Source organism: Rhodococcus sp. NPDC127593, from assembly GCF_042671975.1.
Classification (GTDB): Bacteria; Actinomycetota; Actinomycetes; order Mycobacteriales; family Mycobacteriaceae; genus Rhodococcus_F.
On record NZ_JBHXWI010000013.1, the window covers coordinates 56,809 to 172,151 of the forward strand.

The window sequence follows — 115,343 nt, forward strand, 5'->3', positions numbered from 1 at the left end:
GTAGTTCTGTCCGTAGCCCTCGTCGTCCGCGACGGCTGCGGCTGCGGTTCCCCCCGCTGCGGCTCCTGCGGCCGTTCCTCCGACGTGCGCCGCCGGCTGACGCTCGCTGCGGTCCTTCTCCGTCTTCCTGGACTCGCGGCCGACGAAGAAGCGGCCGAGGAACACGGCGAGCATGGCAGGCACGAAGATCAGCAGGACCGTGAACGCGGCCCCGGACGTGATCTCGAAGAAGAACGAGTTCTGGGTGACGTTGAGGGACGGCACCAGGTTGGCCAGCCAGCTCCCCACACCCGCGACGATGCCGCCGAGCAGGGCCGCCTTCAGCCACAGCATCGTCAGGTCGGCGCCGTCCTCCGGCTCGGGGTTCCCGCGACGGTCCCGGATGCCGTCGATGCCGGCCCAGATCAGCGCCACGAACACGACGATCAGCAGTGCGAGCCATCTCAGAGCGGAACCCTGAAGGGGCCACTGTGTGATCGACACACCGAGGATCACACGAACGAAAACATGTATCAGGGCCATGCCGAGGCCGCGTACCACCCACGCATTCATGGGCACAGCGTAACGAGCGGGTTTTCACCCGTGTGGTCTAACCCACACGGACGCTCTCTGAAACCTGTTCTCGTCACCGCGGGTGCCGTCGATCCGCGCCCTCCGGGTGGCAATTTGCCGGTACGTTTGACGACATGCCTGCTGATCATGGTTCGCGGCGCGCGGCGCTGCGCGCGGCCCTCGCCGCCCGGGATCTCGACGCGCTTCTGGTGACGAATCTGGTGAACATCCGCTATCTCACCGGGTTCACCGGATCCAACGCCGCCCTGCTCGTGCACGCCGCGGACGCCGAGGGCGCCGAGGAGCGCACCGTCATCTGCACCGACGGCCGCTATCTCACGCAGGTCGGGGAACAGGTTCCCGATCTGCGGGCCGAGATCGCCCGCGCCAGCGCCGCACACCTCATCGAATCGGTCGGACGGCGGAGTCCGTCCTCGCTGGCGTTCGAGAGCCACGTCGTCACCGTGGACGAGTTCGCGTCCTGGTCGGTGCTCGCGCCGGACGCGCGGCTCGATCCCGTTCCGGGACTCGTCGAGGAACTGCGGATGGTGAAGGACGATGTCGAGGTCGGACTGCTGCGGGCGGCGTGCACGGCCGCCGACTCCGCACTCGCCGAGCTGATCGAGCGTGATGGCCTCCGCCCCGGGCGCACCGAGAAGGAGGTGGGCCGGGAACTCGAGGCGCTGATGCTCGCGCACGGCGCCGACGGCATCTCGTTCGAGACCATCGTCGCGGCGGGCGCCAACTCTGCGATCCCGCACCACCGCCCGACCGAGGCGGTGCTCGCAGGCGGCGACTTCGTGAAGCTGGACTTCGGTGCCGAGGTCGGCGGCTACCACTCGGACATGACCAGAACGTATGTCCTCGAGCGGGCCGCCGACTGGCAACGGGACGTATATGCGCTGGTCGCACGATCGCAGGAGGCCGGACGGAACGCGCTGCGCCCGGGCGCGGAGGTGTCCGCGGTGGACGGTGCCGCCCGACGGGTCATCGAGGACGCGGGCTACGGGGAACTGTTCCTGCACGGCCTCGGACACGGCGTCGGCCTGGAGATCCACGAAGCTCCGGGAATCGGCAAGCTGGGCACCGGTACACTTCTGGACGGTGCGGCGGTGACCGTCGAGCCGGGCGTGTACTTCTCCGGGCGCGGAGGCGTGCGGATCGAGGACACGCTCGTGGTTCGTGAGCAGGGACCGGAACTGCTCACACTCACCACCAAAGACCTGACTGTCGTGTAGACGGTTCGACCTTATCGAGGAGACGCGAAGCAAGTGGCTTCCACTAGTGATTTCAAGAACGGCCTGGTCCTGCAGATCGAGGGCCAGCTGTGGACGATTACCGAGTTCCAGCACGTGAAGCCCGGCAAGGGTCCCGCGTTCGTGCGCACCAAGTTGAAGAACGTGCTCTCGGGCAAGGTCGTCGACAAGACGTTCAACGCCGGCGTCAAGGTGGACACGGCCACGGTCGACCGCCGCGACATGACGTACCTGTACCACGACGGCACCGACTACATCTTCATGGACGGCGACACCTACGACCAGATCTCGATCAGCGAGGCCACCGTCGGCGACGGCGCCCGCTTCATGCTCGAGAACATGGCCGTGCAGGTTGCGACGCACGAGGACGTTCCGCTGTTCGTGGAACTGCCCGTCACCGTCGAACTGGTGGTCCAGCACACCGATCCCGGTCTGCAGGGCGACCGCTCCACCGGTGGCACCAAGCCCGCCACCCTCGAGACCGGTGCCGAGATCAACGTTCCGCTGTTCATCAACACCGGCGACAAGCTGAAGGTCGATTCCCGCGACGGCAACTACCTCGGGCGTGTGAATTCCTGAGTGTCCGGTACGCATAAGAAACTCGGCGCACGGCACAAGGCCCGCAAGCGCGCCGTCGATTTCCTCTTCGAGGCCGAGGCGCGAGATCTCGATCCGGTCGATCTCGCGACCGAACGCACGGAACTGTCCGGCAAGGACGACTCCGTGGCACCGGTTGCTCCGTACACCGTCACCGTGGTGACCGGGGTCGCGGAGAACCTGGACCGCATCGACGAGGTGATCTCGTCCCACCTGCAGGACTGGACGCTCGAGCGGCTGCCCGCCGTCGACCGCGCCATCCTGCGCATCGCCGTGTGGGAGCTGTTCCACGCCACCGACGTGCCTCCGGTCGTGGCCGTGGACGAGGCGGTGGAGCTGGCGAAACAGCTGTCCACCGACGAGTCGCCGGGATTCGTCAACGGCATCCTCGGTCAGGTCGTGCTGGTGGCCCCGCAGGTGCGGTCGGCTGCAGCCGCGACGTCGCGGCGCGCCGAGACCGCCGACGGCGAGCCGAACGACGCCGGCTCGTAAGTTCGTGTCCCGCTGCGGGCCCGTGACTGCGGGCCCGCAGGTCAGGGGTCCGGGCCTGGCGCAGTCGACGCGCTGATAAGCTGTCCGCGTCAGGCATCCTTTAACGATCCGTCCAGTGAGGCGGAGAAGGAGGTCGTTGTATGCGCGTGCCCGAAGGGTCTCGCCCTGCCGGGGAACCGGCAGATTCAACACCAGAGTCGTCCCCGTCCGTCGAATCCGCACGCGAGCTGCTGTCCGCAGCCGATGTGGGACGGACCATTGCGCGAATCGCGCACCAGATCATCGAGAAGACCGCGCTGGACGCCGCCGACGGTCAAGCGCCGCGTGTCGTCCTGATCGGCATCCCCACCCGGGGCACGACGCTCGCAGCGCGCCTCGCCGGGAAGATCGAAGAATTCTCCGGGGTGCGCCCGTCGGTCGGCTCCCTCGACATCACCCTGTACCGCGACGACCTGCGCACCAAACCGCACCGTCCCCTCGAACGCACGTCGGTGCCCGAGGGCGGTGTCGACAACACTCTGGTGGTGCTCGTCGACGACGTGCTGTTCTCCGGCCGCACCGTTCGCTCGGCACTCGACGCCCTCCGCGACCTCGGGCGGCCGCGGGCCGTTCAGCTGGCCGTCCTCGTCGACCGCGGCCATCGCGAACTGCCGCTGCGCGCCGACTACGTGGGCAAGAACGTGCCCACCGCCCGCACCGAGGACGTCAAGGTGCTCCTGAGCGAACACGACGGCCGTGACGCGGTCATGATCTCCGGGGGGAAGAGCTAAGTGAAGCACCTGTTGTCGATCGCGGACCTGACACGGGAATCGGCTGTCGAACTCCTCGACGAGGCCGAACGCTTCGAACAAGCCCTCCTCGGACGTGAGGTGCGGAAGCTCCCGACGCTGCGCGGCCGGACGGTCATGACCGTGTTCTTCGAGAACTCGACCCGGACCCGCGTGTCGTTCGAGGTCGCCGGGAAGTGGATGAGCGCGGACGTCATCAACGTCAGCGCCTCGAGTTCGTCGGTGTCCAAGGGCGAGTCCCTCCGGGACACGGCGATGACGCTGCGCGCCGCCGGCGCCGACGCCCTGATCGTGCGCCACCCAGCATCGGGTGCGGCCCACCAGATCGCGAACTGGACCAGCCATCAGGACGACGGCGGACCTGCGGTCATCAACGCCGGTGACGGTACCCATGAACATCCCACCCAGGCGCTGCTCGACGCGCTCACGCTGCGTCAGCGTCTCGGCGACATCGAGGGCAAGCGCATCGCCATCGTCGGCGACATCCTGCACAGCCGGGTCGCGCGGTCGAACGCACTGTTGCTGTCGATGCTCGGCGCCGAGGTGGTCCTCGTCGCGCCGCCCACGTTGCTCCCCGTGGGTGTGTCGACCTGGCCGGTGTCGGTGGCGCATTCGCTGGACGCGGAGCTTCCCGGCCTCGACGCCGTCCTCATGCTGCGTGTGCAGGCGGAACGGATGAACGGCGGATTCTTCCCGTCCCAACGGGAGTACTCGATCAATTACGGCCTGTCGGAGAAGCGGCTCGCGCTGCTTCCCGACCACGCGGTGGTGCTGCACCCCGGTCCGATGCTGCGCGGCATGGAGATCGCGTCGGCGGTGGCCGACTCGACGAGAACCGCTGTGCTGCAGCAGGTGACCAACGGTGTGCACATGCGGATGGCGGTGCTGTTCCGGCTGCTGGTCGGAGCGGAGGAAGTTGCGGGATGAGTGACAGTGCAGTGACAGGAGAGACAGTGCTCATCAAGAACGTGTTGCTGTACGGCGAGGGTGAGCCCACCGACGTTCTGCTCGGTGACGGTGTCATCGTCGCGATCGGTGCGGGCGCGGGCAAGGACGGCGGGCCGGACGTCGAGGTGATCGACGCGGCGGGGCAGATCCTGCTCCCCGGTTTCGTCGACCTGCACACCCACCTGCGTGAACCCGGCCGTGAGGACACCGAGACCATCGATTCCGGTTCGGCCGCTGCCGCGCTCGGCGGGTACACCGCGGTGTTCGCGATGGCCAACACCAGCCCGGTCGCCGATTCGGTGGTCGTCACCGACCACGTGTGGCGCCGCGGCCAGGAAGTCGGGCTCGTCGACGTACACCCCGTCGGCGCCGTCACCGTCGGGCTCGAGGGTAAGCAGCTCGCCGAGATGGCCACGATGGCGTCGGGGGTCGGCCGGGTGCGCATGTTCTCGGACGACGGCCACTGCGTCTACGACCCGCTGATCATGCGCCGGGCGCTCGAGTACTCGAGTTCGCTCGGGGTGCTCATCGCGCAGCACGCGGAGGAGCCGCGGCTGACCGTCGGCGCCGTCGCACACGAGGGCCCCACCGCCGCCCGGCTCGGGCTCGCGGGCTGGCCGCGCGCCGCCGAGGAGTCGATCGTCGCCCGCGACGCGCTGCTCGCCCGCGACGCCGGGGCGCGGGTGCACATCTGCCACGCCTCCACCGCGGGCACCGTCGAACTGATGAAGTGGGCACGCGGCCAAGGCATTTCGATCACCGCCGAGGTCACCCCGCACCACCTGCTGCTCGACGACTCCCGGCTCGAGACGTACGACGCCGTCAACAAGGTGAATCCGCCCCTGCGGGAGGCGAGCGACGTCGCCGCGCTCCGGGCCGGACTGGCCGAAGGGATCATCGACTGCGTCGCGACCGATCACGCACCGCACGCCGAGCAGGACAAGTGCTGCGAGTTCGCGGCCGCCCGACCCGGAATGCTGGGTCTGGAGACCGCACTGTCGATCGTCGCGCAGACGATGGTCCGCACCGGCCTGCTCGACTGGCGCGGCGTGGCCCGGGTAATGAGCGAGCGGCCCGCCGAGATCGTCGGACTCGACGACCAGGGTCGCCCGATCGAGGTCGGCGAGCCCGCCAACCTCGTGCTGATCGACCCGGACGCCGAATGGACGGTCCACGGCCCCGATCTCGCCAGCGTCGCCCACAACACGCCGTACGAGTCGATGACTCTGCCTGCGCGGGTGACCACGACGATCCTGCGTGGCCGGATCACCGCGAGCGACGGCCAGGCCCGCGTCCCGGTGCGGAACGGGAGGGGATGACGGTGGAGAGAATTCTGTGGATAGTCGGCCTCGTCGCGTTCTGGGCGCTGGCCATCGTCCTCATGTACATCGGGTGGCGCGGTCGTGCCCGCCGGCAGGCCGACCGGGTCGGGCAACTTCCCGCCGTGCCCGCGCACCTCGGCGAGCAGACGATCGCCCCGGCCACCGGACTGTACGTGGGCAGCACCCTGGCCCCGAGCTGGCAGGACCGGATCGCGGTCGGCGACCTCGGTTTCCGGGCGACGGGGGAGATCTCCCGCTACGCAGCCGGGGTCCTGCTCGAACGTGACGGGGCGTCGGCGATCTGGATTCCGCAGGACGCGGTCCGTGCCGTGCGCACCGAGCGCGGTCTCGCAGGCAAGGTCATGAGCAAGGACGGCGTCCTCGTGATCCGGTGGGAACTGCCGACCGGCACCGAGATCGACACCGGATTCCGCAGCGACGACAAGTCCGTGTACCCCGCCTGGGTCAGCGCAGGGGAGCCGGACGGCAAGACAGACAGTGAAGATTCAGCGAATGCGGCGAGCTCTGGTGAGGTCGAGCAGAACGGAGAGAACGCATGAGCGGCTACGACACCGACTCTGCAGTACTGGTCCTCGAGGACGGACGGGTATTCCGGGGCACCACGTTCGGTGCCGTCGGCCAGACACTCGGTGAGGCCGTCTTCAGCACCGGCATGACCGGCTACCAGGAGACCCTCACCGACCCCAGCTACCACCGCCAGATCGTCGTGGCCACCGCGCCGCAGATCGGCAACACCGGATGGAACGACGAGGACGACGAGTCCGTCGGTCCCACCGGCAGCAGCGCCGAGGCGAAGATCTGGGTTGCCGGGTACGTCGTCCGCGACCCCGCCCGCCGCACCTCCAGCTGGCGCGCCACCGGCTCCCTGCAGGACGAGCTCGTGAAGCAGGGAGTCGTCGGGATCGCCGGCATCGACACCCGGGCACTGGTCCGCCACCTGCGCACCCGCGGCTCGATGCGCTCCGGGGTGTTCTCCGGCGACGCACTGGCCGACACCGACGTGCTGCTCGACCGCGTGAAGAGCCAGCCGTCGATGCTCGGCGCGGACCTCGCCGGCGAGGTCAGCACCACCAGCGGTTACGTCGTCGAGCCGACCGGGGGAGAAGCGCGATTCACCGTCGCGGCGATCGACCTCGGCATCAAGACCAACACCCCGCGCATGTTCGCCGAGCGCGGCATCCGGGTGCACGTGCTCCCGTCCAATGCGACGCTCGAGCAGATCCTCGACCTGAAGGCAGACGGCGTCTTCCTCTCCAACGGTCCCGGCGACCCGGCGACCGCCGACGGCGCCGTGCACCTCACGAAGGAGGTCATCGGGCAGGGGCTGCCCCTGTTCGGCATCTGCTTCGGCAACCAGATCCTCGGGCGGGCTCTCGGTCTCGGCACCTACAAGATGAAGTTCGGTCACCGGGGGATCAACATCCCGGTCGTCGAACACGAGACGGGACGCATCGCGATCACCGCGCAGAACCACGGGTTCGCGCTCGAGGGCGAGGCCGGGCAGGAGTTCGACACCCCGTTCGGCAAGGCCGTGATCAGCCACACCTGCGCCAACGACGGTGCCGTAGAGGGGGTCCGCCTGCTCGACGGTTCCGCCTTCTCGGTGCAGTACCACCCCGAGGCCGCGGCGGGCCCGCACGACGCCGCGTACCTGTTCGACCGCTTCACCAGCCTGCTCGAGGGAGTCAAGAACTAATGCCACGCCGTACAGATCTCTCCCACATCCTGGTGATCGGCTCCGGCCCGATCGTCATCGGCCAGGCCTGCGAGTTCGACTACTCCGGAACCCAGGCCTGCCGGGTGCTGCGCGAAGAGGGCCTGCGGGTCAGCCTCGTCAACTCCAACCCGGCCACGATCATGACCGACCCCGAGTTCGCGGACGCCACCTACGTGGAGCCGATCACCGCCGAGTTCGTCGAGAAGGTCATCGCCCTCGAGGCCGAGAAGGGCCACCCGATCGACGCCGTCCTCGCGACGCTCGGCGGCCAGACGGCCCTGAACACCGCGGTGGCGCTGCACGAGCAGGGCATCCTCGAGAAGCACGACGTCGAGCTGATCGGCGCCGACTTCGACGCCATCCAGCGCGGCGAGGACCGGCAGAAGTTCAAGGACATCGTCGCCAAGGTCGGCGGCGAGTCCGCGCGCTCCCGCGTCTGCTACACGATGGACGAGGTCCGCGACACGGTCGCCGAACTGGGCTTCCCCGTCGTCGTGCGGCCGTCGTTCACGATGGGCGGACTCGGCTCCGGCATGGCCTACGACGACGAGGACCTGACGCGGATCGCCGGCGGCGGTCTCACCGCGTCGCCCACCGCCAACGTGCTGATCGAGGAGTCGATCCTCGGGTGGAAGGAATACGAACTCGAGCTGATGCGCGACGGCCGCGACAACGTCGTGATCGTGTGTTCGATCGAGAACGTCGACCCGGTCGGCGTGCACACCGGTGACTCGATCACCGTCGCCCCCGCGATGACGCTCACGGACCGTGAGTACCAGGCGATGCGCGACCTCTCGATCGACATCCTCCGCGAGGTCGGCGTCGACACCGGCGGCTGCAACATCCAGTTCGCCATGGATCCCGCCGACGGGCGCCTCGTCGTCATCGAGATGAACCCGCGCGTGTCGCGGTCCAGTGCGCTCGCGTCCAAGGCGACCGGTTTCCCGATCGCGAAGATCGCCGCGAAGCTCGCCATCGGCTACACCCTGGACGAGATCGTCAACGACATCACCAAGGAAACCCCGGCGTGCTTCGAGCCAACCCTCGACTACGTCGTCGTCAAGGCGCCCAGGTTCGCGTTCGAGAAGTTCCCCGGCGCCGACGACACCCTCACCACTACGATGAAGTCGGTTGGTGAGGCCATGTCGATCGGCCGCAACTTCACCGAGGCGTTCGGCAAGGTGCTGCGCTCGCTCGAGACCAAGCGGGCCGGATACTGGACGGGCCCCGAGGTGGAGGCCACCGACCTGGACAGCCTCCTGGCGGAACTGAGCATCCCCCGCGACGGACGCGTCTACGGCCTCGAGAAGGCGTTCGCACTCGGCGCCACCGTCGAGCAGCTGTTCGACGCCACGAAGATCGACCCGTGGTTCCTCGACCAGATCCTGCAGATCCACGAGCTCGGCGACGCACTGCGCGAGGCGCCCGAGGTGACCGAGCGGGTACTGCGCCGCGCCAAGCACCACGGCCTGTCGGATCGGCAGATCGCGGCCCTGCGGCCCGAGATCGGCGGCGAGGACGCGGTCCGGGCGCTGCGTGAGCAGTGGAACGTCCACCCCGTGTACAAGACGGTCGACACCTGCGCCGCCGAGTTCGAGGCGAAGACGCCGTACCACTACTCCACGTACGAACTCGATCCGGCGGCCGAGTCCGAGGTGGCCCCGCAGACCGAGCGTCCGAAGGTCCTGATCCTCGGTTCCGGACCGAACCGCATCGGTCAGGGCATCGAGTTCGACTACTCCTGCGTCCACGCCGCACTGACGCTGTCGGAGGCCGGGTACGAGACGGTAATGGTCAACTGCAACCCGGAGACCGTCTCCACCGACTACGACACCGCCGACCGCCTGTACTTCGAGCCGCTCACGTTCGAGGACGTCCTCGAGGTGTACCGGGCGGAGTCGATGTCGGGCACCGTCGCCGGGGTGATCGTGCAGCTCGGCGGTCAGACCCCGCTGGGTCTGGCGAAGCGGCTGAAGGCCGCCGGCGTGCCGATCGTCGGCACCAGCCCGGAGGCGATCGACCTCGCGGAGGATCGCGGCGAGTTCGGGAGGGTGCTGGTCGAGGCCGGCCTGCCCGCACCCAAGTTCGGCACCGCCACCACGTTCGCCGGCGCCCGCGAGATCGCGGCCGGCATCGGGTACCCGGTGCTGGTGCGGCCGTCGTACGTCCTCGGTGGCCGCGGCATGGAGATCGTCTACGACGAGGCGTCGCTGGAGAGCTACATCTCCCGCGCCACCGAGATCTCCGACGACCGGCCCGTCCTGGTCGACCGGTTTCTGGAAGACGCCATCGAGATCGACGTCGACGCGCTCTGCGACGGCACCGAGGTGTACCTCGGCGGCGTGATGGAGCACATCGAGGAGGCCGGTATCCACTCGGGCGACTCGGCCTGTGCGCTGCCGCCGATCACCCTCGGCCGCGCCGACCTCGAGAACGTCCGCCGTTCCACGGAGGCGCTCGCCAAGGGCATCGGCGTCAAGGGCCTGCTCAACGTCCAGTACGCCCTGAAGGACGACATCCTGTACGTCCTCGAGGCGAACCCCCGCGCCAGCCGCACCGTGCCGTTCGTGTCGAAGGCCACCGCGGTGCAGCTCGCCAAGGCGTGCGCCCGCGTCATGCTGGGCGAGTCCATCGCCGATCTGCGCGCGAGCGGTGTGCTCCCGGCCACCGGCGACGGCGGCTCGACCCCGGCGAACGCGCCCGTCGCCGTCAAGGAGGCCGTGCTGCCGTTCAACCGGTTCCGGCGCGCCGACGGCACCGGCGTCGACACCCTCCTGAGCCCGGAGATGAAGTCGACCGGCGAAGTCATGGGCATCGACGCCGACTTCGGCACCGCGTTCGCGAAGAGCCAGACGGCCGCATATGGCTCGCTGCCCACCTCGGGCTCGGTGTTCGTCTCCGTCGCCAACAAGGACAAGCGGTCGCTGATCTTCCCGGTCAAGCGGCTCGCGGACCTGGGCTTCCGGATCCTGGCCACCGAGGGCACCGCGGCGGTTCTCCGCCGGAACGGGATCACCTGCCAGGACGTGCACAAGCACTCCGGCGAAACGCTGGAGGCGGGTGAGCGGACCATCGTCGAGACGATCCGCGACGGCGAGGTCGACATGGTGATCAACACGCCGTACGGCAACTCCGGACCGCGCGTCGACGGCTACGAGATCCGCAGCGCGGCCGTCGCCATGAACATCCCGTGCGTCACCACCGTGCAGGGCGCGTCCGCCGCGGTGCAGGGCATCGAGGCCGCGATCCGCGGTGACATCGGTGTCCAATCGCTCCAGGCGCTGCACGCGCGGCTGCGGTCGCCCGCCGTGGTCGTGGCTCCCGCGACCGGGTCCGTCTTGTCGTGAGCGGACACCATCACCACCACTCCTGGGTGCATCGGCTGACGTCGGCGGTCGAGCACCGGGGGCGGTTGTGCGTCGGGATCGATCCGCATCCGGGACTGCTCGAGGCGTGGGGGCTGCCCGTCTCCGCCGAGGGGCTGGAGACGTTCGCAGAGATCTGCGTGGAGGCCTTCGTCGGTGAGGTGGCCGTCGTGAAGCCTCAGGTGGCGTTCTTCGAAGCGTACGGCTCCGCCGGGTACGCGGTACTCGAACGCACCATTTCGGTCCTCAGAGAGGCAGGGACGCTCGTCGTCGCCGATGCCAAGCGCGGGGACATCGGGTCGACGATGGCGGCGTACGCGCAGTCCTGGCTGGGTGCGGAGTCGGCTCTGTCGTCCGATGCCGTGACCGTGTCGCCGTATCTGGGGTTCGGTGCGCTCGACCCGGCGCTGTCGCTGGCGGCGGAGCAGGGCCGTGGGCTCTTCGTGCTGGCCCGGACGTCCAACCCGGAGGGCGGCGAACTGCAGGCGGCGCAGACCGCCGGGGGAGCGTCCGTGGCCCAGTCCCTGGTGGACGCGGCGGTCCGGCACAACGACGCGCAACCCGGTCTCGTGGGTCTCGTGGTGGGTGCGACACGCGGACACGGTCTGGATTTGTCGAATTTTTCCGGACCGATTCTCGCGCCCGGTCTCGGCGCCCAGGGCGCGACTCCTGGTGATCTCGCCGACATTTTTCCCGATTCTCGAAAACTGTTGTTGCCGAACAGTTCTCGTGGTGTTCTTCGTGCCGGACCGTCGGTGACGGCACTGCGTGAGGCGGCCGTGAAGGTCCGTGACGAGATCGAGTCCGCACTCTCATAGCCCACCCGAATCCGGCTCTGACCTCAGGGGGTGGGTTCGCAATCGGCGCCGGGCGTGAGTACGGTCGCTATCGCTGCTGGTTATCCAGTGGTTTGGACTATTTGCCAACGACGAGACGGAGGAACCGTGGCCCTTCCCCAGTTGACTGATGAGCAGCGCGCTGCTGCTTTGGAGAAGGCAGCTGCTGCCCGCAAGGCCAGGGCTGAGCTCAAGGAGCGCCTGAAGCGTGGTGGCACCGACCTCAAGCAGGTTCTCAAGGACGCCGAGGACGACGAGATCCTGGGCAAGATGAAGGTGTCGGCACTGCTCGAGGCGCTGCCCAAGGTGGGCAAGGTCAAGGCGCAGGAGATCATGACCGAGCTGGAGATCGCTCCGACCCGTCGCCTCCGTGGCCTCGGCGATCGGCAGCGGAAGGCCCTGCTCGCCAGGTTCGACTTCGAGGCCTGAGCACGACAGTGGTAGCTGACGCACAAGTGTCAGAGAGCAAGACCGCAGTGCGGAGGGGTCGGCTGGTTGTACTGGCCGGCCCCTCGGCCGTCGGTAAGTCCAGCGTGGTGCGACTCCTGCGTGACCGGATGCCGGAGCTCGTCTTCAGCGTGTCCGCGACGACGCGCGACCCACGCCCGGGCGAGGTGGACGGCAAGGACTACCGGTTCACCTCCCGCGACGAGTTCCAGCGGATGATCGAATCCGGTGAGCTGCTCGAATGGGCCGAGATCCACGGCGGGCTGCAGCTGTCGGGAACCCCGGCCGCACCCGTCCGCCGGGCGATCGAGCAGGGCAAACCGGTGCTGGTCGAGGTCGATCTCGCCGGTGCGCGGGCCGTCCGCGCCGCGATGCCGGAGGCTCTGCTCGTCTTCATGGCGCCCCCGAGCTGGGACGTGCTGGTCGAGAGGTTGACCGGCCGGGGCACCGAATCCGCCGAGGTCGTGGAGCGGCGTCTCGCGACCGCGAGAGTCGAGCTGGAGGCGCAGCACGAGTTCGACGAGGTCATCGTGAACGAGGATGTCAGCCGATCGTGCGACGAGTTGGTATCCTTGTTGGTTGGACGACCGGAACAGTCCGAGTCGACCCACTAGATCTCACATCAACTAGCCAGAACTATTTCAGGAGATACCGAGTGAGCAGCACCCCCGCAGTAGCGTCCGCAACTCCCAGCCACGGCGCCCTGCCGGCCTACGACACCCCGCTCGGCATCACCAATCCTCCGATCGACGAGCTTCTCGCCCGCACGTCGTCGAAGTACGCGCTGGTGATCTACGCGGCCAAGCGTGCGCGTCAGATCAACGATTACTACAACCAGCTCGGTGACGGCATCCTCGAGTACGTCGGCCCCCTCGTGGAGCCGGGCCTGCAGGAGAAGCCGCTGTCGATCGCGCTGCGTGAGATCCACTCCGATCTTCTCGAGCACACCGAAGGCGAGTGAGCGGAGGATCTGCCGTGCCTGAACAGGCAGCGGGCCCGGGCTCCGGGCACGTGACGGATTCACCGGAACCGGTTCCCTCGGGGGCGGGCCGCAAGCGGATCGTCGTCGGTGTCGGCGGCGGCATCGCAGCGTACAAGAGCTGTGCCGTCATCCGGGCCTTCACGGAGGCCGGGCATCACGTGCGGGTCATCCCGACGGAGTCCGCGCTCGAGTTCGTCGGCAAGGCGACGTTCGAGGCGCTGTCGGGCAACCCCGTGCACACGGGTGTGTTCACCGACGTTCCGCAGGTTCCGCATGTTCGTCTCGGACAGGAAGCGGATCTCGTCGTCATCGCGCCCGCCACCGCCGACCTCATGGCGCGGGCCGTGGCGGGACGTGCGGACGACCTCCTCACCGCGACGCTGCTCACCGCGCGATGTCCCGTGGTGTTCGCTCCCGCGATGCACACGGAGATGTGGGAGCACCCGGCCACCGTCGCGAACGTCGCCACGCTGCGCGCACGCGGCGTGACCGTCATCGAACCCGCATCCGGCCGCCTGACCGGCAAGGACACCGGCGCCGGCCGGCTGCCGGAACCCGACGAGATCGTCGGATTGGCGTCGTTGCTGGTCGAGCGTCCCGATGCGCTGCCGCGTGATCTCGAGGGCCGGCGGGTCCTCGTGTCCGCGGGCGGCACCCGTGAACCGCTCGATCCGGTGCGGTTCCTCGGTAATCGTAGTTCGGGCAAGCAGGGATATGCCATCGCGAGGCTCGCCGTGCAGCGCGGGGCCGAGGTCACCCTCGTCTCCGGCTACACCGCCGGCCTCGCCGACCCGGCCGCCGTCGACGTGGTGCACGTCCGCACGGCGGAAGACATGCGGGTCGCGGTCGCCAAGCACGCGCCCGGATTCGACGCCGTGATCATGGCCGCGGCGGTGGCCGACTTCCGGCCGTCGACGACGGTGGCGAGCAAGATCAAGAAGGGCGCGGGCGAGCCCGACTCGATCGCACTCACCAAGAACGAGGACATCCTCGCCGGCCTGGTCCAGTCCCGGCGGGACGGCGAGATCCCGTCGAAGACCGTGATCGTCGGATTCGCGGCCGAGACGGGCGACGCCGACGGCGACGTCCTCACGTACGCGCGGGCCAAGCTCGCGCGTAAGGGGTGCGACCTCCTCGTCGTCAACGCGGTCGGCGAGGGCAAGGCGTTCGAGGTCGACCACAACGACGGGTGGCTGCTCGGAGCCGACGGTTCCGAGTCCGCGCTCGAGCACGGATCGAAGGCGTTGATGGCGAGCCGGGTGCTCGACGCCGTCGACCAGCTGCTGCCGGACACTCTGACGGAACATCCGGCAGAATTTCGGTGATTCGAAGGGTGTCACCCCCGCCGGGGTGGCGCTAGGGTCGTTCGCGGTATTACGCAGCTAAGCTGTTTTCAAGTGCTGTTCAGGACAACTGTCGAGAGGGAATTCTGTGAGCCAGTCCGGTAGTCGGCTATTCACCAGTGAGTCTGTGACCGAGGGGCACCCGGACAAGATTTGTGATGCGATCAGCGACTCCATCCTCGACGCGCTCCTCACCGACGACCCGCGCGCCCGCGTCGCCGTCGAGACACTGGTGACCACCGGACAGGTCCACGTCGCCGGTGAGGTCACGACCACCGCCTACGCCGACATCCCCAAGATCGTGCGCGACACCGTGCTCGAGATCGGGTACGACTCCTCGGCCAAGGGCTTCGACGGCAACTCCTGCGGCGTGAACGTCGCGATCGGCGCACAGTCCCCGGAGATCGCCCAGGGCGTCGACCACTCGCACGAGGTCCGCACCGGCGAACTGAGCGACGACGAGATCGACCGCCAGGGCGCAGGCGACCAGGGACTGATGTTCGGGTTCGCCACCACCGACACCCCGGAACTGATGCCCCTGCCGATCGCGCTGGCGCACCGCCTGTCGCGTCGTCTCACCGAGGTCCGCAAGTCCGGTGTCCTGCCGTACCTGCGCCCGGACGGCAAGACTCAGGTCACCATCGAATACGACGGCGACAAGGCGGTTCGCCTCGACACCGTGGTCATCTCGACGCAGCACGCCGCCGACATCGACCTCGACAACCTGCTCACCCCGGATCTGCGGGAGAAGGTTCTCGGTTCGGTTCTCGCCGAAATCGACATGCCCGAACTCGACGTCTCGGACATCCGCCTGCTCGTCAACCCGACCGGCAAGTTCGTGCTCGGCGGCCCGATGGGTGACGCCGGCCTGACGGGTCGCAAGATCATCGTCGACACCTACGGCGGCATGGCCCGCCACGGCGGCGGCGCGTTCTCCGGCAAGGACCCCTCGAAGGTCGACCGGTCGGCGGCCTACGCCATGCGCTGGGTGGCCAAGAATGCGGTCGCGGCAGGCCTCGCGGACCGGATCGAGGTCCAGGTGGCGTACGCGATCGGCAAGGCGGCGCCGGTGGGTCTGTTCGTCGAGACGTTCGGTACCGAGAAGACGGATCCGGCGCGGATCCAGCAGGCCATCACCGAGACGTTCGACCTGCGGCCCGGCGCCATCATCCGCGACCTCGACCTGTTGCGTCCGATCTACGCGCAGACCGCGGCCTACGGTCACTTCGGTCGCACCGACATCGACCTCCCGTGGGAGAGCATCGACCGGGCGGAGAAGCTGCGGGCAGCCGCAGGCCTCTGATCGGTAGTCACGGCGCGGCGGGCGCCGCTGCGGTAGGAGTCCCCGCGTGAGCGCGGAAAAGGTTGCGGCAGAAGTTGATCCGGTTGCCCGGGTGCTGCCGCTGCTTCCGCTTGCCCACCTCGACCGCGAATTCGACTATCTCGTCCCGAAGGACCTCGACGCGCAGGCACGGCCCGGGGTCCGGGTGCGCATCCGGTTCGCCGGACGTCTCGTCGACGGGTTCGTCATCTCCCGGAACGCGACGAGCGACCATCAGGGCCGTTTCGGCTGGCTCGAACGGGTGATCTCGCCCGAGCGGGTCCTGACCGAGGAGATCACCCGGGTGGTCGACCTCGTCGCCGGCCGATACGCCGGAACCCGCGCGGACGTCCTGCGGCTCGCGATCCCGCCGAGACACGCGCGGGCGGAGTCCGAGGCCGCGTCCGAACCCCCCGCGGTGCCGGTCCCCGCGATCGAGACCGACGCGTGGGACCGGTACGTCCACGGCGGCGCATTCCTGACCGCATTGTCGGGGGAGCGGGCCCCGCGCGCGGTCTGGCAGGCGCTCCCCGGTGAGGACTGGCCGGCGCGTCTCGCGGAACTGTCGGGACTCGTCGCCGCCACCGGGGCGAGCACCGTCGTCGTCGTGCCCGATCAGCGTGATCTCGACCGCGTGGTCGCGGCAGTGGAGAAGCTGCTGGGCAAGGATGCCGTCGTCGGACTCGCCGCCGGCCTCGGTCCGGCGCTGCGTTACCGGCGTTGGCTGGCTGCGCTGCGCGGGACGGCAAAGGTCGTCGTCGGGACCCGGAGTTCGGTGTTCGCGCCGACGCCGCGCACCGGGCTGATCGTGGTCTGGGACGACGGGGACGACAACCATTCCGAGCCGCGCGCACCGTATCCGCACGCCCGCGAGGTGGCGCTGCTCCGCGCGTACGCCAGTGGCTGCGCGGTGGTGCTGGCCGGACACGCGCGCACCGCGGAGGCCCAGGCCCTGGTCGACTCGGGGTGGGCGCACGACCTTGTGGCCTCCCGGGACTCGGTGCGGGCGGCCGCCCCGAAGATCACCGCGCTCGCGGACAGTGACCACGCCCTGGCCCGCGATCCCGGCGCGCGCGCCGCCCGGTTGCCCGCGATCGCGTTCGCGGCTGCCCGGGAAGCGCTCGGCGCCGGCCGGGGAGTGCTGGTCCAGGTGCCCCGGCGTGGCTACGTGCCCAGCCTCGCGTGCGGCAAGTGCCGGGCGCCCGCGCGATGCCGACGATGCAATGGACCTCTCGCGCTGCCCTCCGCGGCCGGCCCGGACGGGGCGGGGACCCCGGCGTGCCGGTGGTGCGGCGTCGCCGACGCCGCACACCGCTGCCACGCGTGCGGAGCGAAGGCGCTGCGGGCCGTCGTGGTCGGTGCCGGACGGACCGCCGAGGAACTGGGTCGCGCGTTTCCCGGCGTCGCCGTCCGGATGTCGGGCGGCACGGACGTCGTCGACGAGGTGGAGCAGGGGCCCACCCTCGTGGTGTCGACGGTCGGGGCCGAACCGGTGATGGCGGGCGGCTACGGCGCGGCGTTGCTGCTGGACGGGTGGGCGCTGCTGGGCCGTCCCGACCTGCGCGCCGCCGAGGAGACGCTGCGGCGGTGGATGACGGCGTCGTCGCTCGTGCGGCCGTTCGCCGAGGGCGGTCAGGTGGTCGTGGTCGCCGATTCGGGGATTCCGACGGTGCAGGCGCTGGTCCGCTGGGATCCGGTCGGTCACGCCCGTGCACAGTACGAGGAGCGCGCGGAGGTCGGATTTCCGCCCGCGATCCATCTCGCGGCACTCGACGGCAGCGCGAAGGCGATTGCGGACCTTCTCGACCTCGCCGAATTGCCGGTGAACGCGGAGTTGCTCGGCCCGGTCGAGTTGCCGGCGGGGGAGCGGCTGCCGTTCTCCGGCGACGCGCCGGAGCCGGCGGACGTGGAGCGCATGCTGATCCGGGTGCCCCGTGGCGAGGGAAAACCGCTGGCCAAGGCGCTGGGAGAGGCGCAGTCGGTGCGCAGCGCGCGTAAAGACTCGCAACCTGCCCGGATCCAGATCGACCCCATACGCATCGGGTAATCGACCACCGTCACGAAATACGACCTTGCCGGCTCGCGATTGACGATATATCGTTGATGCATCAGCGATACAGAAGGAGGCTGATGATGGAAGACTTCCATTTCGAACACAGAGGTTCCCGACGGGACCGATTCACACGCGAACGGACGGGACGGCCCGAGGGGCCCCACCGCCACGGACACCGGCGAGGCCGCTTCGGCCCCGAGGGTGATCCCGGCTTCGGTCCGGGAATGCACTTCGGGCGCGGACGCGGACGGGGTGGCAGGGGACGGCGCGGCGATGTCCGCTCCGCGATCCTGCTGCTGCTCACCGAGGAGCCGATGCACGGCTACGAGCTGATTCAACAGATCGTCGAACGCAGCGACGGGGTGTGGAAGCCCAGCCCCGGTTCGATCTACCCCGCGCTGTCACAGCTCGAGGACGAGGGTCTGGTGCTCATCGAAAAGGTGGCGGGCCGCAAGACCGCGCGCCTGACGGACGAGGGCAAGGCCTTCGTCGAAGCGAACAAGACCGACCTCGGCACCCCGTGGGACGACGTGCGGGAGAGCGTCGGCCGGCCCGCCGAGGACCTGCGGGGTCTGATCGGGCTGTTGATGGGTGCCGCGGGGCAGGTTGCCGCGGTCGGTGACGACGAACAGGTCCGGCGTGCCGGCGAGATCCTCGCCGAGGCGCGGCGCGCGATGTATCGCCTTCTCGCGGAAGACGATCAGAGCGAAGCCGGCAAGGATGACACCGACTCGTAGGGCGCCAGGGCTCACCGCGGGCCCGCCGTCTCGACGCGACAGCGCGTGCACATTCTGGGAAAGTTCTCAGAAATGTCACGGCGAAGTCGGGAGAGATCATGAGATTTCGGGGTGCCGGTGCGGTCGTCGCGGGTGTCGTCCTGCTGATGTCCGGCGCAGTGTCCACCGCCCACGCGGACGACGCCTCACCGCCCCAACCCGTCGTGCCCGCCACGGCCGGGCTTCCCCAGACCGGCCGTAGTGCCGCCGCCGCGTATGCGCACGAGCACCCGGACAGCGCACCCGCGGGGTCGAACGACTTCTCCTGCACACCCGCCCCGGACCACCCCGAGCCGGTGGTGCTCGCGCACGGCACCGACGCCAGCGCCTACGCGGACTGGGCCACCCTGTCGCCGATGCTCGCCGCGGACGGTTACTGCGTGTTCGCGCTCAACTACGGCGGAGCGCCGGGTGCCGATTCGTACGGCACCGAGGACATCGTCGCGAGCGCGGAGGAGTTCGGCCGGTTCGTCGACCGGGTCCGCGACGCGACCGGCGCCGCCAAGGTCGACACGGTCGGATACTCGCAGGGTGCGAACGTCACGCGGTACTACGTCAACAAGCTCGGCGGCGCCCCGTTCGTCGACCACTGGGTCGGACTGGCGTCGCCCAGCTACGGGGGAGTGATGTACGGCCTCGTTCCGATCGTGCAGGCACTTCCCGGCGGACCGGACTTCGCCCGCACGGTGACGTCGGTCGCCGTCAGCCAGCAGATGCAGGGCTCGCCGTTCATGAACGCCCTCAACGTGGGCGGTGACACCGCACCCGGCGTCTCGTACACGACGATCGGGTCTCGGTACGACGAGATGATCCAGCCGTACACGAACATGGCGCTCCACGGCGCCGGGGCGGTCAACATCCTGATCCAGGATCGATGCCCCCAGGACGGCACCGGACATTTCCAGGCGCCCTACGATCCGTTCGCGCTCGACCTCGTCCGTGCGGCGCTGGACCCCGACGCGACTCCGCTGGCTCGCTGCGAGTTCGTCCCGGTCGGCGCGGGTATTCCCCAGGTGATCCTCGACAGCAATAGGTAGTCCCACGCAACAAAGCGGGGAGCCGTGCAGGCACGGCTCCCCGCTTCTGCGTGTGTGTGCTACTCCGCCAGTTTCGCGACGGCCTGCGCCCACAGGAAGTACTTGTTGGTGCCGAGGTCCTTCACGGTCTTGATGTTGAACGCGGCCGCGAGGTGTTCGGCGTCGGAATCGCTCACGCCCTGCAGGGCGGCGACGGGGGCACTGGCCAGTTCTTCGATGGGCTTCGTCTCGTAGGCCTTGTCGAACTTGCTCTCAATTCCTGCCATCGTTACCTCCAGAGGTTCGAAAACGGGACACCGGCCCGACCGTTCGCGCCGGCCTCAGAACAGTCAATACCCGTCCGCCGTCGCTGTGTGCGGTTCTGCGGAATCGATTCGCCGACTGTTCGCCGAGTGTTATGGCCCGGGTGCGACTCCCTAGACTGGTCGGCACATCGTCGATCAAAGGGGAGCTTTCTTCGTGAGTATCGTTTCGGCCCGCACTGCGGTCCACCGTCCGTCGTGTGGGTCGCCGACGTGCGCATAGTCTTCGCCGGAACCCCCGAGCCCGCCGTTCCCTCGCTCGAACGCCTCATCCGTTCGCCGCGCCACGACGTCGTGGCGGTGATCACCCGCCCGGACGCGGTCGCAGGCCGCGGACGCAAGGTGGTCCGCTCGCCGATCGGTGAACTCGCCGACTCCCACGGCATCGAGGTGCTGACTCCCGAGCGGCCGTCCGAACCCGAGTTCCTGGCGCATCTCGCCGACCTCGCACCCGACTGCGCGCCCGTCGTCGCCTACGGGGCGCTGCTGCCGCAGAAGGTCCTCGACATCCCGGCCCACGGCTGGGTGAACCTGCACTTCTCACTGTTGCCGGCGTGGCGCGGGGCCGCCCCCGTGCAGGCCGCGATCGGTGCGGGCGACGACATGACCGGCGCGAGCGCGTTCCGGCTCGAGGCGGGGATGGACACCGGGCCGGTCTACGGGGTGGTCACCGAGAGGATCCGCGACACCGACACCGCCGGGGACCTCCTGGGGCGCCTGGCCGACAGTGGTGCGGTCCTCCTGGAGTCGGTTCTCGACGGGATCGAGGACGGCGCGATCACCGCGGTCCCGCAGTCGGCCGAAGGGGTCTCGCACGCGCCCAAGGTGACCGTCGAGGCGGCCCGGATCCGTTGGGACAGAACGGCTGCCGTGGTGGACCGGCACGTCCGGTCGGTGACCCCCGCGCCCGGTGCCTGGACCACCATCGGCGATCTACGAATCAAGGTCGGCCCGGTCACTCCGACGGAGGAGCGACTGGAGCCGGGGGCGATCTCCGTGACCAAGTCCGGATTCCTGATCGGCACGTCCACGGTGGCGGTGCGGCTGGGCCGCATCCAGCCGCAGGGCAAGAAACAGATGGCCGCCCTGGACTGGGCGCGAGGCGCACGACTCGACGCGGAGGTACGGGCACAGTGAGCGAATCCAGAAGGCCAGCACGTCGCGGCCAGTCCGGCTCGGGGGCCCGCAACAACCGTCCCCGCCAGGCCCGCCGCCCCGACGCGTCCCAGTCCGGTCTCGACCAGCCGCGGCTCGCCGCCCGGGACGTGCTGCGCGCCGTCCGGGAACGCGACGCCTACGCCAATCTGGTGCTGCCCGGACTGCTGCGTGAGCGGCGCCTGGACGGACGTGACGCGGCGCTCGCCACGGAACTGGCCTACGGCGCCGCCCGCGCCCGTGGGCTCCTCGACGCCGTGATCGCCGACTGCGCGGGCAGGCCGATCGCCGAGATCGACGGACCGCTCCTCGACGTCCTCCAGCTGGGCGCCTACCAGCTGCTGCGCACCCGCGTCGCCCCGCACGCCGCCGTCGCCACCTCCGTCGATCTCGTGCGCGCGGAGGCCGGTCCGGGGAAGGCCGGCTTCGTCAACGCCGTGCTCCGCCGGGTGTCGGAGCGGTCCGAGGCGGAATGGGTGGAGCGCCTCGCCCCGGCCGATCCGGTGGGGCGGCTGGCATTCGAGCACGCGCATCCCACGTGGATCGCCCAGGTGTTCGCCGACGCGCTCGGTGCCGACGCCGGGGAACTCGAGGACGTCCTCGTCGCCGACGACGCGCGACCGGTGGTGCATCTCGTCGCCCGCCCGGGGGAGATCTCGTCGGAGGAACTCGCGCTCGCCACCGGCGGCGAGGTGGGGCGGTACTCGCCGTACGCGGTCTATCTGGACGGCGGCGACCCGGGGCTGCTCGACGCCGTCCGCGAGGGGCTCGCGGGAGTGCAGGACGAGGGCAGTCAGCTCGTCGCCCGGGCGCTGTCGCTGGCACCGCTGGACGGACCGGACGCGGGCCGCTGGCTCGACCTGTGCGCGGGCCCGGGCGGCAAGGCTGCCCTGCTCGGCGCTCTCGCCGGAATCGAGGGCGGACGCCTCGACGCCGTGGAGCCGGTGCCGCACCGCGCGGACCTGATCCGCAAGACGACGAAGGATCTTCCGGTCGACGTGCACGTCGCCGACGGGCGTGATCCCGGGCTGGAGGGCGGGTACGACCGCGTCCTGGTCGACGCGCCGTGCACCGGACTGGGTGCGCTGCGCCGACGTCCGGAGGCGCGGTGGCGCCGGCAGCCGTCGGATGTGGCGGGTCTCGCGAAACTGCAGCGGGAACTCCTGGCGTCGGCCGTCGAGCTGGTTCGTCCGGGCGGCGTGATCCTCTACGCGACGTGTTCGCCGCATCTGTCCGAGACGGTGGCCGTGGTCGCGGACGCGGTGCGCCGCTACGGGCTCACGGCACTCGACACGCGTGCGCTCGTCCCCGGTGTGCCGGGTCTGGGGGACGGTCCGAGCGTCCAGCTCTGGCCGCATCGGCACGGCACCGACGCGATGTTCATGGCCGCGTTGCGCAAGCCGTAGGGCGGCGGTCGCCTCCCCGCTACCTGGACATCTGCCCGACTCTCGGTAGAACCTGTTTCACTATATGGTGAAACGTGTTCTAATTCTTCTCGCGACAGAGACGTACGTCACGAAGCGAGTGGAGGACTTGAGATGAATCGGGTAGCGGGGAAGGTCGTTCTGATCACGGGAGCGGCGCGGGGTCAGGGTCGTAGTCATGCAGTGCATCTCGCCGACGAGGGCGCCGACATCATCGCCTTCGACCTCTGCGAGGACATCACATCCAACGAGTACCCGCTGGCGACCGACGCCGATCTCGCGGAGACCGGACGGCTCGTCGAGAAGGCGGGGCGCCGGGTCGTCACCGCCAAGGTGGACGTGCGCGACCGCGCCGCACTGCAACGCGAACTCGACGCCGCGGTCGCGATGCTGGGACGGCTGGACGTCGTGGTCGCCAATGCGGGGATCGCGCCCCTCGGGAACGACGTGCCCGTCGAGGGATTCGTCGATGCGTTCGACGTCGACTTCGTCGGCGTGGTCAACACGATTCACTCGGCCCTTCCGCACCTGGACGCCGGCGCGTCGATCATCGCGACGGGATCGGTGGCCGGTCTGGTCCCGCAGACCGGCCTGAACGGCCAGCAGGCCCTGCAGGGACCGGGCGGCGACGGCTACGGGCTCGCCAAGAAGATGCTGTGGACGTACACCAACTCGCTCGCGCTCACCCTGGGCCCGAAGTCCATCCGCGTCAACGCGATCCACCCCACGAACTGCAACACGGACATGCTGCAGAGCCCGCCGATGTTCCGCACGTTCCGCCCCGACCTCGAGAACCCGACCGCCGAGGACGCGAAGGTCACGTTCCCGTTCATGCAGGCGATGCCCACCCCGTGGGTCGAGCCCGAGGACATCTCGCACGCGGTGGTGTTCCTGTCGTCCGACGAGTCCCGATTCGTCACCGGTCAGCAGCTCCGGGTCGATGCGGGGGCGGGTCTCAAGCTCGGCGTCTGACGCCGATCCGATGAGGGTCCGGGCCGGTGTGCGGGCGCCGCCCGGGCCCTCGCCTTGCTGTCAGGTCTGGTCGAACTGCTTGCGCAGCTTCGCCGGTGCCTTGATCCGCCAGGCGTCCTGCAGCAACTCGGTCAGCTGGGTGACGTCGACGTTCTCGAGGTCGACGAGGATCGAACCGTGACCGTCGTAGTGCGGAGTGGTGTAGAACGGCGCTCCCTGGGCCAGCAGCGCCGCCTTCTCGTCGAGGTCGCACATCACCACCAGGCCCCCGTCCGACTCGGCCCGCAACCGGGCGAGCAGCTTGCCCGCCACCTTCAGCGCCGGAGTGCGATACGACGTGCTCTCCTGTACCTCCGGCAGGGACGTACCGATCGCCACGACGTCCGTCCAGGTCGGCATGAGCCCAGTATGGACCGCGGGACCCGGCCCCGACGCGTGTACGACTAAACTGCGGCGCGTGGCAACCCCGATGATCGCACCGTCCATTCTGTCTGCCGATTTCGCGCGTCTCGCCGAGGAGGCGGACGCGGTCGCCGGTGCCGACTGGCTGCATGTCGACGTGATGGACGCACATTTCGTGCCCAACCTGACGCTCGGCCTTCCCGTCGTGCAGAGCCTGCTCGCGGCGACGGACATCCCGCTCGACTGCCATCTCATGATCGACGACCCCGGCCGCTGGGCGCCTCCCTACGCGGAGGCGGGCGCGCACAACGTCACGTTCCATGCGGAGGCGACCGACGACCCCCGGTCCGTGGCACGGGACATCCGCGCCGCCGGTGCCAAGGCCGGTCTCAGCGTCAAGCCCGGCACGCCGATCGAGCCGTACCTCGAGATCCTGAAGGACTTCGACACGCTCCTCGTCATGAGCGTCGAGCCCGGCTTCGGTGGTCAGTCGTTCATCCCCGAGGTGCTGGCGAAGGCGAAGGCGGTCCGCCGTCTCGTCGACTCGGGTGAGCTGAGGCTGGTCGTGGAGATCGACGGCGGCATCAACGCCGACACCGTCGAGGCCGCTGCCGAGGCGGGCGTCGACTGCTTCGTCGCCGGGTCCGCCGTCTACGGCACGAGCGATCCCGCGGAGGCCGTGCGCGCCCTGCGCGCCAGCGCCGCCAAGGCGTCACCGCACCTGAGCCTGTCGCGGTAACGGCGCTCCGGCACATCGTGAACTCCCACGTGCGGCACGAGAATTCGGCTGCGGACCTCGACGCCGCGATGCAGATCGCCATCGGCGCCGCGGAGTCGGCGCGCGGATTCACCAGCCCCAATCCGGCGGTCGGCGCGGTGGTCCTCGACTCTGCGGGGCGCATCGCCGGTGTCGGGATGACGCAGCCTCCCGGCGGTCCCCACGCGGAGGTCGTCGCGCTGCGGGAGGCGGGTGACGCCGCCCGCGGCGGCACCGCCGTCGTCACGTTGGAACCGTGCAACCACCACGGCCGGACCGGGCCGTGTTCGCAGGCGCTCCTCGATGCCGGTGTGGTCGCGGTGCACTATGCCGTGGGCGATCCGAACCCCGAGGCCGCGGGCGGCGCGGAAACCCTCGTCTCGGCGGGGGTCGAGGTGACGTCCGGGCTGCGGGCCCAGGACGTCGAACGCGGGCCGCTCCGGGCCTGGCTGCACCGGCAGCGCACCGGACGGCCGCACGTGACCTGGAAGTACGCGGCCACCCTGGACGGCCGCAGCGCCGCCGCCGACGGCACCAGCCAGTGGATCACCGGTCCCGAGGCCCGGGAACGCGTCCACGCGGACCGGGCGAAACTCGACGCGATCGTGGTCGGCACGGGGACGGTCCTGGCCGACGACCCGAGGCTGACCGCCCGGATGCCCGACGGATCGCTCGCGGCTCACCAGCCGGTGCGGGTCGTCGTCGGACTCGGCGACATCCCGGCGGACGCCCGGGTCCTCGACGACTCGGCGCCCACCCTTCTGCTGCGCACGCGCGACGTGGACGAGGTCCTCGCCGCACTCGCCGAGTACACCGATGTGCTGCTCGAGGGCGGGCCTCGGCTGGCGGGGGCGTTTCTCGCCGCGGGCCGGGTCGACCGCATTCAGGCGTACCTCGCCCCGCTGGTCCTCGGCGCCGGCACGTCCGCGGTCACGGAGGCGGGTGTGCATACGATCGACGGTGCGCTGCGGTTCCGTCACGAGTCGGTCGAAACAATCGGCCCCGATTTGTTGTTGAGTCTGGTTCCAGCAGTGTCCGAAAACCCTGACAGTCACCGAACGTAGGAGAAGCCACAGTGTTCACCGGGATCGTCGAAGAGTTGGGTGAGGTCGTCGCCAAGGAGGAACTGGCCGACGCCGCACGGTTCACCGTGCGTGGTCCGGTCGTGACTTCCGACGCGTCGCACGGTGATTCGATCGCGGTGAACGGTGTGTGCCTGACCGTCGTCGAGGTGCTGGCCGACGGCTCCTTCACGGCCGACGTCATGCAGGAGACGCTGAACCGGTCGAGCCTGCAGAAGATCGACGTGGGCAGCCGCGTCAACCTCGAGCGGGCCGCCGCCCTGAACAGCCGCCTCGGCGGCCACCTCGTCCAGGGCCACGTGGACGGCACCGGGCACATCATCAGCCGCAGCCCATCCGAGAACTGGGAGGTCGTGCGCATCGCGCTGCCCGACGCCATCTCCCGGTACGTCGTGGAGAAGGGCTCGATCACGGTCGACGGTGTGTCGCTGACGGTCTCGGCGCTCGGCGGGGAACGCGGCGAGGAATACTTCGAGATCTCACTCATCCCGACCACGCTGCAGCTGACCACGCTCGGGGCCGCGTCCGTCGGGACGCCCGTCAACCTCGAGGTCGACGTGATCGCGAAGTACGTGGAGCGGCTGCAAGCGGCCGGCCGCTGAGTCGTACTGTTGAGGAGCATCCCACGGATGCATCCGTTGTATTCGAAGATGCCTAAGTCAAGACTTTGGAGACCGAGCACGTGACCAGGTTCGACAGTATCGAGCGCGCCGTTGCGGACATCGCCGCAGGCAAGGCAGTCGTCGTCGTCGACGACGAAGACCGCGAGAACGAGGGAGACCTCATCTTCGCCGCGGAGAAGGCCACCCCCGAGTTGGTTGCCTTCATGGTTCGATACACGTCCGGCTACCTGTGTGTGCCGCTCGACGGCGCCGACTGCGACCGCCTCGGCCTGCCGCCGATGTACGCCACCAACCAGGACAAGCACGGCACCGCGTACACCGTGACCGTCGACGCCCGCGAGGGCATCGGAACCGGTATCTCCGCGTCCGACCGCGCCGCCACCATGCGGTTGCTGGCCGACCCGTCCAGCGGCGCCCAGGACTTCACCCGGCCCGGCCACGTCGTGCCGCTGCGCGCCAAGGAGGGCGGCGTGCTGCGCCGTCCCGGCCACACGGAGGCCGCCGTCGACCTGGCCCGGATGGCCGACCTGCGGCCGGCGGGTGTGATCTGCGAGATCGTCAGCCAGAAGGACGAGGGCCACATGGCCCAGACCGACGAGCTGCGAGTCTTCGCCGACGACCACAACCTGGCCCTGATCTCGATCGCCGACCTCATCGGGTGGCGCCGCAAGCACGAGAAGCATGTGGAGCGGGTCGCGTCCGCGCGCATCCCCACCCGGCACGGCGAGTTCACGGCCGTCGGCTACCGGAGCATCTACGACGACGTCGAGCACGTGGCGCTGGTCCGCGGCGACCTGCCCGGCCCGGACGGCGACGGCAGCGACGTGCTGGTGCGCGTGCACTCCGAATGCCTCACCGGCGACGTGTTCGGTTCGCTGCGCTGCGACTGCGGTCCCCAGCTCGACGCCGCCCTGGACATGGTCGCGCAGGAAGGCCGCGGTGTGGTCCTCTACATGCGCGGGCACGAGGGCCGGGGCATCGGTCTCATGCACAAGCTGCAGGCCTACCAGCTGCAGGACGCGGGTTCGGACACCGTCGACGCGAACCTCGAGCTCGGCCTGCCCGCCGACGCCCGCGACTACGGCATCGGCGCGCAGATCCTCGTGGATCTGGGCATCTCCTCGATGCGCCTACTCACCAACAACCCGGCCAAGCGGGTCGGTCTCGACGGCTACGGGCTGCAGATCACCGAGCGGGTGTCGATGCCGCTGCGGGCGAACGCCGAGAACCTGACGTACCTGCGCACGAAGCGCGACCGCATGGGCCACGACCTGATCGGGCTCGACGACTTCGAAGCGGGAGAAATGCTGTGAGCGGTGAGGGACTGCCGGAGCTGCAACTCGGTGAGGCGGGCGACCTCCGGCTCGCCATCGTCGCCGGCAGCTGGCACGCCGAGATCTCCGAGGCGCTGATCGCCGGCGCGCAGCGGGTGGCGGCCGAGGCGAACGTGCAGAACGTCACGCTGGTCCGGGTCGCCGGTGCCATCGAGCTTCCGGTGGTGGCGCAGGCCCTGGCCCGCACCCACGACGCCGTCGTCGCGCTCGGTGTCGTGATCCGCGGCGGGACGCCGCACTTCGAATACGTCTGCGACGCCGTGACGGCCGGTCTGACCCGGGTCTCGCTGGACGAGAGCACCCCGGTCGGGAACGGTGTGCTCACCACCGACACCGAGCAGCAGGCCGTCGACCGCAGTGGCCTGCCTGGCTCCGTCGAGGACAAGGGCGGTCAGGCATGTGCGGCCGCGCTCGACGCCGCTGTCACGTTGGCGCGACTGCGCCGCGCCGAGGAGTCCTTCGTATGATCCGGATCCAGCCATGACCACTCCCGAATCCGAGTGGACACTCGTCGCGACGCCACGCAAGTCGCGTCGATACGCGATCGGTGTGGCGATCTTTCTCGTCGTCGTGCATCTGACGTTCGCAATCCTGCTGCGCGGCGATTCGACGGGCGTGTACTTCCGGCTCGCCGACCAGCTGGCGTTCGCGGGCATCGGCTGCCTCCTCGCGGCAGCCGTCCTGCTGCTGACCCGGCCCAGGTTGCGGGTCGGGCCCCGCGGCATCGCCGTGCGCAACGTGCTCGGGGAACGCATCGTCGACTGGGACCTGTACGAGGGGTTGTCCTTCCCGGACGGCGCGGCGTGGGCCCGGATCGAGCTGCCCGACGACGAATACCTGGCCGTGATGGCCATCCAGTCGAACGATCGCGAATACGCCGTGGAAGCCGTCGACCGCTTCCGCGCACTCGCGTCGGAGTACGCACCGTCCTGAACCGGGGGTCGGCCCTCCGCGACGTCGCGGATGCGGGGTTGGTCGGTGGCGCCGACTAACGTGGAGGGGTGCCCGATCCTTCGACATATCGCCCCGCGACCGGAACGATTCCGGTCGACCCGGGGGTGTACAAGTTCCGCGATCCGCACGGCCGGGTCATCTATGTCGGGAAGGCGAAGAGTCTTCGATCACGGCTGAATTCCTATTTCGCCGACGTCTCGACACTGCACCCGCGCACCCGCCAGATGGTGACCACGGCCGGCAGCGTCGAGTGGACCGTCGTGAGCACCGAGGTCGAGGCGCTCCAGCTCGAGTACAACTGGATCAAGGAGTTCGATCCCCGGTTCAACGTCCGCTACCGCGACGACAAGACGTACCCGGTTCTCGCGGTCACCCTGAACGAGGAATACCCCCGGCTCTTCGTCTACCGCGGGCCCAGACGCAAGGGTGTCCGCTACTTCGGTCCCTACTCGCACGCGTGGGCCATCCGCGAAACCCTCGACCTGCTGCTGCGGGTGTTCCCCGCCCGCACCTGCTCGGCCGGGGTGTTCAAGCGTCACAACCAGATCGGCCGCCCGTGCCTGCTCGGCTACATCGACAAGTGCTCCGCGCCGTGCGTCGGACGGGTGTCCGCGGCCGAACACCGCCAGATCGTCGAGGACTTCTGCGACTTCCTCTCGGGACGCACCGACAAGCTGGTCCGGCAGCTCGAGGCCCGGATGCAGGCGGCATCGGAAGAACTCGACTTCGAAACGGCGGCGCGGCTGCGCGACGACGTGGGTGCGTTGCGGCGGGCGCTCGAGAAGCAGGCCGTCGTGCTCGGTGACGGCACCGACGCCGACGTCGCCGCGTTCGCGACCGACGAACTCGAGGCCGCGGTCCAGGTCTTCCACGTCCGGGGCGGCCGCGTCCGCGGGCAGCGTGGCTGGGTGGTCGAGAAGGCCGGCGACGTCATCGACTGGGCCAGCGTCGATTCCGAGGCGGGATCGGACCTGCCGCTGCTGGTCGAGCAGTTCCTCACCCAGTTCTACGGTGAGCAGGCGGCGCTGTCGGGCGCGACCGACCAGGAGGCCGGCACCAGCGGCGTGCCGCGGGAGGTCCTGGTGCCCGTGCTGCCGCCCGACGCCGAGCAGGTGCAGGAGTGGCTCAGCGGTCTCCGCGGTTCCGCGGTCCGCCTTCGCGTGCCCCAGCGCGGCGACAAGAAGGCTCTCGCCGAAACCGTGCAGCGCAACGCGATGGAGGCACTGCAACAGCACAAGCTGCGCCGCGCCGGCGACTTCACGTCGCGGTCGGCGGCCCTGCAGGGCATCCAGGAAGCCCTCGACCTGGATTCGGCGCCCCTGCGCATCGAATGCGTCGACATCAGCCACGTGCAGGGCACCGATGTGGTGGCCTCCCTCGTCGTCTTCGAGGACGGCCTGCCCCGTAAGTCCGACTACCGGCACTACGCGATCAAGGAGGCGGCGGGCGACGGTCGCTCCGACGACGTCGCCAGCATCGCCGAGGTCACCCGGCGGCGGTTCCTCCGCCACAACCGCGACGTCGGGGTGCTGCGCGCGGAAGCGGCCGGGGCGGACGCCGACCAGGTGTCGGGCGGGGACGGCGGCGACCTCGCCCCGGAGGCGGCGATCGATCCGCAGACCGGCAGGCCGCGGCGGTTCGCGTACCCACCGAACCTGTTCGTCGTGGACGGCGGAGCCCCGCAGGTGGCCGCCGCCTCGGCGGTGCTCGACGAACTGGGCATCACCGACGTCGCCGTGATCGGGCTGGCCAAGCGGCTCGAGGAGGTGTGGGTGCCGGGGGAGGAGGACCCGGTCATCCTCCCGCGCACGAGCGAGTCGCTGTACCTGCTGCAGCGGGTGCGGGACGAGGCGCACCGCTTCGCGATCACGTTCCACCGCAGCAAGCGGTCCCGCCGGATGACGGCGTCCGCACTCGACTCGGTCCGCGGACTCGGCGACACCCGGCGCAAGGCCCTGGTGACGCATTTCGGATCCGTCGCCCGCCTCAAGCAGGCCTCCGTCGAGGAGATCACCGCGGTCCCGGGTATCGGAACGGCCACGGCGAAAGCGGTACTCACGGCTCTCGGGGCGGAGGAACCGTCTGCGGACGTCGCGGGAGTGGGGGATGATGAACCAGATCGGAACGGGCCGGGCACGGCAGAACAGAACGGCGCGGACATACCCCGCGAACCGGTAGCACAGCACGGCCCGGCAGCACAGAGCGCTTCGCAACGGACAGGTGTCGAGTGAACGAGCAGCACGCGCAGAGCGACCGTCCACCCACGGTTCGGCCGATGGACTTCCTTCTCGTCACCGGGCTCTCCGGGGCGGGGCTGCAGACGGCGGCGAAGGTCCTCGAGGACCTCGGGTGGTATGTCGCGGACAACCTTCCCCCGGAACTGATTTCCCGGATGGTGGATCTGAGCCTGGAATCCGATTCGCGGCTCGAGCGGCTCGCCGTCGTCATCGACGTGCGCAGCCGGTTGTTCACCGGCGACCTCGGCTGGGTCCTCACCGAACTGGAGAGCAAACCCGTGCACACGCGGGTGCTGTACCTCGACGCGTCGGACGAGGTCCTGGTGCGCCGCTTCGAACAGGTGCGCCGCAGCCACCCGCTGTCGGGGGGAGGCGCCGAGGGCACCCTGTCGGAGGGCATCGCCGCCGAGCGCGATCAGCTCGCGAAGGTGAAGGCCGCCGCGGATCTGGTGATCGACACGTCGTCCCTCGCCGCGCACCAGTTGCGGCAGAAGATCGAGGACGCGTTCGGCGACGCCGAGAACCGGACCATGCAAGTAACAGTCCAGTCGTTCGGTTTCAAGTACGGTCTTCCGATGGACGCCGATCTCGTCTGCGACGTCCGCTTCCTGCCCAACCCGCACTGGATTCCCGAGTTGCGTCCGCACACCGGGCAGAGTGCGGACGTGCGGGACTACGTGTTGTCGCAGGACGGTGCCGAGGACTATCTCGCCACGTATCACCACCTGCTGGATCTGACGATCGCGGGATATCGTCGGGAGGGGAAGCGCTACATGACCATCGCGGTGGGGTGCACCGGAGGGAAACATCGGAGTGTCGCGATGTCGGAGGCCTTGGCGAGCCGACTCGGAAAGGACTCCGGGCTGAACGTGCGTGTCGTCCATCGTGATCTGGGGCGCGAATGAGGCCGGTGCACCAGCCGCCTGCGATCGTCGCGCTCGGCGGGGGCCACGGGCTGTTCGCCACCCTCAGCGCCGCGCGCCGGCTCAGCCGTGACGTCACGGCCGTCGTCACCGTCGCGGACGACGGCGGATCCTCGGGACGGCTGCGCGCCGAACTCGGCGTCATCCCGCCGGGCGATCTGCGGATGGCACTCGCCGCACTCGCCGCGGACGACCCCGAGGTGCAGGACTGGACGGACACCATCCAGCACCGCTTCGGCGGAATCGGCGCCCTCGCCGGCCACTCGGTGGGCAATCTCATCCTGGCCGGCCTCACCGAAGTGCTCGGCGACCCCGTCGCCGCGCTGGACGAACTCGCCCGGTTACTCCGGATCAACGGGCGCGTGCTGCCGATGTCGCCGATCGCCCTGGACATCGAGGCGGACGTGCAGGGCCTCGAGGCGGACCCGCGGGTCAGCCGCTGCATCCGCGGTCAGGTCGCGGTCGCGACCACGCCCGGCAAGGTGCGCCGCGTGCGGCTGCTGCCGGCGAATCCGCCCGCGTGCCCGGACGCGGTCCGGGCGATCGACGTCGCCGACATGGTCGTCCTCGGCCCGGGGTCGTGGTTCTCCAGCGTCATCCCGCACGTCCTCGTGCCGGAACTCCTCGACACGCTGATCGCCACCGCCGCGCGGAAGGTGCTGGTACTCAACCTGGCTCCGGAGCCGGGCGAGACCGCAGGATTCTCCACCGAGCGTCATCTGCACGTACTGTCCCAACACGCACCCGAACTCACCGTCGACTTCGTCGTGGTCGATTCGGGTTCGGTGCCACCGGGGCGCGAGCGCGAGCACCTCGCCCGCGCCGCCGGACAGTTCCAGGCACGCGTCGTGTACGCCGACGTGTCGGAGCGCGGCACCCACACACACCATGCAGGAAAACTTGCGTCCGTTCTCGAACAGCTCTGGAGCGACCCCGATGCGGGGTCTCGGGGGAGCGAAGTGGCCGAGACACCAGAGGAAAGGGAGAGCGCTTCGTGGCAATGACAGCAGAGGTCAAAGACGAACTCAGTCGTCTCGTCGTCACTCATGTGAGTTGCCGGAAGGCCGAGGTTTCGTCGCTGCTGCGGTTCGCCGGGGGATTGCACATCGTCGGCGGCCGGGTAGTGGTCGAGGCGGAAGTGGATCTGGGGTCCACGGCCCGCCGATTGCGCCGCGAGATCTTCGACCTGTTCACCTACAGCGCCGACGTCCACGTCCTCAGCGCGGGCGGGCTGCGCAAGTCGTCCCGGTACATCGTGCGGGTCGCCAAGGAGGGCGAGGCCCTCGCCCGCCAGACCGGTCTACTGGACCTGCGTGGACGCCCGGTGCGCGGACTTCCCGCGCAGGTCGTCGGTGGCAGCGTCGGCGACGCGGAAGCCGCGTGGCGCGGTGCGTTCCTGGCGCACGGTTCGCTGACCGAGCCGGGTCGCTCGTCGGCGCTCGAGGTCAGCTGCCCCGGCCCGGAGGCGGCGCTCGCGCTCGTCGGCGCGGCGCGCAGGCTGGGCATCTCCGCGAAGGCCCGCGAGGTCCGCGGCACCGACCGGGTGGTGATCCGCGACGGTGAGGCCATCGGTGCACTGCTCACCCGGATGGGGGCCCAGGACACCCGCCTCGTGTGGGAGGAACGGCGCATGCGCCGGGAGGTCCGGGCCACCGCCAACCGGCTCGCCAACTTCGACGACGCCAACCTGCGCCGGTCCGCGCGGGCGGCCGTCGCGGCCGCCGCCCGCGTCGAGCGGGCCCTCGACATCCTGGGTGACGAGGTTCCCGACCATCTGGCGGCGGCCGGTCACCTCCGGGTGGAGCACCGGCAGGCCTCCCTCGAGGAACTCGGCCAGCTCGCGGAACCGCCGATGACGAAGGACGCCGTCGCCGGGCGCATCCGGCGGTTGCTGTCGATGGCGGACCGCAAGGCCAAGGAAACCGGCATCCCCGACACCGAGTCGGCCGTCACCGCAGACCTTCTCGACGACGCCTGACCGTCGTCGGCCGTCGCCTCCCGCCACCCCCACTCCCGGACGGACGGGACGCTCGTGGCGTCAGATCGAACGAGCGTCCCGTTCGTTCGGGTCGGGGCGGCCCGGGAAACGGTGCCGGAGGTGACTGCGCGCGCGCGTGGCCCGCGCACTAGGGTAAGAACCACATCGACCGATGAACCCTCGCGCCGACCACCCGTCGGTGGTGTCGTAGCGGCGCGAGAGCAGAGCTGCACAACCAGAATCATGCGCAAAGGAGCAGATTGTGACTGTCCGGGTAGGCGTAAACGGTTTCGGCCGTATCGGACGTAACTTCTTCAGGGCGGTGGACGCGCAGAAGGCGCTCGGAACCACCGACATCGAGATTGTGGCGGTCAACGACCTCACGGACAACGCTTCGCTGGCGCATCTCCTGAAGTACGACTCCATCCTGGGTCGTCTCCCGCACGACGTCTCGCTCGAGGGTGAAGACACCATCGTCGTCGGAAACCAGAAGATCAAGGCACTCGCCATCAAGGAAGGCCCCGCGGCGCTTCCCTGGGGCGACCTGGGCGTCGACGTCGTCGTCGAGTCCACCGGCATCTTCACCGACGCAGCCAAGGCGAAGGGCCACCTCGAGGCCGGCGCCAAGAAGGTCATCATCTCCGCCCCGGCCAAGGGCGAGGACATCACCATCGTGATGGGCGTCAACGACGACAAGTACGACGGCAGCCAGAACATCATCTCCAACGCCTCGTGCACCACCAACTGCCTCGGCCCCATCGCCAAGGTGCTCGACGACGAGTTCGGCATCGTCAAGGGCCTCATGACCACGATCCACGCCTACACCCAGGACCAGAACCTGCAGGACGGCCCGCACAGCGACCTGCGTCGCGCCCGCGCCGCCGCACTGAACGTGGTCCCCACCGGCACCGGTGCCGCCAAGGCCATCGGCCTGGTCCTCCCGCAGCTGCTCGGCAAGCTGGACGGCTACGCGCTGCGCGTCCCGATCCCCACGGGCTCGGTCACCGACCTCACCGCGAACCTGAAGAAGTCGGCCAGCGTCGAGGACATCAACGCCGCGATGAAGGCTGCCGCCGAGGGACCGCTCAAGGGCATCCTGAAGTACACGGACGCTCCGATCGTGTCGTCCGACATCGTCACCGACCCGCACAGCTCGATCTTCGACTCCGGCCTCACCAAGGTCATCGACGATCAGGTCAAGATCGTGTCCTGGTACGACAACGAGTGGGGTTACTCCAACCGTCTGGCCGACCTCATCGGTCTCGTCGCCAAGTCTCTCTGAGCGAAGGTCCGGTAACAGTGGCAGTTCAGACTCTCGACGATCTGCTGAACGCTGGGGTCGAGGGGCGCGCCGTACTGGTGCGCTCCGACCTCAACGTTCCGCTCGACGGTGACCGGATCACCGATCCCGGGCGCATCATCGCTTCCGCGCCGACGCTGAAAGCGTTGGCGGAGGCGGGCGCCAAGGTCATCGTCACCGCCCATCTGGGTCGCCCCCAGGGCGAGCCCGACCCGCAGTACTCCCTCGCACCGGTGGCGGTGAAGCTCGCCGAGGTGCTGGGACGCAACGTCCAGCTCGCCGGCGACGTCGTCGGGCAGGACGCTCTGGCACGTGCCGAGGGGCTCACGGACGGCGACGTTCTCCTGCTGGAGAACATCCGCTTCGATCCGCGGGAAACCAGCAAGGACGAGGCCGAGCGGACGAAGCTCGCCAAGGCGCTGGTCGAACTTGTCGGCGACGACGGCGCGTTCGTGTCCGACGGGTTCGGTGTCGTGCACCGCGCGCAGGCGTCGGTGTACGAGGTGGCCAAGCTGCTCCCGCACTACGCGGGCACGCTCGTCGAAGCCGAGATCAAGGTGCTCGGCAAGCTGACCGAGGAGTCCGAGCGGCCGTACGCGGTCGTGCTGGGTGGGTCCAAGGTGTCGGACAAGCTCGCGGTGATCGAGGCGCTGGCCCCCAAGGTCGACACCCTCGTCATCGGTGGCGGCATGTACTACACGTTCCTGGCGGCGCAGGGTGTGTCGGTCGGCAACTCGCTGTGCGAGGAGTCGATGATCGGCACGTGCAAGGCGCTGCTCGAGCAGTACGCCGACGTGATCCACATCCCGCAGGACGTGGTCATCGCCGATTCGTTCTCGGCCGACGCCGAGTCGAAGATCGTCTCGGTCCTCGAGATCCCGGACGGCTGGATGGGGCTCGACATCGGGCCACAGTCGGTTCGCCGGTTCGCGGCGATCCTGACCAGCGCGAAGACCGTGTTCTGGAACGGCCCGATGGGCGTGTTCGAGTTCGAGAAGTTCGCCGCGGGCACCAAGGGTGTCGCCGAGGCGATCATCGAGGCCACCGGGAAGGGCGCGTACAGCGTCGTCGGTGGCGGTGACTCCGCCGCGGCGGTGCGCCAGCTCGGTCTGCCCGAGGACGGGTTCTCGCACATCTCCACCGGTGGTGGCGCCTCCCTCGAGTACCTCGAGGGCAAGGAACTCCCCGGCATCGCAGTTCTGGAGGGCTGAGGCATGGCACGGAAGCCGCTGATCGCCGGTAACTGGAAGATGAATCTGAACCATCTCGAGGCCATCGCGCTGGTTCAGAAGATCGCCTTCTCGCTCCCGGCGAAGTACTTCGACAAGGTAGACGTGACGGTGATCCCGCCGTTCACCGACATTCGCAGCGTGCAGACCCTCGTCGAGGGCGACAAGCTCCTGCTCACCTACGGTGCGCAGGACGTGTCGGCCCAGGATTCGGGTGCGTACACCGGCGAGATCAGCGGCTCCATGCTGGCCAAGCTGGGCTGCACGTTCGTCGTCGTCGGACACTCGGAGCGCCGGACCCTGCACGGCGAGGACAACGACACCGTGCTGGCCAAGACCAAGGCCGCGCTGAAGAACGGGATCACCCCGATCGTCTGCATCGGTGAGGGTCTCGACATCCGCGAGGCCGGCGAGCACGTGTCCTACAACGTCGAGCAGTTGCGAGGCTCGCTGGCCGGACTGTCCGCCGAGGACATCGCGAAGGTCGTCATCGCGTACGAGCCGGTGTGGGCCATCGGAACCGGCCGTGTGGCGAGTGCCGCGGACGCGCAGGAAGTCTGCGCCGCGATCCGCGCCACGCTCGGTGAGCTCGCCTCGCCGGACGTCGCGTCCGGTGTCCGCGTTCTCTACGGCGGCAGCGTCAACGCCAAGAACGTCGGCGAGATCGTCGGTCAGACGGACGTGGACGGCGCCCTCGTGGGCGGCGCCTCGCTGAAGGCCGACGAGTTCGCCACGCTGTCGGCGATCGCCGCGGGCGGACCTCTGCCGTAGGGCGCCTTCGGCGCTCGTGCGCCTTTCCGGTTGCGGTAGGTACCGGAAAGGCGCACGGGCGCGGAGCGCCTGTAGGGTGTACGAGGTCGTTGTTGTTCCTACTGGATGGGTGGACGTAGACAGACATGGAACTGTTCCTGGATATCTTGCTGGTGGTCACCAGCTTGCTGCTGATTCTGCTGGTGCTGCTGCACCGCGGTAAGGGCGGCGGTCTGTCCAGCCTGTTCGGCGGCGGCGTCCAGTCGAGCCTGTCCGGTTCCACCGTCGTCGAGAAGAACCTCGACCGGCTCACCGTCTTCACCGGCCTGATCTGGCTGATCGCGATCATCGGCATCGGCCTGGAGATCAAGTTCGGCTGATCGACTTCATCATGCAAACGGGCCGTCACCGGTCGATACTGGATGAATGATCGAAACCCCACGTGAGGCCACTGAACCACTCCGCGAAGACATTCGGCTCCTGGGCGGCATCCTCGGTCAGATAGTGCGGGAACAGGCCGGGGACAGCGTCTTCGACCTCGTCGAGAAGGCCAGGGTCGAATCGTTCCGGGTTCGTCGTTCCGAGATCGACCGCGCGGATCTGGCGGACATGTTCACCCACGTGTCCACGAGCGACACCATTCCCGTCATCCGGGCCTTCAGCCACTTCGCCCTGCTGGCCAATCTCGCCGAGGACATCCACCGCGAACGCCGGCGCGCCGTCCACGTCGCCGCCGGTGAACCCGCCCCCGACAGCACCCTGACCGCCACGTTCGCCAAACTAGACGCCGCGCACCTCGACAGCGCCGTCGTCGCGGACGCGTTGCGCGGGGCGCTCGTGTCGCCGGTCATCACCGCCCATCCCACCGAGACCCGCCGCCGCACGGTGTTCGAGACCCAGTCCCGCATCACCGAACTGATGCGCTACCGCGAGCGCACCGCCCTGACCGAGACCGAGACGGCCGACGTGGACGTCCGGCTGCGGCGGCAGATCCTCACCCTGTGGCAGACCGCGCTGATCCGGTTGTCGCGGTTGCGGATCCAGGACGAGATCGAGGTCGGGCTGCGGTACTACGACGCGGCACTGTTCGAGGTCGTCCCGAAGATCAACGCCGAACTGCGCAGCGCCCTGCGATCGCGGTGGCCGGACGCGGATCTGGGCCGGGAACCGATTCTTCGCCCCGGCTCGTGGATCGGCGGAGACCGCGACGGCAACCCGTACGTCACCGACGAGGTGGTCCGGCAGGCCACCACCCGTGCCGCGGCCACCGCCCTCGAGCACCACCTCGGGGAACTCGACACGCTCGAGCGCGAACTGTCCATGTCGGCTCGCCTCGTCACCGTCACCCCCGCGCTCGACCTCCTGGCCGCGTCGTCGCAGGACGATTCACCGTTCCGCGCCGACGAGCCCTACCGGCGCGCGGTGCGGGGCATCCGGGGGCGTCTCACCGCCACCGCGCACCGCATTCTCGGTGAGGCACCCGACCACGGGCTCGACCTCAGGCTCGCACCGTACGACACCCCGCGGCAGATGCTCGACGAACTCGACATCGTGGACGACTCCCTGCGGCGTGGCGGCGACGGCACCATCGCCGACGATGGGCTGGCGAACCTGCGGGACTCGGTGGAGGTGTTCGGTTTCCACCTCTCCGGACTGGACATGCGGCAGAACTCGGACGTGCACGAGACCGTCGTCGCCGAGCTGCTGGCGTGGGCGGGCGTGCACGCCGACTACCCGTCGCTGTCCGAGGACGAGCGGGTGGAGTTGCTGTCGGCGGAGCTGTCCACCAGGCGCCCACTGACCACCGCGAACGCGGAGTTCAGCGAGCTGACGACGAAGGAGCTCGCCATTGTCCAGGCGGGCGCCGACGCGGTGCGGACACTCGGCGCGGGCGCCGTGCCCAACTACATCATCAGCATGTGCACCTCCGTCAGTGACATGCTCGAGGCCGCTGTGCTGCTGAAGGAGGTGGGTCTGCTCGACCCCGGATCGGGGGAGGCGCCGTCCTGCCCGGTGGGCATCGTGCCACTGTTCGAGACGATCGAGGACCTGCAGCAGGGGGCCGCCACCCTCGAGGCTACGCTCGAGGTACCGATCTACCGGGCCCTGGTGACGTCGCGCGGCGACTCCCAGGAAGTGATGCTCGGGTACTCCGATTCCAACAAAGACGGCGGCTACCTGGCGGCCAACTGGGCGCTGTACCGCGCCGAGCTCGATCTCGTCGACACCGCCCGCAAGACGGGAATCCGCTTGCGGCTCTTCCACGGTCGCGGCGGCACCGTGGGTCGCGGCGGCGGCCCCAGCTACGAGGCGATCCTCGCGCAACCGCCCGGCGCGGTGGCCGGGTCGCTGCGGATCACCGAACAGGGCGAGGTGATCGCCGCCAAGTACGCGGAACCCCGCCTCGCGCAACGCAATCTCGAAACGCTGCTCGCCGCGACCCTCGAAGCCACCCTGCTCGACGTCGAAGGACTCGGCGACGACGCCGAACCGGCGTACCGCATCCTCGACGAGCTCGCTGCGCTGGCCCGCCGCGCCTACGGCGAATTGGTGCACGAGACACCCGGATTCGTGGAGTACTTCGAGATGTCGACTCCGGTGGCGGAGATCGGGGCCCTCAACATCGGCAGCCGCCCCGCCTCACGGAAGCAGACCACGTCCATCTCCGACCTGCGGGCCATCCCGTGGGTGCTGTCGTGGAGTCAGTCCCGGGTCATGCTGCCCGGGTGGTACGGAACGGGTGCGGCGTTCGAGGAATGGACGCAGGGCGACCCCGAGAGGGTGGCCACGCTGTCCCGCCTGTACGAGAAGTGGCCGTTCTTCCGGACCGTGCTGTCGAACCTCGCCATGGTGATGTCGAAGTCCGACATGGGTCTCGCCGCCCGCTACGCCGAACTGGTTCCCGACGAGGAACTCCGCCGACGGGTGTTCGGCAAGATCGCCGAGGAACACGAGCGGACCATCCGGATGTACAAGGCGATCACCGGGAACGACACCCTGTTCGCCGACAATCCCGGCCTGGAGAGGTCGGTGCACAATCGGTTCCCGTACCTCGAGCCCCTCAACCACCTGCAGGTGGAACTACTGCGCCGCTACCGGGCCGGGGACGACGGTGATCAGACGCGCCGCGGCATCCAGCTCACGATGAACGGGCTGGCGACCGCGCTGCGCAACAGCGGGTAGCGGGGCCGGTTCCCCCGCCCCGCGAGAAGTGCGTGAACTTTCTTGCGGGGCGGGGGAACCGAACCGTCCGCCGCCGCGTCAAAACGGGAAAGAGCACGAACGTTTCCGAGACGGATTGGGGCGACGGATGAGGCGCTGCGCGGGCAACCCGGACTACTGGCGTGGGGGAATCGGACGGCGGGGGACGAGCACGGCGAGCCCACATCGCGCCGGTCGGATCGTCACCGAATGCCGGGTCACCCGGTCACCGGTCGATCGGGATCCTCGGTCGCCCGCCGGGTTACCGGCGGACGACGACGAGGACCCCGTCGGATGAGAGCGTCAGTTCGGCAGCCGGGAAGCGGCCGACGTGTCGAGCAGCCACCGGGTGGCCGACAGTCCGCGCGCCCCGGACGCCGGGATTTCGACGGGGGGAGCGCCCGCGATCGCGGCGGCCACGGCCTCGGCCTTGGCGTCGCCCGACACGACGAGCCACACCTCGTCGGCGTGCCGGACCGCCGGGAGGGTCAGCGTGACCCGCACCGGCGGCGGTTTGGGGGAGTCCGTCACCGCGACGACGAACCGGTGCTCCTCGCGTACCGCGTCGGTGTCGGGGAACAGCGAATTGACGTGTCCCTCACCGCCCATGCCGAGCAGGTGGACGTCGAAGACCGGAACCTGCTTGCCGTCGGCGTGCGCCCCGAGCACCTGCGCGTACGCGACAGCGGCCGCCTCCGGATCGTTCTCGTAGATGCCGTCCGCGACGGGCATGGTGTGCACCCGGTCGGGGTCGACGTCGACGTGATCGAGCAGCGCTGCCCGCGCCTGCACGTCGTTGCGTTCCGGGTCGCCGGCCGGCAGGAAGCGCTCGTCACCCCAGTAGATGTCGATCGCGCGCCAGTCGATGTCGCCCGGGTTCTGCCGGACCTTCTCGAGCAGGCCGATCCCGGTTCCACCACCGGTGAGGACCACCGCCGCCGAACCGCGGTCCTTCTGGGCGGCGACGACGGTGTCGACGAACCGCTCCGCGGCCTTCGTCACCAGCGTGTCGGTGTCGGGGTGGACTTCTACGTGGATGTCACTCATACGTCACCTTCGTCAGCCCGGCGAGCGCGGTCTCGTAGACCTCGTCGGGGTCGAGTCTGCGTAGTTCTTCGGCCAGGCACTCGCTCGTTTCGCGCCTGCGGAGCGCCACCCGCGCATCGGGCTTGCCGGTGCGTGACAGCGTCGCCGTGGTGCCCGTCTGGGGGCGGCTGATGGTCAACGCACCACCGTTGGCGAAGTTGATCTCCACGAACAACGGGCCGACCCGCCGGGTGACGGGGACGTCGACGCGGCTCGCCAACCACCCCGCGATCATGTCGACGGCGGGCTCGTCCACCAGTCCGGACACCACCGCCGACGTGATCGGCGAGTGCGGCGGCTGGTCGACGGCCGAGGTCAGGAGCGCACGCCAGTAGGTGATGCGGCTCCAGGCCAGGTCCGAGTCACCGGACGAGTAGGACGCGAGGCGGCTCTTGATCTCCGCGGCCGGATCCGCACGATCGGTCGCGTCGGTGATGCGGCGGATCGCCAGCTTGCCCACCGGATCCTCGGCGGGGACCTCCGGGGCGGTCTCCGGCCACCACACGACGACGGGCGTGTCGGGGAGGAGGAACGGCACCACCACGCTGCTCTCGTGGTCGGCGAGTTCGCCGAACAGGCGGAGCACGACGACCTCCGACGCGCCGGCGTCGCCGCCGACGCGGATCTGCGCGTCCAGGCGGGGTTCCGCGTCACGGGACCCCCAGGCGACGACGATGACGCGGCACGGATGCTCCCGGCTCGCCTCGTTGGCGGCGTCGATGATGTCCTCGGAGTACTCACTGTCGCGGGTGCATACCACCAGCGTGAGCACTCGTCCCAGGGTCACCGCGCCGCCGGTCTTGCGCAGTTCCACCAGTTTCTTGTTGACCTGTCCGGTGGTGGTCGCGGGAATGTCGGTGATCATCTACGGCCTTCTCCATTCGCGACCGGTGCGGTGCATCATTTCGGCTGCCGACGGCGGGCCCCACGTGCCGGCCTCGTACGGTTCCGGCCTGCCGTCCGCAGCCCAGTGTTCGAGCACGGGGTCGAGGATCTCCCAGGACAGTTCCACCTCGGCGTTGACGGGGAACAGCGAGGGCTCACCGAGGAGTACGTCGAGAATGAGCCGCTCGTACGCCTCGGGCGACGACTCCGTGAACGCCTGACCGTAGCTGAAGTCCATGTTGACGTCGCGGACTTCCATGCTCGACCCCGGAACCTTGGACCCGAACCGCATGGTCACACCCTCGTCCGGCTGCACCCGGATGACGAGGGCGTTCTGCCCCAGTTCCTCGGTCATCGTCTGATCGAACGGCAAATGCGGTGCGCGCTTGAAGATCACGGCGATCTCGGTGACCCGACGGCCGAGCCGCTTCCCGGTGCGGAGGTAGAACGGCACACCCGCCCAGCGGCGGGTGTCGACCTCGAGGGTGATGGCCGCGAACGTCTCCGTGGTGGAGTCCTTCGAGAACCCTTCCTCCTCCAGCAGGCCGACCACTCGGGTACCGCCCTGCCAGCCGCCCGCGTACTGGCCGCGCGCGGTGGTCTCGTCGAGCGGCTGGGCCAGTTTGGTGGCGGAGAGCACCTTGATCTTCTCCGCCTGCAACTCGGACGGTTCGAAGCTGATCGGCTCCTCCATCGCGGTGAACGCGAGGAGTTGAAGCAGGTGATTCTGGATGACGTCGCGCGCCGCCCCGATGCCGTCGTAGTACCCGGCACGTCCACCGAGACCGATGTCCTCGGCCATGGTGATCTGGACGTGATCCACGTAGTGGGCGTTCCAGATCGGATCGAACAACTGGTTGGCGAAGCGCAACGCCAGGATGTTCTGAACCGTCTCCTTGCCGAGGTAGTGGTCGATCCGGAACACGGTGTCCTCGGGGAAGACCTCGTTCACGACCGCGTTGAGCTCACGTGCGCTCTCGAGGTCGTGTCCGAACGGCTTCTCGATGACGACCCGACGCCACTGGTCATCGTTCGACTGCGCGAGACCCGCCTCGGACAGCTGCTTCAGGACCACCGGGAACGCGTCCGGCGGAATCGCGAGATAGAACCCGTGATTGCCGCCGGTCCCGCGTTCCCGCTCCAGCGTCCCGAGTGTGTGGGCAAGTTCCTGGAAGGCCGCCGGGTCGTCGAAGCTGCCCTTGACGAAACGCAGGCCCTCCGACAGTCGCTCCCAGACGTCTTCCCTGAACGGCGTCCGGGAATGGTCGCGCACGGCATCGTGGACGATCTTGGAGAAGTCCTCGTCCGACCAATCCCTGCGGGCGAACCCGACGAGAGCGAACCCGGGCGGCAGAAGACCACGATTGGCCAGATCGTAGATGGCGGGCATCAACTTGCGCCGGGCCAGGTCGCCGGTGACACCGAAGATCACCAGCGCACACGGCCCGGCGATGCGCGGTAGGCGCTTGTCCCTACTGTCGCGGAGTGGATTGACCCAATCGTCTGACGCTGCGGGCTCGCTCACGTATCAGCTCTTCTGCCCTGCTGCGCGCAGCTGCTCCGCGGTGGCCTCGAGGAGTTCGTTCCAGGACACCTCGAACTTGTCGACGCCCTCGACCTCGAGGACCTTGAACACGTCGGCGAGATCGATGCCGACGGCACTGAGCTTGTCGAACACCTCCTGCGCCTCGACCGCGGTGCCGGACACGGTGTCGCCGGCGACCTCACCGTGATCGGCGAACGCGTCGAGAGTCTTCTCGGGCATCGTGTTCACGGTGTTCGGAGCCACCAGTTCGGCGACGTACAGAGTGTCGGGGTAGTCGGGGTTCTTGACTCCCGTCGACGCCCAGAGCGCGCGCTGCGGGCGCGCACCGCTCGGCAGCAGACCCTGGAACCGCGGCTGCACCTCGAAGACCTGCTGGTACGCGCCGTACGCGAGACGGGCGTTGGCGAGAGCCGCCTTGCCGCGCAGCTCCAGCGCCTCGGGGGTGCCGATCTTGTCGAGCCGCTTGTCGATCTCGGTGTCGACGCGGGAGACGAAGAACGAGGCTACCGAGTGGATGCGGGACAGGTCGTGACCGGCCGCCTTCGCGGCCTCGAGGCCGTCCAGGTAGGCGCCCATGACGAGTTCGTAGCGTTCCACGGAGAAGATCAGCGTGACGTTGACGCTGATGCCCTCGCCGAGCACCTTGGCGATGGCCGGGATGCCCGCCTCGGTGGCCGGGATCTTGATGAACAGGTTCGGGCGGTCGACGATCTTCCACAGTTCGACGGCCTGCGCGGCGGTCTTGTCGGCGTCGTGGGCGAGGCGCGGGTCGACCTCGATGGACACCCGGCCGTCGACGCCGTGGCTCGCCTCGAACTGCGGGGCGAGGACGTCGCATGCGGCGCGCACGTCGTCGGTGGTCACCGTGCGGATGGTGGCCTCGACGTCGGCACCGCGCTCGGCGAGCTCCCGGACCTGTGCGTCGTAGACGTGGCCCTTGCTGAGTGCGGCCTGGAAGATCGACGGGTTGGTGGTGACACCGACGATGCTCTTGGTCGCGATGAGCTCGGCGAGGTTGCCGGACTCGATGCGGTCACGGGAGAGGTCGTCGAGCCACACCGAGACGCCTGCTTCGGAGAGCTTCTGGAGGTTGGGGTTCTGAGTCATGGCGTTTTATCCCTTCACGCGTGCGAGCGAGCGCTGTGCGGCGGCGGTGACGGCTTCGGCGGTGAAGCCGAACTCGCGGAACAGGGTCTTGTAGTCGGCGGACGCGCCGAAGTGCTCGATGGAGACGATTTCGCCTGCGTCGCCGACGAAGCGGTACCAGGGCATCGAGATGCCGGCCTCGACGGAGACCCGCGCCTTGACCGTCGGGGGGAGGACGCTGTCACGGTAGGCCTGGTCCTGGGCGTCGAACCATTCGACGCAGGGCATGGACACGACCCGGGTGGGGATGCCGTCGGCCTCGAGGGTCTCACGGGCGGCGACGGCGAGCTGCAGCTCGGATCCGGTGCCGATGAGCACGACCTCCGGTGTCCCGGTGGAGGCGTCGGCGAGGACGTAGCCGCCGCGGGAGACACCCTCGTAGCTGGTGCCTTCAAGGACGGGCAGGTCCTGGCGGGTCAGGGCGAGGCCGGCGGGAGCGCGGGTGGCCTCGTCGGCGCCCTTCTCGAGGACGGCGCGCCAGGCGTGGGCGGTCTCGTTGGCGTCACCGGGCCGCACGACGTACAGGCCGGGGATCGCGCGCAGCGCGGCGAGGTGCTCGATCGGCTGGTGGGTGGGCCCGTCCTCGCCGAGTCCGATGGAGTCGTGCGTCCACACGTAGGTGACCGGGGTCTTCATGATCGCGGCGAGCCGAACGGCGGGACGCATGTAGTCGCTGAAGACGAGGAAGGTGCCGCCGTACGGGCGGGTCGGTCCGTGCAGCGCAATGCCGTTGAGGATCGAGCCCATGGCGTGCTCGCGGACCCCGAAGTGCAGGGTGCGGCCGTACGGCTGGGCCGTCCACATCCGGGTGGAGATGGTTTCGGGACCGAAGGAGTCGGCGCCCTTGATGGTGGTGTTGTTGCTCTCGGCGAGGTCGGCGGAGCCGCCCCACAGTTCGGGGAGCACCGGTCCGACGGCGTTGAGGACGGCGGCGGACGCCTTGCGGGTCGCGACGCCCTTGGGATCCGGCTCCCAGGTGGGGAGGACGTCGGCCCAGCCGGCGGGAAGGTCGCGGCCGATCAGACGGTCGAGCAGCTTCTTGCCCTCCGGGGCGCGCTGCGTCCACTCGTCGTACTGGGCCTGCCATTCCTTGTGTGCCTGCGCGCCGCGCTCGCCGACCTTGCGGGTGTGGGCGATGACCTCGTCGGCGACCTCGAACGTCTTGTCCGGATCGAAGCCGAGAGCCTTCTTCACGGCCGCGACCTCGTCGGCACCGAGGGCGGCGCCGTGCGCCGCGCCCGTGTTCATCTTGGTCGGTGCGGGGAAGCCGATGATCGTGCGGAGCAGGATCAGCGACGGCTTGTCGGTGACCTCGCGGGCCTTGTTCAGTGCCTCTTCGATGGCGACGACGTTCTCGCCACCCTCGACGATCTGCACGTGCCAGCCGTACGCCTCGTAGCGGGCGGCGGTGTCCTCGGACAGCGCGATGGCGGTGTCGTCCTCGATGGAGATCTCGTTGTCGTCGTAGATCAGCGTCAGGTTGCCGAGCTGCTGGACGCCGGCGATGGAGGAGGCTTCGGAGGTGACGCCTTCCTCGATGTCCCCGTCGGAGGCGATGACGTAGATGTGATGGTCGAACGGGCTGTCGCCGAGCGCGGGCTCGGGGTCGAAGAGGCCGCGTTCGCGGCGGGCGGCCATGGCCATGCCGACGGCGGAGGCGAGGCCCTGCCCGAGCGGCCCGGTGGTGATCTCGACACCGCGGGTGTGGCCGTGCTCGGGGTGGCCGGGGGTCTTCGAGCCCCAGGTGCGCAGCGCTTCAAGGTCTTCGAGTTCGAGCCCGTAGCCGGCGAGGTACAGCTGGATGTAGAGGGTGAGACTGGAGTGCCCGCAGGACAGGACGAACCGGTCGCGACCGATCCAGTCGGCGTCGGTGGGATCGTGCCGCATGACGCGCTGGAAGAGGGTGTAGGCGAGGGGGGCGAGGCTCATGGCCGTGCCGGGGTGGCCGTTACCCACCTTCTGCACCGCGTCCGCGGCGAGCACCCGGATGGTGTCGACGGCCTTGGTGTCCAGTTCGGTCCAGTCGGCGGGGTGAACCGGTTGCGTGAGAACGTGGATGTCGTCTGTGATCGACACGGGCAGAAGTCTCCTGACATGGGTGAACGTGGAGCCTGAGGATGCGTGGGCCTCTTGTGCGACTCCAGCCTAGTGTGCGGTCGTATCCGGGTCGATTCGGTTCGCGCATTACGGCGGTCTACCATCGTTTGTAGTAGATGGCCGGCCGTCGCGAAGGACTTCGGGAGCAGGCGCCGGCAATCGGATGTGGAATTACGCGTGGTGCGAGGAGAGAACGTGCGGACAGGGCATCAGCCGAGCGGACACGGCTTCGGCAGCCCCAGCCCCGCCCCCCGCGCGACCGACACCGGTACGGTGCTCGGTCGCGTCACGGGCAAGGTCCTGGCCTACATCGCATTGACCAAGCCGCGGGTGATCGAGCTGCTGCTGGTCGCCACCATCCCGGCGATGCTGCTGGCGGATCGCGGCAACGTCGACATTCTGCTGATCCTCAGCACACTGTTCGGCGGATGGATGGGCGCGGCGAGCGCGAACTCCCTCAACTGCGTCGTCGACGCCGACATCGACAAGGTCATGAAACGCACCGCCCGCCGGCCGCTGGCCCGCGACGCGGTGCCGACGTCCCACGCGTTCGTGTTCGGCATGACGCTCGGTGTCGCGTCGTTCCTCTGGCTGTGGTGGCGTACCAATCTCCTCGCCGGGTGCCTGGTCGTCCTGACCATCGCGTTCTACGTGCTCGTCTACACGATGGTGCTCAAGCGCCGGACCTGGCAGAACGTGGTCTGGGGCGGCGCCGCGGGCTGCATGCCCGTCATGGTCGGCTGGTCGGCGGTCACCGGGTCGCTGAGCTGGCAGCCCATCGTGCTGTTCCTGGTCATCTTCTTCTGGACGCCGCCGCACACGTGGGCCCTCGCCATGCGGTACAAGGAGGACTACAAGGCGGCCGGTGTCCCGATGCTGCCGGTGATCGCCACCGAGGAGCACGTCACCAAGCAGATCCTGCTGTACAGCTGGGCGATGGTGATCACGTCCCTCGTGCTCGTACCCGCCGCGGGGGTCGTCTACGCCGCCGTGACCCTCGTCGCCGGTGCCTGGTTCCTGCTCATGGCGCACCAGCTGTACCGCAGCGTCCGCGGCGGAGCGGCCGTGAAACCGCTCCGCCTGTTCCTGCAGTCCAACAATTATCTGGCCATCGTCTTCGTCGGTCTCGCCGTCGACTCGGTTCTGGGACTGCAGACCGTCGGCGGCCTGCTGAGCTGACCGTTCGCCTCAGGGCACCAGCACGATCGATCCCGTCGTCGCACGCGCCTCGAGGTCGCGGTGCGCGTCCTCGGCCCGCTCGAGCGGGTACTCCGCGCCCACCCGGACCGTCAGCGAACCGGCCGCCAAGGCGGAGAACACGTCCCCCGCCCGCCACGCCAGTTCCTCACGGTTGCGGATGTGGTGCGCGAGTGTGGGCCGGGTGAGGAACAGCGAACCGGCCGGGTTCAGCCGTTGCGGATCGAATGGCGGCACCGGGCCGCTCGCCGCGCCGAACAGCGCGACCGTCCCCCGGATTCGCACCGACGCGAGACTGGCCTCGAACGTGGACGCGCCGACACCGTCGTAGGCGGCGGCGACGCCCTCTCCGTCGGTCAACTCACGCACCCGGGCGGCGATGTCGTCGTCGTATCGCAGCACCTCGTGTGCGCCGGCGTCACGGGACAATTGCTCCTTGGCGTCGGAGGACACGGTGGTGATCACCCGCGCGCCCAGCGTGGTCGCCATCTGGGTCAGCAGCAGACCGACGCCGCCCGCTCCGGCGTGGACGAGGATGGTGTCGCCGGACTGGATCGGGTAGGTCGAGTGGGCCAGGTAGTGGGCCGTCATTCCCTGCAGCAGAGCGGACGCGGCCTGCGGGGCGGGCACGGAGTCGGGGACGGCGATCGCGACCGCCGCGGGCACGATCACCTTCTCGGCGTAACTGCCGGGGGCGGAGCACCAGGCCACCCGGTCGCCGGGAGCGATACCGGTCACGTCGCCGCCGACGGCCTCCACGACTCCGGAGCCCTCGTCTCCGGGAATGTAGGGCAGCGGCCGCGGGTACAGCCCCGTCCGGAAGTAGGTGTCGATGAAGTTGATGCCGATCGCGTCGGTGCGAACCAGAAGATCCCTCGATCCGATCCGGGGTTCGGGAACCTCTGCCGGTTCGAGGACGTCGGGACCACCGAGACGGGAAACCTGTATAGCGCGCATGGTTTCAGTTCTACACGGCGCGGGGCGCCGCACCGAGCCTGGCGGACACGACGCCACTACCGCCCAGTATTCTCGGGGTCATGAGTACCGACACCCATGCCGAACAGGCGCCCGCGAGCCCGGCGCCCTCGCTCCCGTCCCGCACGGTCGACGCGATCAAGAAGTTCGTGGCCGAGCACGGCGGTTCCGCCAGTGCCGTCATCCAGCCGATCGGACTCGCCGGCGTGCGCATCACGCTGGTCGGAGCCGACGGCATCCTCGGCGATCAGGTGGTCGAGGATCTCGCCACCGCGAACGCCGTCGTCGCGTCCTTGGACGACGTCACCGTCTCGGAGTGGGACCGCGCGATCACCAGCATCGTCACGCCCCGCAAGGGCCACTTCCAGAAGATGGCCGGCTGGGTCGCGCGGCAGACGCGCTTCCCGAAGGCCCGCAACGAGCGCTAGACGCTCGCGGTGTCGGGCTGCGTGACGTACTCGCGGGTGCGTCCCGCAGCCCACACCGCCGCGGTGGCGGCGGTGCACAGCCCGGCTCCCGCGACGTGGAATGCCACCAGGACCGCGGGAACGTCCGTGAAGAACTGGACGAGTCCGATCAGCGCCTGCGCCACCACCAGCGCGAGCAGAACCTGCACGCGGACCTTCACCGCGCGGGTGGCGCCCACGGCGTACAAGCCGAAGCACAGGCCGACCAGCAACGCCAGGTAGCCCACCAGCAGCTGGGCATGCAGGTGCACGAGCGTGACGATCTCCACCTCGAGGCGGGGAACGACGCGGTCGAGACTCTTGTCTCCCGCGTGCGGTCCGGCGCCCGTGACCAGCGTTCCGGCGGCGAGCACCCCGGCCAGCGCGACACCCGACAGCGCGGTGAGCCACCGCAGCGGGGCGGGAATCACGTCGATCGCCGGCGCGTCGTCGGGTTCGCGGATCTTCGCGTACATCACAGTCGCCAGCCACACCATCGCCATCGACGCGAGCAGGTGCACCGCCACCGTCCACCACAGCAATCCGGTGAGCACAGTGACACCGCCGATGACGGCCTGCACGACGGTGCCGAGGGGCATCATCCATGCGTAGACGAGGACCTCTTTCCTGCGGCGGGCGCGGGTGACCGCGAGGACGATCAGGGCCGCGGCCACGACGACGACGAACGTGAGCAACCGGTTGCCGAACTCGACCGTCTGGTGGATGACCGCGACCTCGCCGTGCCCGACCGGCACGAAGCTGCCGGGGAAGCACTGCGGCCAGGTGGGGCAGCCGAGGCCGGAGGCGGTGACCCGCACGACGGCTCCGGTGACGGCGATACCGCCCTGCGTGAGGATCACCGCGAACGCGATGACACGCTGCACGGTCAGCGACGGAAGGGGGAGACGGTCTACCAGGCTCAGAAACCCGCGATACAGCACGACGTCGATGGTAGAGGGCCGTCAACTACAGCGTGTCGTTGGGCTGGTGGCGGCGCGCTCGACTCCGTGCTACTCGCCGCGAATCCGCAGGATGCCGGTCGCCGTGCCCTGCCAGAAGTCCCCGGTGTCGGTGACGAGTCCGGACATCTGCAGGGTGTCGTTGACGGCGGTGCCGGGGAGCGGGCTGGTGTGCTCGACCGAGCCGTCCGCCGGATCGATCACCGCGAACGAGAAGCCGTCCAGGGGTGTGGTGACGTCGAACCCGTGACGGATCACGGTGTACAGCAGCCCGTCACCGGTCGAGAGATGGGGCACCGCCGCGCTGCGGACGTCGTTGCTCCACACCTGGTGGCAGCCGATCGGGTCGATGTCGACACGGGTCATGCCGCCGGTGAAGGGGGCGTTGGTCGGAACCGCCGGGCCCGCGCCGTCCGGAACGGCGGGATACGGGTAGCCGTACGTCCCGGCGACGTACACCGAATTGGCGATGCCGATCGGTGAGTTCTCGCTGCCGCCCGGGCGGCCGAGCACCGGAAGGGTGCAGATCTCGTCACCGGAATCGGCGCGGAAGACCCGAAGACTCACCTGCGGGTCGGCGTTGTCGACGATCGCGACGAAATCGCTGCCGGTCGACGGCCCGAAGTAGGTGGGGGTGGACCCGGTGCCGTGGCTGAGTTGCCCCGGCTTCCGGTCCGGACCGCGGTCGTAGTCACGCCGCCAGTCCACGCGCACCTCACCGTCGCGGAGCGTGAACTGGTACAGGGCGTGCGTCGTCGCGACCGCCGTGCCCGCGGGAGAGGTGGAGATGCTGTTCTGGACCTGTTCGCCGGCAGCCAGCGGCAGAGCGTGCGCGACACCGGCGCGATCCACGGCTCCGACGACGCCGCCACCCGTGGCGAACCAGACGTTGCCCTGCCAGTCCGGCGTCAGTCCGGTCACGTTGTCGCCCGGCGGAACACTGCCGGACAGGTCGACGTGCGAGTCGACGGTGATCCGCCAGCGGCCGTCGGGATCCGTCGAATGTCCGAGGCGCAGTAGCTGACGGTTTCCGTCCACCACGACCAGCCGGTTGCCGTTGTCGAGGAACGCGTATACACCGCCCAGGAGGCTGCCCTTCGCCAGCGCGAACGTGGCGAGCGAGCCGCCGAACGGGGCCGCGGGGGCGGCGGGGTCGATCAGGTGAACGGTCGGGACCTGGCCGGCCACGGACGTGCACAAGGCCACGACGAGCCGGTCGGAACCCTGCAGGAGGGTCGGGCACGCCGACACCAGCGGGTACGCGGACAGGGTGACCGGGCCGGTGCCGGGACCGGGCAGCGGAGTCACGTCGGTGGACCCCGCGTCGCCGTGCATCGTGGACGTGCCTGCGGGTCCGAGGAACGGGTTCGGTGCGGCGGGCGGTCCCCACTGCGGTGCAGCGTCCGCGGGCAGGGTGCCGCAGCCGAGGACGGCGAGCAGGACTGCCAGAACGGTGCCGACGGTGCGGGTGCGGCGGGCCGCTGTTCGGCGGGTCACGTGAATCGGAACGTCCGGGCCGCCAGGGCTCCCGCGGCCGCACCCCAGACGACGAGGACCACCACGCTGAGCAGGTCCACCGACCCCGACAGTGCGGCGTCCAGCGCGTGCGCAAGTGCACCGGACGGAATCAGCCGGGCCCCGGTGTGGAGGAGCCAGGGCAGGTCGCCGGTGGCGAACACCACGCTGCCGACGCCGACCATCACGAACCACAGGATGTTGGCCAGGGCGAGGACGATGTCGGCGCGGAGGGTGCCGCCGAGCAGCAGTCCCATCGCCGCGAACGTCACGGTGCCCAGGGCGATGATCACGGCGCCGAGGACGAGTCCCCACGCACTCGGACGCCAGCCGAGCGCCAGCCCGATCGAACCGAGGAGCACCGATTGCAGGGCGACGACGATGACCACGGCGGCGCTCTTCCCGGCGATGATTCCCCATGTCGGCAGGGGAGTGGCGCCGAGCCGCTTGAGGGCCCCGTACCGGCGGTCGAAGCCGACCGCGATGGCCTGGCCGGTGAACGCGGTGGACATGACCGCCACCATCATGACTGCGGGCACCACCTTGTCGACCCGCGACGTTCCGAGGTCGCCGATGGGCAGCAGACACAGGCCGATCAGAAGCGTGATCGGGATGAACATGGTCAGCAGCAGCTGTTCGCCGTTGCGTAGGAGCAGTTTGAGTTCGAGCGCGGTCTGCGCCCGCAACATGACCGCCGCGCCGCTCGGGCGGGGGTCGGGTGTGAACGTGCCCGGGGCGAAACGATTCTCCGTCAGACGGTCACTGGTGCTCATCGTCATCCCCTCAGTTCCCGGCCGGTGAGTTCGAGGAAGACGTCCTCGAGGCTGCGCTGGTCGACGCGGATGTCGCTGATCAGGGCGTCCAGATCGGCGCACCACGACGCGACCGAGGCGACCACCTTCGGATCGATCGGCCCTTCGACGAGGTAGGTGCCCGGTCCGGACTCGGCCACCCGGAAACCGTCTGGGAGGGCTCTCGCGAGGGGCTCGGTGTCCAGGCCGGCGGGTGCGCTGAGCCGCAGCTGCCCTTCGGCGCCGCGGCTGGTGACCTCGGCGGGCGTTCCCGCCGCGACGATCGACCCGTGATCGATGATGACGAGCCGGTCCGCGAGTTCCTCGGCCTCGTCCATCAGGTGCGTCGTCAGCAGCACACTGACGCCGTCGCGGCGCAGTGCGTCGATCAGCTCCCACACCAGCAGGCGGGCCTGGGCGTCGAGTCCGGCGGTGGGTTCGTCGAGGAAGACCAGTTCCGGCCTGCCGACCAGCGCGCAGGCCAGGGACAGGCGCTGCTGCTGCCCGCCCGACAGCCTGCGGTAGGGAGTGCGGCGGGAATCCTCGAGTCCGAGGCTGCGCAGCAACCAGTCGGGGTCGAGGGGGTCGGCCGAATAGGCCGCGACGAGGTCGAGCATCTCACCGGCGCGGGAACCGGGGTACGCGCCGCCGCCCTGCAGCATCACACCGATCCGGGCCCGGACGGCGCCGGCATCCGCGACCGGGTCGAGTCCGAGGACGCGGACGGTGCCGCTGTCCGGGCGGACGAAGCCCTCACACATTTCGACGGTGGTGGTCTTACCCGCGCCGTTGGGACCGAGCAACGCGACCACCTGTGCAGGTTCGACGGTGAGATCGAGTCCGTCGACGGCCCTCACACCGTCGAAGGTCTTCACCACGCCTTCCAGGCGTACAGCAGGTTGCGCCGATCCGGGCGTTCGCGAGGTCACGGGGAATCAGCGTAAGCCTTGGCCTGGTGTGACCCGGCCGGTGCCCCGGCTTTCCGCGTCGGCGTCGTCCCGGGGTGGATCCTGCGGGTCCGGCACGGTCGGCTGCTGCTCCGAACCGACCCGCCAGGGCAGCCGGTTGCGGGTGATCACGATCAGCGTTCCGGCCGTGAAGATGGTGGCGATGGCGGCCTGCACGATGACGAAGGGCTGGTACTCGCCGCCGTTAGGCATCAGGATGACGCTGACGATGGACGAGAAGACGATGGCGGGGACGCGGAAGGCGGGTGCCGTGGCCCAGGCCGCGAGCGGCAGGACCGCCCACAGCAGATACCAGGGCTGCACCACGGGGAAGAGGAGGACGACCGCGCCGAGGGACAGTCCCAGCGCGCCGACCGCGTGGATGCGGCCGACGAGCGTGGCGACGAGCATCCGCAGCGTGATGAACGCCGCAGCGACGGCCGCGATCGGCCGGGTCAGGCTCAGCACCGCCGTCGTGTGATCGCCGAGGCCCAGCAGGACCCCGGCCAGTCCGGTGCCCAGCCCGAGCAGCGTGGGGATGGACATCCAGCTGCGGACCGCGTTCGCGGTGCCGAGAGTGTGCACCCAGCCGATGCCGAGGCCGCTGGACGTGCTGATGACCAGGGTGACCGCCAGGGCTACCCCGCCGAGCAGGGCGGCCGCGGTGAGCACCGCTTTCGGGGTTCCGCCCCATCTCCGGGCCAGCGCCATCCCGACGAATCCCAGCGCGAGGAGCGAGGGGATCTTGATCGTCGACGACAGCGCGATGAGTGCCGCGCCGGACAGCAGCAGGAGTAGGGACTGCCCGCGGATCGGCCCCGACCGTTCGACGGCCCGCAGCGCCAGCTCGATTCCGGCCAGCATGAGGCCGAGCATCAGGGCCTCGTTGTGAATTCCCGCGACCAGGTGGAACAGCAGCAGGGGGTTGGCGGCGCCCAGCCACAGTGCGCTGACGTCGGCGACGCCGCAGCGCCGGGCCAGCCGGGGGAGCGCCCACACGATCATTGCCACACCGGCGAGGGCCAGGAGCCGGTGCAGGAAGATCCCCGCGACGATGTTCTCGCCGGTCAGCCAGCTGATCCCGCGCCCCATCCAGAGGAACAGTGGACCGTACGGCGCCGGCGTGTCGCGCCAGATCGTCGGCACGGTCCGGGTCAGCACGTGATCGACGCCGAGCGCACCCGCGGGACCGATGGCGTAGGGATCGAGCCCGCGGGCCGCGATCTCGCTCTGCGCGAGGTACGAGTACACGTCCTTGCTGAACATCGGCGGCGCGACGGACAGCGGGATGATCCACAGCAGCAGGGTGCGGTCGAGCTGGGACCGGTTGAGCCGTCGCACGGCCCCGGAGTGCAGACTGCCGATCGCGAAGCGTCCGAGGAGGAGCCACGCGAGCACGATCATCACGGTGCCGGTCATGGTGAGCGTCAACGCGACGCTGGGGATCCGGGCGGGCAGACCGATGACGCGGAGACCCTGGACAGGGTTCTGCAGTACGGGCTGGGCGCCGGCGCCCAGTGCGCCCACCGCCATCAGAACGGCTCCGGTCGCGCCGAACCGGCGGATTCCGCGGAGCTGCGCGGTCTCCTGCTCGTTCAGGCCCGCGGTTTCCGGCTCGTCGCCGTGCAACGCGGCCGCCACCGAGGGGCGCGGGGAGCGGCCGTCGATGCCCAGCGCCCGCCGAGCGAGCTCGGCCGGATGTCGAAGAGCGGCGCGAGCCGTGAAGGTCGGCTCCGCGCGGGTCGGCTCCGGGTTCTCGGGGGTCTGCGGCACACAGGCAGCGTAGCGGTGCGCCGAACACAGCCGGTTCGGCCAGTATTCCCGGGCCCGGGCAGCACATAATCACAGGTGTAAGGCAGGGCACCCTTAGTAGACCTGGGATTCGAATTCCGTCACACTGGTGTTGTGAAAACGGAGACGACACCACGTGCAACGAAGGAAAGCGCAGTTCACGCGCCTTCCTCGGCGGCGCCTGTCGGAACCGCGTCACCCGTCGCCGTCGGCCACGAAGGCCACACCCGAGCTGCCGTCGTGAAACTCCTCCTCGAGGAGGGGCCGATCACGGCGTCGGAAATCGGAACCCGCCTCGGTCTGAGTGCCGCCGGTGTCCGCCGTCACCTCGACGCGCTCCTGGAATCCGGTGAGGCGCGTGAGGCGTCCTCCGTCGCCGTGCGTCACCGCGGACGGGGACGGCCCGCCAAATACTTCCAGATCACCGCCAAGGGCCGCGGCAGGCTCGGCCACGCGTACGACGACCTCGCCGGCGCGGCCATGCGTCAACTGCGGGAGGTCGGGGGAGACGCCGCGATCACCGACTTCGCTCGTCGCCGAGTCCAGGCAATCGTCGGAAACGTGACCCCGGCAGCCGAGCAGAGTGCCGAGGGCCTCGAAACCACCGCCGACGCCATCGCCGACGCATTCACCACCGCAGGATTCGCGGCATCGACGCGCCCGGTCGGCAACGGCGTACAGATCTGCCAGCACCACTGCCCGGTCTCACACGTGGCCGAGGAGTTCCCGGAACTGTGCGAAGCCGAGCAGGAAGCGTTCGCCCAACTGCTCGGCACCCACGTCCAGCGGCTCGCGACCATCGCGAACGGTGACTGCGCATGCACCACCCACGTTCCACTCGTCCCGCCATCCGGTCCCAAATAACAACGCTTTCCCGATAGATCCCCTAGTCAGCAACCTGTTTTCCACCGGCGACCAGCCCTCGCCGGTCTCGTAACAAGACTCCGGAAGGAGCTCGCATGACCGTCACATCAGACCAGGTGACATCCACTGCGTCGGCCAACGCCGAGCCGCTCACGCAGGAAGAGACCATCGCGTCACTCGGGCATTACGGGTACGGCTGGTCCGATTCCGACGAGGCCGGTGCCAGTGCGCAGCGCGGTCTGTCCGAAGACGTCGTGCGCGACATCTCGGCGAAGAAGAGCGAGCCGGACTGGATGCTCGACATCCGCCTGCGCGCGTTGAAGACCTTCGACAAGAAGCCGATGCCGAACTGGGGATCGAACCTCGAGGGCATCGACTTCGACAACATCAAGTACTTCGTGCGCTCGAGCGAGAAGCAGGCCGAGAGCTGGGAAGACCTGCCCGAGGACATCAAGAACACGTACGACAGGCTGGGCATCCCCGAGGCCGAGAAGCAGCGCCTCGTCGCCGGTGTCGCGGCTCAGTACGAGTCCGAGGTGGTGTACCACTCGATCCGTGAGGACCTCGAGGCGCAGGGCGTGATCTTCCTCGACACCGACACGGGCCTCAAGCAGCATCCCGAGCTGTTCCGGGAGTACTTCGGCACGGTCATCCCGGCCGGCGACAACAAGTTCTCCGCGCTGAACACCGCGGTGTGGTCGGGTGGCTCGTTCATCTACGTCCCGCCGGGCGTGCACGTCGACATCCCGCTGCAGGCCTATTTCCGCATCAACACGGAGAACATGGGCCAGTTCGAGCGGACCCTGATCATCGTCGACGAGGGCGCCTCGGTGCACTATGTCGAGGGCTGCACGGCGCCGATCTACAAGTCGGACTCCCTGCACTCCGCGGTCGTCGAGATCATCGTGAAGAAGGGCGGCCACTGCCGTTACACGACCATCCAGAACTGGTCGAACAACGTCTACAACCTGGTCACCAAGCGCACCAAGGTCGAGGCCGGCGGATCCATGGAGTGGATCGACGGCAACATCGGGTCGAAGGTCACCATGAAGTACCCGGCCGTCTGGATGATGGGCGAGCACGCTCGCGGCGAGGTTCTCTCCGTGGCATTCGCCGGTGAGGGACAGCACCAGGACACCGGTGCCAAGATGCTGCATCTCGCGCCGTACACGTCGTCGACCATCATCAGCAAGTCGGTGGCGCGTGGCGGTGGACGCGCGTCCTACCGCGGTCTCGTCCAGGTCAACAAGGGTGCTCACGGTTCCAAGTCGACGGTCAAGTGTGACGCTCTGCTGGTCGATCAGATCAGCCGCTCGGACACCTACCCGTACGTCGACATCCGCGAGGACGACGTGACCATGGGCCACGAGGCCACCGTCTCGAAGGTGAGCGACGACCAGCTGTTCTACCTGATGAGCCGCGGGCTCACCGAAGACGAGGCCATGGCCACGGTCGTGCGCGGCTTCGTCGAGCCGATCGCCAAGGAACTCCCGATGGAGTACGCCCTGGAACTGAACCGCCTGATCGAACTGCAGATGGAAGGGGCGGTGGGTTAGTGACCACGCCAGAAACTGGTGTCCAGAATCTCGGAGTCGCGGGAGCCGTCGCAGGCGAGAATCCGCGGATAGCGCGGACCGCCACCGGCTCGCCGATCGCCAACAAGGGTGAGGTCTTCACCTCGTTCGACGTCAACGCCTTCGAGATCCCGGGTGGTCGTGACGAGGTCTGGCGGTTCACACCGCTGCGCCGCCTCCGCGGACTGCACGACGGAACGGCCGTCGCGAACGGCACGGTCACCGTCGACGTCTCCGGTCCGGACTCCGTCCGGGTCGAGACCGTCGGGCGTGACGACGACCGGCTGGGCAAGGCCGGCGTTCCCGCCGACCGGGTGGCCGCGCAGGCCTACTCGGGTTTCGAGACGGCCACCGTCGTGACCGTCGGTCGTGAGGTCGAGGTCGCGGAAACGATCAACATCACGGTCACCGGCCCGGGTGAGGGCAAGGTCGCCTTCGGGCACCTGCAGATCCGGCTCGAAGCCTTCGCGAAGGCGACCGTCGTCATCGACCAGCGCGGCAGCGGCACGTTCGCCGAGAACGTCGAGTTCGTACTCGGCGACAGCGCCCGACTCACCGTGGTCGCCGTCCAGGACTGGGCGGACGACGCCGTACACGTCGCGTCGCATCACGCGCGGCTGGGCCGTGACGCGGTGCTGCGGCACAACGCGATCAGCCTCGGCGGCGACCTCGTCCGCCTGTCCGCGACCGTCAAGTACGACGGCCCGGGCGGCGACGCCGAACTGCTGGGCTTGTACTTCGCCGACGCCGGACAGCACTTCGAGCAGCGACTGCTCGTGGATCACTCGCAGCCGCACTGCAAGTCCAACGTTGTCTACAAGGGCGCCCTGCAGGGTGATCCGAATTCGGGAAAGCCCGACGCCCACACCGTCTGGATCGGCGACGTGCTGATCCGCGCCGCGGCCGAAGGCACCGACACGTTCGAGCTGAACCGCAACCTCGTCCTCACGGACGGTGCCCGCGCGGACTCGGTGCCGAACCTGGAGATCGAGACGGGTGAGATCGTGGGTGCCGGCCACGCCAGCGCCACGGGTCGATTCGACGACGAGCAGTTGTTCTACCTGCGCGCCCGCGGAATTCCCGAAGACGCGGCACGGCGACTCGTCGTGCGCGGGTTCTTCCACGAGATCATCAACAAGATCGCCGTCGCCGAGATTCGCGAGCGCCTCGAGGCAGCTGTCGAGACCGAACTCGCCGCAGTCGGCGTGTGACCCGCGCCGCCGGACCATTACTCCCCATTTCTTCGAAGGATCACAATGTCTACCCCTGACGCTTCCACCCCCGAAACCTCGGTCCTGGAAATCAAGGACCTGCACGTCGACGTCGCGAACACCGACGAGAACGCCGAACCGATCAACATCCTCAAGGGTGTGAACCTGACGGTTCGTTCCGGCGAGACCCACGCGATCATGGGCCCCAACGGGTCCGGCAAGTCGACGCTGTCGTACGCCATCGCGGGTCACCCCAAGTACCAGATCACCTCGGGCTCCATCACTCTCAACGGTGAGGACGTCCTCGAGATGAGCGTCGACGAGCGCGCCCGTGCGGGACTGTTCCTCGCGATGCAGTACCCCGTCGAGGTCCCCGGCGTCTCCATGTCCAACTTCCTGCGCACCGCGGCCACCGCAGTCCGTGGCGAGGCCCCGAAGCTTCGCCACTGGGTGAAGGAAGTCAAGGAAGCGCTGACCGAGCTGGACATCGACCCCTCGTTCGGCGAGCGCAGCGTCAACGAAGGTTTCTCCGGCGGTGAGAAGAAGCGTCACGAGATCCTGCAGCTCGGTCTCCTGAAGCCGAAGATCGCGATCCTCGACGAGACCGACTCCGGTCTCGACGTCGACGCCCTGCGCGTCGTCTCCGAGGGTGTGAACCGCTACAAGGAGCGCCAGCACGGCGGAATCCTGCTGATCACGCACTACACGCGCATCCTCCGGTACATCAAGCCGGAATACGTCCACGTGTTCGTCGGCGGTCGTGTCGTGGAGTCGGGCGGACCGGAACTGGCCGACGAGCTCGAGGCGAACGGTTACGAGCGCTTCACCCAGGCTGCAGCAACGCAAGGAGCATAAACGCAGATGACCACCTCGGTGCGCGTATTCGACGTCACCCGGATCCGGCAGGACTTCCCGATCCTGGCGCGTACGGTCCGCGACGGAAAACCGCTGGTGTACCTCGATTCGGGCGCGACGTCACAGCGCCCGAACCAGGTGCTCGATGCCGAGAGGGAGTTCCTCACCACCTGTAACGCGGCCGTGCACCGAGGCGCTCACCAGCTCGCCGAAGAGGCCACGGACGCATACGAGAACGCGCGTGCGGCGATCGCGGCGTTCGTCGGGGCCGACAGCGACGAACTCGTGTTCACCAAGAACGCGACAGAGTCACTGAACCTCGTCACCCACGTCCTCGGCGACGACCGGTTCGAGCGGCACCTCGGCCCCGGTGACGAGATCGTCATCACCGAACTCGAGCATCACGCCAATCTCGTGCCGTGGCAGGAACTCGCGCGCAGCACCGGTGCGACGTTGCGCTGGTACGGCGTCACCGACGACGGCCGGATCGACCTCGATTCGCTCGAGCTGACCGACGCCGTCAAGGTCGTGGCGTTCACCCACCAGTCCAACGTGACCGGAGCGGTGGCACCCGTCGAGGAGTTGGTGCGTCGCGCCCGCGCGGTCGGCGCGCTGGTGGTACTCGACGCATGCCAGTCCGTCCCGCACATGGCGGTCGACTTCCACGCCCTCGGTGTGGACTACGCGGCCTTCTCGGGGCACAAGATGCTCGGCCCGTCCGGCGTGGGTGTCCTGTACGGGCGCCGCGAACTGCTCAACGCGATGCCCCCGTTCATCACCGGTGGCTCGATGATCGAGACCGTCACGATGGAACGCACCACCTACGCGCCGCCCCCGCAGCGGTTCGAGGCCGGCGTTCCGATGACGTCCCAGGTTGTCGGGCTCGGTGCCGCGGTCCGGTATCTCGAGGAGATCGGGATGGACGCGGTCGCGGCGCACGAACACACCCTGGTGGAGGCGGCACTGGCAGCGCTCGGCGCCATCGACGGCGTGCGCATCATCGGACCCACGACCGCCGAGGACCGTGGCGGGGCCGTGTCGTTCGTGGTCGATGGAATCCACGCCCACGATCTCGGTCAGATCCTGGACGACGAGGGGGTCGCCATCCGCGTCGGCCACCACTGCGCCTGGCCCCTGCACCGTCGCTTCGGTGTCGCGGCCACGGCGAGGGCGTCGTTCGCGCTGTACAACACGCTCGACGAGGTCGATGCTCTCGCGGCAGCGGTGCGGCGTGCACAGGAGTTCTTCGGGGAGGTTCCTGCATGAGAATGGAACAGATGTACCAGGAAGTGATCCTGGACCACTACAAGCATCCCCACGGCCGCGGCCTGCGCGAACCGTTCGGCGCCGAAGTCCACCACGTCAATCCCACGTGCGGTGACGAAGTGACGCTGCGCGTGCAGCTCGCCGACGACGGCACCGTGGTGGATGTGTCGTACGACGGCCAGGGCTGCTCCATCAGCCAGGCGTCGACGTCGGTGCTCACCGATCAGGTGGTGGGTATGCCCGTCGAGCAGGCCCTGCAGACCGTTGCCGCATTCAACGAGATGGTCAGCAGCCGCGGTACCGTCGAGGGGGACGAGGACGTCCTCGGGGACGGCATCGCCTTCGTCGGCGTCTCGAAGTACCCGGCGCGTGTGAAATGCGCGCTGCTGGGTTGGATGGCATTCAAGGACGCGGTTGTTCAAATAGTGGACGACCGGGTCGTGGACGAACAGGATTCGGCCGTTCCGACAGCAGACGGCGAACCAGCTCGAATCGGAGGACAGGCATCATGAGCGAGACGCAGACGCCGGAGGCGGACGCCACGGCCGTACCCGCGCAGGCGACGGCCGACCAGGGCGGCGAGACCGCCACCGCCGCGTCGGGTGTTATTACCGACCCGAAACGCCTCGAGGAGCTCGAGGAGGCTATGCGCGACGTCGTCGACCCCGAACTCGGCATCAATGTCGTCGACCTCGGCCTCGTGTACGGGATCACGGAGGAAGAGGATGTCGTGACCCTCGACATGACGCTCACGTCGGCAGCCTGCCCGCTGACGGACGTCATCGAGGACCAGTCACGGGGCGCGCTCGTGCGTAGCGGTCTGTGCAACGAACTGAAGATCAACTGGGTGTGGCTCCCGCCGTGGGGCCCCGACAAGATCACCGAGGACGGCCGCGAGCAGTTGCGCGCGCTCGGTTTCACGGTCTGACCACCCACCACTGCTGACACGGAGGGGCTCGGCGAGAATCGTCTCGCCGAGCCCCTCCGTGTCGGTTCAGGCGCGCTTGCGTTCCGAGGTGGACGACTTGGAGGTGGCCTTCTTCGCCGCGGTTTTGGCCGGGGCCTTCTTCGCAGGCTTCTTCTCGGCGGGTGCGGCCTTCTTCCCGGCGGCGTCGACGCTGCGCTGCAGTGCGGCCACGAGATCGACCACTTCGGCGTCCTCGCCGCTCTTCTCGACCTCGGCGACGGGGATAACCTTCTTGCCGCCGGACTCGATCATCTCGTCGAGCAGTTCACGCAACTGCACCTGGTAGTCGTCGGTGAATTCGGTGGGGTCGAAGTCGTCGGCCATGCTGTCGACGAGCGTTTCGGCCATCGCGAGTTCCTTCGCCTTCGGCTTGTCGACGCCGTCGAGTGAGGAGAACTCGGCGGCGCGTACCTCGTCCGGCCACAGCAGCGTCTGGATCACCAGCACCCCGTCGCGTGAACGCATCGCGGCCAGTCGGGTGCGCTGCCGGAGGGTGAAGTGGACGAGAGCTGTGCGGTCGCTGTTCTCGAGGGCTGTCGCGAGTAGGACATATGCCTTCGGAGAGCTGGAATCCGGTTCGAGGAAGTAACTCTTCTCGAACAGAATGGGGTCGATTTGTTCGGTCGGCACGAACTGCAGAACAGGAATCTCGTGTTTCTCGGCGGCGGGTAACTTCCCGAAATCGTCGTCCGTCAACACCACGCGGACGCCGTCGTCGGAGTCGTAGGCCTTGTCGATATCGGCGTATTGGACGACATTGCCGCATTCGGTGCACACGCGGTTGTATTTGATCCGGCCGCCGTCCTTGGCATGGACCTGGTGAAACTTGATGTCGTGATCCTCGGTTGCCGAATAGACCTTGACCGGCACGTTCACGAGTCCGAACGCTATCGAGCCCTTCCATATCGACCGCATGCGTTCCATGATGGTCTCCTTTTCGCGTTCGCGCGACAGTTCATCGAACTTCCCGGCGAAGCGTCGAACGGAGAATCACACTGCGGATATCGCCGGAGGACGCCCGAAACATCCGCCCCATTGCCGACAGGGTTCCGCGCGGATTCGAGCGCTCGGACAGATATGACGCCTGGAGTTGCGGCGGCAGATCGAAGAAATGCTCGAAGAATTCGGGGACGTGTGCTGCATCCAGATTCAGGAGGACGCGGAGGCCGACCGATCGCAGCGACGCGACGGTGCGGGCCTTCCACGGCCACAGACGTGCGTTCGAACCGTCACGAAGATCGCGGGCCAGAACATCTGCGCACAGGAGTGATGCTGCGACGCTGTAGCCCGTTCCCGGGTGCATCAACCCGGCGCGGGCTCCGAAGCGCACCTGATCCGAGCTGTGGGCACGACCGGCCTCGGGTGGTGGCTCGACGGCGAATCGGACTCTCTCGACGTCCGAATGGGACGGTACGGTGACGCCCCGCTGTCGGAGTCGGTCGTGGAGTCTTGTGGCGAGTTCCGAGATCAGGAGTGGGGGGCGACCGACGAGGCAGGTCTCCTCGAGCAGGAACCGGTCCTGCGCGAGCGGGACCCCGTAGAGGAACGACGGCGCGTCCGAGGGTGATGTTCCGTTGTCGCGGCGCCAGTCCATGAACACCGCGTCCTCGCCCGCAAGCGCCTGTGCGGCCGTGTCGGGGTCCACCACGACGCCGTATGCCGTCTGCTGGGCGAGGTCGGGGCTGTCGCCGGTGCCGCGAGCATCGACGACGACGTGCGCCTTCAGCGTCGAGCCGTCGTCCAGTTGGACGGAAGTGGGGGAGAGGTTGACGGCTCTACCTGCGAGAACAGTTCCGCAATCGCTGCCGAGTATTGATTGCAGTGTTGTTGTATTCAAAACACAATACGTGCGATCAATGGTGTGGCGACGTGTCGTCCAGGCTGTCGGGCGAGGAGTTCTCGTCACGACGGCGTCCCGAGGGAGCCAGCCGGGGAGTTCGTCTTCCCATGCCGCGTAAGTCGCGGTCCACGATCTGCGGGGGAGCGGGTCGACCGAGACGACTGTCGAACCGAGAGCCGTGGCCCGGTGGGCGAGGGCGCGTCCGGCCGGCCCGAGGCCCACGATCGCAACATCCCAGATCGCTGGACGAGGAGAAGCTGTCACGCCGCCAGCCTGTCACGGCAGCCGTGTTCTCGGCTGGAACGAGTCTCCATTCCGATATCGGACACGGACGGAACAGCATAATTTCCTGAACTCCCGCGGTCCGGTCCGGACGTCCCGGGGCAGTGGGGGTTCACCATCAACAGTCGCGGTCCCCATGAACTCGGCACGGCGAGCCCAGACCCGCGGGGCGGTGAGGGGAGCGGGGCGCCGCCGTCGGGCCGGCCTGCTGCAGGGGAGCGCGAGAGTTGGCCGAGAGGCAGTTGCACGGGGTGGGGAACCCGAAGGCGCGACATCTCGAAGGGGTGCCGGCCCGGCTTCCAAGTCCACCAGGTCGCCTGACGATGTAGTGAGTCGGCCCGGGACGGAACTGCATAGTTGCCCGAATCATCACCGTGGTTATTACTCGCTACATCCAACGGACGTCACCACAATTGCCCACCTCACGACCACATCCCTCACGATCCATAAAGCATCTGCGAAGGCCCCGGAGGCTTCGTGCGGGTCGGATACGGCGGCGAACGTTAGCGGGATCACTGGCAGACGTGTTCCGAGTCGCCGGCGGTCGGGTAAAATTGCTGGTTCGTGTGTTCTTTGTGCAGTTTTTCTCATTCAATGCGAGCGTCATTTTCCTAGGAGTCTTGTTGATCACCGCTACCGACCTGGAAGTTCGAGCTGGAGTGCGGACGTTGCTGTCCGCACCCGGGCCGGCTTTGCGGGTACAACCCGGCGACCGCATCGGGCTGGTCGGCCGTAACGGTGCCGGCAAGACGACCACCCTCCGCATCCTCGCGGGGGAGGGGGAGGCATACGCGGGTGCCGTGGTGCGCACCGGCGATCTGGGGTACCTCCCGCAGGACCCGAAGGAAGGCGACCTCGACGTCCTCGCGAAGGACCGAGTGTTGTCCGCGCGCGGACTCGACTCGCTGCTGCGGGACATGGAGAAGCAGCAGATCCTGATGTCGGAGGTCGTCGACGACGCCGAGCGCGACAAGGCCGTGCGCAAGTACGGCAATCTCGAGGACCGCTTCTCCGCCCTCGGCGGGTATGAGGCCGAGAGCGAAGCGGCACGCATCTGCAACAGCCTCGGCCTTGCCGACCGCATCCTCGGTCAGCAGCTGCACACCCTGTCGGGTGGTCAGCGCCGCCGTGTCGAACTGGCGCGGATCCTGTTCGCCGCGTCGGACGGTAGCGGCGGACGGTCGGACACGACCCTTCTGCTCGACGAGCCCACCAACCACCTCGACGCCGACTCGATCACCTGGCTGCGCGGATTTCTGCAGAGCCACGAGGGTGGCCTGATCGTGATCAGCCACGACGTCGATCTGCTCAACGACGTCGTGAACCGGGTCTGGTTCCTCGACGCCGTGCGCGGCGAGGCCGACGTGTACAACATGCGCTGGAAGAAGTACCTCGACGCCCGTGCGACCGACGAGCAGCGTCGCCGCCGTGAGCGCGCCAATGCGGAGAAGAAGGCCGGTGCGCTGCGCGTTCAGGCCGCGAAGCTCGGTGCGAAGGCCACCAAGGCGGTGGCGGCACAGAACATGGCGAAGCGCGCCGACAAGCTGATGTCGGACCTCGACGCGGAACGTGTGTCCGACAAGGTGGCCCGGATCCGGTTCCCCGAGCCGGCCGCGTGCGGCAAGACTCCGCTGATGGCGGAGAACCTGACCAAGGTTTACGGTTCGCTCGAGATCTTCACCGGAGTGGACCTCGCGATCGACCGTGGGTCACGCGTCGTCGTGCTCGGTCTCAACGGTGCCGGTAAGACGACGCTGCTGCGCATTCTCGGCGGAGTCGAGACGCCGGACGCGGGCGGGCTCGTCCCCGGTCACGGCCTGAAGATCGGCTACTTCGCGCAGGAGCACGACACCCTCGACGACAACGCGTCGGTGTGGGAGAACATTCGCCACGCGGCGCCGGACACGGGGGAGCAGGAGCTGCGTTCGCTGCTCGGTGCGTTCATGTTCACCGGCCCGCAGCTCGAGCAGCCCGCAGGCACCCTGTCCGGTGGTGAGAAGACGCGCCTCGCACTGGCGGGTCTCGTATCGTCCGCGGCGAACGTGCTGCTGCTCGACGAGCCGACGAACAACCTCGACCCCGTCTCCCGCGAGCAGGTGCTGGACGCGCTCCGCAGCTACACCGGGGCCGTCGTGCTGGTGACGCACGACCCGGGCGCGGCCGAGGCACTCGACCCGGAACGGGTCATTCTCCTGCCCGACGGCACGGAGGACCACTGGTCGCAGGACTACCTGGAGCTGATCCAGCTCGCCTGAGCACTGCGCGTAGATATCGCCGTCGCGGGGCTCTACCGTGGAAACCACCGTCGCTCGCCGACTGGAGGAGTTCATGGCTGACATCGGGGTCTTCGCCAAGAGCGCTCGGATCACGGGACCGTCGCGCGCCGATCTACAGGCGGAGCTGAAGGAGCGCTACCAGGCCGGGGCGAGTATTCGCTCCCTTGCCCGGGAAATGGGGAGATCGTACGGATTCGTCCGCAACATCCTCGCAGAGTCCGAGGTGGAGCTCCGCGGACGAGGCGGAGCTCACCGTCGCAAGACCTGACCGGTGTCGGTGGGGGAGTGCGGTGTCAGTCGCGGCGTCGGACGGATTCCTCGACGAGGTCGAGGACGGCCGACAGGTTGTCGCTGGCATGCCCGGAGGCGATGCGCGCGACGAGGCCGTCGAGAACCAGGTCCAGATAGCCGATCAGGACGTCGGTCGGGACGTCGTCGCGGAGGCGGCCCGCGGACTTCTGCCGCGCGAGGCGCGCCATGGTCGCCTCGGTGAGTTCCGCCGACCGTTGTGACCAGCTTCTGCGGAAGTCGGGATCATTCCGCAGCCGTCGAGCGATCTCGAGCCGGGTTCCCAGCCAGTCGAACTGTTCGGGCTGGGCGAGCATGTCCCGCATCACCTGGACGAGGCCCTCGTGGGCGACCACGTCGGCCATCCTGGTCGCGTCCTCGTGGGCGAGCGCCAGGAACAAGCCGTCCTTGTCCTTGAAGTGATGGAAGATCGCCCCGCGTGACAGTCCGGTCACTTCTTCGAGCCGGCGGACGGTGGCACCGTCGTAGCCGTATTCGGCAAAGCAACGGCGGGCGCCGTCCAGGATCTGACTGCGCCGTGCCGCGAGATGGTCTTCACTGACCTTGGGCAAAGTGCCTCCTTCGTCGGCCTGTGAGTGTTTCCGGACCTCGGCAGGTGAAGTCACCGAATGCACGAAGCGCGCACGACCACCTCGATCGGGACAGCGGAGCTCCCCTGAAACTGGTCGTGCGCGCTTCGTGCCTGTCATGGCCGAAAACACTCACAGGTGCGTAGCGCCTGCGGGCAGAGATCACGCACAGGCGCGGTAACGCCTAGCCCTTGATCATGTTGCGGAGCACGTACTGCAGGATGCCGCCGTTGCGGTAGTAGTCGGCCTCGCCGGGCGTGTCGATGCGCACGACCGCGTCGAAGACGACCTTCTCGCCGTTCTCGCGGGTTGCCGTGACCTTGACGGTCTTCGGCGTGACACCCTCGTTGAGCTTCTCGACGCCTTCGATGTCGAAGACCTCGGTGCCGTCCAGCTTCAGCGACGCAGCGGACTCGCCGGCCGGGAACTGCAGCGGCACAACGCCCATGCCGATGAGGTTGGAGCGGTGGATGCGCTCGAACGACTCGGTGATGACGGCCTTGACGCCGAGGAGGCTGGTGCCCTTGGCGGCCCAGTCACGGGACGATCCGGAGCCGTACTCCTTGCCGCCCAGCACGACCAGCGGGATGCCGGCCTCCTGGTAGTTCTGCGACGCGTCGTAGATGAACGCCTGCGGGCCACCGTCCTGGGTGAAGTCGCGGGTGTAGCCACCGGAGACGTCGTCGAGGAGCTGGTTGCGCAGACGGATGTTCGCGAACGTGCCGCGGATCATCACCTCGTGGTTACCGCGACGCGAGCCGTAGGAGTTGTAGTCCTTGCGGTCGATGCCGTTCGCGTCCAGGTACTGCGACGCGGGCGTTCCGGCCTTGATGTTGCCGGCCGGGGAGATGTGGTCCGTTGTGACCGAGTCGCCGAGCAGCGCGAGGACGCGGGCGCCCTTGATGTCGCTGACCGGGGTCGGCTCCTTCGGCATGCCGTCGAAGTAGGGTGGCTTCCGCACGTAGGTGGAGTTGGCGTCCCACTCGAAGGTCTTGCCCTCCGGGGTGGGCAGGCCGCGCCAGCGCTCGTCGCCCTTGAAGACGTCCGCGTAACCCTTGACGTACATCTCCTGGCTGATCGAGGAGTTGATGGTCTCCTGGATCTCCTGCGCGGAGGGCCAGATGTCCTTCAGGAACACGTCGTTGCCGTCGGCGTCCGTGCCGAGGGCGTCGTGCTCGAAGTCGAAGTCCATCGTGCCGGCGAGGGCGTACGCGATGACCAGCGGCGGGGAGGCCAGGTAGTTCATCTTGACGTCGGGGGAGATGCGTCCCTCGAAGTTGCGGTTACCCGACAGCACCGCGGTTGCGGTGAGGTCGTTGTCCTGGATGGCCTGCGAGATCTGCTCGTCCAGCGGGCCGGAGTTGCCGATGCAGGTGGCGCAGCCGTAGCCGACGAGGTAGAAGCCGAGCTTCTCCAGGTACGGCCAGAGACCGGACTTGTTGTAGTAGTCGGTGACGACCTGCGAACCGGGAGCCATGGACGTCTTGACCCACGGCTTGGCGGACAGGCCCTTCTCGACGGCGTTGCGGGCCAGCAGGGCGGCGCCCAGCATGACCGACGGGTTGGACGTGTTGGTGCAGGAGGTGATCGACGCGATCACGACGGCACCGTGGTCGAGGATGAACTCGCCCTTGTCCTCGGACAGAACCTTGACCGGCTTGGTCGGGCGGCCCTCGGCTCCGTTGGCGGCCGACTGCACGTCGACGGCGCCGTCGTCGGCGAACGACAGGGCGGCGGGATCGCTCGCGGGGAACGACTCCTCGACGGCCTCGTCGAGCTGCGAGTGACCCGTGGGGTGGTGCTCCTCCACGTAGTTGTGGATGTCCTTGCGGAACGCGTTCTTCGAGTCCGACAACAGGATTCGGTCCTGCGGGCGCTTCGGGCCCGCGATGGACGGAACCACGTCACCGAGGTCGAGTTCGAGGTACTCGGAGTACTCGGGCTCGTGGTCGGCGTCGTGCCAGAGGCCCTGTTCCTTCGCGTACGCCTCGACGAGGGCGAGCTGCTCCTCGGAGCGGCCGGTCAGGCGGAGGTAGCTGACGGTCTCGGCGTCGATCGGGAAGATCGCGGCGGTGGAACCGAACTCGGGGCTCATGTTGCCGAGCGTCGCGCGGTTGGCCAGCGGAACCTCGGCCACACCCTTGCCGTAGAACTCGACGAACTTGCCGACGACGCCGTGCTTGCGCAGCATGTCGGTGACGGTGAGGACCACGTCGGTGGCGGTGACGCCGGGCTTGATCTCACCGGTCAGCTTGAAACCGACGACGCGCGGGATCAGCATGGAGACGGGCTGGCCGAGCATGGCGGCCTCGGCCTCGATGCCGCCGACGCCCCAGCCCAGCACGCCCAGGCCGTTGACCATCGTGGTGTGCGAGTCGGTGCCGACGCAGGTGTCGGGGTACGCCTGGCCGTTACGGACCATGATCGTCCGGGCCAGGTGCTCGATGTTGACCTGGTGGACGATGCCGGTGCCCGGGGGGACGACCTTGAAGTCGTCGAACGCGCCCTGGCCCCAGCGGAGGAACTGGTAGCGCTCACCGTTGCGGGAGTACTCGATCTCGACGTTGCGCTCGAACGCGTCGGCGCGGCCGGCGACGTCGATGATGACCGAGTGGTCGATGACCATTTCGGCGGGTGCGAGGGGGTTCACCTTATTCGGGTCGCCGCCGAGCGCGGTGACCGCTTCACGCATGGTGGCGAGGTCCACGATGCAGGGGACGCCGGTGAAGTCCTGCATGATCACGCGGGCAGGCGTGAACTGGATCTCGACGTTCGGGTCGGCCGATGGATCCCAGCTCGCGATGGCGCGAACGTGGTCGGCGGTGATGTTCGCGCCGTCCTCGGTGCGAAGCAGGTTCTCGGCGAGAACCTTCAGTGCATAGGGCAATTTTTCGGTGCCGGGCACGGCCGAGAGGCGGAAGATCTCGTAGGAGTTCTCACCGACCTCGAGGGTGCCTTTGGCGCCGAACGAATCAATACTCGTGCTCACGTCAGCTCCACTCGTCTATGAGGGTCGCCGCCGACGGGGCTGTGTCGACGGCTGCAGGCACTGCGGGCACGGCTGATCCGTGTGCGCTGTAGTGCTAGCGATGACGGAATCGGCCCTTACCGCGGTACCTCCGATAGTCTAACAGTACGCTTGTCCTGTGAGAATTCGGGGCGGAATCGAGCGCGTTCCCTCGGCGATTCTCCTCGACCGCGATGCGGGACGCGCGCGGACGGAACGGAACTTCGGGGACTCCTCACGTAGTGTTCACGCGAGGCTTACGTTCCTACAGCAAACCCGGATGAGAGATGCCTGCCCCTATCGCCACCGCACTTCCTGCCAGTGTCATGCTCCCCGCCCATTCGGCCCTCCCATTGTCGACGGACCTTCCGGAAGACATCGACGTCTCCGACGTGGTCGCGGACGTGTCCGACGACGGCGTGTCGGCGCCTGCCGACGAGGCGAGGGAACTCGCCGCCGTGGTCGACCGCGCGGCCGAGCACGGGATCAAGCTGAGCATCGTGGTGCTGGACGAGGATCCCGGCCGCGATTCGCAGCTGCGCGACCTCGCGACCGAGGTCGGGGCGGAAGAGGGTGGCACCGTTCTGGTGCTGAGTCCCAGCTGGGTCGGCACGTACAGCGATTCGATCAGCCGGGTTCTGCTCGAATCGGGTCAGGACCGCACCTACACCGGCGATGCGGTGGTCTCCGCGAATCACTTCGCCGACGAGGTGATCGAGCCGGGCCCCCCGTGGGCCTTGTTCACGGCCGTCATCGTCGCGATCGTCGTGATCGCGTCGGCTGCCACGTTCTTCGCGAAATCGCGCCGGGCGTCCGTATCCCGTGACGACACCGCAGAAAAGGGCGACAGCACGGCAGGGGCCGGCACGTCGTACGAGCGGCAGAAGCCCTGACGCTCTCCCGAATTCCCGGGATAACTCGGCGGCAATTTCCCAATTCACCCCAGCGTGGCCGCTGCCTGCGTCGATGCACGTAAAAGGCGCCGACGATTCACAGTTCGACATTTCCGCTGGTCAAATTACTCATGTGTTATTTGTGACTAAAGTTTCCATAGAGTCCGGAAGTGTCGTACGGTGCATTTGGCGCTCTTGGGGAAGAAGTGTCGCAGGCTGGTGATTGACGTCCAGAGTGACGGCGATCCGGTGTATGTCGGTGTCGCCGAAACGCGGGAAGGTGTGGCTGCCGAAAATTTCTCCCCACGACGAGCACGGCGCGGTGTGCGTGATCGGTGCAGAACCGAGGGAGAGTGTTGTGAAGCGACAAGCACGAGCTGGAGTGGGGCACCGTAGCTTCTCCCGCGGGCACACTCGCACGGCGCGCCTCCTGATCGGACTGGGCATCGTCGGAGCCCTGGTCGGCAGCACGCCCGGCCTGGCCGTAGCGGTGCCACCCCCGCCGCCGAATCCGTCCGACAACGACATCGTGCAGGCCCAGACCCAGGTGTCGGCGGGCCTCGGGCAGGTCAGCGAACTGATCAACCAGGTCGCCACCGCGGATCAGCAGCTCGCTCAGCTCGACAACGAGGTCGCCATCAAGCGCGAGGACGTGAATCGGGCTCTGGTCGATCTGCAGAACGCCCGCAGCGCCGCCGATCTCGCGGCCAGTGTGGTCGGGGCCTCGCAACAGGCGCTGCGCGACGCCGGGGCGCAGATCGAACTCGCGCAGAAGGACTTCGACAAGTACGCCCGGTCGAGCTACACGCAGGGCACCAACGTCTCCTCGATCTCGACGTACCTGGGCGCCCAGGGTCCCGGCGACGTCCTGGATCGCGCGCAGGTTCTGAAACTCCTGGCCACCAGCCAGAATGCGGTGCTCGAAGGTCTGCAGCGGGCACGGACCGCGCAGGCCAACAAGGATTCCTCGGCACGCGAGGCGAAGCAGCAGGCGGACGTGGCCGCCGACCGGGCCGTGTCGAAGAAGTCGCTGGCGGAGCAGGCGATCGCGATCGCCCGGTCGGCGCTGCAGGATCAGGCGGCCGAGAAGGCACAGATCGAGAGCAACCGCGCCGCCGCCCAAGCCCAGCTCGACGCCGCCCGCGGGAACGTCGCGGGGCTGCAGGGGCAACGTGAGGCGTACGCCACGTGGGAGGAGCAGAAACGCGCCGAGGACGCGCAGAAGGCCGCCATCGCCGCCGCCGCCCGGGAGGCCGCGACGCAGGCCGCGGCGCGGGTCGCCGCCAACGAGGCGGCACGACAACGCGCCGCGGAACTCGCCGCGGGGCAGCGCGCGCACACCACGATCGAGGAGGACTCGGAGGACGAGGACTCCGACTCCTCGGCCGACGGCGGAACGACCACGCCCAAGTCCACCCCCAAGTCGAAACCGTCGACCAGCGGTGAGGACCTGACCGGCAGCGAGGCCATCGAGACCGTCATCGACCGGGGACTGTCCCAGATCGGTGTGGAGTACGCGTGGGGCGGCGGCGACGAGAACGGCCCCACCCTCGGCATCCGCGACGGCGGCGTCGCCGACAGTTACGGCGACTTCAACAAGGTCGGTTTCGACTGCTCCGGTCTGATGATCTACGCGTTCGCCGGGATCGGCATCTCCTTGCCGCACTACACCGGGTATCAGTACACCGCGGGCAACCAGGTTCCCTCGGAGGAGATGCAGCGCGGCGACATGATCTTCTGGGGCCCGAACGCCAGCCAGCACGTCGCCCTGTATCTCGGAGACGACCAGATGCTCGAGGCCCCCGAGTCGGGAGACGTCGTCAAGATCTCCCCGGTGCGATGGGATGGCATGACCCCTTACGCTGTCCGTATGGTGTCGTGATCCATGGTGTCGATGAAGTAGTTCGCAGTGCGGATCGTGCTTGGTTGCGGCGGGGGTTGCTTGCACCTGGAATAGTTGAGCAAGTACGTGAACGGGCGGAACGATCTAGGTGAAAGCGGTGGATTCTTGGTGACCTCACGTGATGATGCGGTATCGGAGGGTGCAGCCCGGAAGGAGTCGCCCGCGAAGGACGCTCCCGAAGGTGTGAAGAACGGGGGTGCGGCCAACGGATCGGGTCCCCAGAACGTCACCGCGCCGAATGCCCCCTCACAGAATGCGGGCACGCAGAGCGCGACGACGAAGACGCTCGCGCCCAGTCTCGTCGCCGACGTCCAGACGCTGGAACGCGCGATCTACGAGGTCAAGCGCGTGATCGTCGGGCAGGACCGCCTCGTGGAGCGGATCCTGGTCGGTCTGCTCGCGAAGGGGCACGTGCTGCTCGAGGGTGTGCCGGGTGTCGCGAAGACCCTGGCCGTCGAGACGTTCGCGAAGGTGGTCGGCGGATCCTTCTCGCGTGTCCAGTTCACCCCCGACCTGGTGCCCACCGACCTGATCGGTACGCGCATCTACCGGCAGGGGCGCGAGGAGTTCGACACCGAGCTCGGTCCCGTCGTCGCGAACTTCGTGCTCGCCGACGAGATCAACCGCGCGCCGGCGAAGGTGCAGTCGGCGCTTCTCGAGGTGATGGCCGAGCGGCACGTCTCGATCGGCGGCAAGCGGTACCACATGCCCGACCCGTTCCTGGTGATGGCGACGCAGAACCCGATCGAGAACGAGGGTGTGTACCCGCTGCCGGAGGCGCAGCGCGACCGCTTCCTGTTCAAGATCCTCGTCGACTACCCGACAGTGGAGGAGGAGCGCGAGATCGTCTACCGGATGGGTGTCGACGCGCCGGAACCCCACCAGGTGCTCGATCCCGAGGAGCTCGTCCGCCTGCAGAAAGTCGCGAGCGGTGTCTTCGTGCACCATGCGCTCGTCGACTACGTGGTCCGGGTCATCGCGGCCACGCGCACGCCGGCCGAGTTCGGTCTCCCCGAGGTCGACGGCTGGATCGCGTACGGCGCGTCGCCGCGCGCGACGCTGGGCATCATCTCCTCGGCCCGGGCGCTGGCGTTGCTGCGCGGGCGTGACTACGTGGTGCCGCAGGACGTGCTCGAGGTGATCCCGGACGTGCTGCGGCACCGTCTCGTGCTGTCGTATGACGCTCTCGCCGACGAGGTCAGCCCGGACGACGTCATCTCCCGCGTGCTGCAGACGGTGGGTCTGCCGCAGATCGCCGCACAGCCGACGACGGTCCCGGCCGCGCCCGCCGGTCACCACGGACCGCCCGTCCCGTCCACGTCGGTGCCCGGACCGACGGCGATGAGCCAGCCACGGTGAGTGCGCGTACCGCCGGTGCGCAGAGCTCCGGCCCGCCGCCGTCGTTTCGCTCCGGCGAACTCCGTGATCCCAAACTGTCCGCTGCGCTGCGGACGCTGGAACTGACCGTCCGCCGCCGCCTCGACGGCGTGCTGCACGGCGACCATCTGGGCCTGATCCCGGGACCGGGCTCCGAACCGGGTGATGCGCGCGAATATCAGCCGGGTGACGACGTGCGTCAGATGGACTGGTCGGTGACCGCCCGGACGACGCACCCGCACGTCCGGCAGTCGGTGGCCGACCGGGAACTCGAGACATGGCTCGTCGTCGATCTGTCGTCGAGCCTCGATTTCGGTACCGCCGGCTGCGAGAAGCGGGACCTCGTGGTGGCTGCTGCCGCCGCCGTCACCCATCTGACCAGCGGCGGCGGGAACCGGATCGGGGCGATCGTCTCGACCGGCGCCCAGACCACCCGGATCCCGGCCCGCGGCGGCCGCATCCACGCGCAGGCGATGCTGCGTCAGATCGCGACCACCCCGCACGCCCCGGACGGGGTGCGGGGCGACCTGCAGGGTGCGGTGGAGTCGTTGCGCCGACCCCAGCGTCGCCGCGGTCTGGCCGTCGTCATCAGTGACTTCCTGGGACCGATCGATTGGGAGCGGTCGCTGCGGGCGATCTCGGGACGCCACGACGTACTCGGTGTCGAGGTGCTCGACCCGCGAGATCTGGAATTACCCGACATAGGGGATGTAGTGCTGCACGATCCGGAGTCCGGACGGACCCGCGAGTTCACGACCACACCGCAACTGCGCGCCGACTTCGCGCGGGCCGCGGACGAGCACCGCCTGCAGGTGGAGCAGTCGTTGCGGCGCTGCGGCGCCCCGCTGCTCAGTCTGCGGACCGACCGGGACTGGATCTCGGATGTCGTGCGGTTCGTGTCCGCCCGGAAGCACAGTTACGGCACCGCGACGAACCAGAGGTCCCGCCGGTGAGCCTTTCCCAGTTCACCTCACCGTGGTGGCTGCTCTTCCTCCTGGTCGTCGTGGCATTGGTCGCGGGATACGTGTGGGTGCAGCGTCAGCGGCAGAAGCACACCCTCCGGTTCACCAACTTCGCGCTCCTCGAGAAGGTCGCGCCGTCGCGGCCCGGACGAGCCCGGCACGTTCCGGCGCTGCTGATGGTGCTGGCGCTGGTGTTCTTCAGCGTGGCGCTGGCCGGACCGACGGAGGACAAGCGGGTTCCGCGGAACCGGGCCACCGTGATCCTCGTCATCGACGTCTCGTTGTCGATGAAGGCGACCGACGTGGAACCGACCCGGCTGGCCGCCGCGCAGGACGCCGCGAAGTCGTTCGCCGACGGGCTGACCCCCGGCATCAACCTCGGTCTCGTCGCGTTCGCCGGCACGGCGTCGGTGCTGGTGTCGCCGACCACCAACCGGGAGGCGTCGAAGGTCGCGATCGACAATCTGCAGCTGAGCGAGCGGACCGCCACCGGTGAGGCGATCTTCACGTCGCTGCAGTCGATCGACACGCTGGCCGCGGTGCTCGGCGGCAGCGATCAGGCGCCGCCCGCCCGCATCGTGCTGCTCTCGGACGGCAAGCAGACGGTGCCCGAGAACCCGGACGATCCGCGCGGCGGATTCACCGCGGCCCGGCAGGCGAAGGACAAGGACGTCCCCATCTCGACGATCTCGTTCGGCACCAGCTACGGCAAGGTCGAGATCGAGGACGAACGGATCCCGGTGCCTGTGGACGATCCGTCGCTGCGGGAGATCGCGAATCTCTCCGGGGGCAGCTTCTTCACGGCCTCGAGCCTGGAGGAACTGCGCGACGTGTACGACACCCTCGAGGAGCAGATCGGTTTCGAGACCACCCGCGGCGACGCCAGCCGCCCCTGGCTCGTGCTGGGTGTCCTGTCCGCCACGGCGGGGCTGATCCTCGCGCTGGTCCTGCGTCAACGGCTGCCGTGATCTGCGTTCCGGCGGCGTTCTCGGCATCAGCGCCCTGCTGACCGCGGCCCCGCACTTCCACTTCTGCACATCTGAACAGATAGGTTGATCCCCATGTCTACCCCACAAACTACTGACGCGTCAGTTAGGACGGTGTCCACTCCTCGGTCGGTGCTCGTCACCGGCGGCAACCGCGGGATCGGCCTCGCTGTCGCGCAGCGCCTCGCGGCGGACGGGCACAAGGTCGCGGTCACACACCGCGGTTCGGGTGCGCCCGACGGCCTGTTCGGCGTCCAGTGCGACGTCACCGACTCCGAGTCGGTCGACCGGGCCTTCAAGGAAGTGGAAGCGCACCAGGGTCCCGTCGAGGTTCTCGTCGCGAACGCCGGCATCACCGACGACACGCTGATCATGCGGATGACCGAGGAGCAGTTCACCTCCGTCGTCGACGCCAACCTGACCGGCGCGTTCCGCGTCGCGAAGCGGGCCACGCGGTCGATGCTGCGGGCGCGGTTCGGCCGGTTCGTGTTCCTGGGGTCCGTCGTCGGTCTGGCCGGTGGTCCCGGCCAGGTGAACTACGCGGCGTCGAAGGCCGGTGTGGTCGGCATCGCGCGGTCGCTGACCCGTGAACTCGGTTCCCGTTCCATCACCGCGAACGTGGTGGCCCCGGGATTCATCGACACCGACATGACCGCGGTCCTCGACGACAAGTACAAGGACATGATCACCGGCGCGGTCCCGCTACAGCGGCAGGGCAAGCCCGAGGAGGTCGCCGCAGTGGTGAGCTTCCTGGCCTCCGACGATTCCGCCTACGTCTCCGGCGCGGTGATTCCCGTCGACGGCGGCCTCGGCATGGGCCACTAGCTCTCCCCACTCCCACTTCCCGGACTTTTTCTTCACAGGAGGACACCTCATGGGCGGATTGCTCGAAGGTAAGACCATTCTCGTCACCGGCATCATCACGGACGCGTCCATCGCGTTCCACGTCGCCAAGGTCGCCCAGGAACAGGGCGCCAAGGTGATCATCACCGGATTCGACCGTCTCCGGCTGATCGACCGCATCGCGCAGCGCCTGCCGCAGCCGGTGCCGCCTGCGCTCGAACTCGACGTACAGAACCCGGAGCACCTCGCGAGCCTCGCCGACCGCATCCGGGAGATCGCGCCCGAGGGCGTCGACGGCGTCGTGCACTCCATCGCGTTCGCGCCGCGGTCCTGCCTGGGCAGCCCGTTCTTCGACGCACCGTGGTCCGATGTGGGTGTGGCCTTCGAGGTCTCCGCCTACTCGTACGCGTCGCTGTCGAAGGCGCTGCTGCCGGTGCTGAACGACAACGCGTCGATCGTCGGCATGGACTTCGATCCCGCGCGCGCGGTGCCGTTCTACAACTGGATGGGTGTCGCCAAGGCCACCCTCGAGTCGGTGAACCGGTATGTCGCCAAGGAGGTCGGCGAACGCGGTATCCGCTCCAACCTCGTCGCGGCGGGCCCGATCAAGACCCTCGCCGCCAAGGCGATCGCCGGTACCGCCACCGACGACGCCAAGCAGATGAACGAACTCAACACGGCGTGGGACGAGCGCGCGCCCATCGGCTGGAACGTCGACGACCCGGAGCCGGTCGCGAAGACCGTGTGCACCGTGCTGTCCGACTGGCTGCCCGGCACCACCGCGTCGATCATCTACGTCGACGGTGGCGCCCACGCGATGGCCGGCTAGGGCACTACCCGGGGAGTGCGCCCCGAACGGCAGCACGGAAGATGGGGATCATGATCGCTGCGAATTCGACGGACGGTTCCGGTTCCCGGTTCGATGCCCTTCTCGTGTTGTCGTTCGGGGGTCCGGAGCAGCCCGCCGACGTGCGCCCGTTCCTGGAGAACGTCACCCGGGGCAGGGGGGTGCCGCCCGAACGTCTGGACGCGGTCGCCGAGCACTACCTGCATTTCGGGGGCGTGTCGCCGATCAACGCCCTCAATCGCGACATCATCTCCCACGTCGAATACGAATTGGCAAGCGCCGGAATGGATCTGCCCGTCTATTTCGGTAACCGGAACTGGCATCCGATGGTCGAGGACACCGTCGCCCGGATGGGTACGGACGGGGTGCGGTCCGCCCTCGTGTTCCCGACGTCGGCGTGGGGCGGGTACTCGGGCTGCAGGCAGTACCACGAGGACGTCGCCCGGGCGCGGGCCGCGGCCGGGGACGGGGCACCGCACCTGCTGAAGCTGCGGCAGTACTACGACCACCCGCTGCTGATCGGGGCGTTCGCCGACGCCGTCCGCGAGGCCGCGGCGCAGCTTCCCGCCGGGCGACGGGCCGGCGCGCGGCTGGTGTTCACCGCGCATTCCGTGCCGGTGTCCGCGGACGTCAACGCGGGACCGCCCGCGGACGGTGGTCGTCTCTACAGCCGGCAGGTGGCCGAGGCGGCCCGGCTCACCGCCCGCACCGCCGGCTTCGACGACTTCGACCTGGTGTGGCAGTCCCGGTCCGGGCCGCCCCAGGTGCCGTGGCTCGAGCCGGACATCTGCGACCACCTGGACGTCCTCGCCGCCCGCGGTGTGGGCGCGGTGATCGTGTGCCCGGTGGGGTTCGTGTCCGATCACCTGGAGGTGGTGTGGGATCTCGACACCGAGGCGCGGGACAGGGCGGCCGAACTCGGCATCGACTTCGTGCGTGCGGCCACCCCCGGAACGGATCGGCGTTTCGCCGAACTCGTCGTCGCACTGGTGACCGAGCAGCTGGCCGGCACACCCGCCGAGCGGCTCGGGTCCGAGCCGCTGCTCGGTTCGACCCTGGACGGGCAGTCCTGCGCGGTGGACTGCTGTAAGGCCGTGGTCAGGCCGTCAGGCCGTCCCGCGCACACGCATTGACGGCGGCGGTGCGCGCCGAGCGCACCGCCGAACGCAGGGGCCGCAGCAGGTCTTCCAGGGTGGCGGCACCCGACGCGGACACGGTGCGCGCGGGGGCCATCTGCTCGGCGACCGTGAGGATCGCGGCCACCTGATCGGCCGAGTCCAGGATCCGTAGCGCCCGCGGGGCGATCGTCGTCGGATACCGGTGACGGGCGGACTGCGCCAGCGCATCGGCGATCAGGGCGCGCGGATCGGCGCCGAACCCGGAATCGAGCATGTGCAGTGCCTCGAGTGCGGCCGCGGCGTCGCGCACCGCCTGCCGCATCGTGAACTCGGCCTCGCCCAGTCCGGTGTGGTGGGCGTCGAGGGGAAGCGGCTCGATCGTCGACACCGTCCAGCGCAGCACGTCGGGGCCCTCGACGTGCGGGACGAGCCCCGTTCCGGACCGGCCGGGCGGTCCGACGAGCACACCTTCGCCCGCGCTGATCGCGGCGGACGCGAATTCGGTGCCCGCGGGAAGCCCGCGCACGTCTCCGGGTCCGGGCAGGACCAGCCGGATCTCGGTCTCGGGTTGCGACACGGCGCGGCGCATCGTCTGGAGCAGCGCCGTCACCCCGGCGTCCTGCGGGTCGGGCCACGGCAGCCCGGTGCGACCGGCCGTCACCGGATCCTCCGCGCACGCGAGGTGCATCGGCGCCCATGCGTGGAGGGCGTCGATGACGTCGTCGGGTGCACTGTTCCCGGCGAGCCAGGAACTGGCCCACACGGTGAGAGTGGCGCTGGGTGAAGTCACGATAAACGAGCATATGTCGGCGTGGCGGAGTGTGCGTAACGGCGTCGCTGGCATAGCGTCAGCGCCCGTGAGCGGAGGCGACAGATACGGCGACATCTTTTCCGGCCACCCACGCGCGAGGAAGCCCGTGACGCCGACGGTCCCGGCCGAGCGGGACCTGGTGGTCGAGGACGCGGGCACCGGTTTCTGCGGGGCGGTGGTGGGGTTCGAGCGCACCTATGACGGCGATTTCGTGCGGCTCGAGGACGGGGCGCGGCGCACCCGGTTGTTCGCGATGCGGGAGGCGGCGTTCCTGATGGACGGGAAACCGGTCACCCTGGTCCGACCGGCGGCCACGCCCGCCGGTCCGGCGACCACGCGATCGGCGTCGGGATCCACCAAGGTGGAGGGGCTGCGGGCCCGGACGGCGCTGGCGAGCCGGATCTGGGTGGAGGGCGTGCACGACGCCGCCCTCGTGGAGCGGGTGTGGGGGCACGACCTGCGCGTCGAAGGTGTCGTCGTCGAGCATCTCGAGGGTCTCGACAATCTCGGGGAGCGGCTCGCCGAGTTCCGTCCCGGTCCCGGACGGCGCGTCGGCGTGCTCGTCGATCACCTCGTCACCGGGTCCAAGGAAACCCAGCTGACCCAGGGGCTAGGGCCGAACGTGCTCGTGACCGGGCACCCGTTCATCGACGTGTGGGAGGCGGTCCGCCCGTCGGCGGTGGGCATCGAGGCGTGGCCGAAGATCCCGCGCGGTGAGGACTGGAAGACCGGGGTGTGCCGCGAATTGGGGTGGGGGACACCGCGCGACGGCTGGCGCCGGGTCTATTCGGCCGTCGACACGTTCCGGGACCTCGAGGCGCCGCTGATCGGGGCGGTCGAACAGCTGGTCGACTTCGTCACCGTCGGTTCCGGAGATTCTGGTTAGATGGTGTTGTGGCTGCATTGATTTGGCTGGTAGCGGGGGTGCTGCTCGCCGCCGCGGAAGCGTTGACGGGGGACTTCTTCCTCCTCATGCTGGCGGGCGGTGCGCTGGCCACGGCCGGGGTCACCGCGATCACCGACTTTCCGGTCTGGGTCGACGCGGTGATCTTCGGCGTGCTGTCCCTCGCCCTGATCCTCGGGGTGCGGCCGGTGTTGTTGCGTAAGTTCGAGACCCCGCCGCCGACCCCGACCGGAATCGAGGCGCTGACCGGCAAGCAGGCCCTGGTGCTCGAGGAAGTCGCCGAACACGCGGGGCAGATCAAGCTCGGCGGGGATGTCTGGACGGCCCGCCCGCTCGACAGCACGGAAGTGTATCCACCGGGAACGACCGTGACGGTAATGCAAATTGACGGCGCGACCGCCGTCGTATGGAGGGGACCGTAGATGGCAGCGCTCATCGTACTGATCGTGCTCGTGTTGTTCGTCGCCCTGGTGGTGGCCAAATCGGTGGCCTTGGTGCCGCAGGCCGAGGCCGCGGTGATCGAGCGTCTCGGCCGGTACGCGCGGACCGTGTCGGGCCAGTTGACGTTCCTGATCCCCTTCGCGGACCGCATCCGGGCCAAGGTGGATCTGCGCGAACGGGTGGTGTCGTTCCCGCCGCAGCCGGTGATCACCCAGGACAACCTGACGCTGAACATCGACACCGTCGTGTACTTCCAGGTCACCAACCCGCAGGCCGCGGTGTATGAGATCAGCAATTACATCGTCGGCGTCGAGCAGTTGACGACCACCACACTGCGCAACGTCGTCGGCGGTATGACATTGGAGGAGACGCTCACGTCCCGTGACTCCATCAACGGGCAGCTGCGCGGCGTGCTGGACGAGGCCACCGGCCGGTGGGGTCTGCGCGTCGCCCGGGTCGAGCTCAAGAGCATCGATCCGCCGCCGTCGATCCAGGAGTCGATGGAGAAGCAGATGAAGGCGGACCGCGAGAAGCGGGCCACCATCCTCACCGCCGAGGGCCACCGGGAGTCGGCCATCAAGACGGCGGAGGGTGACAAGCAGTCCCGTATCCTCGCCGCGGAGGGCGCGAAGCAGGCGTCGATCCTCACCGCGGAGGGTGAGCGGCAGTCCCGCATCCTGCGGGCGCAGGGTGACCGGGCCGCCAAGTACCTGCAGGCGCAGGGCCAGGCGAAGGCGATCGAAAAGGTGTTCGCCGCAATCAAATCCGGCAAGCCCACCCCCGAACTCCTCGCCTACCAGTACCTGCAGACGCTGCCGCAGATGGCGCAGGGCGACGCGAACAAGGTGTGGCTGGTGCCCAGCGACTTCGGTGACGCCCTCAAGGGTTTCGCGAAGTCCCTCGGCGCGCAGGGGCAGGACGGCGTGTTCCGATATGAGCCGTCCACGACGGACGAGGATCTGCCGAAGCCCGAGGACGATTCGGAGGAGGTCGCCGACTGGTTCGAGACCAAGTCCGACCCGGCGATCGCGCAGGCTGTCCGGGCCGCGGAGGTCGAGGCCCGGCGCCCAGTCGACGGGCCGGGACCGCTCGCGAAGTCCGGTGGCGCCGACGAGCAGGCGCTGCATCCGGGTGATGTGCCGGGGCAGCTGCCGCCGCCCGTCCCCCCGCACGGGGACTGACGGAGTCCGACATCCGACCGCAGGCCCTACCCGGCCGCGGCGTAGCGGCGCAGCAACGGCCGGAGCACGCGGAAGAGCTGTTCGGGTGTGTGGTCGAGGTAGAAATGATCGCCCGCCATGATGCGCACCTCGGACAGCTGGGTGGTGTGCCGATTCCAGGCGTGGAGATCCCGCTCGCCGACCAGCGGATCGGCGTCCGCGCCGAGTACATGCACCGGGCAGGGGAGCGGTGGGTCTCCGGGATCGCGGTAGCCGGCGCAGAGGCGGAGATCGTTTCGCAGTGCGGGGAGACAGCGGCCTCGCCACGCCGGCCTGGCCGGGAGGTCGGTGGGCAGACCGCCCGTGGCGCGCAGCAACTCGATCAGTGCCGCGTCGTCCAAGTCGTCGACCGGCGGCAGCGGCGAGGGCAGGTGCGGCGCCGAGTACGCGGAGAGCAGCAGCGCCCGGGGGAGCGGATGCCCGGCCGCGCGACGACGGCACGCGAGCCGGTACGCCACCAACGCGCCCATGCTGTGCCCGAAGAAGACATGCGGCTCCGTGAGGTGGTCGGCGAGCTCGGACTCGAGCTCGGTGACGAGGGACTCGACGTCGGTGAACCCGGCCTCGCCGGCACGGCTCTCCCGGCCGGGCAGTTGCACGGGCCACACAGTCACGTGTGGGCTGACGGCGCGGTTCCAGTGACGGTACGTCGAGGCTCCGCCGCCGGCGTGGGGAAAGCAGAACAGCCGGAGGGGGCCGGGCACGGGGTTACGCCGCCGCGACGAGCTCTGCGAGCTCTTCGGCGAGAGCTGCCACCGTGGACCGGATCTGGTCCTCGGTGTGGCACGAGGTGACGAAGAAGCGCAACCGCGCGAGGTCTTCGGGCACCGCCGGGTAGAGGATGGGATTCACGTTGATGCCGCGCCGGAGCAGTGCGTTGGACAACGCGAGGGTGCGGAGTGAATCCCCGACGATGCAGGGGATGACCGGGGTGTCCTCGGTGTCCCCGGTATCGATTCCGGCGTCCGTGGCGAGCTGCAGGAAGAGCCGCGAGTTGCGACGCAACCGCTCGACCGCCTCGGGTTCGGCGCGCATCTGCCGGATCGCGGCCAGGGACGCCGCGGCATTCATCGGCGTCATCCCGACGCTGTAGACGAAACCGGGCGTCGTGTACTTCAGGAAGCGGATGAGCTCGGCGCTGCCCGCGACGTAGCCGCCGCAGCCGGCCAGGGCCTTCGACATCGTGCCGGACCACAGCTCCACGTCGTCGCGGTCGACGTCGAAGTGCTCGCCGATGCCCCCGCCGGTGGCACCGAGCACCCCGATGCTGTGCGCCTCGTCGATCATCATCAGCGCCTGATGCTTCTTCTTCACCGCGATCATCGCGGGCAGGTCGGGGATGTCGCCGTCCTGGCTGTAGACGCCCTCGATGAGGATGAGGACCCGCCGGTACTGCGAGCGGATCGCGGTGAGGAGGGCGTCCAGCGCGGCGTGGTCGTTGTGCGGGAAGGGGCGCCGGGTGGCGCCGGACAGTGCGCAGCCCTGCAGGATGCTGTCGTGCGCGAGACTGTCGTGGATGACCAGGTCACCCTCCCCGAGGAGATGACCGATGACCGTGACGTTGGTGGCGTGTCCGCTGACGAGGGCGATCGCGTCCTCGGTGCCGAGCAGGCCGGCCAGTTCGGCTTCGAGTTCGCGGTGGACCGGCTTCTCCCCGGACAGCAGCCGACTGGCCGAGCAGGAGCTGCCGTAGCGGGCGACCGCGTCCTGCACCGCCGACACGACGGCGGGGTGCCCGGACATGCCGAGGTAGTTGTAGCTGGAGAAGTTGACGACCTCCGCGCCCCCGATCGTCGACGTGTCCCGCGTGACGCCGTCGTTGACGAGGAAGTACGGGTTGGTGACACCGAGCCCCTCGGCCGTGTTCAGCCGGGCGGCGAGCGCCTGAACCTCCGGGAACTCCGCGATACGGAACTCGGGTGCCACCGCGGTGCGTAGGACCACCGGTTCCTGCGGGACGGACGGTTCCGGCGGCGGCGCGGCCGTGGGGGACCCGGGTGCGTGGTGCGCGGTCACATGCTCGATCACATCGCCGACAGTGCGGCTCGGTGAGAACCAGTGCGGTTCGACGACGAGACCGGGGAATGCGCGGCTCACCCCGCCGAACAGGTCGGTGATCATGATCGAGTCGAATCCGAGGTCGCCGACGATCGTCTGCGTCGCCTTCAGCGCCGCCGCGGGGAATCCGCTGACCCGGGCGACTTCCGCGCGCACCCTGGTCGCGACGTCGCCGACCGCTGTCGCGGGACCCGGCCCGACGCCCGGCGTCGCCGCCGGCACGGGGAGGGCTACTGCGGGAACGCCGTTGGCGGCAGCGGCGAGGACGGCGGCCTGTTCCCGGAAGAGCGCGATCAGTTGTTCCATGGTGGTGTCCTCGGGGTCGGGCGTCGTGTGGGCGGGTGCGGGGGTCGGCGCGGCCGCGGGTGCGTCGTCGGGTGTCCAGAAGCGGGCGGTGGTCGCGAACTCGTATCCGCTGAGCCGTCGGCGGACCCGGGCACCCGGTTCGTACAGCGCATCCCACGCGGGGTCGAGTCCGTCCCGGTACAGGGCGGCGACGGTGTCGGGGAGTTCGGTGCCGGTGGCGGCCGGACCCGGGCACGGTGCCAGGTGCCGCGCGGGCGAGTCCGGATGGGCGCGGGCGGTGAGCGGCAACAGGATTCGTGCGGGGCCCACCTCGATCAGGTGGGTCGGATCGCAGATCATCGCGGCCGCGGTGGCGTCCGCGAACCGCACGGTCGCCGTGATGTGGTCGGTCCAGTAGGCCGCGTCCATCGGCTCGTCGACGTCGAGCAGCCGCCCCCGTGTGGTCGAGAAGATCGGGATCTCGGGCGGTCGATACGTGCAGTCGGCGGCGACCTCCGCGAACGCGTCCTGCATCGGTGCCATGGCGGGGGAGTGGAAGGCATGCGAGACGGTGAGCCGGCGGACGAGAAGTCCGGCCGCGGTCAGTGCGGCGCCGAGGCGTTCGAGCGCGTCGGCCGCCCCCGACAGCACCACGTCCCGCGGCCCGTTCACCGCCGCCAGCGCGGCCGCGGGCTCGGCGGCGAGCAGGTCGGCGACCTCGTCCGGTTTGGCCCGGACCGCGAGCATCGTGCCGCCCGCGGGCAGTTGCTGCATGAGCCGTCCCCGCGCGACGATCAGCCGGCATGCGTCGTCCAGGCCGAACACTCCGGCGTGCGCTGCGGCCGCGTACTCGCCGACGCTGTGACCGACCAGCCATGCCGGTTCGATGCCCAGCTCGCCGAGTGTCCGGGCGAGCGCGTATTCGGCCGCGAACAGGGCGGGCTGCGCGAACTCCGTCCGATGGATCTCGTCCCCGGCATCGAACAGCATCTCCCGCACCGAGCGGCCCAGATGCGGCGTCATCCGCTCGTCCACGTCGGACAGTGCGCGCCGATAGGCGCCGTGGTGCTCGTGCAGCGCGCGGGACATTCCCGGGTACTGCGCGCCCTGACCGGTGAAGAGCCAGCCGATGCTCACGGGGCGGGCCGCGCCGGACAGCGACTCGAGCAGGTGTTCGTCGTCCGCGACAGCGCGCAGCGCCGCGACGGCCTCGTCCCGGTCGTGCGCGGTGAGCGCGAGGCGGTGGCGCCCGGATGCCTTGACCGTGTTGGTGCTCCAGCACACCCGGCCCAGGTCGGCAGCCGGACGGGCGAGCAGATCGTCGGCCAGGACGGCGGCGTTGCGGGCGAGGCCTTCCCGGTTGTTCGACGACAGGGTGAGCACGCCGCCACCGGCACTCGCCGCGGCGGGGTCGGTGGCGGGGTCGGTGGCGGGCGCGGAGGCCAGCAGCATGTGCGCGTTGGTGCCGCCGAGCCCGAAACTGCTGACGGCCCCGTGCACGTCGCCGCCGGGCAGCGTCATCGGCTCGGACAGGAGGCGGAGGCCGTTGTCCGCCAGGCGGAGTCGCGGGTTCGCGTCCTGCGCGTAGCGGCTGGGCGGTACCACGCGGTGGTGCAGGGACAGGGCCACCTTGATCAGGCCGGCCACGCCGGCCGCTCCCTCCGTGTGGCCGAGATTGCCTTTGATCGATCCGATCGCGCACGGCTGCGGCCGGGTCACCCCGTGGACGTGACCGAGGGCCTTGATCTCGATCATGTCGCCGAGCACCGTCCCGGTGCCGTGCGCCTCGAGGAACGCGACCTGGGCGGGCGTGACACCCGCACGCCGGTAGGCCGTCTCGACGACCTGCTGCTGGGCCCAGCGGTTGGGTGCGGTGATCCCGTTGCTGCGGCCGTCGTTGTTGACGGCGCTGCCCTCGATCACCGCGTAGATCGGCAGGCCCTCGGCCTGCGCGTCCTCGAGCCGGCGCAGCACGAGGACTGCGACACCCTCGCCGCGACCGATGCCGTCGGCCGTTCCGCTGAACGGTTTGCACCGGCCGTCCGGCGCGGACAGCCCGGCCTGGGTGTAGAAGACGTTCACCGTCGGGGTCAGAGTGAGGTTGACGCCCCCGGCGAGGGCCTGATCGCAGTCCCCGGACCGCAGCGCCGCGCAGGCCAGATGGATGGCGACGAGGGACGAAGAGCAGGCCGTGTCGATCGCCATGCTCGGGCCCTGCAGGTTCAGGTGGTAGGAGACCCGGTTCGCGGTCATGAAATAGCCGTTGCCGCTACCGAGTTGGGGGGTGATACGCGAGACGTCACGCATCTGGAGATTCCACTCGTTGGCCATGACGCCGACGTACACGCCGGTGTTCGACCCGGCCTGCGCCCGCGGGTCCAGGGCGGCGTCCTCGAACGCGCGCCACGCCGCCTGCAGCAGCAGGCGCTGTTGCGGGTCCATCGCCGCGGCCTCGCGGGGCGCGATGCCGAAGAATTCGTGGTCGAACGCGTCCGCGTCGGCGAGGAATCCGCCGCTGCGGTTGTTGACCGAGCCGGGACCACCGGCGGCGGCGTAGACGTCGTCCGCGTTCCATCGCCCGGCGGGGACGTCGGTGATTCCGTCGCCGCCGCCCATCAGCAGCGTCCACAACGCGTCGGCGTCGGGTGCCTGCGGAAAGCGGCAGTCGAGGCCCACGACGGCGACGTCGGTCATGAGGCCTTCCGGTACCGGCCTGCGGCTTCGTCGACGACGAAGACGGCCATCTCGGCGATGGTCGGATAGTCGAACACCACGGTGGGATCGAGTTCGAGGTCCCAGCGGTCCTCGATCTCGCCGCACAGGCTCACCGCGGATACCGATTCGATTCCCAGTTCGGCGAGCGGCAGGTGGGGGTCGACCTCGCGCACCGGTTGTTCGGTGTGGAAGGCCACCCTTCCGGCGAGCCAGTCGATGACGGGGGCGTGGTCGCGCGGGGTGCTCTGTTCGGGGATACGCATGGGTGTTCTCTCCTGGTCGGTGATGGGTGATGGGTGATGGGTGATGGGTGATGGGTGATCGGGGTCAGGCGGGCGCTGCGACGGCGGTGGTCCGGAGGCGTTGCACCGCCGGGTCGATCTCCTCGTGCAGCACCGCGTCGACGCGGGACTGCAGGAACGACGCGCGCATCGACCTGCGCTGGACCTTCCCGCTCGTGGTGCGGTGCACCCCGTGCCGGTCGACGAGCACCACGCTCGGCGCGTGGACGTCGAAGTCCCGGGCGACGGCGAGCCGGATCCGGCGTGCGAGGCCGGGCAGCGTCAGGTCGTCGATCAGCGCGGTCTTGACCTCGTGGATCACCAGCAGCCGCTCGTGCTGTCCGGTATCCATCGACAACACCACCCCGGCGGCACCGGTGAGCGCCGGATGCAGCTCCCGCACAGCCTCCTCGATGTCCTGCGGGTACAGGTTGCGGCCGTTGACGATCAGCAGGTCCTTCAGGCGGCCGGTGACGTAGAGGTGACCGTCGTCGTCGGTCACCCCGAGGTCGCCGGTGCGCAGGTACGGTCCGTCGCCGGCGAGGGTGGCGCGGAACTTTGCGTCGGTCTCGTCGGGCCGGTTCCAGTAGCCGGCGGCGACGCTGCCACCGGAGATCCAGATCTCCCCGACCCGGCCGTGCGGCAGCTCCCGGCCGGTGTGCGGGTCGACGATGCGGATGTCGCACCCGAACGGCCGGCCGCTGCTGACCAGCCGGACACCGCCGACCTTCCGGGTGAGCTCGTGGCGCTCCAACGCGGCTGCATCGACGTCGAGATAGCGTGGGGCGCAGCCCACCTCGCTCGCGGTGGCGAGCAGGGTCACCTCGGCCATCCCGTACGCGGTCAGGAACGCGCCCGCTGGGAAGCCGAAGGGCCCGAGCCGGTCGGTCACGGCGTCGAGGGTGCGTGGCCGGATGGGTTCGGCCCCGTTCAGCGCGACCCGCACCGAGGAGAGATCCAGCCCGGCCAGTTGGTCGTCGGAGATCCGGCGGGCGACGAGGTCGTACGCGAAGTTCGGGCCGAGGGTCATGTCGGCGCGGTACCGGTCGATCAGCTGCAGCCACCGCACCGGCCGCTTGAGGAAGGACATCGGCGACATGAACACGAGATTTCCGCCGACGTAGATCGGCAGCAGCAGCATCCCGATCAGCCCCATGTCGTGGAAGTGCGGGAGCCACCCGGCGCCGGTCACCGTGTCGTCGGCGCCGTTGGCGAGGGTCATGGCCGCGGCGTTGTGCAGCAGGTTGCCGTGGGTCACCATCACGCCCTTCGGTTCGCTGGTGGAACCGGAGGTGTACTGGAGGAAGGCCAGGGTGTCGCCGTCGAGGTCGGGGAGTCGCCAGTCGTCTGGATCGCCCGGTTCGGTGGTGTCGGTCGCGGCGACGGAGACCGCGGCGGCGAGCCCGGAGTCGCGGATCCAGGTGTCGAGCGGATCGGCGACCGCGGCGGTGGTCAGGACGAGGCGCACGTCGGCGTCCTCGAACATCGAGGCGACGCGCTGCATGCTGCGCACGTCGTGCGGGACGGGTGCGGGGACGGCGACCACCCCGGCGTACAGGCAGCCGAGAAACGCGCGGAGGAAGTCGATTCCGTCGACGTACAGCAGCATCACCGGGTGGTCGGCCCCGGGCCGCGCCGACAGCCACACCGCCAGTGCGCGGGCGTCCCGATCCAGGTCGCGGTAGGTCACTTCCTCGGCGACGAGTTCGCGGCCGACCTCACGGTGGTAGGTGTAGGACCGGTCGTCGCCGTAGATGGCGACCTGGGCGCGGACGTGTGACACGAAATCGGTAGGCACGAATGTTTTCTCCCTCGGACTGGACGAGTACGACTCTCGTCCGCGTCGGGATGGGATCCCACCGCCCTCAGGGCTGGTTCTGCGCACCCCCTGGGGTGAAAGTTCCGCACCGGTGGATGTCGCGGGACTGCTACGTGATGAGGGCGCGTCCCGTTCCGCACACCGCGATCGCCCAGAGCACGCTGGTGAACGTGCCGATGATGAATTGTTCCGATGCGTGCGGTTCGCGGAGTTCGGGGTAGCGGGCCAGTCCCTTGACCGCCAGGACGACGGCGATGCCCTCCGGCCAGGCCGCGAGGATCGAGGCCGCGACGGCGGCACGCTCGAGGAGTCCGATGATCCGTCCGCCGCGCAGCGGCCCGGCGTCGGGAGGGGGGTCGGAACCGGCGTCGGGCTGGCGGCGCGCGATCCGGAACGCGGCGAGCACGAGGGGTGCCCCGCCGGTGGCGGCGGCCGCCACACAGAGGACGAGGGTCGCGGCGAGGGCGAAGCCGGTGACCGGTGTGGTGGTGGAGGCGGCGAGCGCGGCGACGGCCAGGGCGAGTGCGACCACGATCGGCGCCGCCCACTGGGACATCCAGCGGGTGCGGGGCGCTGCGAGCGCCAGCGGTGCGACCGCGGCGACGCCGAGGGCGATGAGTGCGAGGGTCGTCACGTGTCCGCCTTGCGTAGGAGTCGTTCGGCCAGTCGTCGTCCGGCGGTCTCGACCTGCCAGCCGGCGGTGGAGAGTCGTTGGGAGACCGCCTGCTTGCTGATGCCCAGCGCGCGGGCAGCCTCGGTCTGGGTGGAGCCGTGCCGCATCTGCTCGACGGCCTCGCGGCCCTCCTCTGTGCGGCGCGCGACGAGGACCGCGACGAGGGTGAGGGCGGTGTCGGCGTCGGTGGCGCCGTCGGGGTCGGGGCCTTCGACGGCCACCCGGCCGGCGGCGTTCTTGGCGCGTTCGACGGCGACCCGTGCGGACTCGAACGCGGGGCCGCGCCCGGCCCGGGTCTCGGCGGGGAGGGGTTCTTCGACGGGGCCGGCGCCGATGCCGATACTCCAGTGTTCGCGTCCGACGAGGTCGAGTGCGAGGTCGACGACGGTGGCCGGGTCCGCGACCACGGCCTGGACCTCGTCGCCGGCGGTCCGCTGGAACGGGCGGACGAGGTCACGGCCGGCGAATTCGGTGAGGAGTTGGGCGACGCGGTCGACGTCGCGGCGGCTCCCGCGCTGGTCGACCGTCAACACGAACATGGGTCAAGGTTAGAAACTGGATACCAGGATGTCAAGACTCAAAGCTTGACTTGCGTGGTTCAAGGCTGCGTTATTGACTCGTCCTCGGCGGGGCAGCCGACGGGCACGTCCGGGATCGCGCCGCCGGACCCGTCCAGCGGCCGCCGGGAGTCCACGACCAGCCCGGCGATTCCGAGAACGATGCACGCCGCGGACAGCACGAGAAGTCCCGGCTTCGTCTCCCCGGTGAGGGCGTCGCCGAGAACGACGATGCCGATGGTCCCCGGCAGCACGCCGACCACCGTGGCCAGCACGTACGGGACCAACCGGATCGAGGACACGCCGGCGCAGTAGTTCACCACCGAGAACGGGACGAACGCGATCAGTCGCAGCGACCCGACGGCGAGCCAACCGCGCCGGGCGATCCGCTCGTCCACCCGGCGGATCGTCGGATTGGAGATGCGCTGCCACACCACGTCCCGGCCGACGGCGCGCACCAGGTAGAGGGCAATCACGGCACTCACCGTCGACGCCAGCACCGCGATCGCGATGCCCAGCCACGCACCGAACAGCAGACCGGCACTGAGCGTGAACACCGTGCGCGGGAACGGAAACACCGTCACCACGGCGTGCACGGCGAAGAAGACGAGAGGGAACGCCGGCCCGACCGACCGCGCCCACTCCCGCACCTGCAGCACGGACGGGTGCGGTGCCACCAGCGCAACGACGACCAGCGCGACTGCCAGTACAGCGACGCCGATCACCCTGCGGTCCCCGAGGCGTCTCTTCACAGGGCACCAGGCTACCCGGGTGACCGGTACGGGGCGCCGCGAGCGGGCGGTCAGGACGGGCGGCGGCGTCCGTCACGGTCGGGGTGTGACGACGTCCATCGACAATTCGGCCGTGACCAGGCCGTCGCATGTTCCGCGCCGCTCCCGCACGGTGAATCCGAGGAGATCGTCGAGCAGCACGGCGAGGATGCCGCCGTAGGCGGTGTGGGCGGTGTTCGGGGCGAGCGCACCGATGTCCATGCTCATACGATTGAGTGGTTCGCCGCGGTCGTCGACGTCCCGGGTCGGCGCGCCGAGACCGAACAACCGCTATGTGGCGGGGCGATCGGTGACCACCGGTTCGTGCGCAATGCTCATGACCTGAGGTTATTCATCGTGTGGTGATCCTCACGATAGGGGGCGCCGAACTGCGGCTAGCATCACAGTCACACAACGTATTGATCGATCGCTCATCAGGGAGAGGAAGCCGACACCGTGTCATTAGCTTCAGAAGCCGAGGAAGCTGCGCGGGCGTACGCCGACTGGCAGCGCTCCGTGGCCGGAGTCCTCGCGAAGTCGCGTCGGATCGACGCCGCGGAACTCGGTCCGGAACCCCAGAAGCTCCTCGAGACCGTCACCTACGACGGTGTCACCGTCGCGCCGCTGTACAGTCCGCGCGACGAGCGTCCGGAGCAGCCCCTGCCCGGCACCTTCCCCTACGTGCGTGGCGCGGACGCCACCCGGGACGTCAACGCGGGCTGGCTGGTCAGCGCCCGCTTCGGCGAGAGCGCGGAGGCGGCGGACGTCAACCGCTCCGTCCTCGACTCCCTGGAGAACGGTGTCAGCGCGCTGTGGCTCGCCGTCGGCGGCGACAACCTTCCGGTCCGGTCGCTGGAGACGGCGCTCGACGGGGTGCTCCTCGACCTGGCACCGCTCACCCTCGACGCCGGAACGGACGCACCGCTCGCGGCGCGGGCACTGTTCGCGTTGCTCGACGCGCGTGCTGCGGCGGGTGACGGGGTCACCGACCGCACCGCGGTCCGTGTCGACCTCGGGACCGCCCCGCTCACGAGCGCGTTCTCCGGTGCCGCCGACGTGGAACTCGGCGACGCGGTGGCCCTCGCAGCCGAGTCCGCGTCCCGCTCGGAGAGCGTGCGGGCAATCGCCGTGGACGGCACCGCATTTCACAACGCGGGCGCGTCCGACGCCGAGGAACTCGGCGCGGCGATCGCGGCGGGCCTCGAGTACCTGCGAGCCCTCACCGAGAGCGGCCTGACCATCGGGCAGGCGCTCGGGCAGCTCGGCTTCCGGTTCGCGGCCACCGACGACCAGTTCCAGACCATCGCCAAGTTCCGGGCGGCGCGGCTGGTGTGGGCGCGGATCGCCCAGGTGTGCGGCGCCTCCGACTTCGGCGGCGCCCCCCAGCACGCGGTCACCTCGGCCGCGATGATGGCGCAACGCGATCCGTGGGTGAACATGCTCCGCACGACGCTCGCCGCGTTCGGTGCCGGCGTCGGCGGCGCGGACGCCGTCACAGTGCTGCCGTTCGACGCCGCCCTGCCCGCCGGGGCGCTGGGTGTGTCGAAGACCTTCGCCGCGCGCATCGCCCGCAACACCCAGCTGCTGCTGCTCGAGGAATCGCATCTCGGCCGGGTGCTCGATCCCGCGTCCGGCTCGTGGTACGTCGAGGACCTCACCCAGCAGGTGGCGGCCAAGGCGTGGGGGTTCTTCCAGCAGATCGAGGCGGCGGGCGGCTACCTCGCCGCACTCGACGCGGGCCTGATCTCCGAACGCATCGCCGCTACCCGCGCCCAACGTGATTCGGACATCGCGCACCGCAAGACCACCGTCACCGGGGTCAACGAGTTCCCGAACCTCGCGGAGGCACCGCTGCCCGCGGGCGCCGCCGAGACCGGTAGCGTCGCCCGGTACGCCGCGGCCTTCGAGGCGCTGCGGGACCGCTCCGACGCCTACCTGGCGGCGCACGGTGCACGACCCGCCGTGTTCCTGGCCCCGCTCGGCCCCGTCGCCGAGCACAACGTGCGGACCACGTTCAGCACGAACCTGCTGGCGTCGGGCGGCATCGAGGCCCGCAACCCCGGTCCCCTCGCCATCGGTGACGGCAGCATCGCCGCCGCTGCGAAGGACTCCGGCGCCGGCATCGCGGTGATCTGCGGTACCGACAAGCGGTACGCCGCCGAAGCCACCGCCGCGGTGGAGGAACTGCGCGCGGCCGGTGTCGGCACCGTGCTGCTCGCCGGCCCGGAGAAGGTCGTCGCCGACGCGGACGGCCCCACCCGGCCCGACGGATTCGTCACCGCCCGTATCGACGCAGTGTCGGTCCTGTCCGGCCTGCTCGACACCATCGAGAGCTCGAGTGACTCCTCGGGCGACACAGGGAGCAAGAAGTGACTACTCGCGAGGTCAAGCACGCGATCGGCAGCTTCGCCGAAGTGCCACTGGAGGATCCGCAGTTTCCGCAGCCGTCCGCCCCGACGCCGGAGCAGACGGACGGGCTGATCGCGTCCGCCGCGGCGGCGAACCACTACAGCCCGGAACAGGTGGTGTGGTCCACCCCCGAGGGCATCGACGTCAAGCCGGTCTTCACCAAGGCCGACCGTGATGCCGCCGAGGCGGAGGGCTACCCGGTGGGCAGTTTCCCGGGCGCAGCACCGTTCGTGCGCGGCCCGTACCCCACCATGTACGTGAACCAGCCGTGGACGATCCGCCAGTACGCGGGCTTCTCCACCGCCGCCGAATCCAACGCCTTCTACCGCCGCAACCTCGCGGCCGGGCAGAAGGGTCTGTCGGTGGCGTTCGACCTGGCGACGCACCGCGGCTACGACTCCGACCATCCGCGGGTGCAGGGTGACGTGGGCATGGCCGGGGTGGCGATCGACTCGATCCTGGACATGCGTCAGCTGTTCGACCACATCCCGCTCGACAGCGTCAGCGTCTCGATGACCATGAACGGTGCGGTGCTGCCGATCCTCGCGCTGTACGTCGTGGCCGCCGAGGAGCAGGGTGTCGCCCCGGAGCAGCTGGCCGGAACCATTCAGAACGACATTCTGAAGGAGTTCATGGTCCGCAACACCTACATCTATCCGCCGAAGCCGTCGATGCGGATCATCTCCGACATCTTCGCGTACACCAGCGCGAAGATGCCGAAGTTCAACTCGATCTCCATCTCCGGCTACCACATCCAGGAGGCCGGGGCCACCGCCGACCTGGAGCTGGCGTACACCCTCGCGGACGGTGTGGAGTACATCCGCGCCGGCCTCGACGCCGGCATGGAGATCGACAAGTTCGCGCCCCGGTTGTCGTTCTTCTGGGCGATCGGCATGAACTTCTTCATGGAGGTCGCGAAGCTGCGGGCGGGTCGCCTGCTGTGGAGCGAACTGGTCGCGAAGTTCGAACCGAAGTCCGCGAAATCGTTGTCGCTGCGCACCCACTCGCAGACGTCGGGCTGGTCGCTGACCGCGCAGGACGTCTACAACAATGTGGCCCGCACGTGCGTCGAGGCGATGGCGGCGACGCAGGGGCACACCCAGTCGCTGCACACCAACGCGCTCGACGAGGCCCTCGCCCTGCCGACGGACTTCTCCGCCCGCATCGCCCGCAACACCCAGCTGCTGCTCCAGCAGGAGTCGGGGACCGTCCGTCCCATCGACCCCTGGGGCGGATCGCACTACGTTGAGTGGCTCACCCACCAGCTGGCCAACCGGGCCCGCGCACACATCGCCGAGGTCGAAGAGGCCGGCGGCATGGCGCAGGCGATCAGCGAGGGCATCCCGAAGCTGCGCATCGAGGAGGCCGCGGCCCGCACGCAGGCCCGCATCGACTCCGGCCGGCAGCCGCTGATCGGCGTCAACAAGTACGTGCCGGACGAGGCCGACGAGATCGAGGTCCTCAAGGTCGAGAACTCGCGGGTCCGCAAGGAGCAGCTCGAGAAGCTGGACCGGCTGCGCGCCGACCGCGACTCGGACGCCGTCGAGGCGGCGCTGGCCGACCTGAGCCGCGCCGCGGCCACCACCGAGGGCGGCATGGAGAACAACCTCCTGGCCCTCGCGATCGACGCGGCCCGCGCGAACGCCACGGTCGGCGAGATCTCCGAGGCGCTCGAAAAGGTGTACGGGCGTCACCAGGCCGAGATCCGGACCATCAGCGGTGTGTACCGGGACGAGGCCGGAAAGGTCGACAACATCAACAAGGCAACGGAACTCGTCGAGAAGTTCGCGGAGGAGGAGGGCCGGCGTCCCCGGGTCCTCATCGCCAAGATGGGGCAGGACGGCCACGACCGCGGGCAGAAGGTGATCGCCACGGCCTTCGCGGACATCGGATTCGACGTGGACGTGGGACCGCTGTTCCAGACCCCGGAAGAGGTCGCCAATCAGGCGGCCGACAACGACGTCCACGTGGTCGGTGTGTCGTCGTTGGCCGCAGGTCACCTCACGCTGGTGCCTGCGCTCCGGGAAGCCCTCGCGGCGGTGGGACGTCCCGACATCATGATCGTGGTCGGTGGCGTCATCCCGCCCGGCGACTTCGCCGAACTGTACGAGGCGGGTGCCGCCGCGATCTTCCCGCCCGGGACGGTCATCGCGGACGCCGCCAGCGGTCTGCTCGAGAAATTGGCCGAGCAGCTCGGCCACGACCTGACGGGCACCCCGGAATAGCATGGGGCGGCCTCCAGTCGACATCGATGCCCTCGCCCGGGCTGTGCGCGCCAACCAGCGCGCCGGCCTGGCGAAGGCCATCACCCTGGTCGAATCCACCCGGACCGACCACCGTGAGGCGGCGCAGCGGCTGCTGCTCGAGCTGCTGCCGGAGTCGGGGAAGGCACACCGGGTCGGTATCACCGGGGTGCCCGGCGTCGGGAAGTCCACGTTCATCGACGCGCTCGGGATGCACCTGATCGGGCAGGGGCACCGGGTGGCGGTCCTGGCCGTCGACCCGTCGTCGACGCGCACGGGCGGGTCGATCCTCGGCGACAAGACGCGGATGGCGCGCCTGACCGTCGAGAAGGACGCCTACATCCGGCCGTCGCCGACGTCGGGCACCCTCGGCGGTGTCGCGAAGGCAACCCGCGAGACGATCGTGCTGCTCGAGGCCGCCGGATTCGACGTGATCCTCGTCGAGACGGTGGGCGTCGGGCAGTCCGAGGTGACGGTCGCGAACATGGTGGACTGCTTCTGCTTCCTCACCCTGGCCCGCACCGGCGACCAGTTGCAGGGCATCAAGAAGGGTGTCCTCGAACTCGCCGACCTCGTCGCCGTGAACAAGGCGGACGGCAAGCACGAGCGGGAGGCGAAGGGCGCCGCCCGGGAACTCGCGGGTGCGCTGCGGCTGATCTACCCGCACGACGCCGTCTGGACGCCGCCGGTGATCACGATGAGCGGGCTCGAGGGTGTCGGTCTCGAGGACTTCTGGAACACCGTCTGCCGGCACCGTGAGGTGCTGACCGCGGCCGGCCAGTTCGAGGAGAACCGGCGCCGCCAGCAGGTGGACTGGACGTGGACGATGGTCAACGACCAGCTGCTGCGCCGGCTCGCGTCCAACACCCGGGTCAAGGCGATCCGCGGCGACGTCGAACAGCGGGTGCGGGACGGTTCCCTGACGGCGGCGCTGGCCGCCGCCGAGATCCTCGACGCGTTCGACGGAACGGACGCGTCAGCCGACTGATTTCGCGAAGCGCCCGACCCGGTCGACGAGATCGTCGAAGAACGCGGCCGGGTCGGTGCTCACCGCGATGTCGACGTTGGGTTCCCGGTTCCAGTGACCCGCCCAGTCGGCGACCGTGGTGCCCCGGGTGAGCCGGCCGTGCAGTTCGACGTCGACGGTGGCCGGACGGGTCCTTGTGATCGCCGGATTCAACGCCACGGCCGCCGCGAACGGGTCGTGCATGTGCGCCAGGAAACCCTGATCGTGCGTGCGGTGAAAGTCCATGTAGAACCGGATGGCGTCGGACAGGTGCCGGATCACCGGGTTGGACGCGGTCGAGCGCACCTGCGGTCCGTCGTCGGGGGAAATGATCTCGGCGGGTGCGCTTCCCGCCGCCTCCGCCAGCCGCCGGACGTGCTCCGGTGTCATCTCGATCGTCTCGGTGACGTCCAGCCCGCACAGGATCGGACGCCTGCCCTCCGGCAGCCCGGAGAACGCGTCGAACACCTCCTTGGCCGCCTCCGGATCCACCGACACGTTCCATTCGCTGGTGGGGGTGGTGTTGCCGGGGTGGTTGAACGCCCCGCCCATCACGACCAGGCGCCGCAGCAACCGGGGCAGTGCAGGTTCCTCGCGGATCGCGAGGGCCAGGTTCGTCAGCGGTCCCGTCACCAGCCCGGTCAGCTCGCCCGGATGGGCGCGAACCAGGTCGACCCACAGGGTGGTGGCGTCCCGCTCCGACAGCGACCGCCCGGACGGGGGAAGGACGGCGTACCCGATGCCCTGGGGTCCGTGCGTGTCCTCGGTGGTGCGCAGCGGGCAGTCCAGCGGCACCGGGGCGCCGAGCGCCACCTCGATGTCGGGTGCGCCGCACAGGGCGAGCCAGTTCAGGTTGTTCGCCGCGACCTGCTCGACGGGCACATTGCCCGCGGTGCTGGCGATGCCGGCGATCTCGGCCTCCGGGCTGGCCAGCAGGTACAGCAGGGCGAGCGAGTCGTCGATGCCGGTGTCGACGTCCACGATCAGCCGGTGTGCCGGGGCGCTCATGCGACGCGCACCGCGGGACGGTGCAGGACCGGGAAGTTCACCGATCGGGCGATGAAACACTTCTCGTGCGCCCGGGTGTGCAGATCTCCGGCGCGCGCGGCCATCGACTCGTCGGCCACCGTCACGACCGGCGCCAGCACGACCTCGGTGAATTCGCCTGCACCGCCCGGATGTTCGGACATGGTCCCGGTCGGCTCGTCGCGGTAGTCGACCACCACCACGCCGGCCGCCGCGGCCAGCCCCAGGTACCACAGCATGAGGCACTGCGACAGTGAGGCGACCAGCAACTCCTCGGGGTTCCACCGCGTCGGGTCGCCGAGGAACGACGGGTCGGAGCTGCCCTGTACATCGGGTTTCCCGGCCGCCGCGATCACGTGGTCCCGGTCGTAGGCGTCCGGGCCCGACGTTCCCGCGCCGCGGTTGCCGGTCCAGGTGACCGTCAGCGTGTAGTCGTGTGTGCTCACCCGACCATTCTTCACGGCCGCGCGATGAGTTTCGCGGGCGGGCACGGTCTGCTTGCGTAGAGCACGACACCGCGACCGAAGGAGACGGACATGGCACGGGACACGGCACCGGACTGGGTCGCAGGGGAGCGGCGCGACCTGGCGTCGATGCTGGCGGGACTGACGCCGGAGCAATGGGACGCGCCGTCGCTGTGCGCGGGGTGGCGCACCCGGGAGGTGATCGCGCACATCACCACGCCGTACCGCCTGTCGACGGCGCGGATCCTGCTGAAGATGGTGAAGGCGCGCGGCAACTTCAACCGGATGTCGGACGCGCAGGCCCGCGAGGACGCACGGACCCTGACCGCCGACGCGCTGCTGCACACGCTGGAGGAGAACGTCGCGCACCCGTGGAAGCCGCCGGGCGGCGGCTTCGAGGGGGCACTGTCCCACGACGTGATCCACGGTCTCGACGTGTCGGTGGCGCTCGGCTTGGGCAGGCGGGTCCCGGACGACCGCCTCGACCGGGTCCTCGGCGGCGTCGGCCCGAAGCATATTAAGTACTTCGGCACCGACCTGGCAGACGTGCAGTTGACGGCGGACGACCGAGCCTGGACCTTCGGTGCGGGCGCGCCGCTGCGCGGTTCCGCCCAGGACCTGCTCCTCGTGCTGTGCGGACGCCGGTTGCCGCCGGGACATCTGACGGGGGAACCGAGCCCGCGGTTCACGGCGACGGTGTGAGACCGGACCAGGCGGGGGCGTCGCCGCCCCAGGGCCGAGCCGGGAACGGGTAGTCGTCGAACTCGGCCAGGGCGGGCCGGGTGGTCACCAGGTCGCCGTGCGCGGTGAGGCACCGGGGCCCGGGCACCGCGGTCGGCGACGGATCCTCGGATCGGCCGTCGGCGGTCAGCAGCCACGCGCCGGTGCGGGCGAGTGACACGTCGACGGAGCGGCCGCGTCCGTCGACGTGCCCGGCGGCGAGGGCGTCGACGATGCCGGCGGCGAGCAGATAGCCGGTGGCGTGATCGAGTGCCTGCGCGGGAAGCGTGCCCGGGGTGTCGCCGCCCTCGATCGTCGCGATCCCCGACGCCGCCTGGACGATGCTGTCGAAGCCGCGGCGGTGCGCCCAGGGGCCGGAGCCGCCCCACGCGCACACCCGTCCCCGCACCAGACGGTCGGGGGCGTCGTCGAGCAACCCGTCCAGCGCGCCCGGACGATACCCGGTGACGACCACGTCCGCCTCGGCGAGCAGGCTGTCCCACACCGGCCTGCCGCCGGCGGACCGCACATCGAGCAGCGCGGACCGCTTGCCCTGCCCCGTGTCGAGGTGCTGCACGACGATTTCGGGGATCGACGGCGGATCGATCCGCAGCACGTCGGCGCCGAGCAGCGCCAGCGTGCGGGTGGCGACGGGACCGGCGATCACCCGCGTCAGGTCGAGGACCTTCACCCCCGCCAACGGCCCCCGGTCGGATTCCCGGTGGGAGCGGCGGTGCCGTGTCCGGGGACGGGAGCTCTCGGCGTGCACCACGGTGGACACGAGATCTCCGGACGCCGCCGCCGCACCCTGCGGGCTCGCCGCCCACTCCGCCGCGGTCCGCACGCGCACGGCGATCGCCTGCGCCGCGGCGGCACGGTCCTCGACGTCGGCGGCGGACAGGCCCCCGATCCGGGCGGCCACCGCGTCGCGGCCGGCGTCGTCCGAGAGGTCGAGTGCCGCCAGCAGTTTCGCCCGGTGGTGCGGGTAGTTGGCGTGGGTCCGCACCCAGCCGTCCGCGGCCGCGAAGAACCCCGACAGCTCCGCGAAACCGGACACCGGGGCCCCCGATACCCGCAGCAGGCGGTCGCTCGCGAACGCGGCGGCGATCCGCTCGGGATCGAGCCGCCACGGCCGGGGGTCACGGCCGTGCGCGCTGTCGAACCGGTCGACGGCGCCGGTGAGCGCGGCCACCGAACCGGCCGCCAGCGCGAGGACGGGTAGGCGGGCCGCCAGGTAGTCGCCGGGGTCGCCGTAGTCGATAACGGTGGGGATCATCCGAAACTGACCCGGTCCAGCCAGAAGTCGAGCAATGCCGCGTCGCCGAGGATCTCGATGCCGGGGCCGCGGGGGTCGCGCCGCCTGTAGATCACGAGCAGGAGGTCGGTGAGGGGGCCGCGCACGGCGACCGCCGACTTCTCGTGCGCCCGGCGCCAGTCGAGGGCGTCGCCGGTGAGGTCGACGACCCATTCCGCCTCCGCCTCGGGTGCGGTGTCGGTGGCGTGGAAGTGAAGGGTGCGGCCGGGGCCGAGCAACTCCCGCATCCACGGGTGGAAGTCGAAATGCATCGGCAGCGCACCGAGCCACATCCACTCGTCGACGGCGTCGACCGCCACGTCCTCGTCGACGGTGAACTCCGCCCCGAGGGCCAGGGTCGCGTCGGACCGGTGGACGAGCGTCTCGTGCGTGAACCGGCGCGCGTAGAACGTCGCCGTGCCGTCGGGCACCGGTTCGGTGCGCACCGCGGCGTCGGGTCCGGCGGACCGCAGGGTGTCCGCGAGGCGCGCGCCGCCGTCGACGAGCCAGGGGACGAGGACAGCCGGGTCCTCGTTCGCGTAGGGGGAGAGGTCGCGGAAGTGCTCGTCGGGCACCGGCTCCGTCGCCTGGGTGCGGACGGTCTCCTCCGCCCAGCGCTGGCCGCCGCCGAGGTGCCGCACCAGCTGCCCGACGTTCCAGCCGGGGCACGAGGGCACCGGCACCGTCATGTCCGCGCCCTCGATGGTGGCGGCCAACAGTGCGGTCTGCGTGACGATCTCGGAACAGTAGCGGTCGAAGCCCGTGCGAGTCATGGGATCACGGTAGCGAGCAACCGGCGGCACCGGTCGCGCAATGCGGCACGAAGCGGTGAGGCGCGGGCGGCCAGCGCGGACTGCTCCCGGACGTACTCGGCGCGGCCGTGCGGGGTCTCGATCGGGATCGGGGTGTACCCGTAGGCGGTCAGGTCGTACGGGCTGGCCCGCATGTCGAGTTCGCGTGCGGCGAGCGCCAGCGCGAAGCAGTCGACGGTCAAGTCCGAGTCGATCATCGGCGCCAGCTTGTAGCAGTACTTGTACAAATCCATGGACGCGTGCAGGCACCCGGGCTGCTCCCGCCCGAGCTGGTCGGCCCGGGTCAACGGCAGACTGTTCCGCGGTTCGGCGGCGGGGGTGAAGAACCGGAACGCGTCGTAGTGGGTGCAGCGCAGCTGCAGCGACTCCACGACGGAGTCGGTGCCGCCCGGCCCGAGCCGGAGCGGGACACTGCCGTGCCGAACCTCGTCGGAGCGGTAAACCATCGCCCACTCGTGCAGGCCGAAGCAGGACAGGTGGGTGGGACGCCCGGCGGTCGCCTCCATCAGTCGTGCGGTGAAGGCGACCGTGTCTGAGCGGCGCTGCAGGAACCCCGGGTCGACGGTGACACCGGCGTCGGTGCGGTGATACCCGCGGAGTTCGGCGTACTCCTCCCCACCGGAGAGGACCGTTCCCCACCCGGGGTGCCAGCGCAGCAGCTGATTCGGCCGAAAGCTGTAATAGGTGAACAGGAAGTCGATCACCGGATGGGTTTCGCCGCGTTCCCGGCGCTCCAGGTGCGGTCCGATCAGCGCGGACACCCTCGCCCGGTGCTGGTCGCGGCGAGGGATCCACTCCGACACGTCCAGAACGTCCATCCGATCAGCTCGCTCGCTGTCCCGGATTGACACCGTTGACCCGGTGGGTGCCGTCGCGGACGGTGCCCACGTATTCCTCGACGAGGTCCTCGAGGGCGACGATGCCGACGATCTGCCCGGACGGGTCCGCCGCCGCCCCCAGGTGGGAGCTGGCGCGCCGCAGACTCGCCAGGGCCTCCGCGAGCGGGGTGGTGGTCGACATGCGCGGCAGCGGCCGGATGTCCGACCGCGGGATCACGGTGTCGGGTCCGGCCTCCTCGTCGAGGATGTCGTCGAGCACGTCCTTGAGGTGCAGGTACCCGACCAGTGAGCCGTCGTCGGCGCGCACCGGGTACCGGGAGTACCCGGTCTCGACGACTGCCTGCTCGATGGCGCCGAGCCGGGTTCCGCCCTCCGACAGGGGGATGGTCCGGGCCTTCTCGAGGGGGATCATCACCTCGCTGACCGTGCGGTCGGTGGTCTCCAGCGCCTGGGTGAGCCGACGGTGCTCCTCCGCGTCGATCAGTCCCTCGGAACGGGATTCGCCGATCATCTCGGACAGTTCCACCGCCGACACGGTGACGTCGAGTTCGTCCTTCGGCTCCACCCGCAGCAACCGCAGCGTCAGGTTGGCGCACAGGTTGTAGAAGGAGATCAGCGGGCGGGCCAGCTTGATGAACAGAAGGTGCACCGGGACCAGCAGCATCGCCGTCTGCTCCGGGCCCGCGAGTGCGATGTTCTTCGGCACCATTTCGCCCAGCAGGATGTGCAGCACCACGACCAGCGCCAGCGAGATCGTGAACGCCATCGGGTGCAGCAGCCCGGCGGGCAGGCCCACCGCGTGGAGCGGCACCTCGAGGAGATGCGCGATCGCCGGTTCGGCGACCTTGCCGAGCAGGATCGAGCAGATGGTGATGCCGAGCTGTGCGGCCGCCAGCATCAGCGACAGGTTCTCGCCCGCCGTGATCACGGTGCGGGCGCGTTTCTTGCCCTGCGACTCCAGGGCCTCGAGCCGGTCGCGGCGGGCCGAGATCAGCGCGAACTCGGCGCCGACGAAGAAGGCGTTGCCCGCCAGCAGCACGAAGGTGAGCAGCACACCGAAGAGGTCACTCATCGTCGTCCTCCTCGGTGTCGGTGTCGCCGGTCTCGTCGGGCTTCGGGGTGAGCAGCACCCGGTCGATGCGCCGGCCGTCCATGTGGGTCACGGTGGCGACCCACCGGCCACCGGGGTCGTGTGCGCCCTCGTGCAGTGGGAGTGCCACCTCGTCGCCCTCGTCGGGAATCCGGCCGAGCTCGGTGAGGACGAGTCCGCCGAGGGTTTCGTACTCACCCTCGGGTGCGGTGTAGCCGGTGGTGTCGGAGACCTCGTCGACGCGGAGGAGCCCGGAGCAGGACCAGCCGTCACCGACCCGCTGGACGTCGATCTCCGATTCGTCGTGTTCGTCGCGGACGTCGCCGACGATCTCCTCGATCAGGTCCTCCATCGTGACCATCCCGGCGGTGCCGCCGTACTCGTCGACGACGAACGCGACCTGCATGCCGTCGGACCGGATCCGCTCCATCAGGGCGTCACCGTCCAGGCTGGAGGGCACCACCGGGACCTTCTGGGCGAGTGAGTTGAGGCGGGCGGTGCGCCGGCGGTGGGCGGGCACCGCGAACGCGTGCTTGATGTGGACGACGCCGACGGCGTCGTCCAGGTCGCCGTCGACGACGGGGAAGCGGGAGAACCCGGTGCGGGAGGCGGTGTCGATCAGGTCGGCGACCGTGTCCGTGGTGGACAGGGTCTCGATCTTCACGCGCGGGGTCATCAGCTCCTCCGCGGTGCGTTCCCCGAACCGCAACGAACGGTTCACCAGCAGCGCCGTGCCCTTGTCGAGGGCGCCGCGCTGCGCGGACGTCCGCACGAGCGAACCGAGTTCCTGCGGCGACCGCGCCGACCGGAGTTCCTCGGCCGGTTCGATGCCGAGGCGTCGCACCAGCCAGTTCGCGGATCCGTTTAGCCCGTTGATGGCCCACTTGAAGATGAGGGAGAACGCCGCCTGCATGCCGGCCGTCGCACGCGCCGTGGGCAGGGGGTGGGCGATGGCGAGGTTCTTCGGCACGAGTTCACCGAACACCATCGAGAACGACGTAGCGAGGACGAGGGCGATCACCAACGACGTTGCGGCGGAAGCGGATTCGCTGAACCCGATCGCGGACAGCACCGGGGTGATGAACCGCGCGAGAACCGGTTCGGACAGGTAGCCGGTGATCAGCGTGGTGATGGTGATGCCGAGCTGCGCCCCGGACAGCTGGAAGGACAGGGTGCGGTGGGCGTGCTGCACCTGCCGGGCCCGGCGGTCACCGTCGCGGGCGTGCGAGTCGACGGTGCTGCGTTCGAGGGCGGTGAGGGAGAACTCGGCCGCCACGAACAACGCGGTACCCGCGGTCAGGGCGAGAAAGCCGAGCAGAGCGAGAATGCTGAGCGCGATGTCCATGTGTCATCGCCGCCGAGCTGCGGAACGGGGGTCGCCGGGTTTGTCACCCGGCTCGCTAGAGGAGCCCTCCGAACCGGCGGAATCGGAGTCCGATTCCACGGAGCAGGAGGGGACGACACTCCCGGAGACGGCAGGTGGAGCGCTTGCTTCGTGTGTGGGTGCCGCGGGCACCGGAGTCCTCTCGTTCGGCCTCGACGGCCAGGAAGGGTCCGGCGCCGAGAACTGGTGTGGTTGAGCGACCCATAATACCGGTGGATGTCCGGTTCCGTGGAACAGGACACCCACCGGCACATCAGGATGCGGTTGTCACCAGCCGGCCGGCAGCGGGCGGCCCTCGGCGAACCCGGCGGCGGACTGCACACCGAGCACCGCCCGCTCGTGCAGTTCCGCCAGCGTCCGCGCGCCCGCGTACGTGCACGTGCTGCGCACACCCGAGCAGATGTGGTCGATCAGGTCCTCTACGCCGGGACGTTCCGGGTCCAGGCGCATCCGGGAACTTGAAATACCCTCCTCGAACAGGCCTTTCCTGGCACGGTCGAACGCGGTGTCCGTGGCGGTGCGCGCCGCGACCGCACGCTTGGAGGCCATGCCGAAGCTCTCCTTGTACACATTGCCGGACTGGTCCACCCGCAGGTCGCCGGGCGACTCGTAGGTGCCCGCGAACCACGACCCGATCATCACGTTCGACGCGCCCGCGGCGAGCGCGAGAGCGACGTCGCGGGGGTGACGGACGCCTCCGTCGGCCCACACGTGGGCACCCATCGCGCGGGCCTGCGTGGCGCATTCCTCGACGGCGGAGAACTGCGGCCTGCCCACCCCGGTCATCATCCGCGTGGTGCACATCGCGCCCGGTCCGACACCGACCTTCACGATGTCGGCGCCGGCGTCGATCAGGTCCCGGGTGCCGGCCGCGGACACGACGTTGCCGGCGACCAGCGGAACACCGAGGTCGGCCTTCTTCAGTGCGCCGAGGACGTCGATCATCTTCTGCTGGTGGCCGTGCGCGGTGTCGACGACCAGCAGGTCGGCCCCCGCGTCCACGAGGGCGCGGGCCTTCGCGGCGACGTCGCCGTTGACGCCGACGGCCGCGGCGACCCGCAACTTCCCGTTGCCGTCGACTGCGGGCTGGTAGATGCCGTCCCGGATGGCGCCGGTGCGGGTGAGGACCCCGGCGAGGGTGCCGTCGGGGTGGACGATCACGGCGAGGGAGTCGTGCTTGCCCTCGAGGAGTTCGAACACCTCTCGCGGCGACGCGGAGTCGGGGGCGGTGACGAAGTCGGTGAGCGCCACCGAGCGCAGTCGCGCGAACCGGTCGACGTCCGTGCAGGACGCCTCGGTGACGACACCGACGGGGCGGTCGTTCTCGACGACGACCACGGCGCCGTGCGCCCGCTTCGGCAGCAGCGCCAGGGCGTCGGACACGGCGGCGTCGGGACCGAGCGTGACCGGGGTGTCGGCCACCAGGTGCCTGCTCTTGACGAACGACACGGTCTCCGCGACGGCGGGCGCCGGAAGGTCCTGGGGGAGAACCACCAGGCCGCCGCGGCGGGCGACCGTTTCCGCCATGCGGCGACCCGAGACCGCCGTCATGTTGGCGACGACGATCGGAATGGTGGTGCCCGATCCGTCCGAGGTGGCCAGGTCGACGTCGAATCGCGACGTGACCTCGGTGCGGTTCGGCACCAGGAACACGTCGTCGTACGTCAGGTCATAGGGAGGGCGATGCCCGTCGAGGAACTGCACATGTCAGGACGATACCGGGGAAGTTGCGGCGGTGTCGGATGTCCGCTGGGCCTGCGACCTCGACAGTCCGATCGTGGCGACCAGCATCACCGCGACCGCACAGCCGACCACCACCAGTCCGGGGCCCGCGACCCGCAGCCGCTCGTCGAGGACGGTCATGCCGAGGAAGACGGCGGCGAGTGGTTCGGCGATGGTCAGCGCGGGCAGCGACGCGGACAGCGGCCCCACCTGGAAGCCGCGCTGCTGCAGGTACACCCCGGCCAGGCCGGCGGCGACGAGCGCCCACGCCTGCCAGCTGCTCAGGACCGCCCACAGCCCGCGGGGGACGAGTTCGACGACGTACTTGGTGAACGCGACCGCCACCCCGTACAGGATGCCGCCCGCCCCGCCGAGCAGCAGCGCCCGCCATCCGGGGTCGATCTTCGACATCCCCGCGGCGGCCGCGGCCGCCACCACGGCGAGGAGGATACCGAGCGGCACCACCCATTCGCGGAACGGGGCGTCGATGTTGCCTTCGGTGGGGTCGCCGATCACCAGGAAGATCGCGAGCGCGACGGCCAGCGCGACGGCGAGGGCCCAGGTGGTGCGGCTGAGCCGGTACCCGGAGAACTTCGCCGACAACGGCAACGCGAACAGCAGCGCCGTCACCAGCAGCGGCTGCACCACGAGCACCGATCCGAGCGCCAACGCCACCGCCTGCATCGCGTAACCGCCGCCGTCTCCGACGAAGCCGGCCCACCAGCGGGGACTGCGCAGCAGGGTGGTCATCAACCCGGCGTCCTCGGGGACCGCGGACGCCGCACTCTGCTGAGCGACCGACGCGCACGCGAACAGCAGCGCCGCGATCAGGGCGCACACGATCGACGCGAACGGCAGGGACATGCCTCTCAGTGTGCCCCGCGGTTGCGGTGTCCGTGCGGAGTTGACGCAGGTCCGGGTTTCCGACCGCGTCGGGCCCCGGCCCGCGGTGCTCCGCCGTCCCCGGGGCGGCCGTGGCGGGCCGGGCGACCCCCGGTGTCGTGCGCCTGCCTGCCCTTCTTCGGGGTGTCCTGCGCCGGTGCCCGGGTGTCGGGCGCGGGGACCGCCTTCCCGGTGGGGCGGCGGGCGCCGGTGATCTCGCCCAGCACCGTGTCGCCGGGCCGCACCCACACGCCGTCCACCTCGATCCCGGCCTTACGGGTCAGCTTCTCCACCTCGGCGCGTTCGTCCTCGGTGACGAGGGTGACCACGACGCCGGACTCGCCGGCGCGGGCGGTGCGTCCCGCGCGGTGCAGGTAGTCCTTGGGGTCGGCCGGGGGATCGACGTGGACGACGAGCGAGATGTCGTCGACGTGGATGCCCCGCGCCGCCACGTCGGTGGCGACCAGGACCGGGGTGGTGCCGTCGGCGAACGATGCGAGGGTGCGGGTGCGGTTGTTCTGCGCCTTGCCGCCGTGTAGGGCGCCCGCGGAGATGCCCGCCTCGTGGAGTTGCTGCGCGAGCCGGTCCACCCCGTACTTGGTGCGCACGAACATGAGGGTGCGTCCCGCGCGTGAACCGATATGTGCCACAACGGATCTCTTGTCGGCCCTGTCGACGAACAGCAGGTGGTGGCGCATGGTGCTCACCGACGCGGTGACCGGCGCCGTCGAGTGGGTGACCGGGTCTCGCAGGTACCGCCGGACGAGGGTGTCGACCTCCCCGTCGAGCGTCGCCGAGAACAGCAGCCGCTGACCGTCCGCCGGGGTCTTGTCGAGGATCTTCGTGACCTGCGGCATGAACCCCAGTTCGGCCATGTGGTCGGCCTCGTCGAGCGCCAGCACCGTCACGTCGTCCAGCGACACCGACCCCTCCGCCATGTGGTCGGCGAGGCGCCCCGGCGTCGCGATCAGCAAGTCGACGCCCCGCGACAGGATCTCGACCTGACGTTTGATGGGAATCCCGCCGACGACGTTCGCCACCCGCAACCCCACGGACAGGGCCGGTTCGTCCAGCGCGCGCTCGATCTGCAACGCCAGTTCACGGGTGGGCACCAGGACGATGCCGCGCGGGAAGCCCCGCCTGCTCGCGGCGCCCTTGAGCCGCACCAGCATCGGCAGTCCGAAGGCGAGGGTCTTCCCGGAGCCGGTCGGCGCGCGGCCCAGGACGTCGCGGCCCGCGAGGACGTCGGGAATGGTGGCCGCCTGGATCGGGAACGGCGCCCCGATGCCGCTGCGGTCGAGGGCGTGGGTCATCACCGCGGGGAGACCGAGCGCGAGGAACGTCTCACCCACCGGTGCGGGTGAGGAGAACTCGTCGTCGGGCATATCGAGAAGGCTACCGCCTCCCACGCGGGGCCTCCGACGCCTCGGCCGTGACGTACACGGGGTACGTCACGGCCGGGGGCGGGGCAGTCGGCGAAGCTCAGGCCTGCACTTCGCTGCGGTCACCGCTCCAGAGCGTGTGGAACTTGCCCTCGGCGTCGACCCGCTCGTAGGTGTGGGCGCCGAAGAAGTCACGCTGCCCCTGCGTCAGGGCCGCGGGCAGCCGCTCCGCGCGCAGGGCGTCGTAGTAGGACAGCGACGACGCGAACGCCGGCACCGGGATCCCGAGCAGCGTGGCGGTGGAGACCACCCGGCGCCAGCTGTCGATGGCCGTCTCGATGGCGTCCCGGAAGTACGGGGCCAGGATGAGGCTCGGCAGCTTCGGGTTCTCGTCGTACGCGTCCTTGATGCGGTTGAGGAACCGGGCGCGGATGATGCAGCCGCCACGCCAGATGGTCGCGAGGTCGGCGGGGTGCAGGTCCCAGTCGTATTCGGCGCTGCCCGCCGCGATCTGGTCGAATCCCTGCGCGTAGGCGACGACCTTCGACGCGTACAGGGCCTGCCGGATGTCCTCGGTGAACTGGGCGGCATCGGTGGGCTTGTCGGCGAGTACGCCGGACGCCAGCCCGACCGCGGCCTTGCGCTGCTCGCGGGACCCGGACAGGGCGCGGGCGAAGACGGCCTCGGCGATCCCGGTGACGGGGACACCGAGGTCGAGCGCGGACTTGACGGTCCAGCGGCCGGTGCCCTTCTGCTCGGCGGCGTCGACGATCACGTCGACGAGCGGCTTACCGGTCTTGGTGTCCTTCTGCCGCAGCACCTCCGCGGTGATCTCGACGAGGTAGCTTTCGAGGTCGCCGCCGTTCCATTCGGTGAACACGTCGGCGATCTTGCCGGCGTCGTACCCCAGGGCGGAGCCGAGCAGGTTGTACGCCTCGCCGATGAGCTGCATGTCGGCGTACTCGATGCCGTTGTGCACCATCTTCACGAAGTGACCGGACCCGTCGGGGCCGATGTGCGTGCAGCAGGGGGTGCCGTCGACCTGCGCGGCGATCGACTCGAGCAGCGGTCCGAGGGCCGCGTAGGACTCCTTCGGTCCGCCCGGCATGATCGACGGACCGTTGAGCGCGCCCTCCTCGCCACCGGAGATGCCGGCGCCGACGAAGTGCAGGCCACGCTCCCGGAGGGAGGCCTCACGGCGGATCGTGTCCGTGTACAGGGCGTTGCCGCCGTCGATGATGATGTCACCGGGCTCCATCGCCGCGGCGAGTTCCTCGATGACGGCGTCGGTGGGGTCGCCGGCCTTGACCATGATCAGCACGCGGCGCGGCTTCTGCAGCGCGCCCACGAACTCCTCGATCGTCTCGGTGCGGACGAAGTCGCCCTCGCTGCCGTGCTCCTCGATGAGGGTGTCGGTCTTGGCGATGCTGCGGTTGTGCAGTGCGACCGTGTGACCGTGCCGGGCGAAGTTGCGGGCGATGTTCGAGCCCATGACGGCCAGTCCCGTGACGCCGATCTGGGCGCGGGCACCCTCAGTGTTGTCGATAGTCATGGATACAGCATTCCCTCTCGCTCGGCGGTAGTGAAATCGGCGGCTACGAAAACCTCGACCGCCTAAGCCAAACATACGAAGGCCGGCCGTCGCACGTGCGACGGCCGGCCTTCTCTCACAGTTCGATATTCGGTTGTCCGATCAGCGATCGATCAGCTGCGGCGCTCACGCCGCGGGCCGTCGAAGCCGTCGTACGAGCGACGCTCCGTACGGCTGCGGAATCCGCCGCCGGTCGACGCGGGGCGCCGCTCCGACGTGGCCGCGGGGCGATGATCGTCACGGCGGTCGTCGCGACGATCATCGCGGCGGAACCCGCCCGCCGCACCGCGGTTGTCGCCGAAGTCGCGGCGGGGTGCGCTGCGGTCGAAGCTGCGCTCGCCGGTACCGCGGTGGCTGTCGCCGCGGTCACCGAAGTCGCGGCGCGGGGCGCTGTTGCCGCCGCCGTACTCGCGGCGCGGTGCGCTGTCGCCGAAGTCGCGGCGCGGCGCCCGATCGTTGAACGACCGGTTGTCCCGGTCACCGCGGTACCCGCCACCACGGTTGTCACCGTCGCGCTGCGGGCGGTCACCCCGGTAGCCGCCGGACCGGTTGTCGGTCTGGTCGCCGCGCGGGCCGCGACCCTCGAAGCTGCGACCACCCGACGGACGGTCGCCGCGGTCGCCGCGGTCGCTGCGATTGCCGCGGTAGCCGCCGCCGTCGCGGCCGGCGTATCCGCCTTCACGGCGGGGTCCGCGGTCACCGAACTTGCGGTCGCCGCCACGCTCGCCGCGGGAGTAGGTGTCGCGCACCGGTTCTCCGCTGGGCGCCTTGGCGCCGGTGATGCTGGCCAGCTTCTCCGAGCCGGGGGTGACGGGCACGGCGGTGGCGTCGACGCCCGCCATCCCGGTCAGGCGGCGGAACGTGCGCTTCTGGTTGGGGAGCACGATCGCGACGACGGTGCCCTTCTCGCCTGCACGGGCGGTCCGGCCTGCACGGTGCAGGTAGTCCTTGTGGTCGGCGGGCGGATCGACATGCACGACCAGGTCGATGCCGTCGACGTGGATGCCGCGGGCGGCGACGTCCGTCGCGACGAGCACGGGGGTGCGGCCGTTCTTGAAACGTTCGAGGACACGGGTGCGCTGGTTCTGCGCCTTGCCACCGTGCAGCGCCTCGGCGGCGATTCCCACCGCGCGGAGGCGGTCGGTGATGCCCTCGCAGCCGAGCTTGGTGCGGGCGAACATGATCGTGCGGCCCTCGCGGGCACCGATTTCCGCGAGGACGTTGTCCTTCTGGCCGCGGTCGACGAGCAGCACGTAGTGCTCCATCGTGTCGACGCTGGCGCGACCGTCCTCGGTGGAGTGCTGCACGTGGTCGGGCAGGAACTGACGGACCAGCGACTGCACCTCACGGTCCAGGGTGGCCGAGAACAGGAGACGCTGGCCGTCGGCGCGGGTCTCACCGAGGATCGCCCGGACCTCGGGCAGGAAGCCCATGTCGGCCATCTGATCGGCCTCGTCGAGCGCGGTGATCTCGATGGAGTCGAGGATGCAGGTGCCCTGACGCAGGTGGTCGTTCAGCCGGCCGGGGGTGGCGACGAGGATGTCGACGCCGCGGCGCAGCTGGTCGACCTGCTTGGTGAACGGGGTGCCGCCGACGGCGGGGCGGACGGTCAGGCCCATCGCCCCGGCGTACGAGTTGAGGGAGTCGACCACCTGGAATGCGAGTTCACGGGTGGGAACGAGCACCAGTGCGCGGGGACGCTTCGGTGCGGGCCGGTCCTCGTGCCGGGACAGGCGGGTGAGCATCGGCAGGCCGAATGCGAGGGTCTTGCCCGATCCGGTCTGTGCGCGGCCGAGGACGTTGGTGCCGGCCAGCGCATCGGGGACGGCCAGCGCCTGGATCGGCGACGGGACGGTGATGGAGTTGCGGGCGAGGGCCTGCACCAGGGGTGCGGGCAGGCCGATCTCGGCGAACGTCACGGTGGCGTTCTGATCAGGGGTTTCGGTCTCGGTCTGCTCTAGTGGGGCAGACGTCGTCTGGACAGCGTTGGTCACGCAAATACCTCTCCGGGCATAGGGCGCGTCGCGGAGCGGGGGCTGTCATGCAGCACGCACAAAGGGACGAGCCAGGGCACATGTCACCTGGTCAATCCATTCGCGGAAGTGCGGGGAATTGGGCTGTGTGCCGTTTCAGTGTTGATGGGCCGCAGTGGCGACCGTCGACCAGTGTACGCGACGGGGCACCCGGTTATCGAACCCGGCGGGATGTGAGTTCGCCGACTACACGGCGCTGAACAACCGGCTCAGTTCGGTGAGCCAGGGGACGGCGACGGCGATGGTCGGCACCACGAGGATGGCCACCGACGCGGCGTAGGCGGCGAGAGCCACCGGGGTTCCCGCCTCCGAGGAGGCCAGGCGCTGCACCCGCAGCAGGGTGCTGGGACCACCCGCGGCCATGGCGCCCTTCGGGGCGATCGACCCCGAGCAGGCGACGAGTGCGCGGGCCAGTGCGGTCGGCCCGGTGGCGCGGACGGCGGAGTCGTCGGCCAGCATCTCGACCAGCAACTGCACCGACCCCAGCGCGGACTTACTGCGCACGACGGTGGGGAAGGCGGCGTTGACGGCGGTGAACGCCTCGAGGACGAGGTCGTGCCGGGCCCGCAGATGGGACCGCTCATGGGTGAGGATCGCGGTGATCTCCGCGTCGTCGAGGTTGGTGAACGTGCCCTGGCTCAGCACCACCCGCTGGCGCAGACCGGGCAGGCAGTAGGCGATGGGCTCGGTGACGTCGAGGACCCGCAGGTCCGGGGTGCGGGCGAGGGGCGACGACGAGTCGCAGCGGTCGAGGAGGTCGACGAGCATGCGGTGCCGGGCGCGTCTGCGCCGGGTGCGGACTCCGACCTGCACGATCGCGAAGATCAGTTTGGCGCCGACGAGGAGGGTGAGCGCGAAGACCACCACGTAGAGCAGCCACAGGGGCAGACCCAGGGCGTCGATCTCGGCGACCGGCGCCGTGGTGGGGCGCCCGTCCGGTCCGGGGACCAGGAGCTGGCTGGCGATCGCGAGACCCGAACTGAACGCGGACAGAACTGCGGCGAGGGCGATTGCCTGCCACAGCACGAGTGCTGCTCGGGGGGCGCGATGCGGCCATCGGGCACGACTCAGCAGCGCAGGGACAGGCCCTGCGAGAAGAAGTGCGAGTACTCCGAATACCAGCGCGGTGGTGGCGTCCATGTCCTACTCATCATGCATGACGAACGTCAGCCGGCGCGAACGGTTCCCGACTGATTGTCTCCGGTGGACCGCTCCTTGGCCTCGAGCGCGGCGAGGGCTTCGCGGAGCGCGTCGGCCTCGTCGGCGCCGACCTGCCCGACGAAGTGCACGAGTGCGGCCGCGCGACTTCCGGACTTGTCGGCCTGCTGCAGGGCGTCCACCATGAGGCTCGCGACGAGTTCCTCGCGCTGGTGCACCGGCAGGTACCGGTGGGCACGGTCGTCCCGCTGCTGAATGACGAGGTGCTTCTTCGCCAACCGCTGGAGCACCGTCATGACAGTCGTGTACGCGAGTTCACGGCGTGCCGCCAGTGCCTCGTGTACCTGCCGTACCGTCTGCGGGTCCGAAGTGGACCACAGGTGATCCATCACTGCGCGTTCGAGTTCGCCGAGTCCAGCCATAAATTGATTCTACGGATACGACGACGCAGATACGTACTACTGGTAGTAGTAAAACTGCGTCACGGCGTGTGGTATTGGCCATACTCCGAACGGGTGGATTACGGTCGGGTTGGCAGCGGCCGACCCGCCGGGCAAGCGTTCGTTCTCGACATCGCGGAGAGTGGGGACCTGGCGGATGAAGACCGACGACAGCGCGGCGACCGGGCACGGTCCGGCGGCCAGGGTCAAGGGTCAGACCGGGCGGGCGGCGGAACGGGTCTGGGGCGGGGTCCGGGGTGCGCCGGTCAGCATCGCGCTGCTGGTCGTGATCTGGATCCTCGCGATCGCCACGTCCAGTGTGATCAGCGGTCCCTCCCACGACCTGTCGCAGCACGTCGCGATCGGAATCCGGGCGTTCCAGAACGGCTGGGTGTGGACGTTGCTCACAGCCGGGCTGTGGGGCGACGACGTCCTGGCCTATCTGTCGACGACCGTCCTCGTACTCGTGGCGGCCGCACCGCTGGAACGCCGCATGGGGTCGGCGCGG

Annotated in this window: 104 protein-coding genes (2 of these 104 only partly in view); 63 read left to right on the plus strand and 41 right to left on the minus strand. The window is 69.2% G+C overall.

What is annotated here, in order from left to right; genetic code table 11:
- Positions 1–552 carry the 5' portion of a B-4DMT family transporter gene (locus ACFVJ3_RS14320; protein WP_378452646.1) on the minus strand. The gene continues 195 nt to the left of window position 1, outside the view, so 552 of the gene's 747 nt are visible here — the first part of the coding sequence; its start codon is at positions 550–552; its stop codon lies off the left edge, out of view.
- Between the two features lie 134 nt (positions 553–686).
- Here ACFVJ3_RS14320 and ACFVJ3_RS14325 point away from each other — a divergent pair, with 134 nt between their 5' ends.
- From ACFVJ3_RS14325 to ACFVJ3_RS14410, 18 genes are all read left to right on the plus strand, one after another.
- Positions 687–1,790 (plus strand): M24 family metallopeptidase, encoded by a 1,104-nt coding sequence (locus ACFVJ3_RS14325; RefSeq protein ID WP_378452647.1) that lies wholly within the window; start codon positions 687–689, stop codon positions 1,788–1,790.
- A gap of 33 nt (positions 1,791–1,823) precedes the next feature.
- Positions 1,824–2,387: an elongation factor P gene (gene efp, locus ACFVJ3_RS14330; protein ID WP_005241702.1), complete on the plus strand. Its 564-nt coding sequence runs from the start codon at positions 1,824–1,826 to the stop codon at positions 2,385–2,387.
- Positions 2,388–2,897 (plus strand): transcription antitermination factor NusB, encoded by a 510-nt coding sequence (gene nusB, locus ACFVJ3_RS14335; protein ID WP_378452648.1) that lies wholly within the window; start codon positions 2,388–2,390, stop codon positions 2,895–2,897. It begins immediately after the preceding gene.
- A 140-nt stretch (positions 2,898–3,037) separates the two neighbouring features.
- Positions 3,038–3,667 (plus strand): bifunctional pyr operon transcriptional regulator/uracil phosphoribosyltransferase PyrR, encoded by a 630-nt coding sequence (gene pyrR, locus ACFVJ3_RS14340; RefSeq protein WP_378452649.1) that lies wholly within the window; start codon positions 3,038–3,040, stop codon positions 3,665–3,667.
- A complete protein-coding gene (locus tag ACFVJ3_RS14345) occupies positions 3,668–4,612 on the plus strand; it encodes an aspartate carbamoyltransferase catalytic subunit (RefSeq protein ID WP_378452650.1) in 945 nt (314 codons plus the stop codon).
- Complete coding sequence (locus ACFVJ3_RS14350; RefSeq protein WP_378452651.1) at positions 4,609–5,952, plus strand: dihydroorotase; 1,344 nt, start codon at positions 4,609–4,611, stop codon at positions 5,950–5,952. Before ACFVJ3_RS14345 ends, ACFVJ3_RS14350 begins: the two co-directional genes overlap by 4 nt.
- A complete protein-coding gene (locus ACFVJ3_RS14355; protein WP_378452652.1) occupies positions 5,949–6,515 on the plus strand; it encodes a transporter in 567 nt (188 codons plus the stop codon). Before ACFVJ3_RS14350 ends, ACFVJ3_RS14355 begins: the two co-directional genes overlap by 4 nt.
- Complete coding sequence (gene carA, locus ACFVJ3_RS14360) at positions 6,512–7,672, plus strand: glutamine-hydrolyzing carbamoyl-phosphate synthase small subunit (RefSeq protein WP_378452653.1); 1,161 nt, start codon at positions 6,512–6,514, stop codon at positions 7,670–7,672. Before ACFVJ3_RS14355 ends, carA begins: the two co-directional genes overlap by 4 nt.
- Positions 7,672–11,040, plus strand: a complete 3,369-nt coding sequence (gene carB / locus ACFVJ3_RS14365) for a carbamoyl-phosphate synthase large subunit (RefSeq protein ID WP_378452654.1) — start codon at positions 7,672–7,674, stop codon at positions 11,038–11,040. The genes carA and carB overlap by 1 nt, the downstream gene beginning before the upstream one ends.
- Positions 11,037–11,876, plus strand: coding sequence for an orotidine-5'-phosphate decarboxylase (gene pyrF, locus ACFVJ3_RS14370; protein ID WP_378452655.1), 840 nt, complete (start codon positions 11,037–11,039; stop codon positions 11,874–11,876). The genes carB and pyrF overlap by 4 nt, the downstream gene beginning before the upstream one ends.
- A gap of 126 nt (positions 11,877–12,002) precedes the next feature.
- Positions 12,003–12,323, plus strand: a complete 321-nt coding sequence (gene mihF, locus ACFVJ3_RS14375) for an integration host factor, actinobacterial type (RefSeq protein ID WP_005262298.1) — start codon at positions 12,003–12,005, stop codon at positions 12,321–12,323.
- A gap of 8 nt (positions 12,324–12,331) precedes the next feature.
- The gene (gene gmk / locus ACFVJ3_RS14380; RefSeq protein WP_378452656.1) at positions 12,332–12,955 is read left to right on the plus strand and encodes a guanylate kinase; all 624 of its coding nucleotides are present in this window, start codon (positions 12,332–12,334) and stop codon (positions 12,953–12,955) included.
- A 41-nt stretch (positions 12,956–12,996) separates the two neighbouring features.
- Positions 12,997–13,302 carry a DNA-directed RNA polymerase subunit omega gene (gene rpoZ, locus ACFVJ3_RS14385; RefSeq protein WP_005241734.1) on the plus strand — a complete coding sequence of 102 codons (306 nt, stop codon included), beginning with the start codon at positions 12,997–12,999 and terminating at the stop codon, positions 13,300–13,302.
- 14 nt (positions 13,303–13,316) lie between these two features.
- Positions 13,317–14,648 carry a bifunctional phosphopantothenoylcysteine decarboxylase/phosphopantothenate--cysteine ligase CoaBC gene (gene coaBC / locus ACFVJ3_RS14390; protein WP_378452657.1) on the plus strand — a complete coding sequence of 444 codons (1,332 nt, stop codon included), beginning with the start codon at positions 13,317–13,319 and terminating at the stop codon, positions 14,646–14,648.
- Positions 14,649–14,754: 106 nt separating this feature from the next.
- Positions 14,755–15,969, plus strand: coding sequence for a methionine adenosyltransferase (metK, locus tag ACFVJ3_RS14395; RefSeq protein ID WP_005241739.1), 1,215 nt, complete (start codon positions 14,755–14,757; stop codon positions 15,967–15,969).
- Positions 15,970–16,015: 46 nt separating this feature from the next.
- Complete coding sequence (locus ACFVJ3_RS14400) at positions 16,016–18,034, plus strand: primosomal protein N' (RefSeq protein ID WP_378452658.1); 2,019 nt, start codon at positions 16,016–16,018, stop codon at positions 18,032–18,034.
- Positions 18,035–18,120: 86 nt separating this feature from the next.
- Positions 18,121–18,777 (plus strand): PadR family transcriptional regulator, encoded by a 657-nt coding sequence (locus ACFVJ3_RS14405; protein ID WP_378452758.1) that lies wholly within the window; start codon positions 18,121–18,123, stop codon positions 18,775–18,777.
- A gap of 98 nt (positions 18,778–18,875) precedes the next feature.
- A complete protein-coding gene (locus ACFVJ3_RS14410; RefSeq protein ID WP_378452659.1) occupies positions 18,876–19,853 on the plus strand; it encodes an esterase/lipase family protein in 978 nt (325 codons plus the stop codon).
- A gap of 59 nt (positions 19,854–19,912) precedes the next feature.
- Here ACFVJ3_RS14410 and ACFVJ3_RS14415 read toward each other — a convergent pair whose 3' ends face one another.
- Positions 19,913–20,119 (minus strand): hypothetical protein, encoded by a 207-nt coding sequence (locus ACFVJ3_RS14415; protein WP_073370512.1) that lies wholly within the window; start codon positions 20,117–20,119, stop codon positions 19,913–19,915.
- A 249-nt stretch (positions 20,120–20,368) separates the two neighbouring features.
- On the opposite strand from ACFVJ3_RS14415, the gene fmt reads away from it, so the two are divergent.
- The 3 genes from fmt to ACFVJ3_RS14430 all read left to right on the plus strand — a co-directional run bounded on the left by fmt (position 20,369) and on the right by ACFVJ3_RS14430 (position 23,706).
- Complete coding sequence (gene fmt / locus ACFVJ3_RS14420; RefSeq protein WP_378452759.1) at positions 20,369–21,292, plus strand: methionyl-tRNA formyltransferase; 924 nt, start codon at positions 20,369–20,371, stop codon at positions 21,290–21,292.
- Positions 21,289–22,716, plus strand: coding sequence for an RsmB/NOP family class I SAM-dependent RNA methyltransferase (locus ACFVJ3_RS14425; protein ID WP_378452660.1), 1,428 nt, complete (start codon positions 21,289–21,291; stop codon positions 22,714–22,716). The genes fmt and ACFVJ3_RS14425 overlap by 4 nt, the downstream gene beginning before the upstream one ends.
- Before the next feature lie 132 nt (positions 22,717–22,848).
- Complete coding sequence (locus ACFVJ3_RS14430) at positions 22,849–23,706, plus strand: mycofactocin-coupled SDR family oxidoreductase (RefSeq protein WP_378452661.1); 858 nt, start codon at positions 22,849–22,851, stop codon at positions 23,704–23,706.
- Between the two features lie 60 nt (positions 23,707–23,766).
- On the opposite strand, the gene ACFVJ3_RS14435 is transcribed toward ACFVJ3_RS14430, so the two are convergent.
- Positions 23,767–24,105, minus strand: a complete 339-nt coding sequence (locus ACFVJ3_RS14435; RefSeq protein WP_378452662.1) for an MmcQ/YjbR family DNA-binding protein — start codon at positions 24,103–24,105, stop codon at positions 23,767–23,769.
- 58 nt (positions 24,106–24,163) lie between these two features.
- On the opposite strand from ACFVJ3_RS14435, the gene rpe reads away from it, so the two are divergent.
- The 15 genes from rpe (at position 24,164) to ppc (ending at position 40,458) form a co-directional block, all read left to right on the plus strand.
- Positions 24,164–24,847 (plus strand): ribulose-phosphate 3-epimerase, encoded by a 684-nt coding sequence (gene rpe, locus ACFVJ3_RS14440; protein ID WP_378452663.1) that lies wholly within the window; start codon positions 24,164–24,166, stop codon positions 24,845–24,847.
- Positions 24,848–24,876: 29 nt separating this feature from the next.
- Positions 24,877–25,929 (plus strand): bifunctional diaminohydroxyphosphoribosylaminopyrimidine deaminase/5-amino-6-(5-phosphoribosylamino)uracil reductase RibD, encoded by a 1,053-nt coding sequence (gene ribD, locus ACFVJ3_RS14445; protein WP_378452760.1) that lies wholly within the window; start codon positions 24,877–24,879, stop codon positions 25,927–25,929.
- Positions 25,930–25,940: 11 nt separating this feature from the next.
- Positions 25,941–26,549: a riboflavin synthase gene (locus ACFVJ3_RS14450; protein WP_005241761.1), complete on the plus strand. Its 609-nt coding sequence runs from the start codon at positions 25,941–25,943 to the stop codon at positions 26,547–26,549.
- A gap of 80 nt (positions 26,550–26,629) precedes the next feature.
- Entirely contained in the window at positions 26,630–27,883 is a 1,254-nt protein-coding gene (locus ACFVJ3_RS14455) for a bifunctional 3,4-dihydroxy-2-butanone-4-phosphate synthase/GTP cyclohydrolase II (protein ID WP_378452664.1), read from the plus strand.
- A complete protein-coding gene (gene ribH / locus ACFVJ3_RS14460; RefSeq protein ID WP_378452665.1) occupies positions 27,880–28,371 on the plus strand; it encodes a 6,7-dimethyl-8-ribityllumazine synthase in 492 nt (163 codons plus the stop codon). Before ACFVJ3_RS14455 ends, ribH begins: the two co-directional genes overlap by 4 nt.
- A 13-nt stretch (positions 28,372–28,384) precedes the next feature.
- Positions 28,385–28,837, plus strand: coding sequence for a PH domain-containing protein (locus ACFVJ3_RS14465; RefSeq protein ID WP_378452666.1), 453 nt, complete (start codon positions 28,385–28,387; stop codon positions 28,835–28,837).
- Positions 28,838–28,905: 68 nt separating this feature from the next.
- Positions 28,906–31,089: an excinuclease ABC subunit UvrC gene (gene uvrC / locus ACFVJ3_RS14470; RefSeq protein ID WP_378452667.1), complete on the plus strand. Its 2,184-nt coding sequence runs from the start codon at positions 28,906–28,908 to the stop codon at positions 31,087–31,089.
- 44 nt (positions 31,090–31,133) lie between these two features.
- The gene (rapZ, locus tag ACFVJ3_RS14475; RefSeq protein ID WP_043943921.1) at positions 31,134–32,000 is read left to right on the plus strand and encodes an RNase adapter RapZ; all 867 of its coding nucleotides are present in this window, start codon (positions 31,134–31,136) and stop codon (positions 31,998–32,000) included.
- Entirely contained in the window at positions 31,997–33,022 is a 1,026-nt protein-coding gene (yvcK, locus tag ACFVJ3_RS14480) for a uridine diphosphate-N-acetylglucosamine-binding protein YvcK (RefSeq protein WP_378452668.1), read from the plus strand. Before rapZ ends, yvcK begins: the two co-directional genes overlap by 4 nt.
- Entirely contained in the window at positions 33,019–33,996 is a 978-nt protein-coding gene (whiA, locus tag ACFVJ3_RS14485; protein WP_378452761.1) for a DNA-binding protein WhiA, read from the plus strand. The genes yvcK and whiA overlap by 4 nt, the downstream gene beginning before the upstream one ends.
- Before the next feature lie 262 nt (positions 33,997–34,258).
- Positions 34,259–35,278, plus strand: coding sequence for a type I glyceraldehyde-3-phosphate dehydrogenase (gap, locus tag ACFVJ3_RS14490; protein WP_378452669.1), 1,020 nt, complete (start codon positions 34,259–34,261; stop codon positions 35,276–35,278).
- A 17-nt stretch (positions 35,279–35,295) separates the two neighbouring features.
- On the plus strand, positions 35,296–36,507 hold the full coding sequence (locus ACFVJ3_RS14495; protein WP_378452670.1) for a phosphoglycerate kinase: 1,212 nt from the start codon (positions 35,296–35,298) through the stop codon (positions 36,505–36,507).
- A 3-nt stretch (positions 36,508–36,510) separates the two neighbouring features.
- Positions 36,511–37,296, plus strand: coding sequence for a triose-phosphate isomerase (tpiA, locus tag ACFVJ3_RS14500; protein WP_206005044.1), 786 nt, complete (start codon positions 36,511–36,513; stop codon positions 37,294–37,296).
- Positions 37,297–37,421: 125 nt separating this feature from the next.
- Positions 37,422–37,655: a preprotein translocase subunit SecG gene (gene secG, locus ACFVJ3_RS14505; RefSeq protein ID WP_005241788.1), complete on the plus strand. Its 234-nt coding sequence runs from the start codon at positions 37,422–37,424 to the stop codon at positions 37,653–37,655.
- Positions 37,656–37,701: 46 nt separating this feature from the next.
- The gene (ppc, locus tag ACFVJ3_RS14510; protein ID WP_378452671.1) at positions 37,702–40,458 is read left to right on the plus strand and encodes a phosphoenolpyruvate carboxylase; all 2,757 of its coding nucleotides are present in this window, start codon (positions 37,702–37,704) and stop codon (positions 40,456–40,458) included.
- A 321-nt stretch (positions 40,459–40,779) separates the two neighbouring features.
- On the opposite strand, the gene pgl is transcribed toward ppc, so the two are convergent.
- The 5 genes from pgl to tkt are packed head-to-tail and all read right to left on the minus strand — an operon-like array spanning position 40,780 to position 47,215.
- Complete coding sequence (pgl, locus tag ACFVJ3_RS14515; protein WP_378452672.1) at positions 40,780–41,523, minus strand: 6-phosphogluconolactonase; 744 nt, start codon at positions 41,521–41,523, stop codon at positions 40,780–40,782.
- On the minus strand, positions 41,516–42,427 hold the full coding sequence (gene opcA / locus ACFVJ3_RS14520) for a glucose-6-phosphate dehydrogenase assembly protein OpcA (RefSeq protein WP_378452673.1): 912 nt from the start codon (positions 42,425–42,427) through the stop codon (positions 41,516–41,518). Before opcA ends, pgl begins: the two co-directional genes overlap by 8 nt.
- Positions 42,428–43,972 carry a glucose-6-phosphate dehydrogenase gene (zwf, locus tag ACFVJ3_RS14525; protein WP_378452674.1) on the minus strand — a complete coding sequence of 515 codons (1,545 nt, stop codon included), beginning with the start codon at positions 43,970–43,972 and terminating at the stop codon, positions 42,428–42,430. It abuts the gene before it with no gap.
- Between the two features lie 3 nt (positions 43,973–43,975).
- Positions 43,976–45,100 (minus strand): transaldolase, encoded by a 1,125-nt coding sequence (gene tal, locus ACFVJ3_RS14530; protein WP_378452675.1) that lies wholly within the window; start codon positions 45,098–45,100, stop codon positions 43,976–43,978.
- Between the two features lie 6 nt (positions 45,101–45,106).
- Entirely contained in the window at positions 45,107–47,215 is a 2,109-nt protein-coding gene (tkt, locus tag ACFVJ3_RS14535) for a transketolase (RefSeq protein ID WP_378452676.1), read from the minus strand.
- 216 nt (positions 47,216–47,431) lie between these two features.
- Between tkt and ACFVJ3_RS14540 the strand changes: the two genes are divergently transcribed.
- Positions 47,432–48,415: a heme o synthase gene (locus ACFVJ3_RS14540; protein WP_378452677.1), complete on the plus strand. Its 984-nt coding sequence runs from the start codon at positions 47,432–47,434 to the stop codon at positions 48,413–48,415.
- A 9-nt stretch (positions 48,416–48,424) separates the two neighbouring features.
- Here the strand turns inward: ACFVJ3_RS14540 and ACFVJ3_RS14545 are convergent, their stop codons facing one another.
- Positions 48,425–49,390 carry a quinone oxidoreductase family protein gene (locus ACFVJ3_RS14545; protein WP_378452678.1) on the minus strand — a complete coding sequence of 322 codons (966 nt, stop codon included), beginning with the start codon at positions 49,388–49,390 and terminating at the stop codon, positions 48,425–48,427.
- A gap of 80 nt (positions 49,391–49,470) precedes the next feature.
- Between ACFVJ3_RS14545 and ACFVJ3_RS14550 the strand changes: the two genes are divergently transcribed.
- The gene (locus ACFVJ3_RS14550) at positions 49,471–49,836 is read left to right on the plus strand and encodes a hypothetical protein (RefSeq protein WP_378452679.1); all 366 of its coding nucleotides are present in this window, start codon (positions 49,471–49,473) and stop codon (positions 49,834–49,836) included.
- On the opposite strand, the gene ACFVJ3_RS14555 is transcribed toward ACFVJ3_RS14550, so the two are convergent.
- The 5 genes from ACFVJ3_RS14555 to mptB all read right to left on the minus strand — a co-directional run bounded on the left by ACFVJ3_RS14555 (position 49,833) and on the right by mptB (position 55,839).
- Positions 49,833–50,795, minus strand: a complete 963-nt coding sequence (locus ACFVJ3_RS14555) for a heme A synthase (protein ID WP_378452680.1) — start codon at positions 50,793–50,795, stop codon at positions 49,833–49,835. The genes ACFVJ3_RS14550 and ACFVJ3_RS14555 overlap by 4 nt on opposite strands.
- Positions 50,796–50,864: 69 nt before the next feature.
- Positions 50,865–52,310 carry a hypothetical protein gene (locus ACFVJ3_RS14560; RefSeq protein WP_378452681.1) on the minus strand — a complete coding sequence of 482 codons (1,446 nt, stop codon included), beginning with the start codon at positions 52,308–52,310 and terminating at the stop codon, positions 50,865–50,867.
- Complete coding sequence (locus ACFVJ3_RS14565; RefSeq protein WP_037237788.1) at positions 52,307–53,107, minus strand: ABC transporter permease; 801 nt, start codon at positions 53,105–53,107, stop codon at positions 52,307–52,309. Before ACFVJ3_RS14565 ends, ACFVJ3_RS14560 begins: the two co-directional genes overlap by 4 nt.
- Positions 53,104–54,048, minus strand: a complete 945-nt coding sequence (locus ACFVJ3_RS14570) for an ABC transporter ATP-binding protein (RefSeq protein ID WP_037203409.1) — start codon at positions 54,046–54,048, stop codon at positions 53,104–53,106. Before ACFVJ3_RS14570 ends, ACFVJ3_RS14565 begins: the two co-directional genes overlap by 4 nt.
- A 6-nt stretch (positions 54,049–54,054) precedes the next feature.
- Positions 54,055–55,839 carry a polyprenol phosphomannose-dependent alpha 1,6 mannosyltransferase MptB gene (mptB, locus tag ACFVJ3_RS14575; RefSeq protein WP_378452682.1) on the minus strand — a complete coding sequence of 595 codons (1,785 nt, stop codon included), beginning with the start codon at positions 55,837–55,839 and terminating at the stop codon, positions 54,055–54,057.
- A gap of 132 nt (positions 55,840–55,971) precedes the next feature.
- Between mptB and ACFVJ3_RS14580 the strand changes: the two genes are divergently transcribed.
- The 7 genes from ACFVJ3_RS14580 to ACFVJ3_RS14610 all read left to right on the plus strand — a co-directional run bounded on the left by ACFVJ3_RS14580 (position 55,972) and on the right by ACFVJ3_RS14610 (position 62,555).
- A complete protein-coding gene (locus tag ACFVJ3_RS14580; RefSeq protein ID WP_378452683.1) occupies positions 55,972–56,721 on the plus strand; it encodes a helix-turn-helix transcriptional regulator in 750 nt (249 codons plus the stop codon).
- 95 nt (positions 56,722–56,816) lie between these two features.
- On the plus strand, positions 56,817–58,277 hold the full coding sequence (gene sufB, locus ACFVJ3_RS14585; protein ID WP_073369838.1) for a Fe-S cluster assembly protein SufB: 1,461 nt from the start codon (positions 56,817–56,819) through the stop codon (positions 58,275–58,277).
- Entirely contained in the window at positions 58,277–59,506 is a 1,230-nt protein-coding gene (gene sufD / locus ACFVJ3_RS14590; protein WP_378452684.1) for a Fe-S cluster assembly protein SufD, read from the plus strand. Before sufB ends, sufD begins: the two co-directional genes overlap by 1 nt.
- Positions 59,507–59,551: 45 nt before the next feature.
- Positions 59,552–60,361 carry a Fe-S cluster assembly ATPase SufC gene (gene sufC / locus ACFVJ3_RS14595; protein ID WP_015890658.1) on the plus strand — a complete coding sequence of 270 codons (810 nt, stop codon included), beginning with the start codon at positions 59,552–59,554 and terminating at the stop codon, positions 60,359–60,361.
- A 6-nt stretch (positions 60,362–60,367) separates the two neighbouring features.
- Positions 60,368–61,627 carry a cysteine desulfurase gene (locus ACFVJ3_RS14600; RefSeq protein WP_378452685.1) on the plus strand — a complete coding sequence of 420 codons (1,260 nt, stop codon included), beginning with the start codon at positions 60,368–60,370 and terminating at the stop codon, positions 61,625–61,627.
- Positions 61,624–62,139 carry a Fe-S cluster assembly sulfur transfer protein SufU gene (gene sufU / locus ACFVJ3_RS14605; RefSeq protein WP_072942076.1) on the plus strand — a complete coding sequence of 172 codons (516 nt, stop codon included), beginning with the start codon at positions 61,624–61,626 and terminating at the stop codon, positions 62,137–62,139. Before ACFVJ3_RS14600 ends, sufU begins: the two co-directional genes overlap by 4 nt.
- Positions 62,136–62,555 (plus strand): metal-sulfur cluster assembly factor, encoded by a 420-nt coding sequence (locus tag ACFVJ3_RS14610; RefSeq protein WP_378452686.1) that lies wholly within the window; start codon positions 62,136–62,138, stop codon positions 62,553–62,555. The genes sufU and ACFVJ3_RS14610 overlap by 4 nt, the downstream gene beginning before the upstream one ends.
- A 66-nt stretch (positions 62,556–62,621) precedes the next feature.
- Here the strand turns inward: ACFVJ3_RS14610 and ACFVJ3_RS14615 are convergent, their stop codons facing one another.
- The gene (locus ACFVJ3_RS14615) at positions 62,622–63,518 is read right to left on the minus strand and encodes a Ku protein (RefSeq protein ID WP_378452687.1); all 897 of its coding nucleotides are present in this window, start codon (positions 63,516–63,518) and stop codon (positions 62,622–62,624) included.
- A 31-nt stretch (positions 63,519–63,549) separates the two neighbouring features.
- Positions 63,550–64,698 carry a lycopene cyclase family protein gene (locus ACFVJ3_RS14620; RefSeq protein WP_378452688.1) on the minus strand — a complete coding sequence of 383 codons (1,149 nt, stop codon included), beginning with the start codon at positions 64,696–64,698 and terminating at the stop codon, positions 63,550–63,552.
- Between the two features lie 641 nt (positions 64,699–65,339).
- Between ACFVJ3_RS14620 and ACFVJ3_RS14625 the strand changes: the two genes are divergently transcribed.
- Positions 65,340–66,971, plus strand: a complete 1,632-nt coding sequence (locus tag ACFVJ3_RS14625) for an ABC-F family ATP-binding cassette domain-containing protein (protein WP_378452689.1) — start codon at positions 65,340–65,342, stop codon at positions 66,969–66,971.
- A gap of 73 nt (positions 66,972–67,044) precedes the next feature.
- The gene (locus tag ACFVJ3_RS14630) at positions 67,045–67,260 is read left to right on the plus strand and encodes a helix-turn-helix domain-containing protein (RefSeq protein WP_005255033.1); all 216 of its coding nucleotides are present in this window, start codon (positions 67,045–67,047) and stop codon (positions 67,258–67,260) included.
- A 25-nt stretch (positions 67,261–67,285) separates the two neighbouring features.
- Here the strand turns inward: ACFVJ3_RS14630 and ACFVJ3_RS14635 are convergent, their stop codons facing one another.
- Both ACFVJ3_RS14635 and acnA read right to left on the minus strand, forming a co-directional pair.
- Positions 67,286–67,852: a TetR/AcrR family transcriptional regulator gene (locus tag ACFVJ3_RS14635; RefSeq protein ID WP_378452690.1), complete on the minus strand. Its 567-nt coding sequence runs from the start codon at positions 67,850–67,852 to the stop codon at positions 67,286–67,288.
- A gap of 202 nt (positions 67,853–68,054) precedes the next feature.
- Positions 68,055–70,859 (minus strand): aconitate hydratase AcnA, encoded by a 2,805-nt coding sequence (gene acnA, locus ACFVJ3_RS14640; RefSeq protein WP_378452691.1) that lies wholly within the window; start codon positions 70,857–70,859, stop codon positions 68,055–68,057.
- Positions 70,860–71,164: 305 nt separating this feature from the next.
- Between acnA and ACFVJ3_RS14645 the strand changes: the two genes are divergently transcribed.
- The 8 genes from ACFVJ3_RS14645 to ACFVJ3_RS14680 all read left to right on the plus strand — a co-directional run bounded on the left by ACFVJ3_RS14645 (position 71,165) and on the right by ACFVJ3_RS14680 (position 79,821).
- Positions 71,165–71,770, plus strand: a complete 606-nt coding sequence (locus ACFVJ3_RS14645) for a DUF6676 family protein (protein WP_378452692.1) — start codon at positions 71,165–71,167, stop codon at positions 71,768–71,770.
- Positions 71,771–72,152: 382 nt separating this feature from the next.
- Complete coding sequence (locus tag ACFVJ3_RS14650; RefSeq protein ID WP_378452762.1) at positions 72,153–73,652, plus strand: NlpC/P60 family protein; 1,500 nt, start codon at positions 72,153–72,155, stop codon at positions 73,650–73,652.
- 204 nt (positions 73,653–73,856) lie between these two features.
- Positions 73,857–75,032, plus strand: a complete 1,176-nt coding sequence (locus ACFVJ3_RS14655; protein ID WP_378452763.1) for an AAA family ATPase — start codon at positions 73,857–73,859, stop codon at positions 75,030–75,032.
- Positions 75,029–76,003 (plus strand): DUF58 domain-containing protein, encoded by a 975-nt coding sequence (locus ACFVJ3_RS14660; RefSeq protein ID WP_011598892.1) that lies wholly within the window; start codon positions 75,029–75,031, stop codon positions 76,001–76,003. Before ACFVJ3_RS14655 ends, ACFVJ3_RS14660 begins: the two co-directional genes overlap by 4 nt.
- A complete protein-coding gene (locus ACFVJ3_RS14665; protein WP_378452693.1) occupies positions 76,000–76,980 on the plus strand; it encodes a VWA domain-containing protein in 981 nt (326 codons plus the stop codon). Before ACFVJ3_RS14660 ends, ACFVJ3_RS14665 begins: the two co-directional genes overlap by 4 nt.
- Positions 76,981–77,073: 93 nt before the next feature.
- Positions 77,074–77,823, plus strand: coding sequence for a 3-oxoacyl-ACP reductase FabG1 (fabG1, locus tag ACFVJ3_RS14670; protein WP_378452694.1), 750 nt, complete (start codon positions 77,074–77,076; stop codon positions 77,821–77,823).
- Positions 77,824–77,872: 49 nt separating this feature from the next.
- Positions 77,873–78,670 carry an NADH-dependent enoyl-ACP reductase InhA gene (inhA, locus tag ACFVJ3_RS14675; RefSeq protein WP_005241845.1) on the plus strand — a complete coding sequence of 266 codons (798 nt, stop codon included), beginning with the start codon at positions 77,873–77,875 and terminating at the stop codon, positions 78,668–78,670.
- Positions 78,671–78,711: 41 nt separating this feature from the next.
- Complete coding sequence (locus ACFVJ3_RS14680) at positions 78,712–79,821, plus strand: ferrochelatase (RefSeq protein WP_378452695.1); 1,110 nt, start codon at positions 78,712–78,714, stop codon at positions 79,819–79,821.
- Here ACFVJ3_RS14680 and ACFVJ3_RS14685 read toward each other — a convergent pair.
- Positions 79,787–80,596 (minus strand): hypothetical protein, encoded by an 810-nt coding sequence (locus tag ACFVJ3_RS14685; protein WP_378452696.1) that lies wholly within the window; start codon positions 80,594–80,596, stop codon positions 79,787–79,789. The two genes, ACFVJ3_RS14680 and ACFVJ3_RS14685, sit on opposite strands and share 35 nt — an antisense overlap.
- A gap of 67 nt (positions 80,597–80,663) precedes the next feature.
- Between ACFVJ3_RS14685 and ACFVJ3_RS14690 the strand changes: the two genes are divergently transcribed.
- Genes ACFVJ3_RS14690 through ACFVJ3_RS14700 form a run of 3 tightly spaced genes read left to right on the plus strand, consistent with a single transcriptional unit; the run spans position 80,664 to position 83,143 of the window.
- The gene (locus ACFVJ3_RS14690) at positions 80,664–81,503 is read left to right on the plus strand and encodes a DUF3097 domain-containing protein (protein WP_378452697.1); all 840 of its coding nucleotides are present in this window, start codon (positions 80,664–80,666) and stop codon (positions 81,501–81,503) included.
- Positions 81,504–81,511: 8 nt separating this feature from the next.
- Entirely contained in the window at positions 81,512–81,943 is a 432-nt protein-coding gene (locus tag ACFVJ3_RS14695; protein ID WP_005241863.1) for an NfeD family protein, read from the plus strand.
- Positions 81,944–83,143, plus strand: a complete 1,200-nt coding sequence (locus tag ACFVJ3_RS14700) for an SPFH domain-containing protein (protein WP_378452698.1) — start codon at positions 81,944–81,946, stop codon at positions 83,141–83,143.
- Positions 83,144–83,169: 26 nt separating this feature from the next.
- Here the strand turns inward: ACFVJ3_RS14700 and ACFVJ3_RS14705 are convergent, their stop codons facing one another.
- The 8 genes from ACFVJ3_RS14705 to ACFVJ3_RS14740 form a co-directional block, all read right to left on the minus strand.
- Positions 83,170–83,886: a thioesterase II family protein gene (locus ACFVJ3_RS14705; protein ID WP_378452699.1), complete on the minus strand. Its 717-nt coding sequence runs from the start codon at positions 83,884–83,886 to the stop codon at positions 83,170–83,172.
- 4 nt (positions 83,887–83,890) lie between these two features.
- Entirely contained in the window at positions 83,891–88,219 is a 4,329-nt protein-coding gene (locus ACFVJ3_RS14710; RefSeq protein WP_378452700.1) for a type I polyketide synthase, read from the minus strand.
- Complete coding sequence (locus tag ACFVJ3_RS14715; RefSeq protein WP_378452701.1) at positions 88,216–88,503, minus strand: acyl carrier protein; 288 nt, start codon at positions 88,501–88,503, stop codon at positions 88,216–88,218. The genes ACFVJ3_RS14710 and ACFVJ3_RS14715 overlap by 4 nt, the downstream gene beginning before the upstream one ends.
- Before the next feature lie 64 nt (positions 88,504–88,567).
- Positions 88,568–90,319 carry a fatty acyl-AMP ligase gene (locus ACFVJ3_RS14720; RefSeq protein ID WP_378452702.1) on the minus strand — a complete coding sequence of 584 codons (1,752 nt, stop codon included), beginning with the start codon at positions 90,317–90,319 and terminating at the stop codon, positions 88,568–88,570.
- A 130-nt stretch (positions 90,320–90,449) separates the two neighbouring features.
- Positions 90,450–90,974 (minus strand): hypothetical protein, encoded by a 525-nt coding sequence (locus ACFVJ3_RS14725; protein WP_378452703.1) that lies wholly within the window; start codon positions 90,972–90,974, stop codon positions 90,450–90,452.
- Positions 90,971–91,552, minus strand: a complete 582-nt coding sequence (locus tag ACFVJ3_RS14730; RefSeq protein ID WP_378452704.1) for a hypothetical protein — start codon at positions 91,550–91,552, stop codon at positions 90,971–90,973. The genes ACFVJ3_RS14725 and ACFVJ3_RS14730 overlap by 4 nt, the downstream gene beginning before the upstream one ends.
- A gap of 59 nt (positions 91,553–91,611) precedes the next feature.
- A complete protein-coding gene (locus ACFVJ3_RS14735; protein ID WP_378452705.1) occupies positions 91,612–92,322 on the minus strand; it encodes a TVP38/TMEM64 family protein in 711 nt (236 codons plus the stop codon).
- 72 nt (positions 92,323–92,394) lie between these two features.
- Positions 92,395–92,562 carry a hypothetical protein gene (locus ACFVJ3_RS14740; protein ID WP_378452706.1) on the minus strand — a complete coding sequence of 56 codons (168 nt, stop codon included), beginning with the start codon at positions 92,560–92,562 and terminating at the stop codon, positions 92,395–92,397.
- A 234-nt stretch (positions 92,563–92,796) separates the two neighbouring features.
- Between ACFVJ3_RS14740 and mutA the strand changes: the two genes are divergently transcribed.
- From mutA to meaB, 3 genes are read left to right on the plus strand one after another with little or no spacing between them, the layout of a single operon-like run.
- Positions 92,797–94,713: a methylmalonyl-CoA mutase small subunit gene (mutA, locus tag ACFVJ3_RS14745; RefSeq protein WP_378452707.1), complete on the plus strand. Its 1,917-nt coding sequence runs from the start codon at positions 92,797–92,799 to the stop codon at positions 94,711–94,713.
- Positions 94,710–96,974 carry a methylmalonyl-CoA mutase gene (gene scpA, locus ACFVJ3_RS14750; protein ID WP_378452708.1) on the plus strand — a complete coding sequence of 755 codons (2,265 nt, stop codon included), beginning with the start codon at positions 94,710–94,712 and terminating at the stop codon, positions 96,972–96,974. The genes mutA and scpA overlap by 4 nt, the downstream gene beginning before the upstream one ends.
- Position 96,975: 1 nt before the next feature.
- Complete coding sequence (gene meaB / locus ACFVJ3_RS14755; protein WP_378452709.1) at positions 96,976–97,980, plus strand: methylmalonyl Co-A mutase-associated GTPase MeaB; 1,005 nt, start codon at positions 96,976–96,978, stop codon at positions 97,978–97,980.
- Here meaB and ACFVJ3_RS14760 read toward each other — a convergent pair.
- Positions 97,969–99,006 carry a nucleoside hydrolase gene (locus ACFVJ3_RS14760; protein ID WP_378452710.1) on the minus strand — a complete coding sequence of 346 codons (1,038 nt, stop codon included), beginning with the start codon at positions 99,004–99,006 and terminating at the stop codon, positions 97,969–97,971. The genes meaB and ACFVJ3_RS14760 overlap by 12 nt on opposite strands.
- Complete coding sequence (locus ACFVJ3_RS14765; RefSeq protein WP_378452711.1) at positions 99,003–99,470, minus strand: OsmC family protein; 468 nt, start codon at positions 99,468–99,470, stop codon at positions 99,003–99,005. The genes ACFVJ3_RS14760 and ACFVJ3_RS14765 overlap by 4 nt, the downstream gene beginning before the upstream one ends.
- Before the next feature lie 90 nt (positions 99,471–99,560).
- On the opposite strand from ACFVJ3_RS14765, the gene ACFVJ3_RS14770 reads away from it, so the two are divergent.
- Positions 99,561–100,190 (plus strand): maleylpyruvate isomerase family mycothiol-dependent enzyme, encoded by a 630-nt coding sequence (locus ACFVJ3_RS14770; protein ID WP_378452712.1) that lies wholly within the window; start codon positions 99,561–99,563, stop codon positions 100,188–100,190.
- Here the strand turns inward: ACFVJ3_RS14770 and ACFVJ3_RS14775 are convergent.
- From ACFVJ3_RS14775 to ACFVJ3_RS14830, 12 genes are all read right to left on the minus strand, one after another.
- A complete protein-coding gene (locus ACFVJ3_RS14775; RefSeq protein ID WP_378452713.1) occupies positions 100,174–101,484 on the minus strand; it encodes a CoA transferase in 1,311 nt (436 codons plus the stop codon). The two genes, ACFVJ3_RS14770 and ACFVJ3_RS14775, sit on opposite strands and share 17 nt — an antisense overlap.
- Positions 101,481–102,275, minus strand: a complete 795-nt coding sequence (locus ACFVJ3_RS14780; protein WP_378452714.1) for a maleylpyruvate isomerase family mycothiol-dependent enzyme — start codon at positions 102,273–102,275, stop codon at positions 101,481–101,483. Before ACFVJ3_RS14780 ends, ACFVJ3_RS14775 begins: the two co-directional genes overlap by 4 nt.
- Complete coding sequence (locus ACFVJ3_RS14785) at positions 102,272–103,132, minus strand: 3-methyladenine DNA glycosylase (RefSeq protein WP_378452715.1); 861 nt, start codon at positions 103,130–103,132, stop codon at positions 102,272–102,274. Before ACFVJ3_RS14785 ends, ACFVJ3_RS14780 begins: the two co-directional genes overlap by 4 nt.
- 4 nt (positions 103,133–103,136) lie before the next feature.
- The gene (locus ACFVJ3_RS14790) at positions 103,137–104,225 is read right to left on the minus strand and encodes a hemolysin family protein (RefSeq protein WP_378452716.1); all 1,089 of its coding nucleotides are present in this window, start codon (positions 104,223–104,225) and stop codon (positions 103,137–103,139) included.
- Positions 104,218–105,588 carry a hemolysin family protein gene (locus ACFVJ3_RS14795; protein WP_378452717.1) on the minus strand — a complete coding sequence of 457 codons (1,371 nt, stop codon included), beginning with the start codon at positions 105,586–105,588 and terminating at the stop codon, positions 104,218–104,220. Before ACFVJ3_RS14795 ends, ACFVJ3_RS14790 begins: the two co-directional genes overlap by 8 nt.
- Before the next feature lie 306 nt (positions 105,589–105,894).
- On the minus strand, positions 105,895–107,331 hold the full coding sequence (locus tag ACFVJ3_RS14800) for a GuaB1 family IMP dehydrogenase-related protein (RefSeq protein ID WP_378452718.1): 1,437 nt from the start codon (positions 107,329–107,331) through the stop codon (positions 105,895–105,897).
- 3 nt (positions 107,332–107,334) lie between these two features.
- Positions 107,335–108,213 carry a DMT family transporter gene (locus tag ACFVJ3_RS14805; protein WP_378452719.1) on the minus strand — a complete coding sequence of 293 codons (879 nt, stop codon included), beginning with the start codon at positions 108,211–108,213 and terminating at the stop codon, positions 107,335–107,337.
- Between the two features lie 5 nt (positions 108,214–108,218).
- A complete protein-coding gene (locus ACFVJ3_RS14810) occupies positions 108,219–109,616 on the minus strand; it encodes a DEAD/DEAH box helicase (protein ID WP_378452720.1) in 1,398 nt (465 codons plus the stop codon).
- Between the two features lie 97 nt (positions 109,617–109,713).
- Entirely contained in the window at positions 109,714–111,165 is a 1,452-nt protein-coding gene (gene gndA, locus ACFVJ3_RS14815) for an NADP-dependent phosphogluconate dehydrogenase (RefSeq protein ID WP_378452721.1), read from the minus strand.
- Between the two features lie 152 nt (positions 111,166–111,317).
- The gene (locus ACFVJ3_RS14820; protein WP_378452722.1) at positions 111,318–113,198 is read right to left on the minus strand and encodes a DEAD/DEAH box helicase; all 1,881 of its coding nucleotides are present in this window, start codon (positions 113,196–113,198) and stop codon (positions 111,318–111,320) included.
- A gap of 225 nt (positions 113,199–113,423) precedes the next feature.
- Positions 113,424–114,377 carry a M56 family metallopeptidase gene (locus tag ACFVJ3_RS14825; protein WP_073366721.1) on the minus strand — a complete coding sequence of 318 codons (954 nt, stop codon included), beginning with the start codon at positions 114,375–114,377 and terminating at the stop codon, positions 113,424–113,426.
- Between the two features lie 26 nt (positions 114,378–114,403).
- A complete protein-coding gene (locus ACFVJ3_RS14830; RefSeq protein ID WP_378452723.1) occupies positions 114,404–114,817 on the minus strand; it encodes a BlaI/MecI/CopY family transcriptional regulator in 414 nt (137 codons plus the stop codon).
- A gap of 175 nt (positions 114,818–114,992) precedes the next feature.
- Here ACFVJ3_RS14830 and ACFVJ3_RS14835 point away from each other — a divergent pair, with 175 nt between their 5' ends.
- Positions 114,993–115,343 carry the 5' portion of a phosphatidylglycerol lysyltransferase domain-containing protein gene (locus ACFVJ3_RS14835; RefSeq protein WP_378452724.1) on the plus strand. Its footprint extends 2,238 nt past the window's final position, so 351 of the gene's 2,589 nt are visible here — the first part of the coding sequence; it begins with the start codon at positions 114,993–114,995; the stop codon falls past the right edge of the window.

What these genes read in the sequence shown, in the direction of transcription:
- ACFVJ3_RS14600 (WP_378452685.1), top strand. Translation starts at nt 60,368, where the DNA reads ATGACCACCTCGGTGCGCGTATTCGACGTCACCCGGATCCGGCAGGAC.
- secG (WP_005241788.1), top strand. Translation starts at nt 37,422, where the DNA reads ATGGAACTGTTCCTGGATATCTTGCTGGTGGTCACCAGCTTGCTGCTG.
- meaB (WP_378452709.1), top strand. Translation starts at nt 96,976, where the DNA reads ATGGGGCGGCCTCCAGTCGACATCGATGCCCTCGCCCGGGCTGTGCGC.
- ACFVJ3_RS14740 (WP_378452706.1), bottom strand. Translation starts at nt 92,562, where the DNA reads ATGGACATCGGTGCGCTCGCCCCGAACACCGCCCACACCGCCTACGGC.
- ACFVJ3_RS14795 (WP_378452717.1), bottom strand. Translation starts at nt 105,588, where the DNA reads ATGGACATCGCGCTCAGCATTCTCGCTCTGCTCGGCTTTCTCGCCCTG.
- ACFVJ3_RS14565 (WP_037237788.1), bottom strand. Translation starts at nt 53,107, where the DNA reads ATGACGATGAGCACCAGTGACCGTCTGACGGAGAATCGTTTCGCCCCG.
- rapZ (WP_043943921.1), top strand. Translation starts at nt 31,134, where the DNA reads ATGGACTTCCTTCTCGTCACCGGGCTCTCCGGGGCGGGGCTGCAGACG.
- ACFVJ3_RS14805 (WP_378452719.1), bottom strand. Translation starts at nt 108,213, where the DNA reads ATGTCCCTGCCGTTCGCGTCGATCGTGTGCGCCCTGATCGCGGCGCTG.
- ACFVJ3_RS14545 (WP_378452678.1), bottom strand. Translation starts at nt 49,390, where the DNA reads ATGCGCGCTATACAGGTTTCCCGTCTCGGTGGTCCCGACGTCCTCGAA.
- ACFVJ3_RS14610 (WP_378452686.1), top strand. Translation starts at nt 62,136, where the DNA reads ATGAGCGAGACGCAGACGCCGGAGGCGGACGCCACGGCCGTACCCGCG.
- ACFVJ3_RS14730 (WP_378452704.1), bottom strand. Translation starts at nt 91,552, where the DNA reads ATGTTCGTGTTGACGGTCGACCAGCGCGGGAGCCGCCGCGACGTCGAC.
- carA (WP_378452653.1), top strand. Translation starts at nt 6,512, where the DNA reads ATGAGCGGCTACGACACCGACTCTGCAGTACTGGTCCTCGAGGACGGA.
- ACFVJ3_RS14700 (WP_378452698.1), top strand. Translation starts at nt 81,944, where the DNA reads ATGGCAGCGCTCATCGTACTGATCGTGCTCGTGTTGTTCGTCGCCCTG.
- pgl (WP_378452672.1), bottom strand. Translation starts at nt 41,523, where the DNA reads ATGAGTGACATCCACGTAGAAGTCCACCCCGACACCGACACGCTGGTG.
- ACFVJ3_RS14715 (WP_378452701.1), bottom strand. Translation starts at nt 88,503, where the DNA reads ATGCGTATCCCCGAACAGAGCACCCCGCGCGACCACGCCCCCGTCATC.
- ppc (WP_378452671.1), top strand. Translation starts at nt 37,702, where the DNA reads ATGATCGAAACCCCACGTGAGGCCACTGAACCACTCCGCGAAGACATT.
- ACFVJ3_RS14780 (WP_378452714.1), bottom strand. Translation starts at nt 102,275, where the DNA reads ATGACTCGCACGGGCTTCGACCGCTACTGTTCCGAGATCGTCACGCAG.
- ACFVJ3_RS14550 (WP_378452679.1), top strand. Translation starts at nt 49,471, where the DNA reads ATGAGTACCGACACCCATGCCGAACAGGCGCCCGCGAGCCCGGCGCCC.
- ACFVJ3_RS14825 (WP_073366721.1), bottom strand. Translation starts at nt 114,377, where the DNA reads ATGGACGCCACCACCGCGCTGGTATTCGGAGTACTCGCACTTCTTCTC.
- ACFVJ3_RS14760 (WP_378452710.1), bottom strand. Translation starts at nt 99,006, where the DNA reads ATGAGCGCCCCGGCACACCGGCTGATCGTGGACGTCGACACCGGCATC.
- ACFVJ3_RS14710 (WP_378452700.1), bottom strand. Translation starts at nt 88,219, where the DNA reads ATGACCGACGTCGCCGTCGTGGGCCTCGACTGCCGCTTTCCGCAGGCA.
- ACFVJ3_RS14430 (WP_378452661.1), top strand. Translation starts at nt 22,849, where the DNA reads ATGAATCGGGTAGCGGGGAAGGTCGTTCTGATCACGGGAGCGGCGCGG.
- ACFVJ3_RS14630 (WP_005255033.1), top strand. Translation starts at nt 67,045, where the DNA reads ATGGCTGACATCGGGGTCTTCGCCAAGAGCGCTCGGATCACGGGACCG.
- inhA (WP_005241845.1), top strand. Translation starts at nt 77,873, where the DNA reads ATGGGCGGATTGCTCGAAGGTAAGACCATTCTCGTCACCGGCATCATC.
- ACFVJ3_RS14680 (WP_378452695.1), top strand. Translation starts at nt 78,712, where the DNA reads ATGGGGATCATGATCGCTGCGAATTCGACGGACGGTTCCGGTTCCCGG.
- sufU (WP_072942076.1), top strand. Translation starts at nt 61,624, where the DNA reads ATGAGAATGGAACAGATGTACCAGGAAGTGATCCTGGACCACTACAAG.
- ACFVJ3_RS14415 (WP_073370512.1), bottom strand. Translation starts at nt 20,119, where the DNA reads ATGGCAGGAATTGAGAGCAAGTTCGACAAGGCCTACGAGACGAAGCCC.
- ACFVJ3_RS14435 (WP_378452662.1), bottom strand. Translation starts at nt 24,105, where the DNA reads ATGCCGACCTGGACGGACGTCGTGGCGATCGGTACGTCCCTGCCGGAG.
- ACFVJ3_RS14775 (WP_378452713.1), bottom strand. Translation starts at nt 101,484, where the DNA reads ATGATCCCCACCGTTATCGACTACGGCGACCCCGGCGACTACCTGGCG.
- fabG1 (WP_378452694.1), top strand. Translation starts at nt 77,074, where the DNA reads ATGTCTACCCCACAAACTACTGACGCGTCAGTTAGGACGGTGTCCACT.
- ACFVJ3_RS14410 (WP_378452659.1), top strand. Translation starts at nt 18,876, where the DNA reads ATGAGATTTCGGGGTGCCGGTGCGGTCGTCGCGGGTGTCGTCCTGCTG.
- ACFVJ3_RS14790 (WP_378452716.1), bottom strand. Translation starts at nt 104,225, where the DNA reads ATGAGTGACCTCTTCGGTGTGCTGCTCACCTTCGTGCTGCTGGCGGGC.
- sufB (WP_073369838.1), top strand. Translation starts at nt 56,817, where the DNA reads ATGACCGTCACATCAGACCAGGTGACATCCACTGCGTCGGCCAACGCC.
- ACFVJ3_RS14785 (WP_378452715.1), bottom strand. Translation starts at nt 103,132, where the DNA reads ATGGACGTTCTGGACGTGTCGGAGTGGATCCCTCGCCGCGACCAGCAC.
- tpiA (WP_206005044.1), top strand. Translation starts at nt 36,511, where the DNA reads ATGGCACGGAAGCCGCTGATCGCCGGTAACTGGAAGATGAATCTGAAC.
- ACFVJ3_RS14645 (WP_378452692.1), top strand. Translation starts at nt 71,165, where the DNA reads ATGCCTGCCCCTATCGCCACCGCACTTCCTGCCAGTGTCATGCTCCCC.
- whiA (WP_378452761.1), top strand. Translation starts at nt 33,019, where the DNA reads ATGACAGCAGAGGTCAAAGACGAACTCAGTCGTCTCGTCGTCACTCAT.
- carB (WP_378452654.1), top strand. Translation starts at nt 7,672, where the DNA reads ATGCCACGCCGTACAGATCTCTCCCACATCCTGGTGATCGGCTCCGGC.
- yvcK (WP_378452668.1), top strand. Translation starts at nt 31,997, where the DNA reads ATGAGGCCGGTGCACCAGCCGCCTGCGATCGTCGCGCTCGGCGGGGGC.
- ACFVJ3_RS14770 (WP_378452712.1), top strand. Translation starts at nt 99,561, where the DNA reads ATGGCACGGGACACGGCACCGGACTGGGTCGCAGGGGAGCGGCGCGAC.
- ACFVJ3_RS14405 (WP_378452758.1), top strand. Translation starts at nt 18,121, where the DNA reads ATGGAAGACTTCCATTTCGAACACAGAGGTTCCCGACGGGACCGATTC.
- ACFVJ3_RS14325 (WP_378452647.1), top strand. Translation starts at nt 687, where the DNA reads ATGCCTGCTGATCATGGTTCGCGGCGCGCGGCGCTGCGCGCGGCCCTC.
- ACFVJ3_RS14465 (WP_378452666.1), top strand. Translation starts at nt 28,385, where the DNA reads ATGACCACTCCCGAATCCGAGTGGACACTCGTCGCGACGCCACGCAAG.
- pyrR (WP_378452649.1), top strand. Translation starts at nt 3,038, where the DNA reads ATGCGCGTGCCCGAAGGGTCTCGCCCTGCCGGGGAACCGGCAGATTCA.
- gndA (WP_378452721.1), bottom strand. Translation starts at nt 111,165, where the DNA reads ATGACTATCGACAACACTGAGGGTGCCCGCGCCCAGATCGGCGTCACG.
- tal (WP_378452675.1), bottom strand. Translation starts at nt 45,100, where the DNA reads ATGACTCAGAACCCCAACCTCCAGAAGCTCTCCGAAGCAGGCGTCTCG.
- ACFVJ3_RS14830 (WP_378452723.1), bottom strand. Translation starts at nt 114,817, where the DNA reads ATGGCTGGACTCGGCGAACTCGAACGCGCAGTGATGGATCACCTGTGG.
- sufC (WP_015890658.1), top strand. Translation starts at nt 59,552, where the DNA reads ATGTCTACCCCTGACGCTTCCACCCCCGAAACCTCGGTCCTGGAAATC.
- opcA (WP_378452673.1), bottom strand. Translation starts at nt 42,427, where the DNA reads ATGATCACCGACATTCCCGCGACCACCACCGGACAGGTCAACAAGAAA.
- ACFVJ3_RS14350 (WP_378452651.1), top strand. Translation starts at nt 4,609, where the DNA reads ATGAGTGACAGTGCAGTGACAGGAGAGACAGTGCTCATCAAGAACGTG.
- ACFVJ3_RS14810 (WP_378452720.1), bottom strand. Translation starts at nt 109,616, where the DNA reads ATGCCCGACGACGAGTTCTCCTCACCCGCACCGGTGGGTGAGACGTTC.
- ACFVJ3_RS14355 (WP_378452652.1), top strand. Translation starts at nt 5,949, where the DNA reads ATGACGGTGGAGAGAATTCTGTGGATAGTCGGCCTCGTCGCGTTCTGG.
- ACFVJ3_RS14615 (WP_378452687.1), bottom strand. Translation starts at nt 63,518, where the DNA reads ATGGAACGCATGCGGTCGATATGGAAGGGCTCGATAGCGTTCGGACTC.